The 96,264-nt window shown below is 71.7% G+C and carries 86 protein-coding genes, 2 pseudogenes and 1 riboswitch (1 of these 89 cut by a window edge); of the genes and pseudogenes, 45 read left to right on the top strand and 43 right to left on the bottom strand.

Annotation, left to right across the window (positions count from 1 at the left end; genetic code table 11):
- Positions 1-156: 156 nt before the first annotated feature.
- Entirely contained in the window at positions 157-1,350 is a 1,194-nt protein-coding gene (locus ACGF2Y_RS21365; protein ID WP_392949681.1) for a serine hydrolase domain-containing protein, read from the bottom strand.
- A gap of 474 nt (positions 1,351-1,824) precedes the next feature.
- Here ACGF2Y_RS21365 and ACGF2Y_RS21360 point away from each other — a divergent pair, with 474 nt between their 5' ends.
- From ACGF2Y_RS21360 to ACGF2Y_RS21350, 3 genes are all read left to right on the top strand, one after another.
- Complete coding sequence (locus ACGF2Y_RS21360) at positions 1,825-3,042, top strand: ALF repeat-containing protein (RefSeq protein ID WP_392949680.1); 1,218 nt, start codon at positions 1,825-1,827, stop codon at positions 3,040-3,042.
- A 238-nt stretch (positions 3,043-3,280) separates the two neighbouring features.
- A complete protein-coding gene (locus ACGF2Y_RS21355; RefSeq protein ID WP_392949678.1) occupies positions 3,281-4,819 on the top strand; it encodes a sigma-70 family RNA polymerase sigma factor in 1,539 nt (512 codons plus the stop codon).
- A gap of 653 nt (positions 4,820-5,472) precedes the next feature.
- A complete protein-coding gene (locus tag ACGF2Y_RS21350; protein WP_392949675.1) occupies positions 5,473-8,097 on the top strand; it encodes an RICIN domain-containing protein in 2,625 nt (874 codons plus the stop codon).
- Between the two features lie 163 nt (positions 8,098-8,260).
- On the opposite strand, the gene ACGF2Y_RS21345 is transcribed toward ACGF2Y_RS21350, so the two are convergent.
- A complete protein-coding gene (locus ACGF2Y_RS21345; protein ID WP_392949673.1) occupies positions 8,261-9,217 on the bottom strand; it encodes a sigma-70 family RNA polymerase sigma factor in 957 nt (318 codons plus the stop codon).
- Positions 9,218-9,582: 365 nt separating this feature from the next.
- Positions 9,583-10,848, bottom strand: a complete 1,266-nt coding sequence (locus ACGF2Y_RS21340; RefSeq protein WP_392949671.1) for an NAD(P)/FAD-dependent oxidoreductase — start codon at positions 10,846-10,848, stop codon at positions 9,583-9,585.
- A 462-nt stretch (positions 10,849-11,310) separates the two neighbouring features.
- Positions 11,311-11,498: riboswitch (cobalamin riboswitch) on the top strand.
- A 402-nt stretch (positions 11,499-11,900) separates the two neighbouring features.
- On the opposite strand from ACGF2Y_RS21340, the gene ACGF2Y_RS21335 reads away from it, so the two are divergent.
- From ACGF2Y_RS21335 to ACGF2Y_RS21305, 7 genes are all read left to right on the top strand, one after another.
- Entirely contained in the window at positions 11,901-13,148 is a 1,248-nt protein-coding gene (locus tag ACGF2Y_RS21335) for an ABC transporter substrate-binding protein (RefSeq protein WP_392949668.1), read from the top strand.
- On the top strand, positions 13,145-14,317 hold the full coding sequence (locus ACGF2Y_RS21330; protein WP_392949666.1) for a FecCD family ABC transporter permease: 1,173 nt from the start codon (positions 13,145-13,147) through the stop codon (positions 14,315-14,317). The genes ACGF2Y_RS21335 and ACGF2Y_RS21330 overlap by 4 nt, the downstream gene beginning before the upstream one ends.
- Positions 14,314-15,411 carry an ABC transporter ATP-binding protein gene (locus ACGF2Y_RS21325; protein ID WP_392949663.1) on the top strand — a complete coding sequence of 366 codons (1,098 nt, stop codon included), beginning with the start codon at positions 14,314-14,316 and terminating at the stop codon, positions 15,409-15,411. The genes ACGF2Y_RS21330 and ACGF2Y_RS21325 overlap by 4 nt, the downstream gene beginning before the upstream one ends.
- Positions 15,405-16,148, top strand: coding sequence for a (2Fe-2S)-binding protein (locus ACGF2Y_RS21320; RefSeq protein ID WP_392949660.1), 744 nt, complete (start codon positions 15,405-15,407; stop codon positions 16,146-16,148). The genes ACGF2Y_RS21325 and ACGF2Y_RS21320 overlap by 7 nt, the downstream gene beginning before the upstream one ends.
- Entirely contained in the window at positions 16,145-16,780 is a 636-nt protein-coding gene (locus ACGF2Y_RS21315; RefSeq protein WP_392949657.1) for a hypothetical protein, read from the top strand. The genes ACGF2Y_RS21320 and ACGF2Y_RS21315 overlap by 4 nt, the downstream gene beginning before the upstream one ends.
- Positions 16,781-16,945: 165 nt before the next feature.
- Positions 16,946-17,530: a TetR/AcrR family transcriptional regulator gene (locus ACGF2Y_RS21310; RefSeq protein WP_392949654.1), complete on the top strand. Its 585-nt coding sequence runs from the start codon at positions 16,946-16,948 to the stop codon at positions 17,528-17,530.
- Between the two features lie 252 nt (positions 17,531-17,782).
- Positions 17,783-18,547 carry an SDR family NAD(P)-dependent oxidoreductase gene (locus ACGF2Y_RS21305; RefSeq protein WP_392949651.1) on the top strand — a complete coding sequence of 255 codons (765 nt, stop codon included), beginning with the start codon at positions 17,783-17,785 and terminating at the stop codon, positions 18,545-18,547.
- A 108-nt stretch (positions 18,548-18,655) separates the two neighbouring features.
- Here the strand turns inward: ACGF2Y_RS21305 and ACGF2Y_RS21300 are convergent, their stop codons facing one another.
- The gene (locus tag ACGF2Y_RS21300; protein WP_392949703.1) at positions 18,656-19,111 is read right to left on the bottom strand and encodes a hypothetical protein; all 456 of its coding nucleotides are present in this window, start codon (positions 19,109-19,111) and stop codon (positions 18,656-18,658) included.
- A gap of 200 nt (positions 19,112-19,311) precedes the next feature.
- Here ACGF2Y_RS21300 and ACGF2Y_RS21295 point away from each other — a divergent pair, with 200 nt between their 5' ends.
- Both ACGF2Y_RS21295 and ACGF2Y_RS21290 read left to right on the top strand, forming a co-directional pair.
- Complete coding sequence (locus ACGF2Y_RS21295) at positions 19,312-22,383, top strand: BTAD domain-containing putative transcriptional regulator (RefSeq protein WP_392949648.1); 3,072 nt, start codon at positions 19,312-19,314, stop codon at positions 22,381-22,383.
- A 297-nt stretch (positions 22,384-22,680) separates the two neighbouring features.
- Complete coding sequence (locus ACGF2Y_RS21290; RefSeq protein ID WP_392949645.1) at positions 22,681-23,334, top strand: hypothetical protein; 654 nt, start codon at positions 22,681-22,683, stop codon at positions 23,332-23,334.
- 153 nt (positions 23,335-23,487) lie between these two features.
- Here ACGF2Y_RS21290 and ACGF2Y_RS21285 read toward each other — a convergent pair whose 3' ends face one another.
- Positions 23,488-23,706, bottom strand: coding sequence for a DUF4287 domain-containing protein (locus ACGF2Y_RS21285; RefSeq protein WP_392949642.1), 219 nt, complete (start codon positions 23,704-23,706; stop codon positions 23,488-23,490).
- 257 nt (positions 23,707-23,963) lie between these two features.
- On the opposite strand from ACGF2Y_RS21285, the gene ACGF2Y_RS21280 reads away from it, so the two are divergent.
- The 3 genes from ACGF2Y_RS21280 (at position 23,964) to ACGF2Y_RS21270 (ending at position 27,214) form a co-directional block, all read left to right on the top strand.
- A complete protein-coding gene (locus ACGF2Y_RS21280) occupies positions 23,964-24,665 on the top strand; it encodes a hypothetical protein (RefSeq protein ID WP_392949702.1) in 702 nt (233 codons plus the stop codon).
- The gene (locus ACGF2Y_RS21275; RefSeq protein WP_392949639.1) at positions 24,662-25,672 is read left to right on the top strand and encodes a nucleotidyl transferase AbiEii/AbiGii toxin family protein; all 1,011 of its coding nucleotides are present in this window, start codon (positions 24,662-24,664) and stop codon (positions 25,670-25,672) included. Before ACGF2Y_RS21280 ends, ACGF2Y_RS21275 begins: the two co-directional genes overlap by 4 nt.
- 393 nt (positions 25,673-26,065) lie before the next feature.
- A complete protein-coding gene (locus ACGF2Y_RS21270) occupies positions 26,066-27,214 on the top strand; it encodes an NADH:flavin oxidoreductase (RefSeq protein WP_392949699.1) in 1,149 nt (382 codons plus the stop codon).
- Here ACGF2Y_RS21270 and ACGF2Y_RS21265 read toward each other — a convergent pair.
- The 5 genes from ACGF2Y_RS21265 to ACGF2Y_RS21245 form a co-directional block, all read right to left on the bottom strand.
- On the bottom strand, positions 27,174-28,217 hold the full coding sequence (locus ACGF2Y_RS21265; protein ID WP_392949697.1) for a D-alanyl-D-alanine carboxypeptidase family protein: 1,044 nt from the start codon (positions 28,215-28,217) through the stop codon (positions 27,174-27,176). The two genes, ACGF2Y_RS21270 and ACGF2Y_RS21265, sit on opposite strands and share 41 nt — an antisense overlap.
- A gap of 296 nt (positions 28,218-28,513) precedes the next feature.
- Positions 28,514-29,767, bottom strand: a complete 1,254-nt coding sequence (locus tag ACGF2Y_RS21260) for a sensor histidine kinase (RefSeq protein WP_392949636.1) — start codon at positions 29,765-29,767, stop codon at positions 28,514-28,516.
- Positions 29,768-29,784: 17 nt separating this feature from the next.
- Positions 29,785-30,537, bottom strand: coding sequence for a two-component system response regulator CseB (cseB, locus tag ACGF2Y_RS21255; RefSeq protein WP_392949634.1), 753 nt, complete (start codon positions 30,535-30,537; stop codon positions 29,785-29,787).
- Between the two features lie 165 nt (positions 30,538-30,702).
- Positions 30,703-31,701, bottom strand: coding sequence for an endonuclease/exonuclease/phosphatase family protein (locus ACGF2Y_RS21250; RefSeq protein WP_392949694.1), 999 nt, complete (start codon positions 31,699-31,701; stop codon positions 30,703-30,705).
- 214 nt (positions 31,702-31,915) lie between these two features.
- The gene (locus ACGF2Y_RS21245; RefSeq protein WP_392949631.1) at positions 31,916-32,860 is read right to left on the bottom strand and encodes a carbon-nitrogen hydrolase; all 945 of its coding nucleotides are present in this window, start codon (positions 32,858-32,860) and stop codon (positions 31,916-31,918) included.
- A 150-nt stretch (positions 32,861-33,010) separates the two neighbouring features.
- Between ACGF2Y_RS21245 and ACGF2Y_RS21240 the strand changes: the two genes are divergently transcribed.
- Entirely contained in the window at positions 33,011-34,093 is a 1,083-nt protein-coding gene (locus ACGF2Y_RS21240) for a LacI family DNA-binding transcriptional regulator (RefSeq protein WP_392949630.1), read from the top strand.
- Positions 34,094-34,132: 39 nt separating this feature from the next.
- On the opposite strand, the gene ACGF2Y_RS21235 is transcribed toward ACGF2Y_RS21240, so the two are convergent.
- The 3 genes from ACGF2Y_RS21235 to ACGF2Y_RS21225 are packed head-to-tail and all read right to left on the bottom strand — an operon-like array spanning position 34,133 to position 37,217.
- Entirely contained in the window at positions 34,133-34,669 is a 537-nt protein-coding gene (locus ACGF2Y_RS21235) for a hypothetical protein (RefSeq protein WP_392949628.1), read from the bottom strand.
- Positions 34,669-36,789 carry a hypothetical protein gene (locus tag ACGF2Y_RS21230; RefSeq protein ID WP_392949626.1) on the bottom strand — a complete coding sequence of 707 codons (2,121 nt, stop codon included), beginning with the start codon at positions 36,787-36,789 and terminating at the stop codon, positions 34,669-34,671. The genes ACGF2Y_RS21235 and ACGF2Y_RS21230 overlap by 1 nt, the downstream gene beginning before the upstream one ends.
- On the bottom strand, positions 36,789-37,217 hold the full coding sequence (locus tag ACGF2Y_RS21225) for a hypothetical protein (protein ID WP_392949624.1): 429 nt from the start codon (positions 37,215-37,217) through the stop codon (positions 36,789-36,791). Before ACGF2Y_RS21225 ends, ACGF2Y_RS21230 begins: the two co-directional genes overlap by 1 nt.
- Before the next feature lie 475 nt (positions 37,218-37,692).
- Between ACGF2Y_RS21225 and ACGF2Y_RS21220 the strand changes: the two genes are divergently transcribed.
- From ACGF2Y_RS21220 to ACGF2Y_RS21185, 8 genes are all read left to right on the top strand, one after another.
- Positions 37,693-38,964 carry an ATP-binding protein gene (locus ACGF2Y_RS21220; protein WP_392949621.1) on the top strand — a complete coding sequence of 424 codons (1,272 nt, stop codon included), beginning with the start codon at positions 37,693-37,695 and terminating at the stop codon, positions 38,962-38,964.
- Positions 38,961-39,365 (top strand): roadblock/LC7 domain-containing protein, encoded by a 405-nt coding sequence (locus ACGF2Y_RS21215; RefSeq protein WP_392949619.1) that lies wholly within the window; start codon positions 38,961-38,963, stop codon positions 39,363-39,365. The genes ACGF2Y_RS21220 and ACGF2Y_RS21215 overlap by 4 nt, the downstream gene beginning before the upstream one ends.
- Entirely contained in the window at positions 39,362-39,736 is a 375-nt protein-coding gene (locus tag ACGF2Y_RS21210; RefSeq protein ID WP_392949617.1) for a DUF742 domain-containing protein, read from the top strand. Before ACGF2Y_RS21215 ends, ACGF2Y_RS21210 begins: the two co-directional genes overlap by 4 nt.
- The gene (locus ACGF2Y_RS21205) at positions 39,711-40,301 is read left to right on the top strand and encodes an ATP/GTP-binding protein (RefSeq protein ID WP_392949614.1); all 591 of its coding nucleotides are present in this window, start codon (positions 39,711-39,713) and stop codon (positions 40,299-40,301) included. The genes ACGF2Y_RS21210 and ACGF2Y_RS21205 overlap by 26 nt, the downstream gene beginning before the upstream one ends.
- Before the next feature lie 92 nt (positions 40,302-40,393).
- Positions 40,394-41,797 (top strand): cytochrome P450, encoded by a 1,404-nt coding sequence (locus ACGF2Y_RS21200; protein ID WP_392949611.1) that lies wholly within the window; start codon positions 40,394-40,396, stop codon positions 41,795-41,797.
- 269 nt (positions 41,798-42,066) lie between these two features.
- Entirely contained in the window at positions 42,067-43,194 is a 1,128-nt protein-coding gene (locus ACGF2Y_RS21195; protein ID WP_392949692.1) for a cytochrome P450, read from the top strand.
- Positions 43,191-44,078, top strand: a complete 888-nt coding sequence (locus ACGF2Y_RS21190; RefSeq protein WP_392949608.1) for an enoyl-CoA hydratase/isomerase family protein — start codon at positions 43,191-43,193, stop codon at positions 44,076-44,078. The genes ACGF2Y_RS21195 and ACGF2Y_RS21190 overlap by 4 nt, the downstream gene beginning before the upstream one ends.
- A gap of 24 nt (positions 44,079-44,102) precedes the next feature.
- Positions 44,103-45,077 (top strand): TerC family protein, encoded by a 975-nt coding sequence (locus ACGF2Y_RS21185; protein WP_392949605.1) that lies wholly within the window; start codon positions 44,103-44,105, stop codon positions 45,075-45,077.
- Positions 45,078-45,366: 289 nt separating this feature from the next.
- Here ACGF2Y_RS21185 and ACGF2Y_RS21180 read toward each other — a convergent pair whose 3' ends face one another.
- Entirely contained in the window at positions 45,367-45,960 is a 594-nt protein-coding gene (locus tag ACGF2Y_RS21180; RefSeq protein WP_392949602.1) for a GNAT family N-acetyltransferase, read from the bottom strand.
- A gap of 213 nt (positions 45,961-46,173) precedes the next feature.
- Here ACGF2Y_RS21180 and ACGF2Y_RS21175 point away from each other — a divergent pair, with 213 nt between their 5' ends.
- The 5 genes from ACGF2Y_RS21175 (at position 46,174) to ACGF2Y_RS21155 (ending at position 51,214) form a co-directional block, all read left to right on the top strand.
- Positions 46,174-46,977, top strand: coding sequence for a VOC family protein (locus tag ACGF2Y_RS21175; RefSeq protein ID WP_392949600.1), 804 nt, complete (start codon positions 46,174-46,176; stop codon positions 46,975-46,977).
- A 253-nt stretch (positions 46,978-47,230) separates the two neighbouring features.
- Positions 47,231-47,626 (top strand): molybdopterin-binding protein, encoded by a 396-nt coding sequence (locus tag ACGF2Y_RS21170; RefSeq protein ID WP_392949597.1) that lies wholly within the window; start codon positions 47,231-47,233, stop codon positions 47,624-47,626.
- Between the two features lie 192 nt (positions 47,627-47,818).
- Entirely contained in the window at positions 47,819-48,652 is an 834-nt protein-coding gene (modA, locus tag ACGF2Y_RS21165; RefSeq protein ID WP_392949594.1) for a molybdate ABC transporter substrate-binding protein, read from the top strand.
- A gap of 83 nt (positions 48,653-48,735) precedes the next feature.
- A complete protein-coding gene (locus tag ACGF2Y_RS21160) occupies positions 48,736-50,697 on the top strand; it encodes an ABC transporter permease (protein WP_392949591.1) in 1,962 nt (653 codons plus the stop codon).
- Between the two features lie 151 nt (positions 50,698-50,848).
- Entirely contained in the window at positions 50,849-51,214 is a 366-nt protein-coding gene (locus ACGF2Y_RS21155; protein ID WP_392949588.1) for a PH domain-containing protein, read from the top strand.
- A 16-nt stretch (positions 51,215-51,230) separates the two neighbouring features.
- On the opposite strand, the gene ACGF2Y_RS21150 is transcribed toward ACGF2Y_RS21155, so the two are convergent.
- The gene (locus ACGF2Y_RS21150; RefSeq protein ID WP_392949585.1) at positions 51,231-52,001 is read right to left on the bottom strand and encodes a peptidoglycan recognition protein; all 771 of its coding nucleotides are present in this window, start codon (positions 51,999-52,001) and stop codon (positions 51,231-51,233) included.
- Between the two features lie 283 nt (positions 52,002-52,284).
- Complete coding sequence (locus ACGF2Y_RS21145; protein WP_392949582.1) at positions 52,285-53,511, bottom strand: cation:proton antiporter; 1,227 nt, start codon at positions 53,509-53,511, stop codon at positions 52,285-52,287.
- A gap of 365 nt (positions 53,512-53,876) precedes the next feature.
- Between ACGF2Y_RS21145 and ACGF2Y_RS21140 the strand changes: the two genes are divergently transcribed.
- Together ACGF2Y_RS21140 and ACGF2Y_RS21135 are read left to right on the top strand one after the other, a co-directional pair.
- Positions 53,877-56,144, top strand: coding sequence for an MMPL family transporter (locus tag ACGF2Y_RS21140; RefSeq protein WP_392949579.1), 2,268 nt, complete (start codon positions 53,877-53,879; stop codon positions 56,142-56,144).
- A 77-nt stretch (positions 56,145-56,221) separates the two neighbouring features.
- Positions 56,222-56,413, top strand: a pseudogene (locus ACGF2Y_RS21135) (hypothetical protein); the annotation flags it as partial.
- A gap of 50 nt (positions 56,414-56,463) precedes the next feature.
- Here the strand turns inward: ACGF2Y_RS21135 and ACGF2Y_RS21130 are convergent.
- The 5 genes from ACGF2Y_RS21130 to ACGF2Y_RS21110 form a co-directional block, all read right to left on the bottom strand.
- Positions 56,464-56,667 carry a hypothetical protein gene (locus ACGF2Y_RS21130; RefSeq protein WP_392949577.1) on the bottom strand — a complete coding sequence of 68 codons (204 nt, stop codon included), beginning with the start codon at positions 56,665-56,667 and terminating at the stop codon, positions 56,464-56,466.
- Positions 56,668-56,730: 63 nt separating this feature from the next.
- Complete coding sequence (locus tag ACGF2Y_RS21125) at positions 56,731-57,093, bottom strand: SCO5918 family protein (protein ID WP_392949574.1); 363 nt, start codon at positions 57,091-57,093, stop codon at positions 56,731-56,733.
- A gap of 147 nt (positions 57,094-57,240) precedes the next feature.
- A complete protein-coding gene (locus ACGF2Y_RS21120; RefSeq protein ID WP_392949572.1) occupies positions 57,241-58,818 on the bottom strand; it encodes a DEAD/DEAH box helicase in 1,578 nt (525 codons plus the stop codon).
- 243 nt (positions 58,819-59,061) lie between these two features.
- Positions 59,062-59,265, bottom strand: coding sequence for a cold-shock protein (locus ACGF2Y_RS21115; protein WP_015609674.1), 204 nt, complete (start codon positions 59,263-59,265; stop codon positions 59,062-59,064).
- 349 nt (positions 59,266-59,614) lie between these two features.
- Complete coding sequence (locus ACGF2Y_RS21110) at positions 59,615-59,962, bottom strand: MerR family transcriptional regulator (protein ID WP_392949569.1); 348 nt, start codon at positions 59,960-59,962, stop codon at positions 59,615-59,617.
- 484 nt (positions 59,963-60,446) lie between these two features.
- Here ACGF2Y_RS21110 and ACGF2Y_RS21105 point away from each other — a divergent pair, with 484 nt between their 5' ends.
- The 3 genes from ACGF2Y_RS21105 to ACGF2Y_RS21095 all read left to right on the top strand — a co-directional run bounded on the left by ACGF2Y_RS21105 (position 60,447) and on the right by ACGF2Y_RS21095 (position 62,912).
- A complete protein-coding gene (locus ACGF2Y_RS21105) occupies positions 60,447-60,977 on the top strand; it encodes a hypothetical protein (protein WP_392949566.1) in 531 nt (176 codons plus the stop codon).
- Positions 60,978-60,987: 10 nt separating this feature from the next.
- A complete protein-coding gene (locus ACGF2Y_RS21100; RefSeq protein WP_392949563.1) occupies positions 60,988-61,575 on the top strand; it encodes a toxin in 588 nt (195 codons plus the stop codon).
- A gap of 65 nt (positions 61,576-61,640) precedes the next feature.
- Positions 61,641-62,912, top strand: coding sequence for an MAB_1171c family putative transporter (locus ACGF2Y_RS21095; RefSeq protein ID WP_392949560.1), 1,272 nt, complete (start codon positions 61,641-61,643; stop codon positions 62,910-62,912).
- 105 nt (positions 62,913-63,017) lie between these two features.
- On the opposite strand, the gene ACGF2Y_RS21090 is transcribed toward ACGF2Y_RS21095, so the two are convergent.
- Together ACGF2Y_RS21090 and ACGF2Y_RS21085 are read right to left on the bottom strand one after the other, a co-directional pair.
- Positions 63,018-64,415: a ParB-like protein gene (locus tag ACGF2Y_RS21090; protein WP_392949558.1), complete on the bottom strand. Its 1,398-nt coding sequence runs from the start codon at positions 64,413-64,415 to the stop codon at positions 63,018-63,020.
- 165 nt (positions 64,416-64,580) lie between these two features.
- Positions 64,581-65,354, bottom strand: coding sequence for an alpha/beta fold hydrolase (locus ACGF2Y_RS21085; protein WP_392949556.1), 774 nt, complete (start codon positions 65,352-65,354; stop codon positions 64,581-64,583).
- 229 nt (positions 65,355-65,583) lie between these two features.
- Here ACGF2Y_RS21085 and ACGF2Y_RS21080 point away from each other — a divergent pair, with 229 nt between their 5' ends.
- The 3 genes from ACGF2Y_RS21080 to ACGF2Y_RS21070 all read left to right on the top strand — a co-directional run bounded on the left by ACGF2Y_RS21080 (position 65,584) and on the right by ACGF2Y_RS21070 (position 68,324).
- Entirely contained in the window at positions 65,584-66,069 is a 486-nt protein-coding gene (locus ACGF2Y_RS21080) for a peroxiredoxin (protein ID WP_392949553.1), read from the top strand.
- Positions 66,070-66,173: 104 nt separating this feature from the next.
- Positions 66,174-66,683 carry an NfeD family protein gene (locus ACGF2Y_RS21075; RefSeq protein ID WP_392949551.1) on the top strand — a complete coding sequence of 170 codons (510 nt, stop codon included), beginning with the start codon at positions 66,174-66,176 and terminating at the stop codon, positions 66,681-66,683.
- A gap of 186 nt (positions 66,684-66,869) precedes the next feature.
- Positions 66,870-68,324, top strand: coding sequence for a flotillin family protein (locus ACGF2Y_RS21070; protein ID WP_392949549.1), 1,455 nt, complete (start codon positions 66,870-66,872; stop codon positions 68,322-68,324).
- Positions 68,325-68,361: 37 nt separating this feature from the next.
- Here the strand turns inward: ACGF2Y_RS21070 and ACGF2Y_RS21065 are convergent, their stop codons facing one another.
- On the bottom strand, positions 68,362-69,501 hold the full coding sequence (locus ACGF2Y_RS21065; RefSeq protein WP_392949548.1) for a hypothetical protein: 1,140 nt from the start codon (positions 69,499-69,501) through the stop codon (positions 68,362-68,364).
- Between the two features lie 212 nt (positions 69,502-69,713).
- Between ACGF2Y_RS21065 and ACGF2Y_RS21060 the strand changes: the two are divergent.
- Positions 69,714-70,001: pseudogene (locus tag ACGF2Y_RS21060) on the top strand (hypothetical protein); the annotation flags it as partial.
- 84 nt (positions 70,002-70,085) lie between these two features.
- Here ACGF2Y_RS21060 and cobM read toward each other — a convergent pair.
- Together cobM and cbiE are read right to left on the bottom strand one after the other, a co-directional pair.
- A complete protein-coding gene (gene cobM, locus ACGF2Y_RS21055) occupies positions 70,086-70,835 on the bottom strand; it encodes a precorrin-4 C(11)-methyltransferase (RefSeq protein WP_392949545.1) in 750 nt (249 codons plus the stop codon).
- Positions 70,832-72,103, bottom strand: a complete 1,272-nt coding sequence (cbiE, locus tag ACGF2Y_RS21050; protein ID WP_392949543.1) for a precorrin-6y C5,15-methyltransferase (decarboxylating) subunit CbiE — start codon at positions 72,101-72,103, stop codon at positions 70,832-70,834. The genes cobM and cbiE overlap by 4 nt, the downstream gene beginning before the upstream one ends.
- Positions 72,104-72,355: 252 nt before the next feature.
- On the opposite strand from cbiE, the gene ACGF2Y_RS21045 reads away from it, so the two are divergent.
- Positions 72,356-72,766, top strand: a complete 411-nt coding sequence (locus ACGF2Y_RS21045) for a YciI family protein (protein WP_392949540.1) — start codon at positions 72,356-72,358, stop codon at positions 72,764-72,766.
- Positions 72,767-72,956: 190 nt separating this feature from the next.
- Positions 72,957-74,210: an RNA polymerase sigma factor gene (locus tag ACGF2Y_RS21040; protein ID WP_392949538.1), complete on the top strand. Its 1,254-nt coding sequence runs from the start codon at positions 72,957-72,959 to the stop codon at positions 74,208-74,210.
- Positions 74,211-74,232: 22 nt separating this feature from the next.
- On the opposite strand, the gene ACGF2Y_RS21035 is transcribed toward ACGF2Y_RS21040, so the two are convergent.
- From ACGF2Y_RS21035 to ACGF2Y_RS20990, 10 genes are all read right to left on the bottom strand, one after another.
- A complete protein-coding gene (locus tag ACGF2Y_RS21035; protein WP_392949535.1) occupies positions 74,233-74,961 on the bottom strand; it encodes a discoidin domain-containing protein in 729 nt (242 codons plus the stop codon).
- Between the two features lie 539 nt (positions 74,962-75,500).
- A complete protein-coding gene (locus tag ACGF2Y_RS21030; RefSeq protein ID WP_392949532.1) occupies positions 75,501-76,058 on the bottom strand; it encodes a phage tail protein in 558 nt (185 codons plus the stop codon).
- A 4-nt stretch (positions 76,059-76,062) separates the two neighbouring features.
- Entirely contained in the window at positions 76,063-78,048 is a 1,986-nt protein-coding gene (locus tag ACGF2Y_RS21025) for a putative baseplate assembly protein (protein WP_392949529.1), read from the bottom strand.
- A gap of 12 nt (positions 78,049-78,060) precedes the next feature.
- Positions 78,061-78,192 (bottom strand): hypothetical protein, encoded by a 132-nt coding sequence (locus ACGF2Y_RS21020; protein ID WP_392949526.1) that lies wholly within the window; start codon positions 78,190-78,192, stop codon positions 78,061-78,063.
- The gene (locus ACGF2Y_RS21015) at positions 78,189-78,629 is read right to left on the bottom strand and encodes a GPW/gp25 family protein (protein ID WP_392949523.1); all 441 of its coding nucleotides are present in this window, start codon (positions 78,627-78,629) and stop codon (positions 78,189-78,191) included. Before ACGF2Y_RS21015 ends, ACGF2Y_RS21020 begins: the two co-directional genes overlap by 4 nt.
- 9 nt (positions 78,630-78,638) lie before the next feature.
- Positions 78,639-78,929 (bottom strand): PAAR domain-containing protein, encoded by a 291-nt coding sequence (locus ACGF2Y_RS21010; RefSeq protein ID WP_392949521.1) that lies wholly within the window; start codon positions 78,927-78,929, stop codon positions 78,639-78,641.
- Positions 78,930-78,965: 36 nt separating this feature from the next.
- Positions 78,966-80,954, bottom strand: coding sequence for a VgrG-related protein (locus tag ACGF2Y_RS21005; protein WP_392949518.1), 1,989 nt, complete (start codon positions 80,952-80,954; stop codon positions 78,966-78,968).
- Positions 80,954-81,778 (bottom strand): peptidase M23, encoded by an 825-nt coding sequence (locus tag ACGF2Y_RS21000; RefSeq protein WP_392949515.1) that lies wholly within the window; start codon positions 81,776-81,778, stop codon positions 80,954-80,956. Before ACGF2Y_RS21000 ends, ACGF2Y_RS21005 begins: the two co-directional genes overlap by 1 nt.
- Before the next feature lie 5 nt (positions 81,779-81,783).
- On the bottom strand, positions 81,784-82,221 hold the full coding sequence (locus ACGF2Y_RS20995; protein WP_018488496.1) for a phage tail protein: 438 nt from the start codon (positions 82,219-82,221) through the stop codon (positions 81,784-81,786).
- A gap of 112 nt (positions 82,222-82,333) precedes the next feature.
- Entirely contained in the window at positions 82,334-82,753 is a 420-nt protein-coding gene (locus ACGF2Y_RS20990; protein WP_392949512.1) for a hypothetical protein, read from the bottom strand.
- 222 nt (positions 82,754-82,975) lie between these two features.
- Between ACGF2Y_RS20990 and ACGF2Y_RS20985 the strand changes: the two genes are divergently transcribed.
- Complete coding sequence (locus ACGF2Y_RS20985; protein WP_392949509.1) at positions 82,976-83,191, top strand: hypothetical protein; 216 nt, start codon at positions 82,976-82,978, stop codon at positions 83,189-83,191.
- A gap of 952 nt (positions 83,192-84,143) precedes the next feature.
- On the opposite strand, the gene ACGF2Y_RS20980 is transcribed toward ACGF2Y_RS20985, so the two are convergent.
- From ACGF2Y_RS20980 to ACGF2Y_RS20965, 4 genes are all read right to left on the bottom strand, one after another.
- On the bottom strand, positions 84,144-84,287 hold the full coding sequence (locus ACGF2Y_RS20980; RefSeq protein ID WP_018099790.1) for a DUF6760 family protein: 144 nt from the start codon (positions 84,285-84,287) through the stop codon (positions 84,144-84,146).
- Complete coding sequence (locus ACGF2Y_RS20975; RefSeq protein ID WP_392949504.1) at positions 84,284-84,745, bottom strand: hypothetical protein; 462 nt, start codon at positions 84,743-84,745, stop codon at positions 84,284-84,286. Before ACGF2Y_RS20975 ends, ACGF2Y_RS20980 begins: the two co-directional genes overlap by 4 nt.
- Positions 84,745-85,188 (bottom strand): phage tail protein, encoded by a 444-nt coding sequence (locus ACGF2Y_RS20970; protein WP_018488498.1) that lies wholly within the window; start codon positions 85,186-85,188, stop codon positions 84,745-84,747. Before ACGF2Y_RS20970 ends, ACGF2Y_RS20975 begins: the two co-directional genes overlap by 1 nt.
- A gap of 74 nt (positions 85,189-85,262) precedes the next feature.
- Entirely contained in the window at positions 85,263-86,876 is a 1,614-nt protein-coding gene (locus ACGF2Y_RS20965) for a phage tail sheath family protein (protein WP_392949502.1), read from the bottom strand.
- Between the two features lie 314 nt (positions 86,877-87,190).
- On the opposite strand from ACGF2Y_RS20965, the gene ACGF2Y_RS20960 reads away from it, so the two are divergent.
- The 4 genes from ACGF2Y_RS20960 (at position 87,191) to ACGF2Y_RS20945 (ending at position 92,312) form a co-directional block, all read left to right on the top strand.
- On the top strand, positions 87,191-90,769 hold the full coding sequence (locus ACGF2Y_RS20960) for a hypothetical protein (RefSeq protein WP_392949501.1): 3,579 nt from the start codon (positions 87,191-87,193) through the stop codon (positions 90,767-90,769).
- A 12-nt stretch (positions 90,770-90,781) separates the two neighbouring features.
- Positions 90,782-91,393, top strand: coding sequence for a hypothetical protein (locus ACGF2Y_RS20955; protein WP_392949499.1), 612 nt, complete (start codon positions 90,782-90,784; stop codon positions 91,391-91,393).
- A 239-nt stretch (positions 91,394-91,632) separates the two neighbouring features.
- Positions 91,633-91,914 carry a hypothetical protein gene (locus tag ACGF2Y_RS20950; RefSeq protein ID WP_392949497.1) on the top strand — a complete coding sequence of 94 codons (282 nt, stop codon included), beginning with the start codon at positions 91,633-91,635 and terminating at the stop codon, positions 91,912-91,914.
- Positions 91,914-92,312 carry a DNA-binding protein gene (locus ACGF2Y_RS20945; RefSeq protein WP_392949495.1) on the top strand — a complete coding sequence of 133 codons (399 nt, stop codon included), beginning with the start codon at positions 91,914-91,916 and terminating at the stop codon, positions 92,310-92,312. The genes ACGF2Y_RS20950 and ACGF2Y_RS20945 overlap by 1 nt, the downstream gene beginning before the upstream one ends.
- 41 nt (positions 92,313-92,353) lie before the next feature.
- Here the strand turns inward: ACGF2Y_RS20945 and ACGF2Y_RS20940 are convergent, their stop codons facing one another.
- The 3 genes in view from ACGF2Y_RS20940 to ACGF2Y_RS20930 are tightly spaced (at most 31 nt apart) and all read right to left on the bottom strand, a layout consistent with a single transcriptional unit that may run on beyond the window.
- Entirely contained in the window at positions 92,354-94,465 is a 2,112-nt protein-coding gene (locus tag ACGF2Y_RS20940; protein WP_392949492.1) for an AAA family ATPase, read from the bottom strand.
- Positions 94,462-95,247, bottom strand: coding sequence for a DUF4255 domain-containing protein (locus tag ACGF2Y_RS20935; RefSeq protein WP_392949491.1), 786 nt, complete (start codon positions 95,245-95,247; stop codon positions 94,462-94,464). Before ACGF2Y_RS20935 ends, ACGF2Y_RS20940 begins: the two co-directional genes overlap by 4 nt.
- Before the next feature lie 31 nt (positions 95,248-95,278).
- Positions 95,279-96,264 carry the 3' portion of a VWA domain-containing protein gene (locus ACGF2Y_RS20930; protein ID WP_392949488.1) on the bottom strand. The gene runs 1,051 nt beyond the window's last position, so only the last 986 of its 2,037 coding nucleotides appear in the window; its start codon lies beyond the right edge, outside the window — the gene reads right to left on this strand; it ends in the stop codon at positions 95,279-95,281.

The following is a 96,264-nucleotide window of genomic DNA, read 5'->3' as shown; positions in this document are numbered from 1 at the left end:
GCCCGCGAGATCTTCCACGTCCTGACCGCCACCAACGTCACAGCAGCAGACCCGAGCCACCTCACAACCGCTGCTTGACATCCATAAGAGCATCCTCGCCTCACCGCGAACGCCCAGTGCGGCGCCCCTGAATCGCCCGTCCGCGTGAGCTCCCGATCAGCCGGAAGCGAGCGGATGGCCGTGCGCGATGGCAGCCGCGATGCGCTGGGTGATGGTCATCGCCGTGTTGCCGTCGGGGGTCTCGCGACCGGGGGTCGTGGCGACCGCGATGGCCAGCCGCCGGTCGGGCAGATACGCCTGCACGGCGGCGTAACCGAAGAACGAGGGGTTCTGCACGATCCAGCCGTTCTGGATGATCAGCCCCAGTCCGTAGTGCACGGCCTCCGTATTGGCCTGGCAGACGGTGGCGGGACAGGTGGCGGTGGGACCGCCCAGGCCGACCGTCCCCGGATTGAGCTGCACCCGGTGAGAGTGGCGCGAAAGCAGCTCGCCTGTTCCGATGGCCTCCGCGGAGCGGGCCAGGTCGCAGATGTGGGTGGTGATCACGGCACCGGGCGCGGTGGTCCACGAGGGGTTCCAGAACGTGGACTCCTCGTAGGTGCCGCGCTCGGAGGTGAACGCGTGGAGCACCGGCGGCGGAATGTCGGGGGTGTAGCCGTTACGGGTGTCCCGCAGCCCGAGCGGCCGCATGACCCGCTGTTCCAGCAGCCGGTCGAGCCGGGTGCCGGTGATCCTTTCGAGCGCGGCGCCGAGGATCACGAAGTTGGCGTGCGAATAGTTCCAGTTGGCGCCCGGGTCGTACCACAGCGGCTCGTCCGTGGAGATGCCGACGAGTTCGGGTCCCGTCCACTGACGGAAGGGGTCGGCTGCGATCGCGGCGAGGAAATCCGGGTCGGTGACGTAGTCGGCGAGGCCGGACGTGGAGCTGCCGAGCATCCGCAGCGTGATCCGGTCCGCATGCGGCAGGCCGGGGAGCCACCGGGACACGGGATCATCGAGCCGGACCCGCTGCTCGTCGACGAGTTGCAGGAGCACAGTGCCCAGATACGCGATGGCGACCGAGCCCGGCCGGAAGTGCATGTTCGGCTTGGCCGGAACCCCGGTCATGGACTCGCCGAACGCCCCCGTGACCACCTCGCGTCCGTCGACCGTCACCCGCACCAGAGCGGCCTCCAGCCCGAGCTCCCGCCGGGTACGCCGCGTGATGTCGAGGACGCGACGGGCCGGACCGCCACCCGACGCCCGCGCGGAGCTGACGCAGGAGTGCGCACCGCCATCGGCCGCGGTGCCCACGGCGGGCTGGAGTACCCCCGCGAGGACTGCGGCGGCACACAGGACCGCGACGGCCATCCGATTACGTCTCATATCTACGGAGATCTACCCCACACGGCGTTCACTCTTCTCGGCAACGCGCCGCCAGACACGGATGGCGGGCCAGGCGAACGGCTGATGACGCAGGACGCGAGCCGGTACACCCTGTGCCGGGCAGGGGAGGGCCGGCCGGGCCCCCTGGGCCGGATCGCGGGCCCGCCGAGGAATCGCGCCATCTGCCAACTGGCGCTGGACCGCATCGGGCTACCGGGGCACGCCTGCGTCTTCGTCGACGACCACCCAGGTCAGCCTTCCGCCCGCGCAGTCTCTGGGCATCACCACGGTCCGGACCCGGCCGATACGGATCAGGCGGGTAGCCGTCATGCAAGGGGCGGAGAACACGACGGCGGAACGAATCAACCTCATATGAACAAAGCTTCCAGCCCCTACAACCTTTTGCGTCGGTGAATAGTCATTGCGGCGCAAAGACCATTTCTTCAGGGGGTATTTTCCGTGAAGTTGTCCCGGATCGCCGCAGCTGTGACCACCGCTGCCCTGGCTCCGGCCGTTCTCCTCGCCTCGCCGGCGTTCGCCGGCCCGAACCAGGCCACCGCGTCCACCGCCAACCCCTCGGCTCCGACCGCCCCCGACCACAAGGCCGCGGACGCGTCCGGCGAGGGCCGGACGGAGCAGGACCAGGCTGAGCAGGACCGCAAGACCATCCTCGCGATCATCGCCGACCCGATGGCCAGCGAGTACATGAAGGAAGCCGGCCACAAGGCCATCGACAGCGGCCCCGAGGCCATGCGCACGTTCATCGAGACCGACCAGCACAGCATCCGTCTCGACGACTACCGGATCGCCATCGTGAGGCTCCTGAACTCCGCGGGCCCCCACCTGGAGGAAGGAATCAAGGCCTTCCTGAAGACCGACGGGCTGACCTTGGCAGACCTCCGCCAGTTCTACGAGGTCACCCAGCACGGACTTCGCGACGACGACAACAGAATCGAGATCGCCCGCCTGGTCAACGCCGCCGGTCCCGCGCTCAAGGAAGCCGCCCAGAACGCCCTTCGGGGCACTCCGGCGGAGCGCATCGCCTTCCTGGAGACGGGCCGCTACCTCGCGCAGGCCGAGGACGACCGGGTCGAGCTCGCCCGGATCGACGAGGGCTGGGACGGCCCCATCCTCAGCGAAGCGATCGGCGAGCTCCTGAACGGCTCCCCGACCCCAGCCGAGCTGCGCCGTTTCCTGGAGGTGACGCAGCACGAGCTGCGGGACCAGGACAACCGCGTCGAGATCGCCCAGATCATCGACGGGGGCGGCCCCGAGCTGGTCAAGGCCGGCCGCGCCGCTCTGGCGGGCACCCCCGCCGACCGTGCCGCGTTCCTGCTCACCGGTCAGCACGAGGCTCGGGAGAAGGACGACAAGGCCCAGCAGGAAAAGGACAAGAACGACGAGAAGAACGACGAAGAGAAGGACGGCAAGAACGACGGTCAGAAGGACCAGGACGGCTCCGGTGCCGGCACTGGGAACAACGACAAGAACGACGCCAAGACGGGCACCGGCAACACAGCCGTGACCTCGCAGAGCGGCAGCGGCAGCGGCACCCAGCTGGCCTCCACCGGCGCGGGCGACACGTCCCTGATCGCGGGAAGCGCGGGCACCGCGCTCGTCGCCGGCGCGGGCCTGCTGCTCGCCGCGAGGATGCGCCGCCAGGCCTCCGGCAACTGACCGCCCGCACACCCACCGCACAAGGGCCGGCCGCGTCACCGACGCGGTCGGCCCCGCTGCCGCCACCGCGTCCACGTCCGGGCCCACGTCCGCGTCCGGGTCCGCCGGGCCCTCCCAAAATCGGCACGGGCCGGTCCGTCGGCCCAGGGCACACACTTTGGCCGCATACTTTTACGATGCCGGGGTGAGGCGCCGCAGTCGGCGGGATCGCTCCGCCGAGGGGTGGGGAATGGGGCTCATGGACGCGGACCACGCGGGGCTGGTCGTCGCCGCGCAGGCCGGTGACGAACGGGCGCGCGACAAGCTGATCGCCGCGTACCTGCCGTTGGTCTACAACATCGTCGGGCGAGCACTGAACGGACATGCCGACGTCGACGACGTCGTTCAGGAGACCCTGCTGCGCGTGGTGCGCGACCTGCCTGCTCTGCGAGCCCCGGAGAGCTTCCGGTCCTGGCTGGTCTCGATCACGCTCCGTCAGATCAACACCCACTGGTACCGGCAGCGCGCCGCCGCCGACCGGACCACGGTCATCGATGAGGCGTTCCGGATACCGGACGCCGGCGCCGAACCCGAGGACGTGACGATCCTGCGTCTGCGGGTGTCGGGCGAGCGCCGCCAGGTTGCCGAAGCCGGCCGGTGGCTCGATCCCGACCATCAGGTGCTGCTGTCGCTGTGGTGGCAGGAAACCGCCGGTTTGCTGAGCCGTGACGACATCGCCGCCGCGACGGGGCAGACGGTCGCCCATGTCGGCGTACGCCTGCAACGCATGCGCGAGCAGCTGGAGCTGAGCCGGACGATCGTCTCCGCGCTGGAGGCCGACCCGCGCTGCCGGCAGTTGGACGAGACCGTCGTCGGCTGGGACGGCCTCCGTACCTCGGTGTGGCGCAAGCGGATCGCACGGCACACCCGCGACTGCCCGCTCTGCATGGCGACGACGGCGGACCGGGTTCCGGCCGCACTGCTGCTCCTCAGCGTCGGGACGCTGGCGGTCCCGACCGGACTCGTCGCCGCGCTGGCCGCCAAGGGCCTGCTGTCGGGTACGGCCGCGGGCGCCGCCGGGTCGGCCATGGCACCCGTCGCCTCCGGCACGGCGACGGGGGGAGCCGCTCCGCACAGCGCGCTGGTCGGCAAACTCCACGCGGTGACCGCTCACCCGCTGGTGAGCGTCGCCACCGGCGCGGTACTCATCGCCGGGACCGCCACCTATGCGACCTGGCCCGAACCGGCCCATCGGGAGCCCGGCGTCACCGCCGCTCCCGCGGTCGGCGATCCCACGCCGGTCCCGTCGCGCTCCACCCCGTCGGCCGGGCCGTCCCCGGTGAGTCCGTCCACCGTCGCAGGCATCGTTCCGCTGGGCGCGCAGTCGCTGGAGTCCGTGGCCTCCCCCGCCCTGTACGTCACGTATACCGGCGACTTCGCGGCGCTCGGCCGTGTCTCCGCGTCCAGCGACGCGCAGACACGGCAGCGGGTCACCTTCACGGTCGTCGAGGAACTGGCCGACGCACAGTGCGTCACCTTCCGCGCCGCCGGCGGCCGCTATCTGCGCCACCGTGACCTGCGGCTACGGCTGAGCTCCAACGACGGCAGCGAACTGTTCCGGGAAGACGCCACCTTCTGTCCGCGCCCCGGGGCGGTCACCGGGTCGGTCACCCTGCACGCGCACAATCCCGGATCGGTCCTCCGCCACCGCGACGGCGGCATCTGGCTCGATGGCTCCGACGGCACGCGGGCCTTCGCCGGTCAGGCTTCCTTCATCGTGCGCAGGGCCTGGGCTTGAGATCCGCTCCTTGAACATTCCGGACCGCGCCCTACGGTGACAGCTGGTGATCCCGGGCCAGATCCCGCACCACGATCCCGCACCATGATCCCGGGGCGCGATCCCGGGGCGCGATCCCGCACCACGTCGGTCCTCGTTCATCGACGGCCGCCTCGCCGTGACCGGCCCGAAGGCTGATCAGTTCGGAAAGCCTTCACCGCTGATCAGGGCGGCGTGCCCGTTCCCCGGGGGCGGCCGGACCGCAGGCTCTGCATGGCGCCTTTCGCCTGCGAGTGGCATCACTGAGCAATCTTCCCGGCGGCACGACTTTTTCTGTTATGAGACCGCGGGTTCGGAAGCCTCCACATGCGTGGGGTGTCCTCCCGCCGCTCACCATGACGTGCCGGCGCGGCAGGGCCCCCGACTTCCCCGTTGACGTACCCCCCGAAGAAAGTCCTTCCGATGCGCGCACGATCACGGCACCCCGGGTGACCCGGGCCGCGACGAACCCGACCCGACCCTGACCATCGGCCCCCGCAACCCGTACTTCCCCCACCGGGGCGAGCCCCCACCACGGGCGGACCCCACGACCAACTGCCGTACCGGCCGGGTGTCCTCACCCCGCAGCGGAGATCTGCCCGGTCCACGGTGATACGCAAGGAGAACACCCCCCTATGAAGAACCCCACGAACGGCGAGCGCCGCGGGCGTCACCGCCGTCGCTGGAGCGCGACCGGTCTGCTGCTCGGCGTGCCCGCCGTCCTCGTCCCGTATCTCCTGTTCGCGCAGGAGGACTCGCAGGCCGGGACCGTCGACCGCGATGCCTACTACCGGCTGATCTCCGTACGCAGCGGCAAGGCGTTGGACGTCAAGGCCTTCTCCACCGCCGACGGCACCCGCATCCAGCAGTGGACCGACCAGAACACCGCCAACCAGCAGTGGAAGCTGCGGCCCACCGGTGACGGCTACTACGAGCTGGTGAACCGCAACAGCGGCAAAGTGCTGGGCATAGCAGGCGATTCGACTGCCCAGGCGGCCGCCGCCGAGCAGCAGACCGACACCTCCTCCACCTCCCAGGAGTGGCGGATCGACGATGTCGGCGGTTCCGACGCCGTCACCTTCACCTCCCGCAGGAGCGGCCAGGTCCTGGACGTCTCCGGAGGCTCCAAGGCCGAGGGCGCGGCAGTCATCCAGTACCGCGACAAGGGCAGCACCAACCAGCAGTGGAAGCTGGTGAGGACGGCCGGGACCCAGGCGGCCGGCACCGGACCGTATGTGTGGAACAACGCCCAGGTGGTGGGCGGCGGTTACGTCACCGGGCTGGTGTTCAACCAGCGCGAGAAGGGCCTGCTGTACGCGCGTACCGACATGGGCGGCGCCTACCGCTGGGACGTCGCGGCCGAGCAGTGGATCCCGCTGACCGACTGGCTCGGCGAGGAGGACTGGAACCTCCTGGGCATCGATTCGCTGGCCACCGACCCCGTCGACCCCGCGCGGCTCTACCTCGCGACGGGTACCTGCACCAACGGCTGGGCGGGCAACGGCGCGATCCTGCGCTCCACGGACCGTGGACGCACCTTCGAGCGCACCGACCTGCCCTTCAAGCTGGGCGCCAACGAGGACGGCCGCGGGGCGGGCGAGCGGCTGGCGATCGACCCCGCGGACAACGGCACCCTGCTGCTGGGCACCCGTAAGAACGGTCTGTGGCGCAGCACCGACCACGGTGTGACATGGGGTCAGGTCTCCTCGTTCCCCGTCAAGAACGGGGCGAGCAGCGGCGGGGGCATCTCCTTCGTGACGTACGGACCGGCCGGAAGCAGGACGGTCTATGCCGGCGTCGCCGACTCGGCCACCTCCGTGTACCGCTCCACCGACAGCGGACGCACGTGGCAGGCCGTCTCCGGGCAGCCCACCGGCCAGATGCCGCAGCACGGCGAGTTCTCCGGTGACGGCTCGCTGTACCTGTCGTACACCAACGCCCTCGGGCCCAACGGCGTGACGGCGGGTTCGGTGTGGAAGTACACGCCGGCCGGCGGGGCATGGAAGAACATCTCCCCGTCCCAGGGCAGTTACGGGTTCTCCGGTCTGGCCGTCGACCCGCGGAAGCCGTCCACGGTGATGGTCACCACCCTCGGCCGCTGGTGGCCCGAGGACGAGATCTACCGCACCACCGACGGCGGCACGACCTGGAAGGCACAGTCCTCGAAGTCGGTACGCAAAGCCTCCGCCGCTCCCTACGTCGGCACCGGCACCGGACACTGGATGACCGCCCTGGCCATCGACCCCTTCGACTCCGGGCACGCGCTGTACGGCACCGGCAGCGGCATCTGGCGCAGCGAGGACGCCGCCGCAACCGACGGCGGCGGCACCAGCCACTGGGCCGTGGGGTCCCGGGGGCTGGAGGAGACCGCGTTGCTCGACGTGATCGCCCCGCCCGGCGGCGCCACGGTCGTCACCGCCATGGGCGACCTGGGCGGTTTCCGCCACGACTCCCTGACCGAGGTGCCGGACGGGCGGCTGAAGAGCCCGCTGATGATCACCAGCACCGGCATCGATTTCGCCGAGTCCAACCCCGCGCTGATGGTCCGCGTCGGCCGTGGCGGCGAGAAGGACGGCGCCTACTCCACCGACGGCGGCAGCAGCTGGACGGGCTTCAGGACGGCGCCGGTGAGCAGCGCCGACAGCGGCCAGGTCGCGCTCGCGGCGGACGGCTCCGCGATCGTCTGGACCCAGGAAGGTCAGGCCCCGTACCGCTCGGCCGACCGGGGGGCGAGCTGGTCGAAGGTCAGCGGCCTGGGCACCGGTTCCGTGGCCGTCGCCGACCGTTCCTCGGCCAAGACCTTCTACTCACTGGCCGGCGGCACGCTCCACGCCAGCACCGACGGCGGCGCGACCTTCACCGCCCGCGCCACCCACCTGCCCGCCGGGCGGCTCACAGCCGTCCCCGGCATCGCCGGGGACCTGTGGATCTCCGGTGGCACCAAGGGGCTGCTGCACTCCACCGACGGCGGCAACACCTTCAGCACGCTCGGGACGGTGCGGGACGCCTCCGCCCTCGGCTTCGGCAAGGCCGCGCCCGGCACCTCCTACCAGGCGCTGTACCTGATCGGTACCGTCAAGGACGTCACCGGAGTCTTCCGCTCCACCGACAAGGGCGCCACCTGGATCCGCGTCAACGACGACGCCCACCAGTGGGGCAGCATCGGCGGCCTCGGCGTCATCTCCGGCGACCCCGACACCTACGGCCGCGTCTATGTCGGCACCAACGGACGCGGTCTCCAGTACGGCGCCCCCTCCTGACCCCGACGCCCGACCGGGGCCGCAGGCACAACAACCTGCGGCCCCACCCTGGCTGAAGGGCCTCGGCCGGCGGGCGGGGAGGCCGCCGGCCCGTACAGGCCGGGCGCGATGACGCCGGGTCGGTGCCGGACCCTGCGTCGGGGCGGTATCGGCCGGCGTCGGGTCACCACTGGGCGATGAGTGGAGTGTCCGGTTCGTGCTGCTCCCGCCACGCTTCGGTGAGGCGGACGAGGCGGGCGGGGGCGGCGATGCCGCGCAGGGCCGCGATTTTGTCGTCGCTGACGTCGAACGTCACGGCGCCCAAGACCTGGCCGTCGAGGACGAAGAGGATCGCTGGCGCGCCGTTGACGACCGCGTAGTGGATGGCGGGCGTGCCGCCGGCGAGCCGCCGCTTCGCGGGCGTGGGCTTGAGGCTGCCCCGCATGACCGTGGCGACGCGCTGCGGAGTGTCGTACCGCAGCAGCTTCGCGGCCAGGCCCGCGCCGTCGGAGAGCGCGATCACGTCGTCGGTGAGCAGCTCCACCAGCCGTTCGGTGCGGCCCGAGGTGGCAGCGGTCAGGAACTCCTCGACGATCCTGCGGGCGGACGCCGGGTCGACCTCGCCGCCGCGGCGGCGCGTGGCGGTGATGCGGGCCCGCGCGCGGTGGAGGTGCTGCTGGCTCGCGGATTCGGTGATGTCGAGCATCTCGGCGATCTCGGCGTGGCCGTAGGAGAACGCCTCGCGCAGGATGTAGACGGCCCGCTCGACGGGTGACAGGCGCTCCATCACGGTCAGCATGGCCAGGGAGACCGACTCGCGCTGCTCGAAGGTGTCGGCCGGGCCGAGCATCGGGTCGCCGTCGAGGAGCAGTTCGGGGAACCATGCACCGGCGGTGCGTTCGCGGCGGGCCTGTGCGGAGCGGAGCCGGTCGAGGCACAGGTTGGTGACGACCTTGGTCAGCCATGCTTCCGGCACCCTGATCTGCTGCCGGTCGGCGGCCTGCCAGTGCAGGAACGCGTCCTGCACGGCGTCTTGGGCGTCGGCGGCGGAGCCCAGCAGCCGGTACGCCAGCGAGGCCAGCCGATTCCGGCCGGCCTCGAACCGGCCGGTGTCGAAGGGATCAGTGGCGGTGCTGTCCATGCGGCCACCCTAAGCGGTGCGGCAGAAGGCTCGGGTCGGGGCATCTCTCTTGTCCGGGTGGGGTGTTGCGCGCTGAGCCGGCGGGTGCTTCCGGGGGTCGGACCGTCGTGTACGGGGCCGGCCGTGCGGCCGTGTCCTCGACGGTGGTGGCAGGACGGCAGCGGCAGGACGGCGGCGGCAGGACGGCGGCGCAGGTTGTCGGCCAGGCACAGCACCGGACCGACCGGGCCTTCTCGTCGCCGCCGACTGCCGGGACGGCCTTCGGGCTCGCCGGTCGGGCAGGGGACGCGTGCCGGGTTGCCGGTTACCGGTAACCGGCAACCGGTTGCCACGTGGACTCGTCGGCGACCACAGCGCCGAGCGGCTCAAGATCGCGGAACCCTGGCAGGCGGCCCTGGCAGGCGGCTACGCGGCCGTCCTCCCGGCAGCGGACGCCATGCGGAGGCCAGGCGGTGCTTGCGCCTGGGCAGGCCGAAGGTCGGGTGCGAGGTGGCCCACAGCGACATCCTGACGATGCCCGCCTTGATCCGGGCCGCCTTCCGGCCGCCCATGTACTTCGGCTTCGCCCGCCCTTCGTCGTCGACCATCTGCAGGATCCCGTCCTGCCGACCGAGGCTGATGTGGTTGCCCGGGTACTCCAGCTTGGTGTGCGCGACCCTGCTGCCGGTCAGGAGTCCGACGATCGATTCCACAGCCTGCCGGCCGGTGTAGCCGGCCGAGGCGCAGGACATCGGCAGCGGCCGGCCGTTGTCGCCGATGGCGTAGCCGCTGTCGCCGACGGCGTAGACGTCGGGGTGCGAGACCGACCGCATGGTGCGATCGACCACGACCCGACCGTTCTCGGTGACATCGAGCCCGCCGGCGGCGGCGATGGAGCTGACCGCGAACCCGGCCGTCCACACGGTCGCGTCGGACGCCAGGGCGGTGCCGTCGGCACACAACACCCGCATCGCTTCGACGGATTCGACGCTGGTGTGCTCCAGAACGGTGACACCCAGCCGGTCGCAGACCTGGCGCAGATGGCCGCAGGCTCCGGAGGAGAGCTGGGCGCCCAGCTCTCCGCGGGCGACCAGCGCCACCGACAGGCCGGGCCGGGATTCGGCGATCTCGGTGGCGGTCTCGATGCCGGTCAACCCGTCGCCGACAACCAGCACATTCACACCTTCGCCCCGCTTCTCCATGCTGTCCAGACGCTCGCGCAGGCGCAGTGCGGAAGGCCGGGCGGCGACGTCGAAGGCGTGCTCGGCCACGCCGGGGACACCGCGGTCGTCACCGTGGCTGCCCAGCGCGTGGACAAGCGTGTCGTAGCCGATCTCGCCACCGCCACCGCCACCGCCGCCGTCGGCATCGGCATCGGCATCGGCCACAGCGACGACTCGGCGCTCGGGGTCGATGGCCGTGACACGGGCCAGGCGCAGCCGTATCCCCGTGCCCGCGAAGACGTCGGCGAGCTGGGGGGCCTCGATCTCCTGGCCTGCCGCGAGCTGGTGCAGCCGCAGCCGCTGGACGAAGTCCGGCTCGGCGTTGACCACGGTGACCTCGGTGTCCTCCGGGGACAGCCGACGAACGAGGGTGCCGGCCGCGTAGGCCCCGGCGTAACCGGCGCCGAGGACGACGATGCGGTGCTTCATGTCTTGCTCCTGTCGGTTCGCTTGGCTCTCGTGAGTTTGAGCGGAACAGCGCCCCGATCCCTGACAGGAATGACGCGTGACGTGGGCCACAGGGCGGCGGAACATCGGCCGCCGATGCTCACCACACCCCGGGCAGCGCAGACAGCAGATGGCAGATGGCAGGTAGCAGGTAGCAGGCTCAGCTGACGAGGTGATCCGATGCCGAACCGACCGGCCCCGGACTACGGGCCGGACCCGGACTGCTGCGCACCCTGCGGCGGACGGGTGGACAGCGGTCACCACGGGTACGGGCGGAACCTCGCGACAGGCTCGTCGAAGGGATTTGTCCGCGGGCCACGCGCAGGTCATCCGCAGCTCAGGTGCCCCAAGGCCATCCGGCGACCGCCTGCTGGGGCTCGTCACACAGGTACGGGCCAGGTTGCTGTGGCTCGTCGCACAGGTGTGAGTCTGGCGTGGCCGGGGCCGGTTCTGCGATGCTTCGGTCCGTCAAGCGACGGCGGAACGAGGAAGCCGGTGAGATTCCGGCACGGTACCGCCACTGTGTAGGGGGAGCGACTCCGCCCATGGCCACCGCCCCATCCGGGGGCGGGAAGGCCGGAGAAGCTGTGATCCCGAGTCAGGAGACTCACGCCGTCGCACCTCGATGTACGGGGCGGATTTCCCCAGGAGAGGCGGTGGCACCTATGTGCCTGCGTGTGTATGGCGGCGACTTCGCGCTGCCCGTGGCCCATCGGGCCGGCCTGCCCGGCGTGACGCCCAGGCCCGTCCCTCCGGGCCCTGACGGCGTCCCGAGATCCTGACGGCCTCCTCGGATCCTGACGGCGTTCCGAGATCCTGACGGTCCCCTCGGGCCCTGACGATCACCTCCGATCCCGTCAGATCCCTCAGATCCCTCAGATCCCTCAGATCCCGTCGGCCATCTCAGATCCTGACGGGCACTCACATCCCGTCGGCCTCCTCCCTCTCAGCGGGTTTCCCTCCCGTACGCCGCATCACGCGCCCCGGAACGCCGGTGCGCGCTGTCCACGTATGCCACGCCACCAGGAGTCACCTTGTCCCTGCGATCCCTCACGCCCGGCCGCCGCCGGCAGGCCGCCGCGGCGGCCTTCCTCACCGCAGCCCTCGCGCTCACCGCGTGTGGTGGTGACTCCGACCGGCCCGCCGACGACAAGGCCGATGCCCAGGCGGCCGGGAAGGACTGCGTCAAGGACTTCGACCCGGCCAAGGACTACTTCCCGGACAAGTCGACGGTGCGGCACGCCGAGAACTTCACCCTCCGCTACGAGAAGAGCTACCAGGTCCTCACCGTCAAGGAGCCGTACCCCAAGGGCAAGCCCGAGTCGTACGTCCTGGTCAAATGCGGTGCGCCGAAGCCGAAACTGACCGGCGACCTGGCGAGCGCGCCGCAGGTGACCGTCCCCGTGAAGAGTCTGTACTCCGCCTCCACCACCCACCTGCCGCTGCTCACCGAGACGGGCACCCTGGACGTGCTGACCGGGGTGGCGAGCGTCGCGAACATCTCCTCCGCCCAGGTGATCGAGCGGGTGAAGGCCGGAAAGGTCACCGAGTACGCCAAGGACCGCACCCTCAACGCCGAGAGCGTCATCGGCGCCAAGCCGGACGTGCTGATGACCCAGGGCACCGACGACCCGCAGTACCCCAAGCTCCGCCGGGCCGGGATCGCCGTGGTCGCCAACGCCGAGTGGCTGGAGTCCAGTCCGCTCGGCCGCGCCGAGTGGGTCAAGGCGATGGCCGCGCTCACCGGGGCGGAGAAGCGCGCCGACAAGCTGTTCGGCACCATCGAGAGCGACTACCTCAAGGTCGCCGAGAAGGGCGCCCAGGTGATCAAGGCGGGCAAGCCCGTCGAGGTCCTGCCCGGCACGATGTACCAGGGCACCTGGTACATGCCCGCCGGAGGCAGCTACGCCGCCCGGCTGATCAAGGACGCGGGCGGCACCTACCCCTGGGCGGGCAAGCCGGGTACCGGCAACCTCCAGCTGAACTTCGAGGCCGTGTACGCCAAGGGCGGTGACGCCCCGGTCTGGCTCGCCCAGCAGGAGAAGTGGAAGTCAACCGCCGACGCCGTGAAGGCCGACAGCCGGTACGGACAGCTGGAGGCCCTCTCCGACGGCGCGGTCTGGTCGAACACCAAGGCGCTCGGCCCCAACGGTGGCAACGACTACTTCGAACGCGGTGTGCTGCGCCCCGACCTGGTCCTCGCCGACCTCTTCGCGCTGATGCACCCGGACCGGGCGAAGGACCACACCTTCACCTTCTACCAGCAGGTGCCCAGGGCGTGACGACGCACAAGACAACCCCACCGGCCGCCGCCACCCCGGACGCCGCTACCCCGGACGCCGAGGCGGTCGCCCCCACCCCTGCCGCCCAACCGGCCGCCGCCGCCCCGGACACCCCGCAGGCGGTACGGCCGAGGCGGCGTCTCGCCGTCGTCCTCACCCTCGCGGCAGGCACCGCCGCACTGTTCGTGCTCACCATCGCGACCGGGTCCCACCCGGTGCCGGTCACGGAGGTGGTGCGCGTCCTGTTCGGCGGCACCGCCGGCGACCCGAGGTGGACCGTGATCGTCGAGGAGGTCAGGCTGCCGCGCGCGCTGACCGCCGTCGCCGTCGGGGCCGCCCTCGCGGTGGCGGGCGTACAGATGCAGACGCTGTTCCGCAACGCGCTGGCCGACCCGTTCTCGCTCGGGGTGAGTTCGGGCGCCAGCATGGGCGTCGCCGCCGTGGTGGTCGGCACCGGCGGGGTCGCGGGCAGCTTCACGGGAGACCTGGCCGGGCTGGGGCGCGTGGGCGTCATCCTGGCCGCCTCGCTCGGCGCGGCCGCCGTACTCGCCCTCGTACTCCTCCTCTCGCGCTGGGTGCGGTCGGCGGTCACCCTGCTCGTCATCGGCGTCATGATCGGCTCGGCGGCCACCGCCGTGGTCAGCGTGATGCTCGTCTACGCCCAGCCCGAACGCGCCCAGCAGTTCGTCATGTGGGGCCTGGGCAGCTTCAGCTCCACCACCTGGCCCGACCTCCACGTGATGCTGCCCGTCATCGGCGCGGGGCTGCTGACCGCGCTGCTCACCGCCAAACGCCTCAACAGCCTGCTGCTCGGCGAGGACTACGCCCGCACCATGGGCCTGAACGTACGGCGCAGCCGCGATCTGGCGCTGCTCGGCACCTCGCTGCTGGCGGGCGCGGCGACCGCGTTCTGCGGCCCGATCGCCTTCCTGGGCCTGGCGGTGCCGCATCTGACCCGGGTGGCGCTGGGCACCTCCGACCACCGGGCGCTGATCCCGGCCTCCATGCTCGCGGGCGCGTTCCTCGCGCTGGCGTGCGCGTTGCTGAGCCAGCCGCCCGGATCGGACTCCGTACTGCCGCTGAACGCCATCACCTCGCTGTTCGGCGCCCCCGTGGTCATCACGTTCCTGATCCGCAGCCGTCGCGGCGTACAAGGAGTGGCCTCGTGACCGACACCGACACCGACACCCTCACCGAACCCGTCACGGACACGGACAGGGACAAGGACAGCGGGCCGGGCGTCCGCGACGGCGGCCTGGTCACCCAGGGGCTCGCCGTCGGCTACCGCACGCGGTCGCCCTGCGGGCGCCGGACGGGCCGGGCCGTACTGTCGGGGCTCGGCCTCCAGGCGCGGGCCGGTGAACTGACCGTACTGCTCGGCCCCAACGGCGCGGGCAAGTCCACCCTGCTGCGGACCCTGTGCGGACTCCTCCCGCCGCTCGGCGGCACGGTCCTGATCGGCGGGGCCGACCTGGCGCGGCAGTCGCCGACCGCGCTCGCCCGACGGCTGGCGGTCGTCCTGACCGACCGGGTGGACCCCGGGCTGCTGTCCGTACGGGAACTGGCCGGGCTCGGCCGCCACCCGCACACCGGCTTCACCGGCCGCCTCACGGCCGCGGACCACGCCGTGGTCGCATGGTCGCTGAAAGCCGTGGGCGCGGACCATCTGGCGGACCGCCCGGCCGCCGAACTCTCCGACGGCGAACGCCAGCGCGTGCTCACCGCCCGCGCCCTCGCCCAGGAGCCCGAGGTCATCCTCCTCGACGAGCCGACCGCCTTCCTCGACGTCCCGTCACGGGTGGCGCTCACGGTACTGCTGCGCGACCTCGCCCGGGACAAGGGCCTGACCGTCGTGGTCAGTACGCACGACCTCGAACTGGCCCTGCGGGTGGCCGACGCGGTCTGGCTCGTCGACCGCGACTCCCGCGTCCACGCCGGAGCGCCCGAGGACCTGATCCGCTCCGGGGCCGTCTCCGCCGCGTTCGACGCCGACCACCTCGCCTTCGAACCGGCCTCCGGCACCTTCGGACTGCGCCGCACCCCACGGGCCCAGGTGACGGTCGACGCGCCGGCCGACGTGCTCCCGCTCCTCGAACGCGCCCTGGCCCGGGAAGGACTGGCCGTCACCGAACGGGGCGGCCCACCCGCCGACAGGAAGGTGAGCTGGGACGGCGCGGACCGGCTCAGCCTGACCGGCCAGGACGGACGGACCGTCCACGTCCGGGGTTTCCACGAGCTCACGCGGACGGCTCGGACATGGTGACCGCGGCCCTCACCCCCGACGTCCTGGCGCGGATCTCCACGATCGGCCCCTATTTCGCGGCGACCGGCGGCCCCCAGGGCGGGGGTGCTTCCCGGGCCGAAGGACCCGGGGGAGGCTTCCGGCCGCTGACCGACCTGTACTCCGATCCGGGTGTGCTGGAGGAATGTGTACGGACCGTCTCCCGACGGCTGAGGACCGACCAGCCCAGGGTGGCCGCGTCCACCCTGCATCTGGGCACCGCCTCCCGGCTCTGGTCGATCGCCCTGGCCTGCGCCACGCTCACCGGCCGCGTCCCCGACCTGGCGCCCGAGCGGGTGTGGTGGCGCCTGCCCGCATCCGGCCCCCTCGACCTGTGGCTCCCCGACCCGGGAGTGGTCGACCAGGAACCGCTCCCGGCCCTGCTCCACACCGTCGCCGTCGCCAACCTGACCCCCTGGGCCGACGCCGTACGGCACGTGTCGGGCGTATCCCCGCACACCCTGCGCGGCAACGCCGCCTCGGCGCTGATCGGAGCCCACCGCGTCCTGCTGGCCAGGGCACCGGACCCCGTCCTCCCCGTCGTACCTCTCGTCCGCGCGCTGCTGGACCGGCCGCCGCTGGCGGGCACCGGCACATACCGCGCCACTCCTCCCGGACCGCTCGCCTTCCGGCGCCGCAGCTGCTGCCTGTACTACCGCGTGCCGGGCGCGGGCACCTGCGGCGACTGCGTCCTCAACCCCAAGGAGAAGACCTCGTGACCACCACCGAACCGACCACCACCGAACCGGCCGTCACCGAACCGGCCGTCACCGAACCGACCACCACCGAACCGGCCGTCACCGAACGGGCCGTCATCGAGACCCCCGGCGGCGGCACCCAGCACGTCTGGCCCCTCCCGGTCGACGAGGCCACCCTCCTCGACCTGGTCACCACGGTCTTCACCGACCACTGGGAACACATCCACTTCGGCCCCATCATCGAAGGCGCCGCCTGGGAGGTCGGCGCACCGGGCGCGCCCACGGCCATCACCATGAACGACGGCTACGCCACCATCGACTTCGGCGCCTGGCACTTCCACCTGTGCATCGGCGAGCACACCGCCTCCGGCCCCGAACTCGGCCGCATCCGCCGCTGCTCCCGCGCCGAGCTCTACCGCGGCATCGGCTCCGACGGCTCCCCCGTCAGCTGGGGAATCCGCCTGTTCAACGGCCGCGACGAGCAGATGATGACCGTCCTGCTGCCCAACCCGTTCCTGACCGACCGCCAGGACCTCCTCGACACACCCGACTTCACCCGCCTCGCCGCCTGGGACGCCCTCCGCGACCGCTTCCTCGGCCTCGCCCCCGACCCTCTCGACCGTACGGGCAAGGGCTTCCGGCACGGCGGCTGACGTACGCGCGGCTGACCTATGCGCCGCCGGCGTACGCGCGGCTGCCACGCTGCCGTCGTCGACGGCGGCGCCACCACTGACCGCCAGCGGACTTCCGCCGGGGCATCACTGCCCGACAGGAAAGAATATTTGACCGATCGTTTCACTATGCCCTAGGGTTCGATCGTGGCCAGAACCAAGGAATTCGACCCGGAAGCCGCCCTGCAGTCAGCCCTCCAGCTGTTCTGGCAGCACGGCTACGAGGCGACCTCGATGGCGGACCTCGTCGAACACCTCGGCATCGGGCGCGCCAGCATCTACGCCACCTTCGGCAACAAGCACGAGCTGTATCTGAAGGCGCTGGACCGGTACAACGAGAACCGCGACTCGGGCCTGCTGCGCGAACTGTCCCAGCCGGGCCCCGCGCTGCCCGCCGTGCGTACGGTAGTGCTGCGCTTCGCGGCCGACGCGACCGCCGACGACCGCCGCCTGAAAGGGTGCTTCGTCACCAATACGGCCGCCGAGCTGGGCGCGCACGACCCGGCCGCGGCCCGCCGGGTCGAGGCGAGCTGGGACCACATCGAGACCCTGCTGCGCTCGGCGCTGGTACGGGCCCAAGCGCAGGGCGAGTTGGGCGCGGACCGCGATCCGCACGCTCTCGCCCGGATGCTCCTGGTGCTGATGCAAGGCCTGAGGGTCGTCGGCAAGGCGTCGAACGACCCCCGCCGGGTGCGGGACGCCGCCGAGCAGGCACTGCGGCTGCTCGACTGAACAACACCTCCTGCGGGAGGTTTCCGCATGCCCATATTGCAGAACGTTCAGTCAAGTATCGGGGGTGGTCGGCGCGCAGAGCTGGAACACCACGGCCAGGCCACCACGACCGGGACTGGCTCGACCGGGACTGGCTCGACCGGGGCGGCTTGATTCGTCGGGCTGCTCGCGTTCGCCGCCACCGCCTCCCTCAACACCCGTACCAAGCAGCCGAATACCGACCGACCGAGTACCGATCAGGGAGTCATCACCATGACCGCACGTTTCACCGGCAAGTCCGTCCTCGTCACCGGCGCAGGCTCCGGCATCGGCCGGGCCGTCGCTCTCGCCTTCGCCGCCGAAGGGGCCTCGGTGGTAGCGGCCGGACGCACCGCCGCATCGCTCGACGAGACCGTCGCCCTGATCGAGAAGGAAGGCGGTTCGGCAGCCGCGGTCACCGCGGACGTGACCCGCTCCGAGGACGTCAGGATGCTGGTCCGGCGCACCGTCGAACACTTCGGCAGCCTTGATGTCGCCGTCAACAACGCGGGGGTCTTCCGGGGCGGCGCGCCCCTGGCCGACCTCCCCGAGGAGGACTGGCGCACGCTGCTCGACATCAATGTCACCGGTGTGTTCCTCGGTCTCCAGGCCGAAGTCGCCCGGATGCGCGACCAGCCCACCGGCGGCGTGATCGTCAACATCGCCTCCAACCTCGGCGCGCACAGCCGTATCCCGGGCGTGGCCGGCTACATCGCCACCAAGGCGGCCGTCTCCGCCCTGACCCGGGCCGCCGCCCTGGACCACATCGCCGACGGGGTCCGCATCAACGCCGTCAGCCCCGGCCCGGCCGCCACCACCATGTCGCTGCTGCCGGGCGAGACCGACGCCGGACGCGCCGCCCGGATGAAGGACGCGGTGCCGCTGGGACGGATCTCCTCCACCGCCGAGGTCGCGGCAGCCGTGCTGTATCTGGCCTCGCCCGATGCCGCTTCCGTGATCGGCAGCGACCTGGTCATCGACGGCGGCGCCGCTGCCTGACTGCGGTCGCGGTCACGATCGCGCTTGCGCTTGCGCTTGCGGTCATTGGCTACGGCTGCGGTCCCGGCCTGCCCAATGGGCCGTGGGACGCCTCAACCGCGGGACGTCTCAGCCGTGCATCGCGGCGCTGTAGGCGTACAGGGCGATCACACCGGCGACGCAGGCGAGGATCACCCAGGAGCCGAAACCGGTGTGCCTTCCCCTGCCATTTCGCCGCACGGAGTTACGGGACCGACCGGACCGACCCGGCCGACCGGACCGACGGAACCGGTCCGACCGACCGGGCGCCGTCCGGCCCGGAGCGACCCGCACCACATCGGCCGCCGCCTCGGCCAGCAGGCGCCGGCTGGTCGCGGCGAGCACGCCCGTACCGGCGGAGAGGGGCACCACGGCCTCCGAACGCGCCGGAGCGGTGGTGCCGCCGTCCAGAATGCGCCCCGCACGCACGAGGACCACGTCCCGGCCGCCCGCCGGAGCGAGGCTGATCCACCGCCGTACGTGCTCACCCCGGATGACCATCCCCCCGGACCGCCCCCGGTACACCGAGTGTTCCCGCCACAACATGTCCGCCAACTCTTCTGCGGCGCTTCTCAGTTGCGCGCTCACCAGCCGTCCCTCCACCTCTCAGCGAGTCGAACAAACATCGCACTCTACTGGCGGGCGCAGCTCCTGGGACCGCGGCCCCACCACGTGGCACGGTCGTCAGGGGGACAGTCGTCAGCGGGACGGTCGTTAGAGTTGCCGTCGAAGACGGGGGGGCAGCTGTGCACTTCGGGGTACTGGGTCCGCTGACCGTGTGGCGGGCCGGTGTGCCACTGGAACTGGGCACGCCGAAAGGGCGGGTGCTCCTGGCGGTCCTGCTGAGCCGGCCGGGACGGCGGGTCACCGATGACGCGCTGGTGGAGGCGGTCTGGGGCGAGGAGCAGCCGAAGAGTGCCGCCAAGAACGTGCAGACCTACGTCCACCGGCTCCGGCAGCACCTGGGGGACCCGGAACGCATCGCCCGGGAGGGCCGGGGCTATCTGCTGCGCGCCGGCCGTGACGAACTGGACGCGGCACGCTTCGAAGACCTGGCGGGCGCGGCCCGGGAGGCGCTGGCGGCCGGTGAACGCGAACCGTCGCGCCTGCTCTTCGTCGAGGCGCTGAACCTCTGGCGGGGACCCGCGTTCAGCGGGATCACCGACGTCCCGGCGCTGGGACCGGAGGCCACGCGCCTCGACGAGCTACGGCTCGGCGTACTTGAGGAGCGGATCGACGTCGACCTCCGGCTCGGCAGGCACAGCGAGCTGCTCGGCGAGCTGACCGCGCTCACGATGGAGCACCCGTTCCGCGAGCGGATGTGGGTCCAGCTCATGCTCGCGCTGTATCGCTGCGGCCGGCGGGCGGACGCGCTGCTGGCCTATCTCCAGGTCCGTGACGTCCTGGCCGAGGAGACCGGCCTGGAGCCCGGCCGCAGGCTGCGGGACCTGCACCGGGCCATCCTCGGCGAGGACCCCGCGCTGGACCGGGCGGTCGAGGCCGAGGAGCAGGGACGCCGGAGCGCCCCGGCCGAGGAACGAGGACGCCGGAGCGCCCCCGCCGAGCAGCAAGAACACCAGAACACCCCAGCCGAGCAGCAAGGGCGCCAGAGCACCCCCGTCGCCCGGATGCTGCCTCCGGCGCTCGGCGACTTCAGCGGGCAGCAGGCCGAGCTGGCGGAGATCGACGCCGTGCTCCGCGCGGACCACTCCGCTGATGAACCGGCCGCGATGGTGACGATCTCGGGCCCCGGCGGGATCGGCAAGACCGCCCTCGCGGTGCAGGCCGCCCATCGGCTCAGGCCGGCGTACCCCGATGGTCAGCTGTTCGCCGCGCTGGCCGGTGCACGTACGCAGCCCCTCTCCCCGGCCACCGTGCTCGGCCGCTTCCTGCGCGCGCTGGGGGTGCCCGCCACGGCGGTGCCGGACGATCCGGACGAGCGTACGGACCTGTACCGGAGCCTGCTCGCGGAACGGCGGATCCTCGTCGTGCTCGACGACGCGTTCGACGAGGAGCAGCTGGCCCCCCTGCTGCCGGCGAGCGGTACGTGTGGCGTGATCGCCACCGGCCGCGTACGGCTGGGAGGTCTGGGCGGCGCGCACCGGGTCGAGCTCCGCGCGATGTCCGAGGCCGACAGTCTGGCCATGCTGCGCAACAGCACGGACGGGCGGCTGGCCTCGGCCGGACGGGCGGAGCTGTCCGCCCTGGTCCGGCTGTGTGCGCGGCTGCCGCTCGCGCTGCGGATCGCCGGGTCGCTCCTGGTGTCACGACCGCATTGGCAGCCGGCGGATCTCGTGTCCCGGCTGGCGGACGAACACCACCGGCTGGACGCACTGCGCTATCGCGATCTCGAAGTACGGGCCAGTTTCGGGCTGAGTTACGAGGGGATCCGGCCCGGGGCTCGACGGCTGTTCCGGCTCCTCGGGTTGCTGGAGGCACCCGACTTCCCGCTCTGGGCGGCCGCCGCCGCCGTCGACAGCGGGCTGTCGGCGGCCCAGGAACTCCTCGACGAGCTCGTCGACGTCCACCTCCTCGACGTCACCGGAATGCCGAACGGTCAGGCGCGTTACGGCTTCCACGACCTGGTCCGCACGTACGCCCGGGAGCGCGCGGAGGCGGAGGAGCCGGCGGAGGCCCGGGACGCGTCCGTCGTCCGCGTCCTCGGCGCGCTGCTGGCCGTCACCGACATCGCCGACCGTGACCACATGGGACAGAACATGTTCCAGCAGGACGCCGAGCGGTGGCAGCCGGCGCGGGTGGAGGCGAGCCTGCCGCCCTCCGTACCGCCGATGAAGCTGCTGGACGCGGAACGCGTCCCCCTGGTGGCAGGTGTGCGGCAGGCCGCGGAGCTGGGCAGGGACGAGCTCTGCTGGGAACTGGCCGTGGGCGGACACGCGTTGTTCGAGACGGAGCGGTACTTCGACGAATGGCAGGAGTGCTACGACACGGCGATGGGCCTGGCCAAGACCGCGGGGAACCTGCGAGGCCGGGCCAGGCTGCTCATCTCGATGGCCGGTCTGCTCTACACCCGGCGCCGGTACGGCCCGGCCGAGGAGGCCAACACCGAGGCCATGGTCCTGTTCGAGCGGATCGGGGACCGGCGGGGCTACCTGGAGGCGCTGAGCAACGCGCCGTTCTTCCTCGTGCCCAACGGCCGTCTGACCGAGGCGATCACGGCGGGCCGGCAGGCGTACGAACGGCTCGACGCCGGCGGGCAGCCGGCGGCGGCACTGCACGCGTACTCACAGGTCGGCCTGGCTCATCTGCAGGCGGGCAGGCCGGGGCAGGCGGAGGCGGTCCTCACGGAGATCGTCGCCGGGGCGAGGAAGCAGGGGATCCGGACCCTGATCGCGCGGGACACCTACTGGCTCGGCCAGGCGCAGCTCGCACGCGGCCGGCACGCGGAGGCGGAGGAGTCGTTCGCCGAACTGACCGAGTACGCCCGGAGCATCGGATCGTCGGGCGCCTTCTACACCGCCCACGCCTGGGGCTGTCTCCACCTCGCCCGGGGCGAGTACGCCGAGGCCCGCCGCCTCCTCCTCGAAGGCGTCGAGGTCGCGCGCGCACTCCACGACCCCATGTTCGAGACCCGCGTTCTCATCGACCTGCTCGATGCCCGCCTGCACGACCCCGATGATCTGCCGGCCGCGATCGGCCAGGGGGAGCACGCGGTCGGGGTGGCCCGCGGAATCGACTACCCGTACCTGCTCGCGGGTGTGCTGGAAAAACTCGCCCGGCTGCGGGCCGCGGCGGGAGACACCGTCATCGCGAAGCGCCTGGCCGACGAGGCGGCGGCCGTACGGGACACGATCCGCTGAGGCGCACCGCGGCGGTTCGCCTTCCTGTGTGTGCCCGGTGTACCCGGTGTGCCTGATGCGTGCCGGGTGTGTGTTCGATGTGTGCCGGGTGCGTGTCCAGCGGGCGCCCTGCTCGCCGGCGTGTGCCCCGCGTATGCCGGTCGTATTCCCGGATACGCCACACTGCGCGTCAGCCGGCGGAAACCTGTCGGGAAGCCGCTCCGATAGGTCCAGCCCGGTGCAGGCCAACTCTCGAAGTCAATCGAAAGTTCGAAGCTGCCGTGTCGGACGGCTCTCGTAACCAGTGAGGTAGTAGTAGTGCACAAGCGACGTATCGCGTTCGCGGCCGCTGTGGTCGCCATGGGGCTCGGCCTTTCGGCCTGCAACGGCGACGACGGTGAGCCGGCGGCGAAGGACTCACCGTCGGCGCCGGCATCGGCCCCGGCCCCGGAAGCGCCCGAACCGAGCAGCGAGAGCCCGGCCGCCGACAGCGGCGACGACAGCGCCGCTCCGGCCGAGGGTGACGTCACCGCCCCGGGCACGAAGCTCAAGGTCGGCGACCGGGCCGTTCTGCCGTTCGCGTACACGAGCGACAAGAAGGGCACCATCGCGGTGACCGTCACGGCGATCGACAAGGGCACCGAGGCCGATATGGCCGCATTCGGTGACAAGGCGAAGGGAATGACGCCCTACTTCATCAAGATGAAGGTGGAGAACGTCGGCGGCACCGACCTGTCGTACGCGTCGCTGAAGCTCGACGGTGTGCTGGAAGGCGGCGCGGGCACGGGCGTCGTGCTGATCGGCGAGATCCCGGGCAAGTGCGAGCGGGAGGCCGCGCCCCGCGAGTTCACCACCAAGGGCGCGTCGTACGAGACCTGCGCACTCAGCGCCACGAAGAGCGCGCCCGTCACGGGCGCCGAGTTCGACGAGGGCGACACGTACCGCGACAGTCCGGTCGTCTGGACCAGCTGAAGGTCCGCCTCACCGGCGCTCGAAGTCCTTGGCGCCGACGTTCCGCCCCGGCGGGCGCCTCCTGTGGGATGCGCCCGCTGTCGGCTGTACGGGGCGAAGGCGCCGCCCGGGGCTGGTAGTCGCGACCCGGGGCCCGGTAGTACTGCGAACCGGTCAGCGGCCGCTGTCCTCGTCCTCGGCGCGTGTGTGCGCGACCAGGGCGTTGGCATGGCCGTGGCCCAGGCCGTGCTCGGACTTGAGCCAGGCGACCAGTTCCATGTGTCTGGTCAGCGGGGAGGAGCGGATGAGTTCCTTCCACTCGGGGACCGGGCGGCCGTACTTCTTCTCGATCGCGGGGAAGTAGCCGGCAGGGCCCTTCACGGCATCGGTCATGGGGTGTCCCGTCTGTGGAGTGCGGAGTACGGAGGGCGGAGCGCGGAGTGTGACGTCCGGGGTATGACCCGCCCTCCCCGCCCGGATGGTGTCGTAGGTATGACCGGCGGTGGACGGTGAAGTCATCGGCGTCCAGAGGTGATGCGGGTCACGGTCACCGTCTCGCGCGCGACCGTCGGACGGTGGCGGCGCCCCCGGTATTCCGCTCGCCCGTTCGACGTGTGCTGCGGCATCCTGTCCCGGTGTACGAGAGCCATCTGACCTTGCTGTGCGAGGGCGACGAACTGCGCAGGCTGGAACACTGGGCCGCCCGCCGGCCCGGTGTGAAGTTCACGCACATCGCGCTGGCCCGGGGGCGGACCGCCTCCCAGCCGATGCTGACGCTGCGCGGGAGCCGGCCGTCCTACGAGGACGAGCTCGCCGCCGTCCGCGAGCTCGGGGCGGCGCTGGTCCGGGACGGGTTCGCCGTGGCGCGCGTGAAGGTCGAGTGCGCGCCGTGGGCGGCCGGGGTTCCCCGGGACGACGCGGACGTACCGGACGCGGACCACCCGCACGGCGGGCGGCACTTCGAGCACCATGTGAAGCTGCTGCTCGACCCATCGGACGGCGACCGGGAGACCCACATCACGGCGGACGGCGACCGGAAGGCTCCCGTCGCGGCGGGCCACGACCGGAAGGCCTCCGTCGCGGCGGACAGCGGCCGATGGGAAGCCCTCGTCGCGGTGGCCGTACGGCACGGGGCGCATGTCTCGTGGAACGCGCGCCGGCGCCGGGCGGACGGCCGGGAGGAGCGCTTCGTCACCCAGCGCTGCCACCGGACCGGCGACCGCCGTGCGGCACTGCGGCTGGACGCGCTCCTCGCGGAGCTGACGGCATACGAGGTGGTCGACGTGGAGCGGGAGTACGTGCTCCTGGACAGCGGTCCGGAGCTGGACGAAGGATGGCTGGAAGCAGCATGAGCACCGAACAGCGCCCACCGTTTCCCACGGTGGTGCCCGCGGCCTCGCCCGTGCCCTCCGCGGCGGGACTGGACGCGCGCCGCCCCTTCCGGGACGCCGTGCCCGGGACGATGCTTCGGGTGCTGGACGACGAAGCCGTCCAGCGAACCGTCTTCGACCCGGCGCTCACCCATTTCCCGAACGCCTTCCGCGCCTCCGACCCGGTCTTCCCGTCCTCCGGGGCGACCCGGGCCTGGCAGGCCGCCCGGTCCGCGGCGCTCTCCGCCGTACGGGACGGAGTGGCCGCGTCCCCGTGGGCACAGGCGCTGGTGCTGCGCGGCAGCGTGCTGATGGCCCTGTGGTTCGGCGAGCAGGCGCGCGAGCCGGGCGACCTGGACTTCGTGGTCGCTCCCGCGTCGTGGCGGATGGAGGAGGAGCGGACCTCGGAGCTGCTGGCCGGTGTCGCGGCGGCGGCCGAGGCACAGGCCGCCGGAGGCGCCGACGGGGTTCGGATCCACGCCGCCGGGGCCGTGTGCGAGGACATCTGGACGTACGAGCGGGTGCCGGGCCGCCGCATGATGCTGCCCTGGCAGGCTCCCGGCACTCCGGGCGGCTGGGTGCAGCTGGACTTCGTGTTCGGCGAGCAGCTGCCCGATCCGCCCGAGCGGATGCTCCTGCCGTCCGGCGGGGCCCTGTACGCGGCCACCCCGGCGCTGTCCCTGGCCTGGAAGGTGATGTGGCTGGTCAACGACTCGTACGCACAGGGCAAGGACCTCTACGACGCGACCCTGCTCGCGGAGCGGCACCCGCTTCCGGCCGCCCTGCTCCAGGACGTGTTCCGGCTGGGCGGGGAGTGGCCGGAGGCCGGGCGGGAGTGGGTGGGGAGCGAGGATCTGGACGTGGCGCTGAGCTACGTCGAGTGGCATCACTTCGTCGGCGAGTACCCGCAGTTCGCGGGCCGCGAGGCGGAGTTCACCGACCGGCTGCGGGCGGCGCTGGCTCCGACGTTCGCCGACGCCGCCGAGTGACCGGGACGGCCGGGGCGGTGGCCGTCCTGCCGATCGCAGGCTACGCGGTACGGGAATCCGGGCGGGCAGGACCGGTGGCCGGCGTGCGGCCCGGGGGGCGCGTGAGGCCCGGGGGCGCGTGAGGCGTGCGGGGGTCGGCTCCGCGCCGGGGACCTGGAGATCGTACGGGCGGACCCGCGCTCGCCGGAGACGCCGTGCGTGTGCGCCTCCGCCGAGCCCGAGAGCACCGGAGGCACACTCCGTTCTTTGCTTTCTCTTTACCCCGATCAGGGTCGATGCCGGGATGGCCACGCGGCACGAGCGCGTTGTGGCCGGGTGGAGCACCCCCCGCAACGGACAGGACCCGACGTGACAAACGTGACCGACGTGACCGACGAGACAGCTCCGGCAGGCGTGACAGCCCCGGCGGGCGGGACGGCCCCGGCGGAAGCGAGCGCCGCCGCCCGCGCGGCGGCCACCCTCTCCCGCCCGTTCTCGGTCCGGGGACTCACCTCCCGGAACCGGATCGCCATGGCGCCCATGACCCGGAACTTCTCCCCGGACGGCGTTCCGGGACAGGACGTGGCGGACTACTACACCCGGCGGGCCGCCGGTGACGTCGGGCTGATCATCACCGAGGGCACCTACGTCGACCACGAATCCGCCGGGACCAGCGACCGGGTGCCGCGCTTCCACGGCGAGGCGGCGCTCGCGGGCTGGGGGGAGGTGGCGGACTCCGTGCACCGGGCGGGCGGCGCGATCATCCCGCAGCTGTGGCACGTGGGCGTCACTCGCACCGAAGGCGCCGGGCCCGTCCCGGACGCCGAGCCGGTCGGCCCCTCGGGCGTGTCCCTGAGCGGCGAGCCCAAGGGGCGTGCCATGACGCAGAAGGACCTCGACGACGTCATCGCCGCCTTCGCCGACGCGGCGGCCGCCGCCGAGCGCCTCGGCTTCGACGGGGTCGAACTGCACGGCGCCCACGGCTACTTGATAGACCAGTTCCTGTGGTCCGGCAGCAACCGGCGTACCGACGCCTACGGCGGCGACCTGGTCGCCCGGACCCGTTTCGCGGCCGAGATCGTGGCAGCCTGCCGCGCCGCCGTCTCCGACGCCTTCCCTCTCTTCTTCCGGATGTCCCAGTGGAAGGCGGACGCCTACGAGGCGAAGCTCGCCGAGACACCGCAGGAGCTGGACGCCCTGCTCACGCCGCTGGCCGAGGCCGGCGTCGACGTCTTCCACGCGTCCACCCGCCGCTACTGGCTGCCGGAGTTCGAGGGCTCCGACCTGAACCTGGCCGGATGGGTGAAGAAGATCAGCGGCAAGCCGACCCTCACCGTCGGCTCGGTCGGCCTGGACGGCGACTTCTTCGGCGCCTTCCAGGGCAGCGACTCCAAGGTCACCGGCATCGAGCAGCTGCTGGAACGGATGGAGCGCGACGAGTTCGACATGGTCGCCGTGGGGCGGGCGCTGATCTCCGACCCCGAGTGGGCGGCGAAGACCCTGCGCGGGCGCACCGCGGACATCACGCCGTTCTCCGCGGAGATGCTGACGACCCTGCGCTGACGGAGTCTCCGGACCTCCTGGCATCCTTGGACCTCCCGGCGTCTCCGGAACCCCCGGCGCCCCCGGAACTCCCGGCGTCTGGGGAACTCCCGGCCCGGTCCGCCGCTGCCGGGAGGTCCGCGCGGATCGCGGTGATCAGGGCGAGGCTGGCCTCGTGGGCGGCGGCGCTGCCCTCGGCGGGGGTGGTGCCGGCACGCTGGTGCAGCACGACCCCGAGGACCAGGCGGGGCACTCCGGCGACCTCCTGCGTGGTGGCCCAGACGAGGTTGCCGCCGGCCGGGGTGGAGGAGCCGGTCTTCAGGCCGATGACCCCGTCGCGCCCGAGCAGCTTGTTGGTGTTGCGGAGGGTCACCCCGGCACCCGGGGCCGTGACGGAGGGGGTCGCCACGATCCGCCGGAAGGCCGGGTCCTTCATGGCGGCGCGGGCCAGCCTCAGTTGGTCCGCCGACGTGCTCCTCGTACTCGCCTCCATGCCGCTCACGCCGGTGTACGTGGTGGCGCGCATGCCGAGCCCGGCGGCGGCCCGGTTCATCTTCGCGACGAACGCCCACTCGTCGCCCGCGTCCCAACGGGCCAGAAACCGGGCCACGTTGTTGCCCGACGGCACCATCATCAGTTCCAGCAGGCGGCGTTGGGTGTACTCCCGCCCGGCGAGCACCGGGGCGGTCGTCTCGACGGAGGAGTACGACTCGTCGGCCGCCTGCCGGTCGGCGACCACCGTCGCGCCGGGGGCGTCGGCCCGCATCGGGTGCTCCTTCAGGATCACGTAGGCCGTCATGACCTTGGTGACGCTGGCGATCGGGACCGGCTTCTGCTCGCCCCGGGTGCCGAGACTGCCGATCCCCTCGACCGCCACGCTCGCCTGGCCCTCGCGCGGCCACGGCAGGTGCATCGACCTGGCGAGCGGCGCCACCGCCTCCCCCGGGCCCCCGGCGGTGGCCGGCCCGGTCGCGGACCCGCCGCCGCCGAACGCGTACCACCCTCCCGTACCGGCCGCGAGCATCACGGCTGCGGTCAGCGGTACGAGAACCGGGCGCGAGCAGCGGAGCCGGAAGCGAACGCCCCTCCCCGGGCCGGGAGCAGGGGCAGGAGCGGAATCGGGAGCAGGGCCGGAATCGGGGGCAGGGTCAGAGGTAGCGGGGGCGGGGTCAGGGGTTGCGGGGGTAGCGGGGGCTGCGGGCATGGGCTCCTCCAGGTGACGCGTGCGGTTTCCCGTACCGCAGTCACCTTCGAGGAGTCGTTCTTCCGGACCCGTACAGCGCCGTTTCCGCCCCCGCGAGAGTACGTTTCGGTTCCGTATCAGGCGGGCCGCGGGGCCAGGTCGAGGGTGGCGAGGGCTCCCCCGTCCGGCGCGTTCGCGAAGGTCAGCCGGGCTCCGAGCACCTCGGACTGGCCCAGGGCGACCGTCAGTCCGAGACCGTGCCCCCGGCCGCGTTCGCTCGCGCCGGTGCGGAAGCGCTGCGGGCCCCGCTCCAGCAGGTCGGGCGGGAAGCCCGGCCCGTGGTCGCGTACGGCGATCCGCGCCCCGGTGACGGTCACCCCGACGGGGGCCGCGCCGTGCCGGTGGGCGTTGGTGACGAGGTTGACCACGATCCGCTCCACCCGGCGCGGGTCGGTATCCACCACCCCGGCGTCCGCCGCGGTGACATGCGTGTCCGTGCCCGTACGCCGCACCACGTCGGTGACCAGATCGCCCAGCGGCACCGGGTCGAGGCGGGCCCGCTCGGCGCCCGCGTCGAGGCGGGAGATCTCCAGCAGGTCCTCGACCAGCGCGTTCAGGGCCCGCAGCCGGTCCCGTACGAGACCGCTCGCCTCGTCGTCGTCGGGCAGCAGCCCGGCGGCGGTGACCAGGCCCATGAGCGGGGTGCGCAGTTCGTGCGCGACGTCGGCGGTGAAGCGCCGCTCGTTCTCCAGCTTGCGCTGGAGGGCGCCTGCCATGTCGTCGACGGCCGCCGACATCTCGGTGATCTCGTCGCGGGCCCGCCCGGCGGGGCCGATACGGGCGTCCAGGTCGCCGTCCGCGATCCGGCGGGCGGTACGGGCCCCGTGGCGCAGCCGCCGGTTGATCGGTTCCGTGGCGAGGGCGGCGAGCGGCACGACGAACAGGAGGGCGACGAGAACCGATTTCACGATGCTGCGGTCCAGGAGCTGGAGGCTGCGGACCTCGGTGCTCATGTCGTGCCGGACGACGAGGATCCGGTCGCCGCCGACGGCCACGGCGCCCCACATCCAGTACCAGTTGGGCGGATCGGCGTCGTACCAGGTGGCGTATCCGCCCCCGGTGTCCGGCCGGTCGGCGAGGTCGCGCGCCAGCGGTCCGGGCAGCTCCGCCCTGGTCCGTACGTCGATGTCGGCCGGGGCCTTCCCCGTACGGTCGAACTCCCGCTCGGCGGCGATCAGCCGGGTGAGGGTGCGGTCGTGGCCGACGCGCAGTCCGCGCTCCCGGGTCGCGTCGTGGACCAGGAAGCCGACCACGGCCGCGACCGCGCAGCACGCGGCGGCGGCGAGTGCGGCGATCTTCCAGCGCAGGGCGCGGTGGTTGAGGACGTCCACGGTGATCGTCCGGCCGCTCAGCCGCGGACGAGTTTGTAGCCGAAGCCGCGGACGGTCTCGATCCGCCCGCTGCCGATCTTCTTGCGCAGCCGCAGTACGCACAGGTCGACGACCCGGGTGTCGCCCTCCCAGCCGTAGTCCCACACATCGCGCAGCAGCCGGCGGCGGCCGAGGACCGAGCCGGGCGCGGCGGCGAACTCCAGCAGCAGGCGGAGCTCGGTCGGCGTCAGCGACACGGTCTCGCCGGCCCGGCGCACCTCCATGCCGAGCGTGTCGACACTGAGGTCTCCGAAGACCAGAACGTGGTCGGGGGCCTGGCCGGACTCCCTGCGTGCGGGCCGGTCGGTGTCCGGCCGGAAGGTGGCGCGGCGCAGCAGGGCACGGATCCGGGCGACCAGTACGGCGGTGTCGACGGGCTTCACGACGTAGTCGTCGGCCCCCGCCTCCAGGCCCGCGACCACGTCGAGGGCGTCGCCGCGCGCGGACATCATCAGGACCGGTACGGGGCTCTCCTCGCGGATCCGGTGGCAGAGGCCGATGCCGTCGAGCTCGGGCAGCATCACGTCGAGGATCAGCAGGTCGTGCGCGCCCGCGCGGAAGGCCTCCAGGCCGCTGAGCCCGTCGGCGGCCACGTCGACCCGGTAGCCGTAACGTTCCAGGGCCAGCTGGACGGCGCGCCGGATGGTGGCGTCGTCCTCGACCACGAGCACGCTGACGGGGGCCGGGCCCCGGGCTTCGGACACGCTGCCTACCTGGGCGTTCGAGGTCATCGGTCGGTCGCTCGCATCGTAGTCGGGGGGAGGGCGGGGGACCTGGTCACGGCTCAGCGTGGCCGCAGGAGGGACGTCACCGGCTCGGCCCACCGGCTCAGCAAGGCCGCTACGAGGAGCCCATGACCGGAACGTCACCGGCTCAGCATGGCCGCAGGAGGGACATCACCGCCCGAGCGTGGCCGCGACCGGAAGGTGGTCACTGCCGGTGGCGGGCAGGGTCCAGGCGGCGCGCGGGGTCATCCCCCGTACCAGCACGTCGTCGATGCGGACCATCGGGAACGCGGCGGGGAAGGTGAACCCGAGTCCGTCGCCCGCCTCCCGTTGCGCGGACCGCAGCTGCGAGGTCACCGGGGACAGCGCGCCGTCCCGGTACGTGCCGTTGAAGTCGCCCAGCACCACGACCCGGGGCGCGGGCTCCGCCCGGAGCGCGGCGGCCAGCTCGCGGGCCGCCTCGTTGCGGCGGCCCGTCGTGAATCCGGCCGCCGAGACACGTACCGACGCCAGATGGACCGCGTACACGGCGACGGGCCCGTCCGGGGTTCGGGCCGTGGCCCGCAGCGCGCGGGTCCACGGCATGATCGGCACCTCCTTCACGTCCGCCAGCGGGTGCCTGCTCCAGATGCCGACCCCGCCGAGCACCGCGTGGTGCGGGTAGGCGGCGGCCAGTTCGCGGGAGTAGACGGCCGCCGACGCGTCGGACAGCTCTTCGAGCGCCAGCACGTCCGCGCCCGCCCCGGCGAGTACCCGCGCGGTGCCGGCCGGGTCGGTGTTCCCCTCGTCCACGTTGTGGCTGACCACCGTCAGGTCGCCGGCGCCGCCATCGCCGGAGCGCTTGTCGGTGAGGGCTCCGCCGAAGAGCGTCACCCACACGACGGCGGGCGCGAGCACGGCCACGGCGGCGAGCCTGGACCGGCATACGGCGGCGAGCACGAGCAGGAACGGCACGCCGAGGCCCGTCCACGGCAGCAGCGTCTGGAAGAGGCTGCCCGCGTTGACACCCGCGTTCGGGATCCACGCGTGCAGCGCCATCGCAGCGGCCCAGACGACCGCTGCGGCGACGAGCCAACGGGCGGAACGGCGGCGGGCGGCGCGCCCGGTGGGAGCGGACCCGGGGTCGGGCGCCGCGTCCGTGGCAGGCGCTGCGGCCTCCGGTGGGCTCAGCACGGCACAGGTCTCCTGACGGTCGCGTACACCGGCGTACACCGGGATCGGGTACGCCGACAGCCTCCGGGAACGCCGCTTCCGGCCGGTCAGGGGAGCGCTTCGAGCGCCGCACGGCTCTGTATCAGCTACGTATCGGTGCGCAGATTCGTATTCGTATTCGCGTTCGTGTTCGCGTTCGTGTCCGTCCTGTCGAAGGCGGTTGTCGCCGGGCTCAGCGGGTCTCGGTGAGCGGGCCGTACGCGTCGGGGCGGCGGGTGGTCAGGAACGGGAACAGCTCCAGCCAGTCACGGCGGGCGTCGAGGTCGAGATCGGCGACCAGGACGGCGGGCTCGTCGCGCGGGGCCTGGGCCAGGACGCGGCCGTACGGGTCCACGATGAAGGAGCTGCCGTAGAAGGTGAGGCCGTTCTCGGCGCCGGTACGGTTCGGCACGATCATGAAGGTGGCGTTGGCGACGGCGTTGCCGGTGATCACCTTCTGCCAGAGCGGCTGGGAGTCGAAGCCGGGGAAGCCGGGCTCGGAGCCGATGGCGGTCGGGTAGACGAGGACGTCGGCCCCGGCGAGGGAATAGGCGCGGGCGAGCTCCGGGAACCACTGGTCCCAGCAGGTCGGCAGGCCGAAGCGGGCCTCGTCGACCGTGACCAGCGGGAAGGCGTCGTCACCGGCCGGTCCGGCCCGGAACCAGTCGTCCTCGTAATACCCCTCCGTGACCGGGATGTGGGTCTTGCGGGTGCGCTGGGCGAGGGTGCCGTCGGGGGCGGCGAGGACCGCGGTGTTGTAGCCGAGGCCGTCGTCCTCACCGCCGGGCGCCGGGGCCTTCTCGTACAGCGAGGCGTGCACGTACACGCCGTGCTCGCGGGCGGCCTCGGCCGCGAACGTGAAGGTGGGGCCGGTCAGCAGCTCCTCCGGTCCGGCGGGCTCGGGGTGGTCGGCACGGCGGACGACCGCGAAGTACGGCGAGAGCGTCAGCTCCTGGAGGCAGACCACCCGGGCGCCCTCGGCCGCTGCGAGGCGGATGCCCTCCAGCAGGGCGGCGCGGTGCTCGGCGGGGTCGCGGTGCCAGCGCTGCTGGACGGCCGCGACGCGCAGGGGGGCGCGCTCGGCGGGACGGGTCCGGGTCGGGGAGGCGGGCGGGTTGTACGCGGTGATCAGACGCATGACCAGTTCCAGGAGCGGGGAGCGGGGCGGGGGCAGAGGGTTGCCGGAACGTTCCGGCAACCGGGATCGAATCTAGCTCTGCCGGAACGTTCCGGCAACCCTCTGTCCCGCCCGGCCACCACCCTCGCGAAGCCCTTAGACTTCACCTCCGTGACCTCCCGGACCGTGACCCTGCTCGACGTAGCCCGTACCGCCGGGGTCTCCAAGAGCACCGTGTCGGACGCGCTCCAGGGCTCGGGTCGGGTCGCGGCAGCCACCCGGGACCGGGTCCGCGCGGTGGCGGAGGAGCTCGGCTACCGCCCCAACAGCGCCGCCCGGCGGCTGCGCCGCGCCAGCACCGGGGCCGTCGGCCTGCATCTGCCGGCGACCGCGACCCGGCTGGACTACTACATGAGCCTCGCCTTCGGCGCGGTGGAGCGGGCCCAGGAGGACGGGCTCGACATGGTGCTGCTCGCGCCCTCGGGGGCGGCGGGCGGGCGGATCGCCTCGCGCGTCGACGGGCTGCTGGTGATCGACCCCGAGGCGGGCGACAGCGCGGTGCCCGGACTGCTCGACGCGGGCGTCCCGGTGGTGACCGGCGAGCGCTACCTCGGCCCGGCCACCGGCCCCAGCGGCGCCGTGGTCTGCGACAACGCCGCCTCGCTGACCGCCCTCCTCGCCCATGTCGCCGAGCGCGGCGCCCGCCGCCCCGCGCTCCTGGCCCCGGCCGGCTCCTCCGCCTGGGCGACCGCCCTGCGGGCGACGGCCCGGTCCTGGGGGCTGGCCCACGGGGTGGCGGTGGCGCTGCGCACGGTGCCGTTCGCGGCGACCCCGGCGGAGGCCGAGGAGACCACCCGGGCACTGCTCACCGCGGACCCCTCGGTCGACGCCGTGATCTGCGCCCCCGACGGCTCCGCCCCCGGCGTCCTGCGCGCGGCGGCGGCCCTCGGCCGCAAGGTCGGCGCGACCACCACAGGCAACGCGAACGGCGCGAGCAACGGAGCCGGCACAAGCGGCGGGCCCGGAGGGAGCGGTGGGCCCGGCGCCGGTCTGCTCGTCGCGTCCTGCGTCGACGGCCCCGCCACCCGCGGCGCCGAACCCCCGGTCACCGCCGTCGACCTGCACCCGGCCGCGTACGGCCGCGCCTGCGCCGAACTGCTCTGCGACATCCTCGCGGACCGCACGGCCCCCGACACCGTCCGCCGCCACGCCTGGTCCCTGGAGACCCGCGCCTCCACCGGGTCGCCGGACTGACCCGCCGCGCACCACGAGCCGGCCGAACAGGGCGTCACGTCAGGCCGGGCAGGCCATGGCCTTCTTGACCCGGGGAACGAAGTCGAGCATGAAGGCCTCCATGTCGCTCCGCCGCTCGTTCACGTCCTTCGTGACCTTTTCGCCTGCGGTGAGGGACACCATCAGGTGATCGGCCTCCGGCAAGCCGCACGGGGTGCTGATCAGGACGTTCCTGTCGCCCATCGCACCGGAGCCACCGAACGGCAAAGGCACCATCTTCTTCCGGTTCGTGAACCGGAAGCTTGACAGTTTTCCCATCGGATCGTAGAACTTGTCGACCTGGTCAACCAAGAGGGAGATTACCTGGTAATTATCCACGATCACGCCGCAGTAACTTCCAGTTTTCGTCACGATGGAATCACCGTTCTCCTCGAACTTCTCACCATGAGGCAGAAGGGGCGTCAGCTCCTTTTCCCCCGCCGGGACTCCGCACACCTCCTTCGGTATCGCGTACTCACGCGACGATCCGCACCCCGACAGGAGCAGCGCCAGCCCGACGAACACCACTGCGGTGCGCGCCCGGAGAGAATCCCGCATCACTGATCTCCCACAATCCCTTCGGCCTTGTCGTTCCCGTCGTTGGCAGCCGCTCCGATGGTGTCGTAGACGCCGTAGCCCTCCGAGTACCCCTCGTGGCTCGGGTCCTTGGCCCAGTCCTCGTTCACCTCGTACCACTGGTCGGCAATGGCTCGTAGCTGCTCGTTCCGTTTTCCGTAGGTGTCCTGGTGATTGTTCGTGGCGGTGTTGTTGATCTCATTGTTCTTGTCCTGGAGCCAGGCCGTCGTGATGACGTCGACTCCTCGCTGGAGGGGGTCGCCCAGCGCCCCGCCGCCGAGCGGCGTGAGGACACCGCCCACGAGGTGGTACGTCCACGCCTTCTTCCACGAGGCGTCGGTAAGATCGCCGTCCTTCTTGTCATTGGTCGCCTGATATCTGGCCTCCTCCAGGAACCCAACGGTGCGGCCGGCCTTCTTGAGGCTGTCCTCGGGGTTGTTCTCCTCAGGGTCGGTCTTGGCCGCCTCCGTGTGGATGTCACCGAGGATGGCGATGTTCATCTGCTCCGTGAGCAGGCCGTACGTGTCCTTGTTACGGGAGATCTGCTTGCTCACTTCCATGAGCTGACCGGAATCGAGGCCCTTGGACCCCAGGGGGTCGCTCATCGACTTGTGCACGGCCTCTCCGTGATTGCCCATGGCCCTGGCCATGTCGTCACGCATCTCGGCCGGGAAGTCGTTCTCGGTCTGTGCGAGGAACGCCAGCGAGCGCTTCATCGCTTCGCTCTGCTCCGGGGTGTGCTCCCCGAACTTCACACCGTCGGCGTCCGGGTCGCTGACGCCCGAGACCGCCGCGAACATGGCCTTGCCCGTGGCCTCCAGTGCCGGATTGGGGCCATCGTCCAAAGGCGTGTCGTCGAAGGACGCACGCTCCTTGAGCACCCACTTCGCATTGTCCTGAGGCTCTTCGGCGTTGAAGAACGCCGTCGAGGCGTCCGGACTGTTGGAGAGCGCCGTCATGAACCCGGTCATCGGATCGCGGCCGAACTCCTCGTCGCCCATGAAGTTCATCTTGGGCATGTTCGGCCCACCGGTCGCGCCGGACCAGTAGTTGCCCGGGACCTTCATCTTCTTCTCGGTCTCGACCAGCGAGTTGCCGTACTTGTTCAGGAACTGGTCGTCGTAGTCGCCGACCCGCATCAGGTTACTCATCAGCTGGTAGCCCCACACCTGCGAACCACGGGTCTGGTAGCGCTCGCCCGCGGACTTCACCATGTCGTTCTCCCACGCACGCATCGCGGGGCTGTCCGACTGGGTGGCGCCGGCGAGCGTGAGGCTGAGGTTCTTCTGGAAGTCGCCGAGCTGGTTCAGCTGGGTGCGGGCCAGGTCGTTCGTGGTCGAGACGTCGGTAAGGTCGGCCCAGAAGTCCAGTGTCCCCTTCGCGCCGAGCGTGGTAGCGAACTTCTCCTGGAACAAGGGGTCGTTCTTATACGCACCGAGGGTCGCGTTGAGCTTCTGGAACTCGGCGGCCGACATCTCGTCGCCCTTCTCCTTGATGACCTTCGCCGCCTCTTCCGCCTTCTTCAGCGCATCGGCCGCGGAGTCGCGGTCCTTGTACTGCGCGCCGGAGAACCCCAGGTCGGCCTGATCAGCGATGGCCTTCAGCACCTTCGCGGCGCTCGTGTCGCTCTCGGTCGCCCTGTTCAGGATCCGCTGTACGTCGTCCCGCAGGTGGTCCACGTCCTGCTGCGAATGGTCCGCGACCTCGGTGCCCTTGGCCGCCCGGTCGGGGTGGATGAGCATCGTGACGGTGAAGCCGCCGTTTCCGGTGGGCACCACCGTGATGTTCTTCTTGCGTCCCCGCTCCAGCGCCTGGTCCAGCTCTCCCTTGTACTCCACGAGCTCATCGCGGGTGTCCTTGAGGATGTTGTGGATCGTCGTCGCCTGCGTGTGGGCATCGCCGAACTCGCCCACGGTCTTCGTGATGAACTCCCGCGACACCGTGGCGTTCACACCGGCCCAGCTCGCTTTGTCCGCCTTCGCCTTGAGGCCGTCGCGGGCGTCACCCTCCAGCACCTTGAGTTTGTCCACCACGCCCTTCCAGGCGGTGATGGCCTCATTGAGCTGGGAGAAGTTGCCATGCCGCAGAGTTTCGAGGTCCATCAGCGCTGGGTCCTCTCGGTGAAGCCCTCATCCAGCGTGGAGATGCTGCTGACGGTGGAGTAAATGTGGTACTCGTCCCCTGAATGGGCCTTCTTGGTGAAGTCCATATGGTTGGAGATGTGCGCACAGGCATCCAGTAGCGAGGTCAGCTGCTTCTCCCACCGCTTCTGGACGTGATAGAGCCCCCCGCCGAGCGCAAACCCCTGGGTCGTCAGGTCCTTGGCCGCGGTCTGACTGACGGACCAGGCATCACGCCCGTCCTTGCCCAGCCGCTCGAAAAGCTTGAAGGCACTGTCCCCCACAGCGGCCAGATCCTTCTGGTTGACCTTGAGGTCCCCTCCGGGCTCGGCGCCGCCGCCCTCCTCCGGTACACGATTGAGCCGCATCGCCGCCTGGCTCTTCAGCTGCTCCCACTCGTCCCACGCCATCAAGCGCCTCCCCGTCGGCAGTGCCCCTCCTGGAGCGACTTTCTCAACGTATCAATAGCGCTCATTCGGCCACTGGGCCGGTTTGGCAGGGGGAAATCAACCCCTCACCGGGAGAAACCGGACAACAGCCCTCAGTCCCCCCGGCCGGCGGATATCACGGGAGCCCCGAGCCACCCCCACGACGGGCGGCCGGCAACCGACGGCTCTCCTCCACATCTCCGCGAGGTGAACATTCCGCGTCGAGGGGCAACTGGCGTGGCCGCCTTGACATTTCGGCGTGCGGCCGGTGATAAGATCATCTTACTTCCAGTGGGCTGATGGCGTATGGGGGCATTCCGGGAGGGATGAACTCCTCGGCCCCACCTTCGGAGGGGCACCTCCCGAAGCGGCGCACGGTCGTGGCGAACGAGCCCTGGCTGCGTGCCGCCTGACGGGGTGTCAAGCCGTATCCGCCATGGCACTTGAAGTGAGTCTCATGACATTTCCACAGGGCCCCGTCATCTGGGCGCTGGTTGTCGTAGCACTGGTCGCCGTGGGTGCCGTTCTGCGGGCTCGCGCGACCAACGTCAAGCTGCGCAGACACCACACCGACCTGCGCGGTGAGCGCGACGCGCTCCTGCGCCAACGGGACGAACTCCACCTCGTCCACAGCGATCTGCTGCAGCGTCAGGCCGCCGAACTCGCGGAGGTCCGCAAGGACGCCGAGGAGGAGACCAAGGCCGTCCTCAAGGCCGCCGTCCGTACGCTCCAGGGTCTCGCCGACGAGCAGCAGGTCGTCATCGAGAAGGCCCAGCGCAAGTACGGCGACGACCCCGGGATCCTCGCCGACCTGATGGCCATGGACCACGCCAACAGCCAGTTCGGCCGGCGCGCCCAGGGCATCGCCGTCCTCTGCGGCGGCTGGCTCGGCCGGCGCGAGACCGTGGCCTCCGTCTTCGACGTGGCCCGCAGCGCCCAGGGCCGTATCCGGCACTTCGACCGGGTCCGGGTCAACGGCCAGGTGAACTTCTCCGTCGTCAGCCGGGCGGTGGAGCCCGTCGCCGTGGTCCTCGCCGAGCTGCTCGCCAACGCCACGAACTACTCCGCCCCCGGCACCCCGGTGGAGATCAACATCCAGGCCGTGCCGACGGGCGTCTGCCTCATCGTCGACGACGCCGGTCTCGGCATGGGCCAGGAGGAGAAGGACCGCGCGGCGGCCCTCCTCTCCCCCAGGGCCGCGATCAGCGTGTCCAGTCTGGGCATCCCGCCGCAGTTCGGGTTCGCCGTCTCCGGGATGCTCGCCGCCCGCTACGGCTTCCGGGTCTCGGTGGACTCCGTTTCCCCCTATGGAGGCGTACGCGCGGTGGTCCTCATCCCCGACGAACTGCTCACCACCGAGGTGCCGCCGGCCACCGCGGCGCCCGCCGAAGCGCCCGACCCTGCCGCCATCCACCAGCCGGCCCACCAGGTCCAGCAGGTGCAGCAACGGGTCCGGCAGCCGGACCAGTGGCAGGCCACGGCCCCGGCGCCCACCCCGCTCTTCCCGCCCACCCCACATCCGGACACCGCCACCCAGCCGCCGGCCCAGATCAGCACCACCGCCGGGGGGCTGCCGAAGCGTCGTCGCAAGAGCCCGGTCTCCGCGGTGCCCTCGGTGGAGCCGGGGCCCGTGCGCAGCAACGAGGAGACCGCCTCCCGACTCGGCGCGTTCCAGCGCGGCACCCGGTCCGGACGCGACACGACGACGGAAGGACCCGAGTTCCAGTGAACCCCGATCTGTCCTGGGTGCTCAACGACCTGCTCCAGGTACCCGGCGCCCGGCACGCGATCCTGGTGTCCGCCGACGGCCTGCTGCTCGCCAATTCGAGCGAGATCGGCCGAGACGACGCGGAGACCGTCGCCGCCGCCATGAGTTCCATGCAGTCCCTCAGCCGGGCCGTCGCCCCCTTCATCGGGACCCGTGAGCCGGGCCGCTGGCGGCAGACGCTCCTGGAGTACGAGGACGGCTGGATCTTCCTGATCGCCGCAGGCACCGGCGCCTACCTCGCCGCCACCGCCGCCGCCGACGTGGACATGGAGGCGATGTCCTTCCGGATGCAGCAGCAGGTCACCGCACTGGGGAAGGCGATGACCACGCCGCCCCGCCAGCACGCGGACAGCGAGATATGACGGCGCCGGGCGAGGAGGGCCGCGTCAGCAGCGGGTTCGTCCGGTCCTATGTCATCACCGGCGGACGCGGGCTGCCCGACGCGGAGGACCTCTCCCTCGTCACCCTGGTCACCCTCGCCCCCGACCGTCAGCCGCCGCCGAACCCGAGCCCCGAGGTCAAGGCGATCTGGGAGCTGTGCTCCGGCGGCTATCTGTCGGTGGCCGAGGTCTCCGGTCACCTCGGACTGCCGGTCGGGGTGGCCCGTCTCCTGCTCCAGGACTTAAACCAGCAGGGACACCTGCTGCGCCGGAAGGCGCCGCCGCCGGCCCAGCTCGTCGACAGGAAGATCCTCGAAGAGGTGTTGCATGGACTCCAAGTCCGGTTCGGCTGAGAGCATCTATGTGCCGGACGCGGTGCAGCGCGCGGCGAAGATCCTCGTCGTCGGGCACTTCGCCGTGGGCAAGACGACGCTGATCGGCACCCTGTCCGAGATCACCCCGCTGCGCACCGAGGAGCGGATGACCCAGGCCGCGGCCCAGGTCGACGATCTGCGCGGGGCGCCCGACAAGAAGACGACGACGGTGGCCCTGGACTTCGGGCGGCTCACCCTCAGCGACGAGCTGGTGCTCTACCTGTTCGGCACGCCGGGGCAGCAGCGGTTCGTGGAGCTGTGGGAGGACATGGCGCGCGGTTCGCTGGGCGCGCTGCTCCTGGTCGACCCGGCGCGGCTCGCCGACACGTTCCCCGTCATCGACCTGGTCGAGACGTACGGGCTGGAGTACGCGGTCGCCGTCAACAGCTTCGACCCGTACTCGCAGCACGCCGAGAACGAACTGCGCGAGGCGCTCGACCTGTTGCCGGACACCCCGGTCGTCTTCTGTGACGCCCGGGACCAGAAGTCCTCCGCGCAGGCCCTGATCACCCTGGTCCGCCACCTGCTGGCGCACACGGCCTGACGCCCCCACGGCCGTACCCCAGGCCGCACCCCCTGACGTATCCCGAAGCCGGGAGCCCGACCGGGCCCCGCGATCACACCGAGGAAGCCGACATGGACCCGTCGCCGGGAGCCACCCCGTACAGCGCCCCCGCCGGGTGCCCCATGCACCAGCCGCAGACCTCGCTGTACGGACCGGAGTTCGCCGCCGATCCGCACCGCGTCTACGACACGTTCCGGACGCACGGCCCCGCCGCGCCCATCGAGCTGGCCCCCGGAGTGGACGCCACGCTGATCGTGCAGCACGAGGCGGCGCTGCGGGTGCTGCAGAACCCGGCGCTGTTCGCCCGGGACTCGCGGCGCTGGGCCGCGCTCCGCGAGGGCGCCGTACCCATGGACAGCCCGGTGCTGCCGATGATGGTGTACCGGCCCAACTGCCTGTTCACCGACGGCGCGGAGCACCTGCGGCTGCGCAAGGCGGTCACCGAGTCGCTGGCCCGGCTCAACAGCAGCCGGCTGAGCCGGGACGTCGAGCGGATCGCCGACTACCTGATCGACCAGTTCATCGAGCGCGGCACCGCCGATCTGCTCAACGAGTACGCCAAGCTCCTGCCGCTGCTGCTGTTCAACCAGCTCTTCGGCTGCCCCGGCGACATCGGTGACCGGCTGACCCGTTCGATGTCGGCCATCTTCGACGGCGAGGACGTGCTCCGCGCCAACGCCGAGCTGACCGAGTGCCTGATGGAGCTGGTCGCGATCAAGCGCCGCCAGCCCGGCGAGGACATCACCTCCTGGCTGATCCAGCACCCGGCGGGGCTGCGGGACGAGGAGCTGAAGGACCAGCTGGTGATGCTGATGGGCGCGGGTGTGGAGCCGGAGCGCAACCTGATCGGCAACGCGCTGCTGCTGATGCTCGCCGGGGAGCAGCCGGGCGCGCCCGAGCGGCGCGGTTCGGGGATGCTCGTCGAGGACGCGCTGGACGACGTCCTGTGGAACAACCCGCCGATCGCCAACTACGCGACGCACTACCCGGTGCGGGACATCGAGCTGGACGGGGTGCTGCTGAAGGCGGAGACTCCCGTGCTGATCAGCTTCGCGGCCGCGAACAGCGACCCGGGGCTGACCGACGCCCGCCAGACCCTGAGCAAGGGCGCCCATCTGGCCTGGGGCGCGGGCCCGCACGTGTGCCCGGCCAAGTCGCCCGCGACGCTGATCGCGCTGACCGCGATCGAGAAGATCCTCAACACGGTCCCGGACCTCTCGCTGGCCGTGCCCGCCTCGGGTGTGGCCTGGCGGCCGGGCCCGTTCCACCGGGCTCTGGTCGCGCTGCCCGTCCGGTTCACCCCGACGGCCGCGCGGCGAGCGGCGAGCGGGGTGCAGGCACCGGCCTCGGCCCAGCTGCCCGACCCGTACCGGAACGCGCCCTCCGCACCGATGGTGACACCCCGTCACACCCAGGAGCCCGAGAAGAAGCAGAAGGGCTGGTGGAGTTCGTTCCTCGACGTGTTCCGCGTATGACTCACAGCCCGACAATTCGCTGGTGACAACGGGCATTTGTGACGATTGCATGTGACGGGGGCAACAAAGAGCGATGCTTGGCGCGTACATCCGGAGGGGTAGGTTCAGGGCGGTAGCCATGGGCCTAGGTCAAGGAACTCCGCGTGAGCATCACTGGCGGTACCAGCAGGACGCCCGACGGACGGCGCGCGGTCATCGGTCTGCTCCGCAGACTCAATACACCGGAAGGACAGGCCGATCCGTACGGAATACTCGCGGAGCTGCGGACGATGGGTGACGTCGTCCGCGCTCCGTGGAACGGGTATTTCGTCACCGGCTTCGACGCCTGCAGCCAGGTGCTCCGGGGCCGCAACTGGCTCGCCCCGGATCTCGCCTGGCAGGAGCGGCAGGACGACTCCAAGCAGTGGGACGCGATCGCGACCCGGGAGATGACCACCACGCTCGCCCGGCTCAACGCCCCCGAGCACACCTGCCAGCGCCGCTCGCTGGGCAATCTCTTCGACCGTTCCACCATCGAACGCCTCACCCCCGACGTCGAGCGCGACGCCGACCGGCTGCTGGACGAGCTGGCGGAGAAGCTCCGCTGGGGTGAGGCGGACTTCGTCTCCACCGTCAGCGAGCAGCTGCCGATCAGCACCGTCGGCTCCTGGCTGGGGGTACCGCCGGAGGACTACCCGGACATCCTGGAGATCACCCACAACCAGGTGTTCGCCCAGGAACTGCTGCCCGCCAAGTCGCAGCTCGCCGTCTCCGCCGAGGCGACCGTGCGGCTGCGCGCGTACTTCACCGATCTGGTCGCCCGGCGCCGGGCGGAGCCCCGCCACGATGTGCTGACCGGCTGGATCCACACCTGGGACGCGCTGGAGCCGGACCGGGAGCGGGCGGACGAGATCCTCTACCGGCTCACCATGTTCGTCACCATCGCCTCACTGGAGACCACTGCGACGCTGCTCAGCTCGATGACCGCCCTGCTGACCGAGCCCGCCCGGTGGACGTGGCTGCGGGAGCACCCGGAGCACATCGACGCGGCCGTCGACGAGGCACTGCGCTACGACCCGCCCATCCACATCAACACCCGGACCGCCGCCGAGGACACCGTCCTGGCCGGGGTCCCGATCAAGAAGGACAGCATGGTCCACGTCCTGTACGGAGCCGCCAACCACGATCCGCGGCGGAACCCGGACCCGGGCGTCTTCGACATCCTGCGCGGCGGGAGCCACCTCACCTTCGGCGGCGGGGTGCACTACTGCCTGGGCGCGGCGCTGGCCAAGCTGGAGGCGCGGACGCTGCTGGCACGGATGCTGGACCGTTTCCCCACACTGCACACCGTCTCGCCGCCGGTGTACGCGCCCCGGATGGTCTTCCGGCGGATCACCTCGCTGGGCGTGGCGCTGTGAAGCTCTCGCTGCCCGACTTCCTGACCGCGGGCGACCGCTCGGAGGACCGCCCCGAGCACCACTCGGAGAACCCGCCCGAGCACCGCCCCGAGGACCGCTCCGAAGAGCGCCCCGCGACGGTACGCACCCGGCGCGAGGGTCCCGTCCTCCATGTGGAGCTGCACGCGCCGGAAACCGGCAACGCGGTGACCGAGGCGATGCTCGACGAGCTGCTGGACATCGTCGTGGCCCCGGACCCCGAGGTGCGGGTGCTGGTGCTCAGCGGTGCGGGAGAGGACTTCTGCCTGGGCGGGGACCGCACCGAGTTCGGCCAGTGGCTGGAGGAGGACGCCGGCGGCCGGGGCATCCGGATCGCCGGGGAGAAGGCCCGCCGGGTCTGCGAGGCGATCTCCGGCGGCCGGGCGGTGACCATCGCCCGGGTACAGGGCAAGGCGGTCGGAGCGGGGTTCGCGCTGGCCCTGGCCTGCGATCTGCGGGTCGGCGCGGACACCGCGAGCTTCCGGCTGCCGGAGCTGGCGCTCGGGCTGCCGACCGCCTGGGGCGGGCTGCTGCCCCGGCTGATCCACGAGGTGGGCGCGGCCCGGGTCCGCGAGCTGATCCTGACGGGCCGGGCCTTCGACGCCGCCGAGGCGTACGAGCTGTCCGTACTCCAGCGGGTGGTGCCCGGGGCGGAGCTGGACGAGGCGGTCGCCGCCTGGGCGAAGCCGGTGGTCCGCCGCCCGGAGGCAGCACTGCGGGTCACCAAGGCGCTGCTGAACTCCTACGCCGCCGCCACCCGGCTGGCCGATCCCTCGTTCCTCGACGCGGAGCTGATGGCCTCGGTCGCGGCCGCGACCCGGCGTTCCCCGACGGGCGGCGACAGGGCGGGCGGGGCACACTCGTAAAAACCCGAGTGGAAGGTCTCCGGCGTGGACGTACCGGTGTGGCTCTGGACCGTGTTCGCCGTGACCGTCATCGTCTCGCTGACGGTCGACCTCCTCGCACACCGCAAGGCGCATGTCATCGGCTTCAAGGAGGCCGGGCTGTGGAGCGCGCTGTGGGTCGGCCTCGCGCTGCTCTTCGGCCTGGTGGTCTTCCTGACCCTCGGGACGACCGCCGGGACGGAGTACACCACCGCCTGGCTGCTGGAGAAGAGCCTGTCGGTCGACAACCTCTTCGTCTTCGCGCTGATCTTCGCGTATTTCCAGGTGCCCCGGGCCTATCAGCACCGGGTGCTTTTCTTCGGCGTCATGGGCGCTCTGGTGTTCCGGGCGGTGTTCCTGACCGCAGGCGTCGCGGTGGTGAACCGCTTCACGTTCGTACTGTTCCTCTTCGCCGCGATCCTTTTCTACAGCAGCTATAAAATCCTCAGCGGCCAGGAGGAGAACTTCGACCCGGGCAAGAGCTTCGCGGTACGGCTGCTGCGAAAGATCATGCCCGTCCAGGACGAATATTCCGGCACGCATTTCGTCGTCCGCCAGGAAGGCCGGCGGGTCGCCACCCCGCTGCTCGCGGTGGTCGCCGCGATCGAGGCGGCCGACCTCATCTTCGCGGTCGACAGCGTGCCGGCGGTACTCGCGGTCAGCGACGACCTCTTCATCGTCTACACCAGCAACGCCTTCGCGATCCTGGGGCTACGGGCCCTGTACTTCCTGCTGTCCGGGCTGCTGGACCGGTTCCACTACCTGAGCAACGGGCTGGCGATCATCCTCGCCTTCATCGCGGTCAAGCTCATCCTCCAGGCCTCCCACAAGATGATCAGCACCTCGATCCCCGAGATTCCGTCGCCGGTGAGTCTCGCGGTGATCGTCGTCATTCTGGCGGTGTCTGTGACCCTGAGCATGCGCCGTCCGCCGAGAAGTCCGGGTGGTATGGACGCACCGGAACCCGATGCGGGCAAGTAAGGCCAGGGCAAAGCAAAGGGCAAGACTTTCCAAAATTTCCCGCCCCGCCTATCGTGAGTAAATGACCACCAAAAAGCGTGACCTTCACCAGCGGGCCGCTTTCGTGTGCCCGACCTGCAAGCAGCCCGTCCCCTCCGAAATCCACCGCCAGAAGACCCTCGGGATCTTCGTCCCGGTATGGCGCGCGGGCCCCTGCGAAAACCCCGACTGCCCGGATTACGCCGTCGAGGGACGGCCCGCCCGGCACCGGTCCCGGGGGTGAGACCCGGGGTGACCCGGGAGAGCTCCCTCAGCCCGCGGCCAGGCGCGCGGTGAGACGCGCCTTCGCCGCGGGCCACTCGTCGGCCAGCAGCGCGAAGTAGACGCTGTCCCGCCAGGTCCCGTCCGGCCGCCGCCGGTGCCGCCGGAGCACCCCCTCGCGCCGCGCCCCGAGCCGGGCGATGGCCGCCTGCGAGCGCTCGTTGAGGTGGTCGGTCTTCAGCTGGACACGCCCCATGCCCAGCTCCTCGAAGGCGTGCGTCAGCAGCAGGAGCTTCGTCTCGCTGTTCACCGACGAGCGCCAGTGGGCGCGCCCGTACCAGGTCCAGCCGATCTCCAGGCGCTCGTCGTCCACCACGACGTCCATGTACGTGGTCCAGCCGACGGCCCGGCCGCTCGCCCGGTGGACGACGGCGAACGGCACGTACCCCGCGTCGCCGAGCACCTGCTCCAGGCGGCCGCACAGCTCCTCGCGGGTCCGCGGCGCCGGACCACCCTGCCAGCGCCACACCTCCTCGTCGCCGCCTCCCGCCGCGAAGAGGTCGTCGAGATGGCCGAAGGTCAGCGGGACGAGTTCGACGTACTGCCCGGTCAGGGTCACGGGCCGAGGGGGAAGTGCGGACATGGCGCGATCCTAACCCTCCCTTCTTTCGCACTAGCGCACATCGTTTACGCACTAGTACGTAAACGGGTCGGGGTCGTCCCGCGTGCGGACCGGCACCCGGCTGGCTAGCGTGGCCCGTGCGGGCACGGCGCGTACGGGGCACGGCGCGTACGGGGCGGGCGGGGCCGAAGACAGCGAATCCAGGGACAGCGAATCCAGGGAAGGACCGGCACCATGGCTGCACAACCCGAGGGCACCCCGTGCTGGGCGGACGCTATGTTCGCCGACATCGAGGGCGCCAAGAGCTTCTACGGAGACGTGCTCGGCTGGACGTTCGGCGAGGGCTCGGCGGAGTTCGGCAACTACACGCAGGCGTTCGCGGACGGCAAGGCGGCCGCCGCCGTCTCCCCGCCCATGCCGGGCGAGGAGGAAAGCCCCTCGGCGTGGTGTCTGTACCTCGCGTCGCCGGACGCCGCAGCGACCGCCGCCAAAGTCCGCGAGAACGGCGGCGAGGTGCTGGTGGAGCCGATGCAGGTCGGCGAGTTCGGCACGATGGCACTGGCCCGCGACCCCGGCGGAGCGGTCTTCGGGATCTGGCAGGCGGGCACCCACGAGGGGTTCGAGACGGAGATGGGCGCGCCCGGCGGGTTCTGCTGGGGCGAGGTCTTCACCCGGGATCCGAAGACGGTGGACGCGTTCTACCCTGCGGTCTTCCCGTACACCGTGCGGAAGTTCGACGACGAGTCGATGGACTTCCGCATGTTCAACGTCCAGGAGCAGACGGTCCTCGGCCGGATGGCGATGGGCGACGACTTCCCACCGGAGGTCCCCTCGTACCTGAACGTGTACTTCGCCGTGCCGGACTGCGACGCGGCGGTGGCGAAGGCGACCGAGCGGGGCGGGGTGCTGCGGTTCGGGCCGATGAACAGCCCGTTCGGCCGGTTCGCGGCGATCAGCGACCCGCAGGGCGCCTCGTTCGCCGTGATCGACGTGACCACCACCGAGGGCGAGATGCCGGCGACGAGCCCGGTGGCGTAAACCGGCCCCGGGTGAACCCGGGGCCCGAGGACTCGTACGGGCCGCGACCGGAGGACGGACGCGGCCCGTTCGTCTGCCTCGGTGCGGGCCATCGGGGTACCCGCCGCACGCACCCCCGCCCAGCGCTCAGCACTCCGGCCTCCCGCACCCCGCACCCCGCACCCTGTACATTCCTCCGAGGCCTCCCGCATCTGCGATGGATCATCGTCCAGAGAATGGCAGATGCCAGCAGAATTGCCCTAGCGTGGTGCACATGCAGTCCTACACAATCGGCCAGGCAGCACGACTTCTCGGGGTCAGCCCCGACACCGCCCGCCGCTGGGCGGATGCCGGCCGGGTCGCGACCCATCGCGACGAGGCCGGTCGGCGTCTGATCGACGGCCGCGCGCTGGCCGCCTTCTCGATCGAGGTCGGCCAGAGCGCGGGCGGCGAGGACGAGTCCCCGTACACCTCGGCCCGCAACGCGTTCCCGGGCATCGTCACCGCGGTGAAGCTCGGCGACGTCGCGGCCCAGGTCGAGATCCAGGCCGGTCCGCACCGGCTCGTCTCGCTCCTGACCCGAGAGGCGGTGGAGGAGCTGGGTCTTGAGGTCGGCATGCGGGCGACCGCCCGGGTGAAGTCGACCAGCGTGCACATCGACCGCACCTGAGACGGCATCCGGGACGACATCCGAAACCGCATCCGAAACCGCCGCGGACCGCACGCGGGAACGCCGCTGGGACCGGCCGACGACGAGCTCGGCCGGCCCCGGGCCGACACCGCCCGCCGCTGCCCACGTACCGCAGCCCCGCCCGGCCGGGCGCCCCTCGGCCGCGCACGCATCCAAGGAGCCCCGACCCCCATGTCCCTCCCGGTCAACCGCCGCCGTACGGCCGCCGCCGTCCTGACCACCGCGCTCCTGATCCCGCTCGCCGCCTGCGGCGACTCCGGCACCAGCACCGGCACCGGCACCGGCAAGGCCACGGACAAGGGCAAGGACAGCGGCTCGGGAGCCGCCTCCGGCGCCCCGAAGGCCGGCCTGACGGTGCTCGCCGCGTCCTCCCTGACGGACGTCTTCGAGGAGGCGGGGGCCGCGTACGAGAAGGAGAACCCCGGCACGAAGGTGACGTTCTCCTTCGCGGGCTCCCAGGAGCTGGCCGCACAGGTCAGGCAGGGCGCCCCCGCCGACGCCCTGGTCACCGCGGACACCAGGACGATGGACGGCCTCTCCGGCGACACCGGGAAGCCGGCCGTCATCGCCAGGAACCGCCTCATCATCGCGGTCGGCGAGGGCAACCCGGAGAACATCGAGAACATCGAGGACCTCGCCGACCCGGGACTGAAGGTCGTCCTGGCCGCCCCCGAGGCGCCGGTGGGCCGCTACAGCGAGCAGATCCTCGACGCGCGGAGGGTCGGGGTGAAGCCGGTCTCCCAGGAGCCCAACGTCCGCGCGGTCCTCAGCAAGGTCTCGCTCGGCGAGGCGGATGCCGGGCTCGTCTACAAGACCGACGCCGCGACCGCCACCGACAAGGTCGACGCGATCGACATCCCGGACGCGGAGAACGCCATCGCCTCCTACCCGGCCGCCACCCTGAAGGCGTCGCAGCACCGCGAGGCCGCCGCCGCGTTCGTCGGCTGGCTCTCCACGCCCGCCGCACAGAAGATCCTCCGGAGCGCGGGTTTCCAGCAGCCGTAGGGCCTGACACCCCGGCAGGCCGTACGGAACGCTCCGGCGGGCCTGCCGGACACCGCACTTCGAACCGCCCGACGAGGTCGCCCATGAAGCATCCAGCACTCCGCCGTACGCCCGGGGTCCGCGCCCCGCTGCTGCTGACGGTGCCCGCCATGCTGGCCGTGGCGTTCCTGACGCTGCCGCTCGCCGGGATCCTGGTCCGCACCTCCTGGGGCGAGCTCGGCGCCCACCTCACGGCCGAGGCCACCACCCAGGCGCTGCGGCTCTCGTTGCTGGTCTCCCTGTGGGCGCTCGGACTGTCGCTGCTGCTCGGGGTGCCGCTGGCCTGGCTGCTGGCCCGGGTGCCGTTCCCCGGCAAGGCGTTCGTCCGCTCGCTGGTCCTGCTGCCGATGGTCCTGCCGCCCACGGTCGGCGGCGTCGCCCTGCTGCTGGCGTTCGGGCGGCGCGGGCTGCTCGGCCCCTGGCTGGAGGACACCTTCGGCATCACGCTGCCCTTCCACACCTCGGGGGCCGTGCTCGCGGCGACGTTCGTCGCGATGCCGTTCCTGGTCATCTCGCTGGAGGGCGCGCTCGGCGGGCTGCGCCCCCGGTACGAGGAGACCGCAGCCTCCCTCGGAGCCTCGCCGGTACGGGTGTTCCTCACCGTGACACTGCCGATGGTCGCCCCCGGGCTGATCGCCGGAGCCGCCCTGACCTGGGCGCGGGCACTCGGCGAGTTCGGCGCGACCATCACCTTCGCCGGGAACCTCCCCGGCACCACCCAGACCCTGCCGCTCCAGGTCTATCTGCTGCTCCAGGACTCGCCGGAGGCCGCCACCTCCGTATCGCTGCTGCTCCTGGCCATCGCGATGATCGTGCTCATCGCGCTGCGCGGCCGGTGGACCGGAACCCCGGGCGACCGCCTCGACCTCGCGAGCCCAGCGGCGACGGCCCGCCCGGAGGACCCGGCGGGCACCGCGCCGGACGTCCTCCCCGAGCCGCCCCCCGGCCTGCTGGAGAAGGCCCCCCGGGAACCCTGGCCGCTGCACGCCGACGTCACCGGCTTCACCCGCCTCACCCTGGACGCCGGAGCGGGCACCACCATCGCGGTGGTCGGCCCCAACGGCGCGGGCAAGACGACGCTCCTGCGCGCCCTCCTCGGCCTCACGCCCCGCGCGCACGCCGCCCTGCGCCTCGGCGACACCGACGTCACCGCCCTGCCCCCGCACCGCCGGGGCGTGGCCTGGGTGCCCCAGGACGGGGCGCTCTTCCCGCACCTGAGCGCGCTGACCAACACGGCGTACGGGCTCCGCGCCCACGGCGTGCCCCGCGCCATGGCCCGGCGCGAGGCCCAGGGCTGGCTGGACCGGCTCGGGGTGGGCCACCTCGCCCGGCGCAGACCCGCGCAGCTCTCCGGCGGCCAGGCCCAGCGGGTCGCCCTGGCCCGCGCGCTGGCGGCCCGCCCGCGCCTCCTGCTGCTGGACGAACCGCTCGCCGCTCTCGACCAGGCCACCCGGGCCCGGGTACGGCACACCCTGCGCCGGCACCTCGCGGACTTCGGCGGGGTCTGTCTGATCGTCACCCACGACCCGGTCGAGGCGGTCTCACTGGCCGACCGGGTCCTGGTGCTGGAGGACGGCCGGGTCCTCCAGGACGAGCCGCCCGCCGAGGTCACCCGGCACCCGCGCTCCCCGTGGGTGGCCCGGATGCTGGGCCGCAACGCCTGGCCCGGCACCGCGACCGCCGACGGGCTCGCGCCGGCGGGCGGCGGACACCTCGTGGTCGCCGAGCCCCTCCCGGCGGGCACGGACGCCCTCGCGGTCATCGCCCCGGAAGCCGTCTCCGTACACCGGGAGCGGCCCACCGGCAGTCCGCGCAACGTCTGGCCCGGCACGGTCCGCGAGATCACGGCGGGCGGCAGCCGGCTGCGCCTGCTGATCACCTCCACCGAGGCCCCGGACCTGGTCGCGGAGATCACCCCGGGGGCCGCCGCGGACCTGGGCATCGCCGACGGGAGCGCCGTCTGGACCAGCGTGAAGGCGACCGAGGCAACGATCGTGCCGCTCTGATCCCGCGAGCGGCGGCCGGAAGCGGCGTCGGGGAAGGGCGTCGGGGAAGCGTCTCCGGGAAGCGCCGGGAGGGACCTCGGGTAGCGGCGGGGAACCATCACCCCCGCCGGCACGTACTTCTGTACGTACGACGACCGAGGGACGGGGACCCATGGCACTGTTCGGCAACGCCCACACGATCAAACCCGACACCGCCCAGCAGGACTACGCCCGGCTCCTCGGGCAGGGCGAGCAGGTGCACGCCGCGTTCCTGCTGATCCGCGACACCATCCTGTTCACGGACCGGCGGCTGATCCTCGTCGACAAGCAGGGCATCACCGGCAAGAAGGTGGAGTACCACTCCGTGCCGTACCGCAGCATCACGCACTTCGCCGTGGAGACGGCCGGGACGTTCGATCTCGACGCCGAGCTGAAGATCTGGATCTCGGGCAGCGCGACCCCGCTCCAGAAGACGTTCACCAAGGGCGTCGACATCTACGAGGTGCAGGCGATACTGACGCAGTTCGTCGCCCGGTAGCCCCACCCGGGGCCGCTCAGAAGGACGGGCGCAGCCGGGCAGCCTCCGAGTGCCCGGGGACGGCGGCGCGCATCTTCGCGGCGCGCTCCCGCAGTTCGGGCAGCAGGTCGTAGAGCGCGTCGCCGGGGCAGCGGGTCTCGAAGCTGTCGCGGTGGCCGGAGATGACGTGCAGCCGGGCCACCTGGCCCCGGTCGAAGCGGCTCTCGTCGTTCGTCGAGACCAGGTCGACCATGCCCAGCGGGTCCGCCCCGGGACGCAGTTTCCAGGCGGCGAGCTTCACCAGTGCGTCCGTCATCGGCTTCGGCACCTCGGCTCCCGCGCCGAAGTTCCCGATCGCCGCGATGCCGACCGTGTGGGTGTTGAACCCCTTGGTGTGCGCGCCGAGCACCGGGCGTCCCACGCTGCCAGCGCGGCCCTCGTAGATGGTGCCGCAGCGGTCGACGAGGAAGTTGTAGCCGATGTCGTCCCAGCCGTCCCGCCGGATGTGGTCGCTCTGGACGGCCCGGATCAGACCGGGGGCGTCCGCGCAGTCGTAGTCGTTGGGGTTGCCGGTGTGGTGCACGAACACCGCCCGCGCCGCGCCCGTGTAGTGCGGCTCCTCCCGGACGAGGTCCTCGTCCGCGTGCCATTCCCGGCGGCTGACGATGTCCGGCTGCGGCAGTCCGCGCGGCGGGCGCGGTCCGGTGGCCAGCTCCGGCCGGGGCGCGTGGAACGCCGGGCCGTCCCCGAACACGAGGAGGGCCAGGGGCAGGAGCAGAACGCCCAGGACGAGCCGGCGGGACCACATGCACTCCACCCTGCGCCCCGGCCTCCGGCTTCGCAGAGGGGCGGGCCGATCGGGTGACCTGCCGCCGACCCGCCATCAGCAGGGGGCGACCCGCCCGCGATGCGCGTACCACCGGAGCTTCTTACGATGGGATCCGGATCCTCGTCCGCTCCCGGCGGGGCGCCGGCCTCGCGGCGGGGGGGCCGGCCTCGCGGCGGGGGGCCGGCCTCGCGCCTCACCGCCTCGCCGCGCCACACCTCACGGTCTCACCACTCCCCACCGTCTCACCACGCCTCACCACGCCTCACCACGCCTCACCGCTCTCCGCCGTGCGGCCGGGGGCGCCCTTGCCGCCGCCGTCCTCGTTCCGGCGCAGCAGCCGGAAGGACAGCAGGGGGAACACCAGCACCGACACCATCGCGGCGGCGACCAGGGCGGCGGCCTCGCCGGCCCCGATCACCTTCTCGTCCAGGCCGATCGCGGTGATCGCGACCACCAGCGGCAGACAGGTGGACGCGAACAGCCCGAGCGCGGCCCGCGGGGCGCGTCGGGTCAGGTCGCGCGGGGCCAGCAGATACGCCGGAACCCCGCGCACCAGCAGGAACAGCAGCAGGAAGACCGGCAGGAGCAGCAGCGGCCGCCCGCCGTCCAGCAGCGCCGCGAGGTCGAAGTCGATGCCCGTGACGATGTAGAAGAACGGCACGAGGAAGCCGAAGCCGATCGCCTCGACCCGCTCCAGGATCTCCCCGCTGCGCTCGGGCACCGCCCCCTGGAGGACGAGCCGGGTCAGCATCCCCGCGGCGAACGCGCCGAGCAGCGTGTCCAGGCCGAAGACATGGGCGAGCCCCAGCATCCCGGCCAGCAGCAGCATCACGAAGCGGACGGCGAACTGGCCGCTGCTGTGCAGGGTCATGGCGATGATGCGGGCGAACCACGGCGGCCGGGGCCGCATCGCCCAGAACACCGCGCCCGCCGTGACGACGGCGAACGCGGCCAGCACCACGCCCGCCGCACCGGGACTCCGGCCGCTGAACAGCAGGGCCATCGCGATGATCGGCCCGAACTCGCCGACCGAGCCGAACGCCATCACGACCGACCCGAACCGCCCCTCCAGCCGCCCCGAGTCCCGCAGGATCGGCAGCACCGCGCCCAGCGCGGTGCTGGTCAGCGCGGTGCCGATGACCAGGCTCTTCGCCAGGTCCGCCCCGCTGAGCAGCAGGGCGACGCCGAGCCCGGCGGCGAACGAGACGACCCAGGCCCCGCCGGCCCGGCGCAGGGTGGAGCCGCGGACCTCGGCGAACCGGATCTCGTACCCCGCCAGGAAGATCAGCATCGAGAGCCCGAGGTCGGACAGGGTGTCGATGACCTGGTCGTGATGGGCCCAGCCGAGCACATCGGGCCCGACCAGGATCCCGAGCACGATCTCGAAGATGACGACGGGGACGGGCAGCCACCGCCCGGTCGCGTAGCCGAGCAGCGGGGCGAGAACCGCCAGGGCCATGATCAGGACGAGGGTCCCCGGGTACTCCATCGCTCGTGTATAGCAAGGAAGACACCGGAATCATCCGCTATGACACTCTCTACACTCTCTGCACCCTCCGTTCCTTCTGGACCTCTGTCCCTCCGGTCCCGACCGGCGCACGTCGTTGCAGACCACCGCCATCGCCAGCGCCGTTTCCTCGTCCGTCAGCGCACCCTCCGGGGGCCGGTGGTCCAGCGGAACGGAGGGGGCGCGCCACCGCCCGGCGGAGGCCCCGGGCCACCCCGTCACCCGCCCCGTCACCCGTTCCCCCGCTCCGGCGTGCCGGACGGCGGCCGGAGCCGTTGAATGCGGAGTCCGAGACGTCCGGACCGGAAGCCTGGGAAGCGCCCGGGGCGGAAGGCAGGAGAAACCGCATGCCGTCGTCACTTGCCCGCGAGGACCGGCCGGCCGCCCCGCGCCGGAAGGGCGCACTGCGCCGCACCGGCGAGTGGTGCGCCCGGCACTTCGTGGTCGTCCTCGTCCTGTGGGTGGCCGCGCTCGCCGGACTCCAGGTCCTCCAGCACGCGTACGGCGGCGACTACTCCGACGACTTCTCGCTGCCCGGAACCCAGTCCCAGAACGGCCTCGACGTCCTGGAGGCGCATGCCCCCTCGGCGGGCGGCTACAGCGCGCAGGTGGTGCTGCACGACGCGGACAAGCCGCTCACCTCGCTCTCCAGCCAGGTCGCCACCGCTGTCGCCGACCTCCAGAAGCTCCCGGACGTCCTGTCCGCGCAGAGCCCGCTGCCACCGCCCGGATCCACCCCGCCCCCGCCGCCCGACCCGAACACCGGGCCGCTCTCCACCGACGGGAAGACCGCCTACATCACCGTCCGGTTCAGCGTGCAGCCCTCCACCCTCGACCCGTCCTACCTGGACGGGGTCGACAAGGCGGTGCAGCCGCTGCGCTCGGCCGGGGCGACGGTGGAGTACGGCGGATCGCTCGGGGAGCTGGCCCGGCCCGAGCCGAGCGACCGCACCAGCGAGGCGATCGGCTTCGGGGTGGCGATCGTGGTTCTGCTGATCGGCTTCGGCAGCCTGCTGGCCGCCGTTCTGCCGCTGGTCACCGCCCTGGTATGCGCCCTGTGCGGGCTCGCCCTGCTGGGGCTGCTGGCCGCCGCCGCGACCTTCGCGACCGTGTCCCCGACGCTCGCCACGATGATCGGCATCGGTGTCGGCATCGACTACGCCCTCTTCCTGGTCACCCGGCACCGGCAGAACCTGGTCGACGGCCAGGATCCGGTGACCGCCGCCGGGAACGCCGCCGCCACCAGCGGGCACGCGGTGCTGCTCTCCGGCTGCACGGTGATCATCGCGCTGTCGGGCCTGTGGGTCTCCGGGATCGGGTTCATCGGCAAGCTCGGCCTGGCCGCGGCAGTCACCGTGGTCACGGCGGTGCTCGGCGCCCTCACCCTCGTACCGGCGGTCCTCGGGCTCATCGGCCGCCGCATCGACCGGGTACGCGTACGGAAACCGGTGGCCGAGACCGTACCGGCCCCGGAGGGCGCGGAGCCCGGTGGCTGGCACCGGTACGCGCAGCGGGTGGAGCGGCGGCCCTGGTGGTTCCTGGCCGGCGGAGTGGTGCTGCTGGCCGTCCTCTCCTTCCCCGTCCTGTTCATCCAGCTCGGCCACATCGGCGACGGCGCCGACCCGAAGTCGTTCACCGACCGGCGCGCCTTCGACCTGATGTCCACCGCCTTCGGCCCCGGCTCCAACGGCCCCCTGACCCTGGTCATCGACCAGAGCGAGGTGCCGTCGGCCGACCGCTCCGCCCTCGCCGAACAAGCTCAGAAGGCACTCACCGACGTCCCGGACGCGGCCGTGATCACCCCGCTCACCGCCACCTCGGACGGCGACGTGCTGACCGCCACCGCCTACTCGGTAGCGGCCCCGCAGGACGAGCGGACGACGTCCCTGACGAACCGGCTCACCGACGACGTGCTGCCGCAGGCCGTCTCCGGCACCGACGCGAGTACGTACGTCACCGGCACGACGGCCGCCCAGGTCGACTTCCTGGACATCGTCTCCAGCCGGCTGCCGCTGATCATCGCGGTCGTCGTGGGCCTGGCGTTCCTGGTGATCCTGGCCGTCTTCCGGGGTCTGCTCGTCGCGGTGAAGGCCGCCGTGCTCAACGTCCTGTCGATCGCCGCCTCGTACGGGGTCGTGGTGGCGGTCTTCCAGTGGGGCTGGGGCGGCCCGGCACTGGGAGTGTCCGGAGACGTCCCGATCGAGAGCTATGTGCCGATGATGATGTTCGCGATCGTCTTCGGACTGAGCATGGACTACGAGATCTTCCTGCTCTCCCGCATCCACGAGGCGTGGGTGCGCACCGGGGATCCGGGCGCGAGCGTGGCGCACGCGCTGGAGATCACCGCCCGGGTCATCTCCTGCGCGGCGCTGATCATGGTGAGCGTCTTCGCCGCGTTCATCATCAGCGACGACATCGTGGTGAAGATGCTGGGCCTCGGGCTGGCGGCGAGCGTGCTCATCGACGCCACCGTCGTACGGCTGCTGATGGTCCCCGCGGTGATGACGCTGCTGGGCCGGGCCGCCTGGTGGATCCCCGGCCCGCTGGACCGGATTCTGCCGCACCTGGACGCCGAGGGGAGCACGGAACCGGCCGGACCGACCAGCGGAAAGTGACGGCCGCCGCTTCCCCCCGGACCGGCGCTCCGCACGCCGACGGCCGGGACTGCTTCTTCGACAGCGCGAATTACCTGGCGATCGTGCTGGGCGCGTGCTTCCTGGCCTGGGTGCCCAAGGGCCGCACCTGGATGACGGCGCTCGGCACCTGCACGCTGTACGGGTATCTGCTCCACGGCTTCGTCGTCCGGGGCCTGAAGTACGGCGGCTTCTACGACGACCCGTTCTTCGCCACCACGATGGGCACGGTCGCCGTCACCCTGGGCGCGGCGCTCGGAAGGCCTGAGACACCGGACAGCCGAGCAACAGCGGGGAGGGTTCAGCGGTCCACGACGACGGTCCGGCCGAGGACCGCGACGTGTTCCAGGACGTCCTCCAGCGGATCGTCGATCTGGCCCGTCGCGATCAGGGCCACCTGCGGGCCGTTGTGGGCGTCGGTGTGCGTCTCGTCGGCGTGGGCGACGGTGGCGGGCAGCACGGACGCCACCACGGTCATGCCCAGCGCGGTCAGCTTCCTGTTCATGGCGCCGATCATGGCACGCCCCGCGACGCCCGAAGTCGGCGTCGCGGGGTGCGGAAGCGGGTCTCAGACTCCGTCGGCCCGGGGGACGGACACGGCTGCGGGAGCCTCGGTCCGCGCCTCGGCCGGAGTGCCCAGCAGCGCGGAGGCCGTCTCCAGCGGGGTACGGGCGGGGGCCGGCGCCGGCACGGCCGACTCGGCGGTACGGCAGGTGAATCCGAGCTTGGACAGCGCCCGGACGACCTCGGCGGAGCTGAAGTCCCGGCGGTCCTGCCGGGTGATCACTTCACCCACCTGCTTGACGGGGTAGACCCGGCGGCTGATGACCACCGCATCGCCCGTGACGGGTTCGGGCTTGATGCCCTTCATCGAGTCCTCCACCTCGTTCTTGAACAGATCGAAGGGGAAGCGGGCGATGACACAGCGCATGTTTCCTCAACAGGGGTCGGTGCACGGGGGACGTGTCGAGTGCACGGAGGGGACGTACGGGAGCCCCGAGCGGGAGGCTCGGTGCACGCACCGGGAGGATCGCCGGGCGTACGGGGCGGCCGGCGGCGTTCCGCCGGCCGCAAGGGATCACGCGGCGCGGTTGTTCCGGCGCTGCGAGGCGGCCGCACGGGCCTCGGGCGTCGGCACTCCGGGACGACGGCCCCGGGCCGGGGCCCCGCCGCCGCGCTTGGTGCCGCGGCCCATGAACGCGCCGCCGCGGCCGCTGCCGCGCTCCTTGGCCGGGGCGGAGATGACGACCGGGACGCCGGAGGGCGCCTGCGCACCGGTGATCCGGCTCAGCTCGGCCTCGCCGGAGCGGACCTGGGCGATCTGCGGGGTGATCCCGGCGTCCGCCATCAGCCGGGTCATCTCGCGGCGCTGGTTGGGCAGCACCAGCGTGACGACGCTGCCGGACTCGCCGGCGCGGGCGGTACGGCCGCCGCGGTGCAGGTAGTCCTTGTGGTCGCTCGGCGGGTCCACGTTGACGACCAGGTCGAGGTTGTCGACGTGGATGCCGCGCGCCGCGACGTTGGTGGCGACCAGCACCGTGACGTGCCCGGTCTTGAAGCGCTCCAGGGTGCGGGTGCGCTGCGGCTGGGACTTGCCCCCGTGCAGCGCCGCCGCCCGGACCCCGCTGTGCAGCAGGTGGTCGGTGAGCTTGTCCACCGCGTGCTTGGTGTCCAGGAACATGATCACGCGGCCGTCGCGGGCCGCGATCTCCGTCGTGGTGGCGTACTTGTCCGAGCCCTGGACGTACAGGACGTGGTGCTCCATCGTCGTGACCGCGCCGGCGGACGGGTCGACGGAGTGCACGACCGGGTCCTTCAGATAGGTCCGCACCAGCAGGTCGACGTTGCGGTCCAGGGTGGCCGAGAAGAGCATCCGCTGACCGTCCGGGGTCACCTGGTCGAGCAGCTCGGTGACCTGCGGCATGAAGCCCATGTCGGCCATCTGGTCGGCCTCGTCGAGCACGGTGATGGTGACCCGGTCCAGCCGGCAGTCGCCGCGCTCGATCAGGTCCTTGAGGCGGCCCGGGGTGGCGACGACGACCTCGGAGCCACCGCGCAGCGCGCTGGCCTGGCGGCCGATGGACATGCCGCCGACCACGGTGGCGATGCGCAGCTTCAGCGACCGGGCGTACGGGGTGAGCGCGTCGGTGACCTGCTGGGCCAGTTCCCGGGTGGGGACGAGGACCAGGGCGAGCGGGCGCTTGGCGTCGGCGCGGCGGCCGGCGGTGCGGGCCAGCAGCGCGAGACCGAAGGCGAGGGTCTTGCCCGAGCCGGTGCGGCCCCGGCCCAGGACGTCCCGGCCGGCCAGCGAGTTCGGCAGGGTGGCCGCCTGGATCGGGAAGGGCACGGTCATGCCCTCGGCGACCAGCGCCGCCTTCAGCGGTGCGGGCATCTCCAGCTCGCCGAAGGTCTCGGCGGCGGGCAGGGCCGGGGTGACGGTCACCGGCAGGGCGAACTCGCCCTTCACGCCGGAGGCGGAGCGGCGGCCGTAGCCACCGGACCGGCCCGAGCCGCCGGAGCCGCCGGAGCGCTTGGGTCCGCCGCCGAAGCCCGCGGCGCGGCGCTCGCCGCCACCGCCGGAGAAGCGGGGGGCACCGCCGGAGGAGCGGGTGCGGGAGAATCGGTCGTTCGAGCGGGGCGTGCGTTCGCGGTTCATGCAGAACCTTCCTCGATGGGGCACGTATCGAGGGATTCTTTTTCGGGAAGCGACCGTGAACGGCACCCAGAATCGCAAGAACGAGCCGATGAAATGACAAAAGAAAACGAAGCCCGGCCGCCGGGAATCAGTGCACCGGACGCGGCTTCGTCTGGGGCGCGCAGAGCGGGCCCCGGAAACGACAACGAGCCGGGGCCCGCACCCCAAGGTGCGGGCCCCAGCTGCGTAGTACTACCTGAGTGATCAGGCGGGGGTGATGTTCTCGGCCTGCGGGCCCTTCTGGCCCTGCGTGACGTCGAAGTTCACCTTCTGGCCCTCCTGCAGCTCACGGAAGCCGCTGGCGGCGATGTTGCTGTAGTGGGCGAAGACGTCGGCGCCGCCGCCGTCCTGCTCGATGAAGCCGAAGCCCTTTTCTGCGTTGAACCACTTCACGGTGCCAGTAGCCATGTCATATCTCCTTAGGGGCAGAGCCCGCGGGCCCACACTGTGCGGACCCCACGTCGCCGCGATGATTACCCCGTCCGGAAGAACACCGGAAATACAAAAGTGTGCCCGCCGACATCTGACCGGCAAGAACACTTGAAGTTTTTGGGAACCACAACTGCAACTGAGATCAACACTAGCACGATGAGGCCGGCAGAGGCGGGTGCCTAATATCTCTGCCGCGTCGGGAACAGACCCGGCGGAGATGCGGAACGGAAAAGCCTCATCGCGCATTGCGCGAAATTCTGTGCTGGCGAATGCAGATATCTTCCGGAGCGGCGTGGGGCCTCCCGCACCCGGGGCACGGCGGCCGTCAGCGCTCGGCGGGACCGCCGGAGCGGGCGGACCGGCCACGCAGCTCCTCGTTGAGGCGCAGCGCCTCCTCCAGCTGGTCCTCCAGGATGACGATGCGGCAGGCGGCCTCGATGGGCGTGCCGGCGTCGACCAGATCGCGGGCGCGGGCGGCGATGCGCAACTGGTAGCGGGAGTAGCGGCGGTGGCCGCCCTCGGACCGCAGCGGGGTGATCAGGCGGGCCTCGCCGATCGCCCGGAGGAACCCCGGCGTCGCACCGATCATCTCCGCGGCTCGCCCCATCGTGTAGGCGGGGTAGTCGTCGTCGTCGAGCCGGTCGGTGGTGTGCGAGGGGGTCTCCGGGGGCATCTGCGCCTCTTCCGTCACGCGTGACCGGGGGAGCCGGGCGCCGTACGCCTGCGGGGTGCGCCTCTGCTGCGTACCACTGTTTCACGTGACTGCACAAGAAACCCTAATCGTCGGGCAACGCCATGTCTATCGCGGCCGGAACAGATTTGGGTCACCGGGACGGGCGCGGCGGATTCGCCGCAGCGGATCACCGACCGGCCGGACTGCGGATCACCGACCGACCGAGCCGCGGATCACTGACCGACCGGTCAGTTGTCGCCGGGAGGACCGCGGGGCCATAATGCACGCGTAGCCCTTCACGCATCCCCCGTCGTGAAGGGCTACACCCCTGTCCGGAGCCTGGTCCGGGCGTCGCGGGGCACAGGATCATTCACGGGCAAGGGACTCCCCTCGTGGTCCCCTGCCCGTGTTTTTTCGAGTTAACAGTGACGTAGAGTGTTTACGCAAGCTCAGTTCCGACTCCGAGGTGATCGTGGAGGCCCGGATGGCCATGGACGACGGCGGCGAACACGGCCCGGAACCCGTCGGACCTCCCGGCCCGGACGAGCTTCCCCGCCTCGGCTCGCTGCGGGAAAAGGTCGAGTACATGGTCGAGAAGACCTTCCCCGGCCAGAAGATCTCGGGGCGGGTCTTCGCCGAGCTGGTCCGCGACCGCGGCGGCTCGCTGTCGCACAGCTACTTCTCCAACATCCTGGCGGGCAAGGTCACCCAGCCATCCGAGGACATCCTCAAGGCCCTCGGCCTGGGGTTCGGCGTGGACTGGCGCTTCTTCAAGGAGGAGTCCGAGGTCGTCGACGACGTCGTCGCCGGACTCCAGTTCCTGGCGAAGCGGCGCACCGGCGAGATCAGCGGCCTGGCCGGCCGGGGCCTGGACGACGAGGGACTCCCGCCGGAACTGCTGCGGTTCGCCCTGTCCCTGCTGGAGGACGCGGCCCGGGAGAAGGAGGGCCCCGACGGGCAGAACGGCGGGAGCGATTCCGCCGTGCACCACCGCCCCGCGGGCCCGGCAGCGTAGCGTCTTCGTCATGTCCCTGCGGAAACTGCGGAAAGAGTGCGAGGCCGGGCTCGCCGACCTGCCCCTCCCGGTTCCCTTCTCGCTGGACGGACTCGTCGCGAACATGGAGGAGAGAAGCGGGCGCACGATCCGGCTGCACGAGATGCCGGACCGCCTCGCCCGCGTCAACGCCGCCTGCGGGCTGCGCCTGAAGGCGGGCGGCACCAGCCTGATCCTCTACCGCCGCAGGCCGACCGCGTACCAGACCCAGCACGTGATCCTGCACGAGCTGTGCCACGAGTGGTTCGACCACGGGACCACGCTCGACGCGGAGCAACTGCGCATCCTCCTCCCGGTCTTCGACACCTCGCTGATCGCCCGGATGATCTCCCCGGCCGCCGCCGAGTCCTTCGCCTCCGGCGGCGGCACCGTCCAGGCCCGCGCGCAGTACGACACCCACGACGAACGTATGGCCGAATTCGGCGCCTCCCTGATCCCCCGGATGGCACGGGACCTCACCACCGATGACATGGTGGGGCGGCTGGACAACTCCCTGTCCCGCCCGGTGGCCAACCGGCGGCGCGGCCTCTTCCCCGGCAGACGGCCCGACGACGCCTGACACGTGCCACCGCCCCACCCGCAGGTCCCCGCCCGCGCACCCCGACCCCGAGGACGAACACCGCCGTGACCTCCCTCGATCTCGCCGGCTACCTGATAGCCGGCCTGATGACGGCCGTTGCCCTGTGGCGTATGCCCGCTGCCCTGTGGGGCGACGAGGACGACCGAAGACGCCGGGCCCTGTGGGGCTGCTACGCCGGATTCGCCGTCGCCCTGTGGACGAAGACCGAGGCGGTGCGCATCGGCCTCAACAACAGCGCCGTCACCGACCTCGCCGTCCTCATCAAGCACTACACCGCCACGGTGGCGATTCTGGCCATCCTCAGTTACATCGTGGCCATCTACGGCAGCTACCCCGAAGAGGGCGCGGTCCCCCGCCACGTACGGTTCGCGCGGTTCGTCCAGAAGCTGGCGGCCAAGGCCTCCGTCGCCACGCTGATCCTGCTGACCGTCCTGTTCTTCACCGTCGTCGACCGCTCCGAGCCCTCGGACCGCTTCGTCTCCGACCACGCCGGGGAGTGGGGCGCCACGCTCTACATGAGCGTGTTCTACCTCTACCTCGGGGCCGCGTCCGCCGTGTGCGCCTTCCAGTGGGCACTGGCCACCCTCGACACCCGGCGGCGCCATCTGCGCATCGGGCTCGGCATGATGACGTTCGCGATGTTCATCGGCGTCGGCTACACCGTCAGCCGCACCCTCTTCCTGTGGATCAGCGTCGTGAACGAGCCGACCGAGGCGTTCGCCCTGCGGTTCGACCGGATCACCGAGGCCGCGCAGCTCGTGCTGTTCGCCTTCTTCGCCCTCGGCGCGTCCGTCCCCGCCTTCGCGGCCGGCCTGCGGCGGGCCCGGCTGTGGCGGGCCCAGGTCGGACTGCACGCCCTCTGGTACGAGTTGATGACCGCGTTCCCGGACCAGCCCTTCGACCCGCCCGCCTCGCTGGCCCGCGAGCTGACCCGGTTCAACGTCCCGGCCGACCTGCGGGTGGACCGCTGGGCCGCCGACATCGCGGACGCGGCCGAGAAGCTGCGCCACTACGTGCCCGACGGGCTGCTCGCCGCCGCCGAACGGGCCGCCGCACGCGACACGGACGACCCGCGCCGGGCCGCGTCCCGCACGGACGCCTACTGGATCCGGGCCGCCCTGCTCGCGAAGGCAACCGGCGCGCCCGCCGGGGGAGCCGCGACGGTCGCCTCCCAGCACGCGGCGGACCAGGACGGCGAGGTGGCCCGGCTGGTCCGGGTCGCCGCCGCGTACCGCACGGTCGGCGAGGAGCGCGCCCGCGCGGTCCTCGCGGCCGCGACGGCCGAGACCACCCGCGCGACCGGGACGAGCGCATGACCGGCGGGACGGGTCACGGACCGGCGGGGTTCCCGAACTGGATGTATGCGGGCGTTCCGACAACGCGGCGAGGTGCCGTAGCTGTCGTCGTGCGCCCGCCAGGGATTACGGGACAGCCCTGAGCAGCACTCCGCCGGTGTTGCCGGTGAGCACGACGGGGCCGGTGACGGTGTTCGCGGTGCAGCCCGGACCCCCCAGCCGTACGGGGCCGGTCGTGCGGCTCACGAAGAGGGGCCCGGTGACCTGCGAACCGCACAGGTGGACTTCCGCCGCCCGGTCCGCCCGGAGCGGGCCGTCCAGGGTGGAGCCGGTGACCACGAGGGCGGCCCCGGGGCGGACGACGACCGGGCCGCGCTGGGCGGCCCTGTCCAGGCAGGTGACACCGCTCGTGACGGTCAGCGGTCCGTTGCGGGGGCCGGTGACCGTGGTCGTGCAGGCGGGGACGGGCAGGATGCGGGACTTGTAGTCGAGGGAGTGGGCGAGCTTGCCCGGCTTGGGGGCGCTCAGCGGCCTGCCCAGCTTGGCGAACTGCCCGCCGGTCTCCTTCTTCCCGCCGTTCCACTCGTCGATCCGGCCGAGCCGGCCGGCGGTCTTCCCGTCGTCGACGACCGCGTCGGCGTCCAGCGCCGCCATCGACTGCGAGGCGCGCTTCACCAGGTCGAGGTACGGGCCCGGGGCGGTCAGGTCGTACGCGCTCACGTCGTGCTCACCGCGCAGCCACGCACCCCAGGAGTACTCCAGGAACTCCGGTGCGCCGTCGGGGACTTCGTAACCGATCTTGCGGGTGAAGTAGACGAGGCTGCGGTGCGGGTCGTCGCGGAGGTGCGTGATGCCCAGGCGGTCCGGCAGCCGGTCCACGGTCAACGGCCGGTTGTTCTCGTCGCGCAGCCACACCTTCTTCTCAGCGGTCATCCGCTGCCAGAAGTCAGGGGTGGACAGGGAGCTGAAGTTGTCGGTGACGCGGAGCCGCACGCGCATCCGGGGGGAGCCGTCGGGGCCCTCCAGGAAGGACGTCAGCGTGTGGTGCCCGTCGGTGAGGTACAGCTTGCCGCCCGGTCCGACGACGGCCGTCTTCATCGGGGCGATCGTCTTCGGCGTCTCCTGCCCGACCGGCACGGTGCAGGAGAAGCTCGACGGGTCGTCCAGCCGGGCTCCGGGGCCGGCCTCGGCCGCCTCCTCCTGGCCGTTGCTCTCGCACCAGTCGTCGAAGCGCTTGTTGACGCCGCCCGCCGCCTCGTCCCGGTCGCTGCCGTACCGGCCGAGCTTGTAGAAGACCTGGTCGAAGCCGAGTACGGCCTGCGTCGGGTGCAGTTCGCCGAGCGTGACGTCGATCAGGTCCCCGGGCTGCGCGCAGGTGCGAGGCAGCGGCCCGCTCCCGGCGCACGGGTCCCCGGCGGCCGCACCGGTGCCCGCACCGGCCACGACGGTGCCCGCCGCCAGCGCACCGGCCAGCAGCAGCGCCCCGCGCCGCGGCAGCCGTGCCCTCGCCTTCGATCCGTTCATGTGACGTCCCCTCCCGCGTGATGGCCTTCCGCAGGGGACGATCGCAAGGCGCGACGACCCCCGCACGGACATGGCGTGAACGCGGGATGGCGCTGTGGTGCCACGGCGGGACGGCATCGGCACGCCCCCCGGGCCCCGGCGGTGCCCGGGTCGATGAGGAGCGGGTCAGCGCGGGGCGCCCGTCCGGTCCCGGAGCGGGCCGAGGCCCAGACCCAGGCCGAGACCCAGGCCGAGGTCCAGGTCCAGGTCCAGGTCCAGATCCAGGGTGCCTTCGGTGGCCTCGGCGGTGGGCGGCAGGGCGAGGGCCGCGCCGACCGGCCCCGGCAGGCTGCCGGAACCGAGCAGTCCGGCGACCAGCCCGGTGGCGAGGCGGTGCCAGGCGGGGGCCCGGCGGAGCATGGCATGGTCGCCGCCCCGGACGGTGATCATGCAGGTACGGGCTCCGGCGCGGCGGGCGCGGGCGGTGAGCGACTGGGTGGCCTGGGGGCTGGTCACCCGGTCCCGGTTGCTGTGCACGAGGACGACGTCACGGCCCGCGAGCTGCGTGACCGGGTCCCCCGGCGGACACCACGGGGCGAGCCCGACGACGCCCCGCACCAGGGGGTGACCGGCGGCGCGGAGGGCGGCGCGTGCCCCCATGGAATGGCCCAGGAGAACCACCGGCAGGCTGTCGCCCGCTTCCTCCCGGAGCGCGTCGAGGGCGGCCACGGCGTCGTGGAACGGGTCCGCGCGGGTGCCGTTCCAGCCCCGGTGGGCGTACCGCACCCGCGTCACGAGGACGTCCTCACCGGCGGCGCGGGCGGCCCGGACGACGCCCCGGACGAAGGGGCGCATGCGGACGCCGGGCAGGTTCAGCGGACCGGGCGGCGGGGGCTCCGTACCGTTCTCGCGGCCTCCGTGCAGGACGAGAACCGCTGCCGACGGCGGTCGTTGGGCCACGCGTACCTCCAGGTCCGGGTGCGGGGCGCAGAGCCCCTCTCCCCGTCTTCGTCGCCGGGCCCGCTACGGATGGGCGAACGGCGCAATGGACCGGCGGATCCACCGCTCGACGAATCCACCGCTCGACGGATCGGCGGGGGCGGGGAGTGCCGTCCACTGTACGGTCACGATCGCGGAACCGTTGGTGCCATCCGCACCATCCCCGAATCTGACACCGAAGGAGCCCGCCATGGCATCAGGACCTCAACTCGGCAGCTTCGCGCCGGACTTCACCCTTCCCGGCGGAGCGCTGTCGGACGACGCCTTCGAACGCTCCGACTACCGGCTGTCCGCCGCCCGCGGCCGGTCCGTGGTGCTGGCGTTCTACCCGGGCGACAACACCAGCGTCTGCACGAAGCAGCTGTGCTCGTACTCCTCGGGCATGGAGAGCTTCGAGGGGCTGGACGCCGACGTCTGGGGAATCAGTCCACAGGGTGTGGACAGCCACGAGTCGTTCGCCCGCAGCTTCGGCCTGCGCATGCCGCTGCTGGCCGACGAGGGCCGGGAGACCGCCAAGGCGTACGGGGTCTCCGCGCCGGGCATCGGGGTGCGGCGGGCGGTCTTCCTCATCGGCCCGGACGGAGTGCTGCGCTGGAAGCACGTGGCGCTGCTCGGAGCGACGTTCCAGTCGCTCGCCACCCTCACGGACCGGCTGTCCGGCATCAAAGATGCGTAAAGACTGCCGGAACCCGGCAGTGACCGAAGCAGGTGCTGTATGGAATCATCCAGCCAGATCGACGGAAATCGCTCGGGGGAAGTCGACAACAGGGGAGTGATCGCGTGACCTTCTTTCTCGGTCTCGGCATTGCGGGGATCGTGCTGCTCGCGATCTCCCTGATCTTCGGCGGGGTCCTCGAAGGCCTCTTCGGAGGCGCGCTCGACGGCCTCTTCGACGGGCTGCTCTCGCTCCCGGTGATCGCCGGCTTCATCTCGATGCTCGGCTTCGGCGGAGCGATCGTGCTCGGCGCGACGAGCGCGGGAACGTTTCTGGCCACCGTCGTCGGCGTCGCCGCCGGCCTGGTGGCGGGCTGGCTGACCTGGAAACTCAGCAAGGCCCTGATGCGCGACCAGACGCACACCACTCCGCGCGACAGCGACCTGGTCGGCACCTCGGGATCCGTCGTGACGGCCATCCCGGCCGAGGGTTACGGCGAGGTGCTGCTGCGGCTGGGCGACCAGCCCGTGAAGTACGCCGCCAAGTCGGCCACGCCCGTCGCGCGCGGGACCGAGATCTGGGTGGAAGAGGCACTGTCGACCACATCGGTCGCGGTCCGTCCGGTGGAGCGCTGACCACGCGACCACCGCACGCATCCACCCCGACAAGCACTGTTACGACCCGCTGTCACGACCCACCTGTTACGACCCGGCGTCAGCACCCGCTGTTTACGCAGCACACCGCACCGATCAACTCCACAGCACCGCCCCGCTCCACAACAATCTGCCGTCCCCCCACGGGAGGCAGGGGGGAAACGTCTCATGAGTCCAGTAGTCATCGCCGTCATCGGCATCGTCGTACTCCTCGTTCTGCTCGGCCTCGTCGTCATCACGCGTTACAAGGTGGCCGGGCCCAGCGAGGCATTCATCATCACCGGCCGCCGCGGCAAGAAGTCGACGGACCCGGTCACCGGACAGACCAGCATCGACAACAGCGGCCAGAAGGTCGTCGTCGGTGGCGGCGTCTTCGTCGTGCCGTTCGTCCAGCAGAAGTTCACCCTGGACCTGTCCAGCCGGCACATCCCGATCACCGTGCGCGGCGCGGTGACGCTGCGCGGCGTGAAGTCGAACCTCGAAGGCGTCGCGATCGTCAAGGTCGGTGGCAGCGAGGACGCGATCCGCGCCGCCGCCCAGCGCTTCCTCCAGCAGCAGGACGGCATCGTCGGCTTCACCCAGGAAGTGCTCTCCGGCGCGCTCCGCGCGATCGTCGGCCGGATGTCGGTCGAGGACATCATCCGGGACCGGGCCGCGTTCGCCGGTCAGGTCGCGGAGGAGGCCGAGGCCAGCCTCTCCGGCCAGGGCCTGATCCTGGACGCCTTCCAGATCCAGGACATCACCACCGAGGGCTCCTACCTGGAGGACCTCGGCCGCCCGGAGGCCGCCCGCGCCAAGCAGGAGGCGGACATCGCCGAGGCCATCGCGAAGCGGGCCTCGGAGCAGGCCCGGCTGAAGGCGGCCGAGGAAATCGCCATCGCCGAGCGGACGTACTACCTGAAGCAGGCCGAGATCAAGGCCGAGACCGAAGCCGCGGCCGCCAAGGCCAACGCCGCCGGTCCCCTCGCCGAGGCCGCACGCCAGCAGGAAGTCCTCCAGGAGCAGGAGAAGGTCGCCGAGCGCCAGGCCGCGCTGACCGACCGTGAGCTGGACACCAAGGTCCGTAAGCCCGCCGACGCCGCCCGTTACCAGGCCGAGCAGGAGGCGGAGGCCCGCCGTGTCGCCCAGGTCAAGGAGGCCGAGGCCGACGCGGAGCGCTCGCGCCTGACCGGTCAGGGTGAGAAGCTGCACCGTTCGGCACTGGCCGACGCGGTCCGCATCGAGGGTGAGGCGGAAGCCGCGGCCATCGCCGCCAGGGGTTCGGCCGAGGCCGAGGCCATGCAGAAGAAGGCCGACGCGTTCGCGCAGTACGGCGACGCGGCCGTCCTCCAGATGCTCGTCGAGGTCCTCCCGAGCGTCGTGGCCAAGGCCTCCGAGCCGCTGAGCGCCATCGACAAGATGACGGTCATCTCCACGGACGGCGCGAGCCAGCTGGCCCGTACGGTCACCGACAACGTCGCGCAGGGCATGGAACTGCTCACCTCGACGACGGGCGTGGACATGACGTCCCTCCTCCAGAACCTGAAGAGCCGCGTGGGCACGGCGCCCGCTACCCCGGGCTCGGACGCTCCGGAGACGGACTCCCCGGCCCCGAAGGACGGCGAGATCGAGATCAAGGGCTGACGCGCGAGGCCTCCACCAGGGGCTGAGCCCGTTCCCGTCACCCGTGCCCGGCAGCGACCTGTTCGCCGCCGGGCACGGGCATGTCCGCTTCCCTTTTTGGTCCCTCCGCCTGCCGGGCGGCGGCAGCGGCGGTGGCTGCGGCCAGCCGCCCCCGCCACCCGCCGAGCTGCTCCTGCGCCTGCCAGTCGTCGGCATCGCCGCCGAGCTCGGCGATACGGTGCTCGGCCCAGCGGGCCCAGGCGGCTGCCTGCCGGCAGTCCGGGCACTCGGTCTCCCCCGTCATGGCTCGGAAGACATGCTCGGCCCCGGGCCCGGCGCAGGTGACGAGGGGCGCAACGTACCGAGGAACAACAGGCGGGGGCAACGGATCCGAGGGCGACGGTGACGGATCCTGCTCCTGCTCCTGCTCCTGCTCCTGCTCCTGCTCAACGCCTCCTGCGGGCACGACAGCTTCGGGCATCATCAACTCCAGTCGGTGCCGCAGGAATCCCACGGCGGACCGGACCCCGTCCTGCGGCAGATTGCTGCTCAGCACCCGCCGCAACTCACCCCCGGAAACCCCGCGCCGCATCCACTCCACAGCCTGCGCGACCAGCGAACGAGCCTGGAGAACGCCGAGCCGAAGCTCCCTACTGGCATGCCGGAGCGACAACAACACCCGCTCAGCTTCGACACCTTCAGGAGACAACGGTTCCAAGTCCGCTTCCGCGCCCAGGGCTTCGGTGGGTGGGTGGGAAGAGTTCTTCTCCCGTTCTTCGTCTACCGGTAGTTGATGACCGACGGTCCGAGCCCCCGGCTGACCGACGGCCGGAGAGCGCGCACCCGGAGACGAGGCGATACCGACCCCGGCGTCGCACCACAGCCCAAGGACCTCGGCTTCGGCCAACGGCACATTGGCGAACAACTGCTGGGTGGCCCAACGCCCGCGCTCCCCGGCGACCCGCCGCTCATGCACGAACCCGCACATGACCAACTGCTCCTTGGCCCGCTGAAACGCCCGCCCCTTGATGCCCAGCTTCCTGGCATGCTCGGACAACGCCATATGGGTGCACCCGTCCGGCAACCCCTGAACGTAAAGAATCAGAACCTTCGCGTCACTGTCCAGACGCGGATGACGCACGACATCGTGCGAGGCCTTCGTGTAGCGCCGAGAGGGCGCGATAGCATGCCAAAGCATCCCGGTGGGACCTGTTCTTCCACTAGTTGGGTGAAGGCCCTCGGCTCGGTGCTCGAACACCACCGGGGGCCGCCCCATGTGCGGGAACACACAGAGCGTGATGACGCAATCACGGTACCGCAGTCCGCAACCCACTGCGGACAATCCGCTCAGCAGCCACCCTGAGCGCTACGCTCCCCTGACCGAACCGACGTTGGCCAAGGAGACGACAGGTGGGCCGACCGCTGCTGTTCCTCGATGTGGACGGTCCGCTCAACCCCTATGCCGCGCAGCCGGAGAGGCGCCCCGGCGGCTACATCACGCTCAGGGTGCCCGCGGAGAGCGGGATCTCAGGGGACCGCGGGGCCCTCTCGACACGACGACGGACACTGCGGGTCCGGCTCAACCCGGAGCACGGACCGGCACTGCTGCGGCTCGGCTACGAGCTGTGCTGGGCCACCACATGGATGGCCGAGGCAAACCGGTGGATCGCCCCGACGCTCGGCCTTCCCGAACTCCCCTGATCGGCACGGGACTCTCGCCGTATTCACCCCTACGCGATCGAACCTGCCCTCTTGCTCCTGAGAACGCTGAGCCCCCGCCCCTCAGCACGCCCCCCGGTCCCGCCCCGCCGAATACAGGTAGCTGTCCCGGAACTGCTCCGCCCCCAGCGTCCGGCCCACCATGATGACCGCCGTCCGGATCACCCCCGCCGCCTTCACCTGCCCGGCGATCGAGTCCAGCGGGCCCCGCAGGACGATCTCGTCCGGGCGGGACGCCATCGCCACCACCGCCGTCGGGCAGTCCGCCCCGTAGTGCGGGAGCAGCTCCTCCACCACCCGGTCCACGTACCGCGCCGCCAGGTGCAGCACGATCAGCGCGCCGCTGCGGCCCAGCGTCGCCAGGTCCTCGCCCTCCGGCATCGCCGTGGCGCGCTGGGCGACGCGGGTCAGGATGACCGTCTGGCCGACCGTCGGGACCGTCAGCTCGCGCTTCAGCGCCGCAGCCGCCGCAGCGAACGCGGGGACGCCGGGGACCACTTCGTACGGGACTCCCGCCTCGTCCAGGCGCTTCATCTGTTCGTTCACCGCGCTGAACACCGACGGGTCGCCCGAGTGCAGCCGCGCCACGTCGTGGCCGTCCGCGTGGGCCCGGACCAGCTCGGCGGTGATCTGCCCGATGTCCAGGTTCGCCGTGTCGATCAGGCGGGCGTCCTTCGGGCACTCGGCCAGCAGCTCGACCGGGACCAGGCTGCCCGCGTACAGGCAGACCGGGCTGGCGGCGAGGATCCGGGCGCCGCGCACCGTGATCAGGTCGGCCGCGCCGGGGCCCGCGCCGATGAAGTACACCGTCATGATCGATCTCCCTTGTGCGAACGTGCCCCGGATCCCGAGGGCTTGCTTACCGACCACTGCGTTACGGGCATGGCCTGGCGCCAGCCGGTGAAGCCGCCGACCGGGACGGCGTGGGCGACCGCGAGACGGACCAGCTCGCCGCCGTACGCCTTGTGCCGCCCGGCCAGCAGTGCCTCCGACTCCAGCGTCACGGTGTTCGCGACCAGCCGGCCCCCCGGCCGCAGCGCCTCCCAGCACGCGTCGAGCAGGCCCGGCACGGTCAGGCCGCCGCCGATGAACACCGCGTCCGGCGCTTCCAGTCCGGCCAGGGCTGCCGGGGCCGGGCCGGTGACGACCCGGAGACCGGGGACTCCCAGGCGTTCCGCGTTACGGGTGATCCGCTCGGCCCGTACCGGGTCCCGCTCCACGCTCACCGCCCGGCAGGACGGATGCGCCCGCAGCCACTCGATCGCGATCGAGCCGGAGCCGCCGCCCACGTCCCAGAGCAGTTCTCCGGGCGCGGGGGCCAGGGTCCCGAGCGTGGCCGCCCGGATGTGGCGCTTGGTGAGCTGGCCGTCGTGCTCGTACGCCTCGTCCGGCAGCCCCGGGACCGTGCCCAGCCGCAGCGCTTCCGCCGACGCCCGGCATTCGATCGCGATCACGTTCAGCCGGTCCCCCGGGGGGTGTGCCCAGCTCTGCGCGATGCCCTCGACGTGCGCCTCGTCCTCGGCGCCCAGCTGTTCCAGCACCCGCAGCCGGCTCGGGCCGAAGCCGTGGGCCGTGAGGAGCGCGGCGACCGTGGCGGGCGTGCTCGCGTCCGCGCTCAGGACCAGCAGCCGGCGGCCCTCGTACAGGGACGCCGCCAGCCTCGCCGCCGGGCGGCCCACCAGCGTCACGACCTCCGTGTCCTCCAGCGGCCAGCCCAGGCGCGCACAGGCGTACGAGACGGAGGACGGGTGCGGCAGCACGTGCAGCCCCCGCGGCCCCAGCTCCTGGGCGAGCGCCCGCCCGATCCCGTAGAACATCGGGTCGCCACTGGCCAGCACCGCGATCCGGCTCCCCCGGTGCTCGGCGAGCAGCCGGGGGACGGCCGGCCTCAGCGGGGACGGCCAGCCCACCCGGGCACCGGCGCACTCCGGCGGGAGCAGATCCAGCTGGCGCGCCCCGCCGATCAGCACCTCGGCGTCCCGCAGCGCCTCCCGTGCCGTACCGGACAGGCCGGACCAGCCGTCCGCGCCGATCCCCACGACGGAGACGGGGTGGGGAAGCGGGGCTGGAGCTGGGGACACGGGCCGGGACCTCGTCGTTCGGAGCGGGAGGAGAGAAGGAGGGCAGCAGACGCGACGAGCGGAAACGAGGCGCAGCCGAACTTTACTGAACGCCCCGTTCCGACCCCTCCAGCGGGTGAATCCGGGGGCGCGTCCGGAGTGAATCCGAAAAGGAACCGCGCGTGGTGTCGAGAAGACCGCACCGGCCCCGACGTCCCCTGTGCAAGAGGAAGAAAGAACGCGGAGCGAACGAGCGACCAGGAGGCGACGGTCATGAAGTATCTGGTGATGGTCCAGGGCAGCCAGGCGGACTACGACGCGCAGACCGGCAAGGGGAACGCCGACAGCCCGGCCTGGGACGAGAAGGCCATGCGGGAGATGTTCGCCCACATGGGCAGCATCAACGACGACCTCGCCGAGTCGGGCGAACTGGTGACCGGGTACGGGCTGCGGGAGCCCGCCTCGGGCCGGGCCGTCAGCCTCGACGCCGAGGGGCGCCCGGTGGTCTCGGACGGGCCGTACAGCGAGACGAAGGAGCTGCTCGCCGGGTTCTGGGTACTCGACTGCGAGAGCCTGGAAAGGGTGACGGAGATCGCCGCCCGCGTGGCACGCTGTCCGCAGCCGGCCGGGGCACCCGACTACCCGGTGCTCATCCGGCCCATCGACGGCGGGATCGACGACTGAGCCGGACGAGCCGGTCGAGACGGCTGAGCTGGGCGGGCCGGGCCTAGCGAAGCCGGGCCGGGCCTGGACGAGCCGGGCGAAGCCGGACCGGGCCGAGCCGAGGCGGGCCAAGCCGGGGCGAGCCAGGCGGTCCGGCCCGGACCGGCCCCCCGGACCGGCCCAGCCCGACCGGACTCCCCCAAGGACGCGCATGGACCGTACGACCGACGTCATCATCGAGGACCTGCTGCGCCGCCACGCGCCGCAGGTCCTCGGCGCGCTCGTACGCCGGTACGGGCATTTCGACCCGGCCGAGGACTCCGTCCAGGAGGCCCTGATCGCGGCCGCCGAGCAGTGGCCGCGGGACGGGATCCCCGACAACCCGCGCGGCTGGCTGATCCGGGTCGCCTCCCGCCGCCTCACCGACCGGCTGCGCAGCGACGAGGCCCGGCGGCGGCGCGAGGAGACCGCGGCGGCCCTCACCCCTGCGGACGCGTTCGTCGCGCCGCCGCCCGGGGAAGATCCCTCCGGGCCGGGCCGGGCCCCCTCCGAGGACGACACCCTCACCCTGCTCTTCCTCTGCTGCCACCCCGCGCTCTCCCCCGCCGCGCAGATCGCGCTGACCCTCCGCGCGGTCGGCGGCCTCACCACGGCGGAGATCGCCCGCGCCCATCTGGTGCCGGAGGCGACGATGGCGCAGCGGATCAGCCGGGCCAAGCGGACGGTGCGCGGTACACGGTTCCGGCAGCCGGGCGCCCAGGACCGCGACCAGCGGCTCGCCGCCGCGCTCCAGGTCCTCTACCTGATCTACAACGAGGGCTACACCGCCACCGCGGGCCCCGACCTCCACCGCACGGACCTGGCGCGCGAGGCGATCCGGCTGACCCGCGCCGTCCGCCGGCTGCTGCCGCACGAGGGGCGGGTGACCGGGCTGCTGGCGCTGATGGTCCTCACCGAGGCACGCACCCCGGCGCGCACCGGGCCGGACGGTGAGCTGATCCCGCTCGACGAACAGGACCGCGCCCTCTGGGACCGTACGGCCATCGCCGAAGGCACCGCGCTCGCCGAGGAGGCCCTCACCCAGGGGCCCGCCGGGGACTACCAGCTCCAGGCCGCCGTCGCCGCCCTGCACGACGAGGCGGAGCGCGCCGAGGACACCGACTGGCCGCAGATCCTCGCCCTCTACGACCTCCTCGTGCGGCGCACCCCCGACCCCGCCGCCGCACTGGGCCGGGCGGTCGCCGTGGCCATGGTGCACGGGCCCCGGGCGGGACTGGCGGAGGTCGACGCGCTGGCGGGGACGGTGGAGCCGCACTTCCGCCTCGACGCCGTACGCGCCCATCTCCTGGAGCGGGCCGGGGAGCCGGCCGCCGCCCGCACCGCCTACCGCGCGGCCGCCGACTCCACCCTCAGCGAACCGGAAGCCCGCTATCTGCGCGGGCGCGCGGACCGGCTGACCCCGTAACCGGCTGCCTGGGCAGGCCCGTTCACTCCCGCCTGCCGAAGAACTCGATCTCCGCCACCGCCGTGCGCCGGTCATCCCCGGAGCCGTACGCCGCGTCGACCGTGAGCCGGGCCCGTACCGTGTCCGATCCCCGTAAGTCGAACGTCTGCTGGCCCGCCTCGTCGCGCAGCCGGATCGTGCGGTCGGTCTTCTCGCCGTCCTTCGACGTCAGCTCCACCGTGAGCCGCGCCGGGCGGCCCTGCTTCAGGAACTCGTCCTGGCGTGCCGACGTCCCGGAGAACACCACGATCTTCATCATCCGTACCGGCTGGGCGAAGTCGCACTCCAGGTGCTCCCCGACGCCTTCGCCGGTCTTCTCCGGTGCCCAGTAACGGTTGTTGAAGCCGTCGAACGCGGCCGACGCCGGGTGTCCGTCCGCCTCGCTGGAGCCCCGGCAGGCGGCCGGTGGCACGGACTCCGGAGTTCCGGTCTCCTCCTTGGCGAGGCCGAACAGACCCGAGAGATGCGGCAGCGCGAACCACACCCCCACCGCCAGCAGGATCAGCACGATGGGCAGCCCGACCCTCGGACGCCGCCACCCGCTTCCCGGACGCGCCCCCGCCACGCGTGCCTGCCGGGGGCGGCGGCGCAGGATCCGCCGCCACCACGGCGGCCGTCCCTCGGGGGCGGGCCCGGGGTCCAGGAGCAGGGCGCAGCGGATGCACAGCGTGCGGCCCGGGGCGTTCTCCGTACGGCAGTTGGGACAGACCACCGGCGCGCCGACGGGTTCCGGGCGGGCCGGACCGGTGGCTGACGCCCGCTGCCCGCCGTCCGGCCACGCGTCGGGACCCGGAGCCGGACCGGGCGGGCCCTCGCCCGGACGCCGGGGGGCTGCCGCCTCCGGTGGCGCGTGGGGCCGGCGCGGAGGTGGTGACATCGGCGGTACGGGGGCCGGCGGCACAGGCTGTGGAGGCAGCGGATCCGTTACGGGAACGGGCGCGGGCGCCGGCGCGGGCGGTGTCCCGAGGTCAGGCGCGGGCCGCGTTGCGGGAGGGGACTCGGGCGGTGTTACGTGAGGGGACGCGGACGGAGACTCGGACGGTGTTACGGGAACCGGCGGCGCGGGGACGGGCGGCGCGGGAACAGGCGGCGCGGGAACAGGCGGCGCAGGGACCGGCGATGCGGAAACAGGCGGCGCGGGGACCGGCGGCGCGGGCGGAGCCTCCCTCTCCTCCTCCCACCGCAAGAACGCCTCGCACGCCACACAGAACTCCCGCCCCGACGCGTTCCGGTGCCCGCACTCGTCGCAGATCACAGCAGCTCCAGAGTGAATCCGACGTGCGCCGGGACCTCCGCGCCGATCAGCTCCTCCAGCCGCACCCGGTCCGGCTGCCGCACACCGCCCCGGTCCCCGGTGCCCCCGGCCGCCGCCCGGATCCGGATGGTCACCCAGGGGCGGTCCTGGCCGGGCAGCGGGGTGCCAGGACGGGTCGACCAGGCCGTGCCGCCGCTCTCGACGATCTCCGGTTCCGTGCCGGTCTCCAGCCGGAGCGCCTCCGCCAGACCGCTCACCGTGCCGCGCCGGGCATGCCGGGCGACCGCGCCGCGCACCGCCGCCCGGCGCAGCTCCGGCGGGCTGTCCGCATGAGCGTCGACGGCCACCCACTGGGCCAGCCAGTCGAGGAAGTCGTCGGGGGCACTGCGCGGGTCCAGGTGCGCGGGCAGGTTGTCGATGGAGAGGAGGACGGGGGCGAGGACGTCGTCCAGCGCGGCCAGGAAGCGCTGGAGGAAGTCCTGTTCGAGGTAGACGGCGGGCAGCCGGTCGATCAGGGGGTGCGGGGTCGGCAGCCCCGGGATTCCGCTGCGCATCGGCTCAGGCCCCCCTCACCCGGAGCTGGTGCTCGTAGCTGAAGACCAGCGCGTGCGGGTCCAGCGGGATCTTCGCGGTGGCGTCGGTGCGTTCGCCGGTGACCGGGTCGGCGCGGTACAGCCGTACGTCCTCCACCAGGTCGACCCCCGGCACCCGCTGGAGCACGGCGAACGCCTCCCCGGACTGGACGGGTCGGCCGAACGGCCAGCCGTCCCCGGCAGGCCCGCCGGTGAGCGGGTTGAAATACCCGTACAGCGCGGCCAGCGCGCTCTCGCGGACCTTCTCCGCGAGCGCCCCGCGCTCCGCCTGGACCAGGGCGACGACGGTGACGCCCTGGTAGAACGGCGGCTCGACGACCAGCCGGGCCCCGACCGGCCGCCGGGCGTCCAGGTGTCCGGCGATCAGGGCGAGCGTGTTCGCGGGCGGGATCAGCTCGTCGAACCCGATCCGGCCCTGCTCGTCGCTGCGCCCGGCGGGGACGACGAGCAGCCGCACCCCGCCCGCGTCGGAGGCCTCCGGGCCGCCCTCCGTACCGGCCCGGATGCAGTGGACCCGGGCCGCGTCCGGGGCGATCTCGCGGGCGAGCAGTTCGTAGTCGTGCGGGACCACCGCCCGGTGCAGGGTGCGCAGGGTCATGGGTCCGCGCACCCGGGCGCTGTCGACGCTCTCGCCGTCCACGCCCCCGAGCGCCGGCCGGCGGTTCTCGACCCGGGCGACGTACGGGATCGCGCTGCGCAGGACGCGGAGCGTGGAGCGGGCGACGTTGCCGCGCAGCCCGCCGCCCGTGCGGTAGGAACGGACCCGGACGGTGGCGCCCTTGACCGGGACCCGGCCGTAATGGCGTACGGAGCCGTCCCGTTCGCGTACGGCGGGACCGAACTCGACGCGCCCCGCGTTCGGGTCGAGCGTGACGTGCCGGTCCTCGGGGCCGGAGTGCGCGAAGTCGTCGACCCGGCTCCAGCGGGTGACGTCCGAGCCTGGGCCCGTGGTGTCGGCGGCGGCCGGGTCGGTCACCTCGACCACGAACTCCCCCGGCACCACCGGCGGCCGGGCCAGCCGGAACACCTGCCCGGGGACGCCCTCCGCCTGGCCCAGCACCTCGTCGGTGACGGTCTCGGCATGCTCGGCCGCCACCGTCGAGCCGATGGTGAACGCGCTGATCCCGCGCACGACGGGCGGGGCCACGTACGTCGGCCGGCCCGGCTCCGCCTCGATCAGGCGGCAGCGCAGCCAGCCCCCGGTGCGGCGGACGACGGCCGCCGGGACATGGGTTCCCGGCAGGTGGAGGATCAGCTCGCCGGACCGGTTGAAGCCGCCGGTGTCGTCCTTCTCCACCTCGCAGACCGCCCAACTCGTCCCGTCCCAGGCCTCCCAGAGGATCGGCGGCCGGGCCGGGTCGACGCCGACGCCGTCCACCGTGCAGTCCAGGCGTAACACCAGTACGCCTGCGGGCACGGCGGCCGACAGGCCGACGTACAGGCAGTCGCCGGGGGCGGGCGTCGCCCCGAACACGGGCACGTCCCGGCCGAGCGTCAGCTCCTCGGTCCGGTCGACGGCCTCCCCTGGCGAGGGCCAGGTGGCCAGGTGGGCGAAGGTGCACGGCACGATGGAGAGCGGTTCGGAGGTGGTGAACACGACCGCCTCCTCCGTCTCCGTACGGACGGTCGCGACCTCCGTGCCGGCGCGCACCAGCACCGGTTCGGGCCGGGGCGCGGAGAGCCGGAACGTCACCTCGGTGCGGGCGGCGGTCGGCGGGTGGAGCTGTACCCCGATCAGGTCGAGGAAGGTGAGATAGCTCTTCTCCGGGACCCGGTTCACCCGGTAGACGAGCTGGTCGACCATGGTCGCGAACGCCTCGATCAGCGTCACCCCGGGGTCGGAGACGTTGTGGTCGGTCCACTCCGGGCAGCGCTGCTGCACCAGGCGTTTCGCCTCGTCGACCAGGCCCTGGAAGGTGCGGTCGTCCAGATGCGGGCTGGGCAGGGTCATGCCCTCACCTCCTCATGCGAGCCGGGCAGGGTCATGCCCTCGCCTCCTCAAGCGGGCCGGGCAGAGCCATGCCTCGCCATCCTCCTGCGGGCCGGGCAGGGTCCATGCGCCCGCCTCCTCGTCGTACGCGATGGTCAAGCTCATGCGCCCGCCCCCTCCTCGTCGGCCGGTCCCTCGGTCGCCTCGGCGTGCTGCGGGATCACGTAGAACGGGAAGACGAGGTTGCGGGGATCGTTCGCGCCGCGCACGGTGTAGCCGATGTCGATGTAGAGGACGCCGTTGTCCGCCTCGTCGAACCGGACGACGACCTCGGTCACCTCGATCCGGGGCTCCCAGCGCTCCAGCGCGAGCCGCACCTCGTACGCCAGCTGCCCGGCGGTTCCCGCGTCCGCCGGGGCGAACACGTAGTCGTTGACCGCGCAGCCGAACTCGGGCCGCATGGGCCGCTCGCCCGGCGAGGTCGCCAGGATCAGCCGGATCGACTCCTCCAGCTCGTGCTCGCCGCGCACCAGGGCGATGGACCCGGTGGCGTCCGTACGCGGCGGGAACGCCCAGCCCGCGCCGATGAACTGCTGTCCCATGGGTCCGGTTCACCCGCCGATCAGTACGGTCGGACAGCCGGAGAGCACCGGAGAGCCGCAGCCCGCCAGGTCCCCGGCGCGGGCGGCCGGCTGCCCGCCGATGAACACCGTCGAGCTGCCGGGCGGCGCGAGGACCGTCGGCGGATGGGCGGCGGGCGAGGAACACAGGTGAGCGGTCCCGACGGTGGCGGCGGGCTTCCCGCCGATGAGCACGGACCGGACTCCGGGCGGCCCGACCGTGCCGGGATGGCCCGTGGGGTCGCCGACCCGGGCTGCCGGGGCGGCTGTTGCTCCGGGCATGCTGTGCACTCCTCTCGTCGCCTGGCTGGTCAGATGTCAGTTGAGCTTGACCATGGGCGCGTTGACCGTCACCGAGCCGCCGCTCTTGATCTCCGTACGACGGCTGCCGTCGACCGTGACCTCACCGCCCCGCACCTCCACCGAGCCGCCGGCCGCGATGGCGACCTTCCCGTTGCCGCCGTCCACGGAGATCCCGTTGCGCGAGGTCAACGTGACGCTCTCACCGGCCAGTTCGAGCGCCCCGCGCCCCGCGTCCAGGGCGACGCCGTCGGCCGCCCGGATGGAGACCTGCTCCTTGGCCTCGATCGTCACGCTGCCGTCGCTGCCGATGACGATGGCGGTGCCCTTGCGGTCGAGGTCGATCGTGAGCTTGCCGTCACCGGTGCGGAGCCGGACGCCCTGCGGGCCGTTGGCGGCGTCCAGCAGCTCCAGCTGGTTTCCGCTCCTCGACGCGAAGGCACGGCGGTTCACCGCACCGCTGGTGGGATCGACGAGTTCGCCCCCGCCACTGGTACCTCCTGAGCCTCCGCTGCCACCTGCACCTCCAGAAGCGACGGAAGCACTGGATGCACCGGGAGCGCCGGAAGCACCGGAAGCACCGGAAGCACCGGGAGCACCGGGAGCACCGGCGGATGGGCCCCCGCCGCCGCCCGGCCGGTCCTGCCCGTTGTACAGACCCGCCAGGACGTACGGACGGTCCAGATGCCCGTGCTCGAAGCCGACCAGCACCTCGTCGCCCACCTCCGGGATGAACGCCTCGCCGCCCCCCGTACCGCCGGACTGCGCCGTACGCGCCCAGTCGCTCGCGTACTCGTCGGACAGCCACGGGAAGCGCACCTTGACCCGCCCCGACCCCTCCGGATCCTGCGTGTCCGTCACCGTCCCGCTGACCAGCCCCGCACACCGCGAACCACCCGCGACCGGCGTGCCTCCCGTCAGCCCGAACAGCGACCGCTCCTGCTGCCCCGACACGGTGATCCAAGTCTCGTACCCGCGTACGGCGTCGAAGACATGGCGTGAGGTCGTCACCGTGTACCGGCCCTCGAACGGCGCGCCCACCGCGTTCAGCGCCACCGCGCTGCCCGCCCGCACCTCCGGATTCCCCCGGATCACCGCCTCCAGCTCCGCGAACGACCCGGCGATCCGCTCCGCCAGCGCCTTCGCCGCCTGGTCGACCTGGTCCTGCGCCCCGTACGCCGCGTCGGTCACCACGAACCGGGCCTCGCCGAACCGGGCCGACACCTCCGCCGCCGTCACCCCCAGCTCCAGCGTCGGGGACGTGCCCGCCGGGGCCCGGCCCACCAGCGGCTGCTTCGCCTGGACGTCCCAGCCGCGCACCTCCACCTCGGAGACCTGCTCGGCGGCCGACACCCCGGCCCGGCAGCGCAGCAGGTTGCTGCCCAGCTCCAGGACGAGCGGATCGCGTTCGGCGCGCGCCGAGGAGTCGGGCGCGCCGCCCGCCTCGGCCGGCTTCGTGATGTGGAGCTGCCCGTCCCGTACGTACGCCTGCGCTCCCGCCTCCTCGGCCAGCCCGCGCACGAACTCCCAGTCGGTGACGTTGGGCTGGGCGATGTGTTCCAGTACCGGCCCGGCGATGTCGACCGGGCCCGGCTTCAGCCCGGCGCGCCGGGCGACCTGGCCGCAGATGTCGGCGAGGGTCATGTTCTGGTAGCTGGCCACGCGCCGCCCCCGGAACAGCCGGTGCGACTCGTCGAAACCCCGGACCACGGTGAACGTGCCGGACTCGTCGAGCTCCACCTCCAGCGCGGTGACGACCCCCTCCAGCAGCGGCTTCGGGGCGGTGTCGCCGCCCGCGCGGGCCAGCAGCCGGGCCTCGGTGCCGATCTTCAGCCCGGCCTGCTCCAGCAGCACCCGGTCGGGGTCCCGGAACCGCAGCAGGAACAGGTCGGGGAGCGTACGGCTGTCGTCGACATAGCCCTCGACCAGCGTGTTCACGAACTTCGCGGGCAGCGGCACGCCGCCGAACTCCACCGTCAGCGCCGTGGAAACCCCCTGCTGCGCCATCAGCCCCGCCCCCTGCCCCGGGCGGCCCTGGTGGCGTCCCGGTCCGAGGAGTCCCCGAGCCGTGCCAGCTCGTCGAGGGCGGGCAGCAGGAGCTGGGTGCCGGGCGCGAGCCGCATCGGGTCGTCGATCCCGTTGGCCTCGGCGATCACCCGCCAGGCCCCGGGATCCCCGTACTCCCGGTGGGCCAGCGAGGGCAGCGAGTCGCCCGCGCCGACCCGGTGGACGCGCCGGGCGGCCAGCGCGCCCGAGGTCGGGTTCTGGCCCGGCGTCTCGCCGCTGATCTCCTCCATGGTGACCTGGCAGACCGCCCGGATCGGCACACCGGACGTCGTGAACAGCGTGTATTTCGCGGCGACTTGGCTGACGTAACCCGGAAAGCCGGTCAGCCCGCCCCAGTGGAAGACGACCCAAGGCGGGGACGACCGCTGCTGCTGCCGGGTCTCGTCCGTCGGCACGCAGCACGCGAAGAGCTGCTCCACCGAGGTGACGACCCGGGTGTCCTGGGTGTCGCTGGCGTCGAAGAACATCTCCACCGTGAGCTTGCTGGGCTGCGAGCCCTGGTACTCCGGCGGCCCCGAACTCTTCGCCCCCTTCGCCGGACTCCGCTTCCAGGAGGCCGCCTTGGTCAGGCTCAGCTCCTTGGGGTTGAACTGGAAGTCGATCCGCCCGCACGGCCCGCCCGGCGTCAGCCCGCCCCCGGTCGGCGGGGTCCGCAGCTCCAGGTAGGCGTGCTCCAGCTTGGGCCGCGCCGAGCCGCCCTTCGCCGCCGACGCCACCCCTGACGTACCGGCCGCGCTGAACGCGATGGGACCCGCACCGCTCATCGCGCTCAGCCCTCCATCACGTAACCGTGGTGGGCGATCTCGATGGTCTCCATCGCGACCTTCGGCGACTCGGGCGTGAACGAAGGACCGGTCCACCGCACGGGCACGACCTCCAACAGCCCCCACTGGGCCACCTTTTGACCATCGCCCGTACGTGCCTCGATGTGCGCGGTCTTCCGGCTGAACCCGGTCGTCATCGTGGCGAACCAGCGCGCCACCTTCTCCGTCTCCCGGGTCAGCGGCCGCGACAGCTTCACGTTGGAGTACTTCAGCCGGGTCGGCAGCTGCCACAGATGCCCGTTGTTGCCGCCCTCCTCGCGGGTTTCGAGGACCACTTCGCAGCCGAGGCCCTCGCAGGTGTTGAACGACCCGAGCTCGATGTCATCGATGGTCACGACGAAACAGACGCTGACGGCGGGGTCGCTGTCCTGGGCGGTGGCCATGACACGTACCTCTCAGTTCGGTCGAACAGCCGGTCGTTCGGAGTTTCGGAGTTCACTGGCCGGTGTTTCAGTGGCCGGTGCTTCAGTGCCAGGTGCTTCAGTGCCAGGTGCTTCAGTGGCGGGTGTTGATGAGATGACCGGCGCGCTCGCGCTCCAGCCGGAGATCGTTCTTGAGGAGCCGGCTCAGCGGGGCGTACAGAGCGCGGACCAGCTCGTCCGTGACGGCGGGAGCCCCCTTGCCGTCCTTCGCCTCAGCCGCTTCCGTTACGGTGTCGGGCTCCGCCTCGGACTCCGGCTCCGTGGCGTCCTCCGGTTCCGTTACGGGGTCGGGCTCGGGGGGCGGCGGTTCCTCGGCGGCTTCGGCGATCCCGGCGGCCCGCTGGACGACCGGCCGCGAGGTACCGGAGGCCGGCGCGCCCCCGAAGACCACACTGCCATCGGCCATCCGCTGCGCCACCCCGGCGGCCACCGCCACGGCACCGGCCGAGGGCAGTCCCCGCGCACTGCCGGAACCCGGCAGGAGACGCGCCACCGAGCCCGGCACCGGAGGCCCTCCGGCTGCCTGCCGCTGAAGGGGCGCTGGGGGCGTGCCGGCGGGGGGCCGGGGAGGGGCGGGGCCCAGGGAGACACCGGGGCCGGGGCCTGCGCCCGCGCTCCGCCCCGTACCGATGTCCGCCGCTTCGGTCCACCGGACCGGAACGCCCTCGGGGGGAGGGGCAGCGGGCCCGGCCGGGGCCGGCGCGGACCCCCCGGCGTGCTCCGGATCCGGCCCCGCAGCACGCTGTACGTCAACGTTCCGCGGAACCAGGGGGCGGTCGCCCAGGAGGGGGGCGACGGGCTGCCCGGCGACGGGCGGGGACGGGTGCGGCGGGGCGGCGGACGGGCTGACCGACCGCTGGACGGAACCAACGGCACCACTGACGCCACCGACGCCACCGACGCCACCGACGCCACCGACGCCACCGACTGAAGCAGGCGCGCCCACCTCGTGGTCATCGGACCGGCTCGGGAGCACCTCCCCCACCAGCGGATCCTCACCGATCAAGGGAGCGACCGGCTGGTCGGCCTCCCCCGCCCGACCGGCCTCGGAAGGACCTGAGTCAGCAGGGGCAACAGGGGCAGCAGGCGGAACCTGACTCCCGGAGGTCTCCGGAACGGACGCGGCCCGACGCTGAGCGGTCGGCGGCAGACCGGGCAGCGGCGCACCGAGCCCGGCCGCCCGCCGGGGCCGCTCCCCGGCCGGCGGCATCGCAGCCCGCTGAACACCGACGCTTCCGGAGGGCGGGGCGGCCGGAGCGGACGGTGGGTCCGGCGCGGAGGGCTCCGCCACGACGGCCCGCTCACCCACCAGACGCCGTACGGGCAACTGCTCACCGTCTCCGGCACCACTTCCCGCCCCGGAGGCGGACGTCATGGCGGGGCTCTCACCCCCGTACCCGTACCCGTACCCGTACAGACGCTGTACGGGTACGGGTACGGACACTGGCGCGGGTACGGATTCCGTTAGGGCCACGGGTCCGGGCCCGGCCACCGCACCCGGGCGCGGCCTCGCGGCAGCCGCCCGCAACGGCATCTCCACAGACCGCTGAGCCGCGACCGACGACGACGGCTGCGACGACGGCGGGGCGGACTCCGCAACACCGACCCCACGCACGAGTCCAGCCGGAGCATCAGGACTCACCACATGCCCCAGCGGGGTCCCGAGTGCGGTGTCCTGGCGCGTGGTGAGTGAGGCCTCGAACTCCGCGGGACCCACCGTCAGTTGCTGCCCGGAAACCACCCGCTGGAGCGGCTCCAGCCGGTTCACATCAACACGGTCGCCACGGTCGGCCACCGCCGGGGCGGGTGCATCGCCGGTGCGGGAACCGCCGCGGTCACCCCGCAGCCAGGACATCAGCCCCATGAACCTTCGTCCTCTCCGACTACTGCCCGTTGAGGCGGGCGACCTGCGCGACGAACTTCAGGCGTTCCGGATGTTCCAGGTCCAGCAGGTCGTCCAGCGGCCAGTGGAAGTGGTAGGCGAGGTACGCGACCTCCTCGTAGAGCAGGTCGGCCGCGTACGTCACGATTCCCCCAGGCGGCCACCGGCGAGATTCACCGCGAACTCCTCGTCGCAGGACGGGCACGTGACGGCGGCGCGAGTATGTCCCTCGGCGTTGATCCGCCGGTAGAAGTCCTGGAGAAAGGCCAGGTCGGAGGCGAACAGGTCCTCGATGACGCCGGGATGGATGTCCTCGACCGTGCCGATGCGCGTGACGACCCGGGAGATGAGGACGACCGACAGATAGGCCGAGTTCTCCCGCACGCGATCGTCCCGCAGGGGGACCAGCTCGTCGCGGGCGGTGGCCAGGCGCATCACCCCGGCGCGGTGGACCGCGCCCGACTCGTCGACGTAACCGCGAGGCAGCTCGAAGCCGAACTCCGTACGCAGCGGCTCCTGTTGGTGCGCGGAGCCACCTCGCCGCCCCCCGCCCACCCCCGCCTCGACCTGCTCCGGACTCTGGAACGGGACCGAGCGGCGCATCAGTCGAGTTCCATGCTCTCGTAGGTGATCGCCAGTTTCTCCGTCAGCACCGACGTGTCACCGGCCTTGAGCGTGCCGATCTCCAGGGACTTCGGCCAGGCGTTGATGAGTTTGTAGCGCTTGATCGGCAGGCCCTCGTAGTCGTAGACGATGACGGCGCCGTTGCGGCGGGCGTTCGTCATGCGGCCGAACCGCGAGTCCTTGATCCACCGCTCGAAGCTGTTGTCCTCGGTGAGCCCGCGCGTCACGGTGACCTCACCGGCCTTGGGGCGGCCGGGCAGCTTCTTGATGGCGTACTTGCCGTCGGCGGTGTTCTGCTTCAGCTCGATGACGTCCTGCTCCATCTTCAGACCACTGACCTCGGTGATCTGCTTGATGATGACGCTGTCGAATTCGAGGCCGAAGGAATGCCCGACGGAACTGTCGAGATCGGGAAGTGGCACAGCAGACTCCTTAACGCCGGTCTCAGGAACGGGCTGTCAACGGGTCAACGGGTCAACGGGCCTGTGGCAGCCGGTCATTCGTCGACGCCACCGCTGCCGCCGGTCAGCTGGGAGAGCCGGAACACCACGAACTCGGCCGGTTTGACGGGGGCGACCCCGATCTCGCAGATGACCTGGCCCGCGTCGACGCTCTCCGGCGGGTTCGTCTCGCGGTCGCACTTCACGTAGAACGCCTCCTCGGGGGTCAGCCCGAACAGCGAACCCTTGCGCCACTCGTTGACCAGGAACGCCGAGACCGTGCGCCGGACACGGGCCCACAGGGCGTCGTCGTTCGGTTCGAAGACGACCCACTGCGTACCGGCGAGGATCGACTCCTCCAGGTAGTTGAAGAGCCGCCGGACGTTCAGATACCGCCAGGCCGGATCGGACGCCAGCGTCCGCGCGCCCCACACCCGGATGCCCCGCCCGGGGAAGGACCGGATGCAGTTCAGCCCGATCGGGTTGAGCAGGTCGTGCTCGCCCTTGGTGAGCTGGGTCGCCAGCGCGACGGCTCCGCGTACGACCTCGTTCGCCGGGGCCTTGTGCACCCCGCGCGTGTCGTCGTTGCGCGCCCAGATCCCGGCGATGTGCCCACTGGGCGGTACGAGGGTGGCGCGGCCGGACGCGGGGTCGGCGACGCTGATCCACGGGTAGTAGAGCGTGGCGTACTTGGAGTCGAAGTTGGCCTGCCCGGTGCGCCAGCCGCGGATCTGCTGCGGGGTGAGGCCGGGCGGCGGGTCGAGCACAGCCACCCGGTCCCCCATCAACTCGCAGTGGGCGATGAGGCCTTGCTGGACGGCGATGACCGACTCCAGGTCCAGCAGCCCGCGTTCGTACGCGCTCATCAGGTCGGGCACGGCGACCATGGTGACCTCGTCGACCGCTTCGAGGCCGCCGAGCCCCGTACGGCGGTCGGCGTCACCGACGTACACCTCGGGGGCCATCGCACCGGAACTGCCGACGGGGGCGGGGGCGGCCGGGGCGAGGATCACCGTCTGCGGCTCGGGCGGGGCGGGTGCGGCGCCGCGACCCGACTCCCGTACCTCGATCAGCTCGGACGTGGCGTTGACGCGGGTGGCGATGTTGTCCTTGCTGCGCTTGGTGGTGACGGAGGGGTACGTCTCCACGACCTGGCCGTCGCGCTTCACGAGGAACCGGAAGACGTCGGCGGGCGGATCGTCGGCCTCCACCGGGGCGACCTCCACACTGATCTCGCCGCTCACCCCCGGCCGGGGGCGTACGGCGTAGGGCCCGACCGGGACCTCCGCGCCGGCAGGCAGTCCACCGGCCTGCCCGGCCTGCCCACTCCCCCCGGTGGCGCCGCCGCCCGGCTCACCGTCTTCCGCATCCGCGTCCACACCCGCGTCCGCACCCGCTTCCGCCGTGCCGTCACCGACCCGCACGATGTAGCAGACGCCGCCGCCGTTGGCGAAGAACCCGTAGACGGAGGACGCGAGGTAGGCGCCGTCGACGAAGTCACCGAACGTGGCGACGAACTGACTCCAGTTGGTGATCAGCGTCGGCTCGTCGAACGGGCCCTTCTGGGCGAAGCCGACGAAGGCGGCGACCGAGGTGCCCACCCCTTCGATCGGCCGGGATCCGGACTCGACCTCTTCGACGTAGACGCCGGGGGACAGGTACGACGGCATAAGGGCCTCTCCTCGACACACTCCTGAACGCACTGCTCGACCGGGTGATGCGGGTCGACCAGGTGACGGGCCGACCGGGTGATGCGGGCCATTCTCGTCACGGGGGCGATCACCGGGAACGGACGGTCGGCCGCCCTGCCGCGCATCGAGGGCTGCCCGATGAGGCAACGCGTCCGCGCCGGGGGTGCCGCCCCGCCCTGCCCCGTACGCGGCCCGCCCGTTCTGCGTACGCCCCCGGCTTCCCCGGCACGCTGGCGGCCACCACGCATGCACCACATCCGGGCGGGCCCCGGGCGGCGGGAGCGGAGGGGCGGATGAAGGCGGTTCCGGAGAAGCCTTCCGCCACGCAGCCGCATCACGACCCGGTACGCGCCCGGGACCGCGCCCCGCACTCCGACTCCGTACGCGCCCCGCACCCGGACTCCGTACGCGCCCCGCATCCCGACTCCTCCGTAGGCGCTCCGGGCTTTGAACGCTCCCGCCCGGACGCACAGCGAACGGAGGAGCGGGCAACCACCACCCCGCCCCCCGACCGCCGCTCCGTCCAACGGTTGCAGCGCCTGGCCGGGAACGGGGCGGTGTCCCGGCTGGTCGCCCAGCGGTACACCGCGCCGGTCAAGCCGTCCCCGGCGCAGTCGCCCCGCTTCCGCAGCGTGAAGACCGACGTGGCGGCGAAGAGGACCCGGATCGCGGCGCACGCCCCGGCGGCGAGTGAGTCGAAGGCGTCGCAGGACGCGGCGGTGGCCCCGCCGGATGACAAGGAGGCCCAGGGCAAGGCGGCGAACGCCGAGAAGATGAACGCGGCGAAGCCCGGGGAGTTCGACAAGAAGGCGTTCATCGACGCGGTGAACAAGGCGATCGACGCGCAGGCCCCCAAGAACCTCGACGAGGCGGACAAGTTCGCCAAGTCCGGCAAGGCGGACCAGGTCAAGGCGGAGGTCGACGGGAAGGTCGGCGACGGCAAGGAGTCCTCCGCCAAGGACATCGACACCGCCACCAAGGCCCCGCCCGACACCTCGGCCGCCAAGGACAAGGAGGTCACCCCGCTCTCCCCCGACCAGGCCCCGGCCAACCCGGGCGCGCCGTCCGCCACGGACGCGGTGCCCGAGAAGCAGCCCGCGGCCGTGACGGACTTCTCCGAGGGGCCGGCCGAGAACGACAAGGCGATGGCGGACGCCGAGGTCACCGAGGAGCAGCTGGCCAAGGGCAACGAACCGCAGTTCACCGAGGCCCTGTCGGCGAAGAGGACCTCCGAGGCGGACGCGGCGAAAGCCCCGGCGAAGGGGAAGGCGGCGGAGAACCAGCAGCTTTCCACCGCCAAGGAGAACGCGGCGGCCTCCGGGGCCCAGGCCATGGCGGGCCTCACCTCCACCCGTGCCGCCGCCGGGAAACAGGTGGACGGCGGGAAGAACGACACGAAGTCGAAGGACGAGAAGAAGCGCGCCGAGGTCACGGCAAAACTCCAGAAGGTCTACGACAGCACGAAGAAGGACGTCGAGGACACCCTGTCCGGCCTGGACAAAAAGGTGGACACGGCGTTCACAGCGGGCGAGAAATCAGCGCGGGACGCGTTCACGGCCGACCACAAGAGCCGGATGAAGAAGTACAAGGACAAGCGGTACTCGGGCCTCGTGGGCAAGGGCCGCTGGGTCAAGGACAAGTTCGCCGGCCTGCCGAAGGCGGCGAACGACCTCTACCAGGAGTCCCGCAAGCTCTACGTCTCCCGCATGCGGACGGTCATCTCCTCGGTCGCCGACATCATCGGCGCCGAACTCGGCAGGGCGAAGGCCCGTATCGCCAAGGGCCGCACGGAGCTGAAGGCGGAGGTCGACAAACTCCCCGCCGATCTCCAGCAGTTCGGCGAGGAGGCGGCGAAGGACTTCGCGGGAAAGTTCGACGACCTGGAGTCCACGGTCAACGAGAAGTCCGAGCAACTGGTCCAGGACCTCGCCCAGAAGTACACAGCGGCCCTCAACAAGATCGACGAGGAGATCAAGAAGCTCCAGGAGGCCAACAGGGGCCTGATCGACAAGGCGAAGGACGCCATCGTCGGGGCCATCAAGACGATCAACGAGCTGAAGAACCTGCTCCTCGGCATCCTCGCCAAGGCCGCCTCCGCGATCATGAAGATTATCAAGGACCCGATCGGCTTCCTGGGCAACCTGGTGAAAGCGGTCGGCGCGGGCCTGAACCTCTTCATCACGAACATCGCCGACCACCTCAGAACGGGCGTCGTCTCCTGGCTGCTGGGTACGGCGGTGAAGGCGGGCCTGGACCTCCCGGCGAAGTTCGACCTCAAGGGAATCATCCAGCTCATCGGTTCGATGCTGGGCCTGACCTGGGACGGCATCCGCACCCGCGTCACCCGCAAGGGCGTCCCCGACGAAGCGATGAGCGCGGTCGAGACGTCCGTCCCGGTGGCCGGCTCCCTCGCCCGCGAGGGCCCGGCCGGCGCGGTCAAGGAAATCCAGGCGGAGACGGGCGACCTCAAGGCCACGATCCTCGGCAAGCTGACGACCTACCTGATCCCCACCGTCCTCATCGCGGGCATCACCTGGATCATCTCCCTGCTCAACCCCGCCTCGGCGTTCGTCCGCGCGGTCAAGGGAATCATCGACATCGTCACGTTCATCGTGACCCAGGGCGCCCAGATCGTGGACTTCGTCAACGCGGTCCTGGACGCGGTCATCGCCGTAGCGAACGGCGGCCAGGCCGGCGTCCCCAAGCTCATCGAGGCCGCCCTCGCCACGAGCGTCCCCCTCCTGATCGGCTTCCTGGCCGCGCTGCTGGGCATCGGCGGCCTGGCCAACAAGGTCAAGTCGGTCTTCCAGTCGGTGTCACGGCCGGTGACCCGGGCTATCGACAAGATCGTCGACTTCATCGCGAAGAAGGGCAAGGCGCTCTGGGCGAAGCTCAAGGGAAACAAGGGAGACCCAAGGAGAACGGGACCCGGAAAGCCCGAAACAGTTGCCGCAAAAGATAAGCGGCTCACCAAGGGGCTCGCAGCAGCCACAGCTGCTGCCAATAGACACAGAGGCCGCCTGGTGTCCGAGGCACTGCTCCGCCGCATATTTGCGGGCATCCGAGTTCGCTACGGCCTCACCGAGTTGCGCCCAGTGGCAGGCGATCAGAAATGGGATATCTACGGCAAGGTCAACCCTTCCCGCCTGTCTGCAACTGAGCTGCTGCTCCGAAAAAATGAGCGCAAAATGATGCGGCTTGCCGTAAATGCGGCCGGCGGCATAGTCGAGTTCCTCAAGAAAATGGCGGACGGGGACTCCATATCAGTCACGGTCGCGGAGGTTTCCACCGATGTAGATATGGGAAAGTTCAAGGAAGCGTGGGAGCGACCTCAATCAAAAGCACGCGAGATGCTGAAGGACAAACTTCGCGACGCCACACCGAATAATCACGAATGGATTCCAACCAATTTCATCCTGGAGGTCACCGAACGCGCTTCCCTCGCCGCGGGCGAGGGCCCCAAGTGGATCGACCTACAGCACAGCCTTCGATCCGATACGTTCCGTGTCGTTTTCAGTGCCGCGAAGGCGCCTCCTCAGATCATTACTGAAGCCGTTGACGGCAGGCCGGAGCGGCAGTACAGCGGCCCCTACGGGCATTCGGGCGCCGTATTCCTCAACAAGCCGACAAAAAACAATCAGAGAATCAAACACCAAGGGGACTTTCATAACGAATTACGGTCCTCCTTCACTTCTTCGACCACGACCCAGAAGGCGAAGGAGGCGGCACTGGCAACCGCGCGCGCCTGGATCTGGCGGGGAGACGACTTCACTCCAGAAATCCACCCCAAAGTAATGGACAAATCCGGAGATCCGCTGGACGGAGAAAAACAGAAAGAGAACTTCGCGCAGATAGAAAAGGATCTGTCCTGAAGCGGAGGAAGCGTGAACGAAGGCGAAGGAAACGCAACTTCAGAGCTTGGAACCAGCACGGAAGCCATGGAGTGGGTGAATGGCTCCGGCCTGGACGAGAAATCCAAATCGAATCTCCTGAAATTCATCATGAACTTCCCCTCACTGACCTTCATCCGGGAGTCGGACGAGTATCTCGATGCCAGCGAATCCGAGCACGGCGTGACTCTGCCCCCATGGTTCCGCGACCTTCGGAAGATTTTTGCCGGATTCGCGGATTCCATGCCCGCCCGGTTTATCGCCTACGACGAGGACTGCGCAAGGTTCGACATCGCACATAAGATCTGGTACACGTTTTCACTGGGAGACATGGGCGAGGACGACGTGCCCCTGTTCGTGGAATACGCAAAAATTTACCCCATCGGATCCTGGGTGGAAAATGATCGCTCCTACCTTGCCATCAGCCTGGAGGATCCACAGGACCGAAACATTTACGAGTTCGCGAGAGAAGATCTCGCCGATTCCCGGATGATCGGCGAATCATCATATCCGGATGCAGTATTCAGCTCGTATCCGAGAATGCTTTCCCGTTTATACCAATTCAAGGCACCAAACGGCGAAATAGTGCAGGCGGCGAATATGTGACCCGCGGAGAATCCTCATACCGGAGCACGACCCGGTCTGCCGACGAGGTACACGGGCCCGATGCGTCACCCCGCCCCACCGGCCGCCTGAACTCCGAAGCCGGCGTCAGCCGCCCCAGCTTCCGGTACTCCCCTGGTTCGCGTGGATCGCCGTCCCCATCCGTCACCGCGTCCCCTGCCTCCGCCGCCGGATATGCGCGCCACCCCCCTCTCTACTAGAAGAGATATTAGAATGGGGCCATGAGCGACGACGTCACCTACAGACCCGGCGAAGGCCCCACCGCCAACGTCTCCGTCAGCCTGCACTCCGGCAACATCGCCGCCGTCCGCGCGCGCGTCGGGAAGCGGGGGTTCTCCGCCTACGTGGACGCCGCCGTGCAGCGCCAGATCGAGCGGGACAACCTCGCCGAGCTGACCGCCGCGCACGAGGCGGAGCACGGTGAGTTCAGCCCGGCGGAGATCGACGCCGCCCGTGCGCTGCTGCGCGGAGACGCCGACGGCGGCGTGGGGAGCGCGGCTTGATGAACCGGTCGGGCACCCTCGTCCTGGACAGCGAAGGACTGTCGAAGGTGGTCGCCGACGACCGCCGGGTCATGGCCCTGGTACGCGGGGCCGAGCAGGAGGACATGCGGGTCGTGACCAGCATCCTCACCCTCATCGAGGCGCACCACGCGCGGGTGAACTCCGCCCGCTTCAACTGGGCCGTGTCCCGGCTGAACGTGGAGCCGGTCACCGAGGAGATCGGGCGTACGGCGATGGCCCTGCTCGTCGACACGGGCCTTCACGGGCACAAGTACGCCATCGACTCCGTGGTCGCGGCCACCGCACTCCACGCTCCGAAGCCGGCCGTCGTCCTGACCTCCGATCCCGAGGACCTGACCATGCTCTGCGGCAACCGCGTGCGCATCGTCAAGGTCTGAACCCAGTGCTCAGGGCCGCCTCCACCTCCTGATTCCCGCCCTCAGGTCACCAGCCCCAGATACGGCCCGAACTCCGAAGCCAGCGTCAGCCGCCCCAGCTTCTGGTACTCCCGCTGGATCGCGTGGATCACCGTCTCCATCGTCACCGCGCCCCCCGCCTCCGCCGCCAGGTACGCCGAAGTCACCGCGATCGAGCGGATGTTGCCGCCCGCCAGCTCGAAGTTCTCGGCGCAGAAGGGCAGGTCCAGGTCCGTGCCGCGCGGGAGCGTCGGGCCCAGGCAGCGGTCCCAGAGGAGCAGGCGTTGTTCGGGGTCCGGGACGGGGAAGTCGATGACCAGGTCCAGACGGCGGGTGAAGGCGTCGTCCAGGTTGGCGCGGAGGTTGGTGGCGAGGATGGCCAGGCCGTCGAAGGACTCCATGCGCTGGAGGAGGTACGCGCTCTCCACGTTGGCGTAACGGTCGTGGGCGTCCTTCACGTCCGAGCGTTTGCCGAAGATCGCGTCCGCCTCGTCGAAGAGGAGTACGCCGTTCACGCCCGCCGCTTCCGTGAAGATCCGCTCCAGGTTCTTCTCCGTCTCGCCCACGTACTTGTCGATCACCGTCGCCAGGTCGACCGTGTACAGGTCCAGGCCCAGGTCCGCGGCGATCACCTCCGCCGACATCGTCTTGCCCGTGCCGGAGTCGCCCGCGAACAGCGCCGAGACTCCCCGGCCCCGGCCCCCGCCCGGCCGCATGCCCCACTCCCCCAGCACCCGGTCGCGGTGCCGGGCGCGGGCCGTGAGTTCACGGAGCTGGGTGTGGGTGTCGGGCGGGAGGACCAGGTCGTCCCAGGTCACCGTGGGTTCGATGCGGCGGGCCAGGCGGTCCAGGCCCGCCGCGTTCTGGGCGCGGGCCCCCCGGCGTACGTGGTCCGCGGTGAGTACGCCGCCCGCCAGCCGGGCTGCCTGGGCGGCGGAACGGGCGGCTCCGGTGATCTGTTCCGGGGTGAGGAGGAAGGGAGCCAGCAGCTGGTCCGGGGCGATGGCGGCCGGGAGCGGCGCGTCCTCCCGGAGCCGGTACGCGTCCCGCCACAGCGCCCCCCGCGCCGACGGCTCCACCCGGGGCGCGTGCAGCAGCAGCGGCGGGGCGGCCGACCAGGACGCGTCCCAGGGCGCCCGGCCCACCAGGACCGTCGGGACCGGGGTGGCCGTGAGGAGCCTGAGCAGCCCGGGGCGCTCCCTGGACACCGCGTCCAGCGGCGCGCAGACCAGGCCCGCCCCGGTCAGGCGCGCCTCCCGGACCAGGGCGCGTACCGCCTCGGCGGGCGACGGGTCCTCCGCCAGCCGGGCCAGGTCCAGGCCCAGGACGCCCCGGCCCGCCCGCGTCAGCGCCGACGCGGCCAGCGCCGTGCCCGCACCGCCCTGCTCCTCGCTCAGGTAGGCCAGCGCGACCCCGTCGGCCAGGACCCCGGCGAGCGGGGCCGGGTCGCCCACCCCGGGCACGGCCTGCCACGGGGCCAGCAGCTCCGCCAGCCACAGGTCCGGCGTGTCGTCGCCCAGCAGGTGCGCGGCCACCCGGTCCGGCACCCGCAGCGCACGGCTCAGGAACGGGCGGTTCAGGTCCTCCGCCAGCAGCAGGCCGCCGGCCCGGAGCGGCGCCCCCGCAGCCAGCCGGGCACGGGCCGCAGGATCCGAGAGGGCCGCGCCGCACAGGCCCAGAGCCAGCCCGATGGACGGACGGCGACGGGACACGTCGTCGTTGAGATAGCCGTAGAACGCCTCGAAGCGGTCGTCCAGATCCGGTACGAGCGCGATGAGCAGGATCTCCGTATCGAGCACGGTGAGGCCGAACTCCTGTGCGAGGCCGGCCAGTCGGGAACCCGCCTCCTCCTCGGCCGGAGAAGCACTCGGCTCGCCCCCGGCCAGAGGCTGCTCCAGCGCCGGGAACCCCCTCGCCCCCTCCTCGTCCAGCAGCCGCACGATGCTCTCGTCCGTCAGATACAGCCCCCGGAAGTCGTCGTCCGGGTCCGGATCGGTGCTCCGCCGCAGCTCCACCGCGTGCCGGATACGCCGCTCCACGGCCGCCGCACGGGCGAGCAGGTGGCGGAGGTCCGGGTCGATGACGTCCCGCGAGGTCCCGCGCTCCGCGCCCCCGTCGGCAGCCTGCCCGCTCATGCGTCCCGTCCCGCAGGAGGCGTGGGAGCACCGCTCTCCTCCGCCGGCCTCCCCCGCCGCTCCGTGATCCGCAACGACACCGCCCGCCCCCGTTCGCCGCCGGAACCCCGCGCCGCCGGGTCCCGGGCCGGCCGGCCCGGACGCGACCCGTACACCGGCAGCCCCGGCCGGCCCGGCTGCGCCTCCGTCGCGCCCTCCCCGGGCGCGGGTACGTCCCCGAACTGCGCCCGCAGCCCCTCGCCGCCCACCGGCGGGCCCGCCTCGTAGACCGGTGAGGCCGTCACCGGAACGCTGATCACCAGGTCGAGGGAGGGCTTCAGCTCGCCCCCGAGCGCGCTCCACACATCCGCGAACGACCGGTCCTCCGGCGGCGGCAGCGCGATCGACATCGGGACGGCGGCCCCGACCTCGGCGAGCGAGCCCGCCAGCCGCTCCGGCGGCAGCGCCTCGTACCGCAGCAGACAGGCCAGCAGGGAGGACAGCAGCCGGTGTTCGTCCTCCGGGCGCTTCGTCCACGCCGTGATCAGGTACGACAGCTTGAAGAAACGGGGCGGCCGGCGGCGCGCGACGATCGCGCCGCGCTCGTCGTACTCGTTGTGCAGGCCACGCCCCCGCCGCCGCATGTCCTCGCGGATGTCGTAGAGGTAGAGGTTGACCATCGGGGCGTTGACCTTGGCCGCCCACTCCCGGGTCGGGGCGTCGAAGACCACCGCGATCTGCCGGCCCTCCAGCACCTCGGCCCGGATCAGGGCCCGCAGGACATCGTCCACCTCATGGATCATCCGGTGACCGCCTCCCATACGAAGGGCGCACTCATGACCGGCCCGCGAAGTCCGGGGGCTGGAGGTTGTGCTGAACGACCAGGACCGGTTCCTGGAGACGGGGGAGATCCCGGGCCTCCGCCCTCAGGATGCGCGGGCCCAGCACGTCCTTGCGCAGGACCAGCACCTGCACCTCGAAGGTGCCGTCCCGGCCGACACGTATGCCGGACCGGTCCGCGGTGATGCCGATGTTCCACGTGAAACGTACGGTCTCGCCCGGCGGATAGTCCTTGCCCCGGGCCAGTACCGGCTGCCCCGGCTTCGCGACCTGCGGGGTGACCGTCAGCGAGGGTTCGAGGACCCTCAGCCGGTCCACGTCCCGGTTGTTCGCCGCCCGCAGGTCGGGCAGGGTGCCGCGCACGGTGGCCCGTACGTCACCGGTGACCGCCGACCGGTAGGTCGCCGTCCGCGTCACCTCGACCCGGCCCCCGGCGGGGATCGTGCAGGGCCGCGCCGCCGTGCACCGGATCGGGCCGGACAGGCTCCGGTCCTTCGCCTCGGTCGTCCTCGGCCAGGCAGTCCCGAGGACGACGCCGGTCGCCGTGTCCGGGCCCGCGTTGGTGATCGTGAACCGGGCGGCGGCGGGCCGCCCCACGTACGTACGGTCCGGGCTGACATCGGCCCGTACCGCGAGGTCGGAGGCCGGCGGCGGGGGTGGCGGCGGCGCGGGCGGGTCCGGCGGGACGACAGGTTCCAGGACCTCGAACCGCGCCGTGTCCGCCCCCGTGTTGCCCGCCGAGTCCGTGGCGGAACAGGTGACCGTCGTCGTACCGACCGGGAAGAGCGATCCGGACGGCGGGGCGCAGGTCACCGGCAGCACCCCGTCCTGCGGGTCCGTCGCCGTGGCCGTGTAGTCGATGCGTACGCCGTCGTCGTCGGTGGCCCTGGCCGTACGGTCGTCCACGGTGACGACCGGGACGTCGACGTCGTTCACGGCGATGCTGATCTGCTGCTGGAAGTCCGGATCGGGCACCGCGG

The organism is Streptomyces sp. NPDC048142, assembly GCF_043202835.1.
Taxonomy (GTDB): domain Bacteria; phylum Actinomycetota; class Actinomycetes; order Streptomycetales; family Streptomycetaceae; genus Streptomyces.
The sequence above is the reverse complement of the archived record's forward strand: the minus strand, read 5'-3'. Positions and strand labels throughout refer to the sequence as shown.

Bases quoted from the DNA above. Each gene is read 5' to 3' on its own strand.
- ACGF2Y_RS21365 (WP_392949681.1), bottom strand. From the start codon at position 1,350: ATGGCCGTCGCGGTCCTGTGTGCCGCCGCAGTCCTCGCGGGGGTACTC.
- ACGF2Y_RS21355 (WP_392949678.1), top strand. From the start codon at position 3,281: ATGGACGCGGACCACGCGGGGCTGGTCGTCGCCGCGCAGGCCGGTGAC.
- ACGF2Y_RS21350 (WP_392949675.1), top strand. From the start codon at position 5,473: ATGAAGAACCCCACGAACGGCGAGCGCCGCGGGCGTCACCGCCGTCGC.
- ACGF2Y_RS21345 (WP_392949673.1), bottom strand. From the start codon at position 9,217: ATGGACAGCACCGCCACTGATCCCTTCGACACCGGCCGGTTCGAGGCC.
- ACGF2Y_RS21340 (WP_392949671.1), bottom strand. From the start codon at position 10,848: ATGAAGCACCGCATCGTCGTCCTCGGCGCCGGTTACGCCGGGGCCTAC.
- ACGF2Y_RS21320 (WP_392949660.1), top strand. From the start codon at position 15,405: ATGGTGACCGCGGCCCTCACCCCCGACGTCCTGGCGCGGATCTCCACG.
- ACGF2Y_RS21305 (WP_392949651.1), top strand. From the start codon at position 17,783: ATGACCGCACGTTTCACCGGCAAGTCCGTCCTCGTCACCGGCGCAGGC.
- ACGF2Y_RS21300 (WP_392949703.1), bottom strand. From the start codon at position 19,111: ATGTTGTGGCGGGAACACTCGGTGTACCGGGGGCGGTCCGGGGGGATG.
- ACGF2Y_RS21285 (WP_392949642.1), bottom strand. From the start codon at position 23,706: ATGACCGATGCCGTGAAGGGCCCTGCCGGCTACTTCCCCGCGATCGAG.
- ACGF2Y_RS21275 (WP_392949639.1), top strand. From the start codon at position 24,662: ATGAGCACCGAACAGCGCCCACCGTTTCCCACGGTGGTGCCCGCGGCC.
- ACGF2Y_RS21265 (WP_392949697.1), bottom strand. From the start codon at position 28,217: ATGCTCGCGGCCGGTACGGGAGGGTGGTACGCGTTCGGCGGCGGCGGG.
- cseB (WP_392949634.1), bottom strand. From the start codon at position 30,537: ATGACCTCGAACGCCCAGGTAGGCAGCGTGTCCGAAGCCCGGGGCCCG.
- ACGF2Y_RS21245 (WP_392949631.1), bottom strand. From the start codon at position 32,860: ATGCGTCTGATCACCGCGTACAACCCGCCCGCCTCCCCGACCCGGACC.
- ACGF2Y_RS21235 (WP_392949628.1), bottom strand. From the start codon at position 34,669: ATGCGGGATTCTCTCCGGGCGCGCACCGCAGTGGTGTTCGTCGGGCTG.
- ACGF2Y_RS21230 (WP_392949626.1), bottom strand. From the start codon at position 36,789: ATGGACCTCGAAACTCTGCGGCATGGCAACTTCTCCCAGCTCAATGAG.
- ACGF2Y_RS21225 (WP_392949624.1), bottom strand. From the start codon at position 37,217: ATGGCGTGGGACGAGTGGGAGCAGCTGAAGAGCCAGGCGGCGATGCGG.
- ACGF2Y_RS21220 (WP_392949621.1), top strand. From the start codon at position 37,693: ATGACATTTCCACAGGGCCCCGTCATCTGGGCGCTGGTTGTCGTAGCA.
- ACGF2Y_RS21210 (WP_392949617.1), top strand. From the start codon at position 39,362: ATGACGGCGCCGGGCGAGGAGGGCCGCGTCAGCAGCGGGTTCGTCCGG.
- ACGF2Y_RS21205 (WP_392949614.1), top strand. From the start codon at position 39,711: ATGGACTCCAAGTCCGGTTCGGCTGAGAGCATCTATGTGCCGGACGCG.
- ACGF2Y_RS21200 (WP_392949611.1), top strand. From the start codon at position 40,394: ATGGACCCGTCGCCGGGAGCCACCCCGTACAGCGCCCCCGCCGGGTGC.
- ACGF2Y_RS21195 (WP_392949692.1), top strand. From the start codon at position 42,067: ATGGGTGACGTCGTCCGCGCTCCGTGGAACGGGTATTTCGTCACCGGC.
- ACGF2Y_RS21180 (WP_392949602.1), bottom strand. From the start codon at position 45,960: ATGTCCGCACTTCCCCCTCGGCCCGTGACCCTGACCGGGCAGTACGTC.
- ACGF2Y_RS21175 (WP_392949600.1), top strand. From the start codon at position 46,174: ATGGCTGCACAACCCGAGGGCACCCCGTGCTGGGCGGACGCTATGTTC.
- ACGF2Y_RS21170 (WP_392949597.1), top strand. From the start codon at position 47,231: ATGCAGTCCTACACAATCGGCCAGGCAGCACGACTTCTCGGGGTCAGC.
- modA (WP_392949594.1), top strand. From the start codon at position 47,819: ATGTCCCTCCCGGTCAACCGCCGCCGTACGGCCGCCGCCGTCCTGACC.
- ACGF2Y_RS21160 (WP_392949591.1), top strand. From the start codon at position 48,736: ATGAAGCATCCAGCACTCCGCCGTACGCCCGGGGTCCGCGCCCCGCTG.
- ACGF2Y_RS21155 (WP_392949588.1), top strand. From the start codon at position 50,849: ATGGCACTGTTCGGCAACGCCCACACGATCAAACCCGACACCGCCCAG.
- ACGF2Y_RS21150 (WP_392949585.1), bottom strand. From the start codon at position 52,001: ATGTGGTCCCGCCGGCTCGTCCTGGGCGTTCTGCTCCTGCCCCTGGCC.
- ACGF2Y_RS21145 (WP_392949582.1), bottom strand. From the start codon at position 53,511: ATGGAGTACCCGGGGACCCTCGTCCTGATCATGGCCCTGGCGGTTCTC.
- ACGF2Y_RS21140 (WP_392949579.1), top strand. From the start codon at position 53,877: ATGCCGTCGTCACTTGCCCGCGAGGACCGGCCGGCCGCCCCGCGCCGG.
- ACGF2Y_RS21130 (WP_392949577.1), bottom strand. From the start codon at position 56,667: ATGAACAGGAAGCTGACCGCGCTGGGCATGACCGTGGTGGCGTCCGTG.
- ACGF2Y_RS21125 (WP_392949574.1), bottom strand. From the start codon at position 57,093: ATGCGCTGTGTCATCGCCCGCTTCCCCTTCGATCTGTTCAAGAACGAG.
- ACGF2Y_RS21120 (WP_392949572.1), bottom strand. From the start codon at position 58,818: ATGAACCGCGAACGCACGCCCCGCTCGAACGACCGATTCTCCCGCACC.
- ACGF2Y_RS21115 (WP_015609674.1), bottom strand. From the start codon at position 59,265: ATGGCTACTGGCACCGTGAAGTGGTTCAACGCAGAAAAGGGCTTCGGC.
- ACGF2Y_RS21110 (WP_392949569.1), bottom strand. From the start codon at position 59,962: ATGCCCCCGGAGACCCCCTCGCACACCACCGACCGGCTCGACGACGAC.
- ACGF2Y_RS21105 (WP_392949566.1), top strand. From the start codon at position 60,447: ATGGCCATGGACGACGGCGGCGAACACGGCCCGGAACCCGTCGGACCT.
- ACGF2Y_RS21100 (WP_392949563.1), top strand. From the start codon at position 60,988: ATGTCCCTGCGGAAACTGCGGAAAGAGTGCGAGGCCGGGCTCGCCGAC.
- ACGF2Y_RS21090 (WP_392949558.1), bottom strand. From the start codon at position 64,415: ATGAACGGATCGAAGGCGAGGGCACGGCTGCCGCGGCGCGGGGCGCTG.
- ACGF2Y_RS21080 (WP_392949553.1), top strand. From the start codon at position 65,584: ATGGCATCAGGACCTCAACTCGGCAGCTTCGCGCCGGACTTCACCCTT.
- ACGF2Y_RS21070 (WP_392949549.1), top strand. From the start codon at position 66,870: ATGAGTCCAGTAGTCATCGCCGTCATCGGCATCGTCGTACTCCTCGTT.
- ACGF2Y_RS21065 (WP_392949548.1), bottom strand. From the start codon at position 69,501: ATGCTTTGGCATGCTATCGCGCCCTCTCGGCGCTACACGAAGGCCTCG.
- cobM (WP_392949545.1), bottom strand. From the start codon at position 70,835: ATGACGGTGTACTTCATCGGCGCGGGCCCCGGCGCGGCCGACCTGATC.
- ACGF2Y_RS21045 (WP_392949540.1), top strand. From the start codon at position 72,356: ATGAAGTATCTGGTGATGGTCCAGGGCAGCCAGGCGGACTACGACGCG.
- ACGF2Y_RS21040 (WP_392949538.1), top strand. From the start codon at position 72,957: ATGGACCGTACGACCGACGTCATCATCGAGGACCTGCTGCGCCGCCAC.
- ACGF2Y_RS21030 (WP_392949532.1), bottom strand. From the start codon at position 76,058: ATGCGCAGCGGAATCCCGGGGCTGCCGACCCCGCACCCCCTGATCGAC.
- ACGF2Y_RS21025 (WP_392949529.1), bottom strand. From the start codon at position 78,048: ATGACCCTGCCCAGCCCGCATCTGGACGACCGCACCTTCCAGGGCCTG.
- ACGF2Y_RS21020 (WP_392949526.1), bottom strand. From the start codon at position 78,192: ATGAGCTTGACCATCGCGTACGACGAGGAGGCGGGCGCATGGACCCTG.
- ACGF2Y_RS21015 (WP_392949523.1), bottom strand. From the start codon at position 78,629: ATGGGACAGCAGTTCATCGGCGCGGGCTGGGCGTTCCCGCCGCGTACG.
- ACGF2Y_RS21010 (WP_392949521.1), bottom strand. From the start codon at position 78,929: ATGCCCGGAGCAACAGCCGCCCCGGCAGCCCGGGTCGGCGACCCCACG.
- ACGF2Y_RS21005 (WP_392949518.1), bottom strand. From the start codon at position 80,954: ATGGCGCAGCAGGGGGTTTCCACGGCGCTGACGGTGGAGTTCGGCGGC.
- ACGF2Y_RS21000 (WP_392949515.1), bottom strand. From the start codon at position 81,778: ATGAGCGGTGCGGGTCCCATCGCGTTCAGCGCGGCCGGTACGTCAGGG.
- ACGF2Y_RS20995 (WP_018488496.1), bottom strand. From the start codon at position 82,221: ATGGCCACCGCCCAGGACAGCGACCCCGCCGTCAGCGTCTGTTTCGTC.
- ACGF2Y_RS20975 (WP_392949504.1), bottom strand. From the start codon at position 84,745: ATGCGCCGCTCGGTCCCGTTCCAGAGTCCGGAGCAGGTCGAGGCGGGG.
- ACGF2Y_RS20965 (WP_392949502.1), bottom strand. From the start codon at position 86,876: ATGCCGTCGTACCTGTCCCCCGGCGTCTACGTCGAAGAGGTCGAGTCC.
- ACGF2Y_RS20960 (WP_392949501.1), top strand. From the start codon at position 87,191: ATGAAGGCGGTTCCGGAGAAGCCTTCCGCCACGCAGCCGCATCACGAC.
- ACGF2Y_RS20950 (WP_392949497.1), top strand. From the start codon at position 91,633: ATGAGCGACGACGTCACCTACAGACCCGGCGAAGGCCCCACCGCCAAC.
- ACGF2Y_RS20945 (WP_392949495.1), top strand. From the start codon at position 91,914: ATGAACCGGTCGGGCACCCTCGTCCTGGACAGCGAAGGACTGTCGAAG.
- ACGF2Y_RS20940 (WP_392949492.1), bottom strand. From the start codon at position 94,465: ATGAGCGGGCAGGCTGCCGACGGGGGCGCGGAGCGCGGGACCTCGCGG.
- ACGF2Y_RS20935 (WP_392949491.1), bottom strand. From the start codon at position 95,247: ATGATCCATGAGGTGGACGATGTCCTGCGGGCCCTGATCCGGGCCGAG.